Origin of the sequence: Caballeronia sp. LZ032 (assembly GCF_031451315.1) — a bacterium.
Lineage (GTDB): Bacteria > Pseudomonadota > Gammaproteobacteria > Burkholderiales > Burkholderiaceae > Caballeronia.
Genome location: NZ_JARUXP010000001.1, coordinates 938449 through 1052962, shown reverse-complemented (window position 1 = coordinate 1052962; position 114514 = coordinate 938449). Strand labels below are relative to the sequence as shown.

At 64.5% G+C, this 114514-nt stretch carries 103 protein-coding genes, 2 tRNA genes and 1 riboswitch (1 of these 106 cut by a window edge); of the genes, 49 read left to right on the top strand and 56 right to left on the bottom strand.

What is annotated here, in order from left to right:
- The 3 genes from QCE69_RS04860 to QCE69_RS04850 form a co-directional block, all read right to left on the bottom strand.
- On the bottom strand, positions 1 to 357 hold the start of the coding sequence (locus QCE69_RS04860; protein ID WP_309929672.1) for an oligopeptide:H+ symporter. Its footprint begins 1215 nt before the window's first position; 357 of the gene's 1572 nt are visible here — the first part of the coding sequence; the start codon lies at positions 355 to 357; the stop codon falls past the left edge of the window.
- Between the two features lie 543 nt (positions 358 to 900).
- Positions 901 to 1533 carry a LysE family translocator gene (locus tag QCE69_RS04855; protein ID WP_309929671.1) on the bottom strand — a complete coding sequence of 211 codons (633 nt, stop codon included), beginning with the start codon at positions 1531 to 1533 and terminating at the stop codon, positions 901 to 903.
- A 66-nt stretch (positions 1534 to 1599) separates the two neighbouring features.
- Positions 1600 to 2679 (bottom strand): porin, encoded by a 1080-nt coding sequence (locus QCE69_RS04850; RefSeq protein WP_309919631.1) that lies wholly within the window; start codon positions 2677 to 2679, stop codon positions 1600 to 1602.
- 349 nt (positions 2680 to 3028) lie between these two features.
- Between QCE69_RS04850 and QCE69_RS04845 the strand changes: the two genes are divergently transcribed.
- Entirely contained in the window at positions 3029 to 3784 is a 756-nt protein-coding gene (locus QCE69_RS04845; protein WP_309929670.1) for an SDR family oxidoreductase, read from the top strand.
- A 16-nt stretch (positions 3785 to 3800) separates the two neighbouring features.
- On the opposite strand, the gene QCE69_RS04840 is transcribed toward QCE69_RS04845, so the two are convergent.
- Positions 3801 to 4481, bottom strand: coding sequence for a ribonuclease HI family protein (locus QCE69_RS04840; protein ID WP_309929669.1), 681 nt, complete (start codon positions 4479 to 4481; stop codon positions 3801 to 3803).
- Positions 4482 to 4646: 165 nt separating this feature from the next.
- Between QCE69_RS04840 and QCE69_RS04835 the strand changes: the two genes are divergently transcribed.
- Positions 4647 to 5153 carry a PRC-barrel domain-containing protein gene (locus QCE69_RS04835; RefSeq protein WP_309929667.1) on the top strand — a complete coding sequence of 169 codons (507 nt, stop codon included), beginning with the start codon at positions 4647 to 4649 and terminating at the stop codon, positions 5151 to 5153.
- 33 nt (positions 5154 to 5186) lie between these two features.
- Here the strand turns inward: QCE69_RS04835 and QCE69_RS04830 are convergent, their stop codons facing one another.
- Entirely contained in the window at positions 5187 to 5429 is a 243-nt protein-coding gene (locus QCE69_RS04830; protein WP_309929665.1) for a hypothetical protein, read from the bottom strand.
- A gap of 84 nt (positions 5430 to 5513) precedes the next feature.
- Between QCE69_RS04830 and QCE69_RS04825 the strand changes: the two genes are divergently transcribed.
- The 3 genes from QCE69_RS04825 (at position 5514) to QCE69_RS04815 (ending at position 6545) form a co-directional block, all read left to right on the top strand.
- A complete protein-coding gene (locus QCE69_RS04825) occupies positions 5514 to 5738 on the top strand; it encodes a hypothetical protein (RefSeq protein ID WP_309915124.1) in 225 nt (74 codons plus the stop codon).
- 208 nt (positions 5739 to 5946) lie between these two features.
- Positions 5947 to 6225, top strand: coding sequence for a hypothetical protein (locus tag QCE69_RS04820; protein WP_309929663.1), 279 nt, complete (start codon positions 5947 to 5949; stop codon positions 6223 to 6225).
- A 197-nt stretch (positions 6226 to 6422) separates the two neighbouring features.
- Positions 6423 to 6545: a hypothetical protein gene (locus QCE69_RS04815; protein WP_309915119.1), complete on the top strand. Its 123-nt coding sequence runs from the start codon at positions 6423 to 6425 to the stop codon at positions 6543 to 6545.
- Positions 6546 to 6707: 162 nt separating this feature from the next.
- On the opposite strand, the gene QCE69_RS04810 is transcribed toward QCE69_RS04815, so the two are convergent.
- From QCE69_RS04810 to acs, 4 genes are all read right to left on the bottom strand, one after another.
- Positions 6708 to 6797, bottom strand: a tRNA-Ser gene (locus QCE69_RS04810).
- Between the two features lie 43 nt (positions 6798 to 6840).
- The gene (locus tag QCE69_RS04805; RefSeq protein ID WP_309929662.1) at positions 6841 to 8865 is read right to left on the bottom strand and encodes a sodium:solute symporter family protein; all 2025 of its coding nucleotides are present in this window, start codon (positions 8863 to 8865) and stop codon (positions 6841 to 6843) included.
- Positions 8862 to 9200 (bottom strand): DUF4212 domain-containing protein, encoded by a 339-nt coding sequence (locus QCE69_RS04800; RefSeq protein WP_309929660.1) that lies wholly within the window; start codon positions 9198 to 9200, stop codon positions 8862 to 8864. The genes QCE69_RS04805 and QCE69_RS04800 overlap by 4 nt, the downstream gene beginning before the upstream one ends.
- A gap of 81 nt (positions 9201 to 9281) precedes the next feature.
- Entirely contained in the window at positions 9282 to 11264 is a 1983-nt protein-coding gene (gene acs, locus QCE69_RS04795; protein WP_309915114.1) for an acetate--CoA ligase, read from the bottom strand.
- A gap of 670 nt (positions 11265 to 11934) precedes the next feature.
- Between acs and QCE69_RS04790 the strand changes: the two genes are divergently transcribed.
- The 8 genes from QCE69_RS04790 to QCE69_RS04755 all read left to right on the top strand — a co-directional run bounded on the left by QCE69_RS04790 (position 11935) and on the right by QCE69_RS04755 (position 18481).
- Positions 11935 to 12522: a TIGR00645 family protein gene (locus QCE69_RS04790; RefSeq protein ID WP_309915111.1), complete on the top strand. Its 588-nt coding sequence runs from the start codon at positions 11935 to 11937 to the stop codon at positions 12520 to 12522.
- Between the two features lie 87 nt (positions 12523 to 12609).
- Complete coding sequence (locus QCE69_RS04785) at positions 12610 to 14145, top strand: fumarate hydratase (RefSeq protein ID WP_309915108.1); 1536 nt, start codon at positions 12610 to 12612, stop codon at positions 14143 to 14145.
- A 221-nt stretch (positions 14146 to 14366) separates the two neighbouring features.
- The gene (gene bfr, locus QCE69_RS04780; RefSeq protein ID WP_035506542.1) at positions 14367 to 14843 is read left to right on the top strand and encodes a bacterioferritin; all 477 of its coding nucleotides are present in this window, start codon (positions 14367 to 14369) and stop codon (positions 14841 to 14843) included.
- A gap of 13 nt (positions 14844 to 14856) precedes the next feature.
- Complete coding sequence (gene murI / locus QCE69_RS04775; RefSeq protein ID WP_309929658.1) at positions 14857 to 15741, top strand: glutamate racemase; 885 nt, start codon at positions 14857 to 14859, stop codon at positions 15739 to 15741.
- A 175-nt stretch (positions 15742 to 15916) separates the two neighbouring features.
- The gene (locus QCE69_RS04770) at positions 15917 to 16153 is read left to right on the top strand and encodes a (2Fe-2S)-binding protein (RefSeq protein WP_309915102.1); all 237 of its coding nucleotides are present in this window, start codon (positions 15917 to 15919) and stop codon (positions 16151 to 16153) included.
- Between the two features lie 379 nt (positions 16154 to 16532).
- Positions 16533 to 17264, top strand: a complete 732-nt coding sequence (locus tag QCE69_RS04765) for an energy transducer TonB (protein WP_309915098.1) — start codon at positions 16533 to 16535, stop codon at positions 17262 to 17264.
- Positions 17265 to 17293: 29 nt separating this feature from the next.
- On the top strand, positions 17294 to 18040 hold the full coding sequence (locus QCE69_RS04760; RefSeq protein ID WP_309915095.1) for a MotA/TolQ/ExbB proton channel family protein: 747 nt from the start codon (positions 17294 to 17296) through the stop codon (positions 18038 to 18040).
- Positions 18041 to 18058: 18 nt separating this feature from the next.
- A complete protein-coding gene (locus tag QCE69_RS04755; protein ID WP_309915092.1) occupies positions 18059 to 18481 on the top strand; it encodes a biopolymer transporter ExbD in 423 nt (140 codons plus the stop codon).
- A gap of 343 nt (positions 18482 to 18824) precedes the next feature.
- On the opposite strand, the gene QCE69_RS04750 is transcribed toward QCE69_RS04755, so the two are convergent.
- The gene (locus QCE69_RS04750; protein WP_309915089.1) at positions 18825 to 19796 is read right to left on the bottom strand and encodes a LysR family transcriptional regulator; all 972 of its coding nucleotides are present in this window, start codon (positions 19794 to 19796) and stop codon (positions 18825 to 18827) included.
- A gap of 169 nt (positions 19797 to 19965) precedes the next feature.
- Between QCE69_RS04750 and QCE69_RS04745 the strand changes: the two genes are divergently transcribed.
- From QCE69_RS04745 to hemP, 4 genes are all read left to right on the top strand, one after another.
- Positions 19966 to 20838 (top strand): pirin family protein, encoded by an 873-nt coding sequence (locus QCE69_RS04745; protein WP_309915086.1) that lies wholly within the window; start codon positions 19966 to 19968, stop codon positions 20836 to 20838.
- 143 nt (positions 20839 to 20981) lie between these two features.
- The gene (locus QCE69_RS04740) at positions 20982 to 21377 is read left to right on the top strand and encodes an OsmC family protein (protein WP_309915083.1); all 396 of its coding nucleotides are present in this window, start codon (positions 20982 to 20984) and stop codon (positions 21375 to 21377) included.
- Between the two features lie 39 nt (positions 21378 to 21416).
- The gene (locus QCE69_RS04735) at positions 21417 to 21905 is read left to right on the top strand and encodes an SRPBCC family protein (RefSeq protein WP_309929656.1); all 489 of its coding nucleotides are present in this window, start codon (positions 21417 to 21419) and stop codon (positions 21903 to 21905) included.
- A gap of 147 nt (positions 21906 to 22052) precedes the next feature.
- Positions 22053 to 22301 carry a hemin uptake protein HemP gene (hemP, locus tag QCE69_RS04730; protein ID WP_309807942.1) on the top strand — a complete coding sequence of 83 codons (249 nt, stop codon included), beginning with the start codon at positions 22053 to 22055 and terminating at the stop codon, positions 22299 to 22301.
- A 265-nt stretch (positions 22302 to 22566) separates the two neighbouring features.
- Here the strand turns inward: hemP and QCE69_RS04725 are convergent, their stop codons facing one another.
- The 6 genes from QCE69_RS04725 to uvrB form a co-directional block, all read right to left on the bottom strand.
- Positions 22567 to 22980, bottom strand: a complete 414-nt coding sequence (locus QCE69_RS04725) for a heme-binding protein (protein WP_309807941.1) — start codon at positions 22978 to 22980, stop codon at positions 22567 to 22569.
- Positions 22981 to 23017: 37 nt separating this feature from the next.
- Positions 23018 to 24421 (bottom strand): 4Fe-4S binding protein, encoded by a 1404-nt coding sequence (locus tag QCE69_RS04720; RefSeq protein ID WP_309929655.1) that lies wholly within the window; start codon positions 24419 to 24421, stop codon positions 23018 to 23020.
- Entirely contained in the window at positions 24418 to 25269 is an 852-nt protein-coding gene (locus QCE69_RS04715) for an FTR1 family protein (RefSeq protein ID WP_309929652.1), read from the bottom strand. Before QCE69_RS04715 ends, QCE69_RS04720 begins: the two co-directional genes overlap by 4 nt.
- Positions 25270 to 25327: 58 nt before the next feature.
- Positions 25328 to 25672, bottom strand: coding sequence for a cupredoxin domain-containing protein (locus tag QCE69_RS04710; RefSeq protein ID WP_309807938.1), 345 nt, complete (start codon positions 25670 to 25672; stop codon positions 25328 to 25330).
- Positions 25673 to 25727: 55 nt separating this feature from the next.
- Positions 25728 to 26273: an iron transporter gene (locus tag QCE69_RS04705; protein ID WP_309807937.1), complete on the bottom strand. Its 546-nt coding sequence runs from the start codon at positions 26271 to 26273 to the stop codon at positions 25728 to 25730.
- A gap of 369 nt (positions 26274 to 26642) precedes the next feature.
- On the bottom strand, positions 26643 to 28739 hold the full coding sequence (gene uvrB, locus QCE69_RS04700; protein ID WP_309915071.1) for an excinuclease ABC subunit UvrB: 2097 nt from the start codon (positions 28737 to 28739) through the stop codon (positions 26643 to 26645).
- Positions 28740 to 29196: 457 nt separating this feature from the next.
- Between uvrB and QCE69_RS04695 the strand changes: the two genes are divergently transcribed.
- Positions 29197 to 30396: an amino acid aminotransferase gene (locus QCE69_RS04695; protein ID WP_309915068.1), complete on the top strand. Its 1200-nt coding sequence runs from the start codon at positions 29197 to 29199 to the stop codon at positions 30394 to 30396.
- A 129-nt stretch (positions 30397 to 30525) separates the two neighbouring features.
- On the opposite strand, the gene QCE69_RS04690 is transcribed toward QCE69_RS04695, so the two are convergent.
- Positions 30526 to 30741 (bottom strand): hypothetical protein, encoded by a 216-nt coding sequence (locus QCE69_RS04690; protein ID WP_309915065.1) that lies wholly within the window; start codon positions 30739 to 30741, stop codon positions 30526 to 30528.
- A gap of 261 nt (positions 30742 to 31002) precedes the next feature.
- On the opposite strand from QCE69_RS04690, the gene QCE69_RS04685 reads away from it, so the two are divergent.
- Entirely contained in the window at positions 31003 to 31566 is a 564-nt protein-coding gene (locus QCE69_RS04685; protein WP_309929650.1) for a hypothetical protein, read from the top strand.
- A gap of 68 nt (positions 31567 to 31634) precedes the next feature.
- Here the strand turns inward: QCE69_RS04685 and QCE69_RS04680 are convergent, their stop codons facing one another.
- Both QCE69_RS04680 and QCE69_RS04675 read right to left on the bottom strand, forming a co-directional pair.
- Entirely contained in the window at positions 31635 to 33047 is a 1413-nt protein-coding gene (locus QCE69_RS04680) for a lactate utilization protein B (RefSeq protein WP_309929648.1), read from the bottom strand.
- A gap of 23 nt (positions 33048 to 33070) precedes the next feature.
- Positions 33071 to 33805, bottom strand: a complete 735-nt coding sequence (locus tag QCE69_RS04675) for a (Fe-S)-binding protein (protein WP_309929646.1) — start codon at positions 33803 to 33805, stop codon at positions 33071 to 33073.
- Between the two features lie 190 nt (positions 33806 to 33995).
- Here QCE69_RS04675 and QCE69_RS04670 point away from each other — a divergent pair, with 190 nt between their 5' ends.
- A complete protein-coding gene (locus QCE69_RS04670; RefSeq protein ID WP_309807930.1) occupies positions 33996 to 34820 on the top strand; it encodes an IclR family transcriptional regulator in 825 nt (274 codons plus the stop codon).
- 96 nt (positions 34821 to 34916) lie between these two features.
- Here the strand turns inward: QCE69_RS04670 and pbpG are convergent, their stop codons facing one another.
- Entirely contained in the window at positions 34917 to 36119 is a 1203-nt protein-coding gene (gene pbpG / locus QCE69_RS04665; RefSeq protein WP_309929644.1) for a D-alanyl-D-alanine endopeptidase, read from the bottom strand.
- Between the two features lie 792 nt (positions 36120 to 36911).
- Between pbpG and QCE69_RS04660 the strand changes: the two genes are divergently transcribed.
- The gene (locus QCE69_RS04660; protein WP_309807927.1) at positions 36912 to 37487 is read left to right on the top strand and encodes a phasin family protein; all 576 of its coding nucleotides are present in this window, start codon (positions 36912 to 36914) and stop codon (positions 37485 to 37487) included.
- Positions 37488 to 37650: 163 nt separating this feature from the next.
- On the opposite strand, the gene lpdA is transcribed toward QCE69_RS04660, so the two are convergent.
- The 3 genes from lpdA to aceE form a co-directional block, all read right to left on the bottom strand.
- On the bottom strand, positions 37651 to 39726 hold the full coding sequence (lpdA, locus tag QCE69_RS04655) for a dihydrolipoyl dehydrogenase (protein ID WP_309929643.1): 2076 nt from the start codon (positions 39724 to 39726) through the stop codon (positions 37651 to 37653).
- A 102-nt stretch (positions 39727 to 39828) separates the two neighbouring features.
- Complete coding sequence (gene aceF, locus QCE69_RS04650) at positions 39829 to 41466, bottom strand: dihydrolipoyllysine-residue acetyltransferase (protein WP_309929642.1); 1638 nt, start codon at positions 41464 to 41466, stop codon at positions 39829 to 39831.
- Between the two features lie 78 nt (positions 41467 to 41544).
- Positions 41545 to 44238, bottom strand: coding sequence for a pyruvate dehydrogenase (acetyl-transferring), homodimeric type (gene aceE, locus QCE69_RS04645; protein WP_309929641.1), 2694 nt, complete (start codon positions 44236 to 44238; stop codon positions 41545 to 41547).
- Between the two features lie 279 nt (positions 44239 to 44517).
- On the opposite strand from aceE, the gene fixL reads away from it, so the two are divergent.
- The 6 genes from fixL to QCE69_RS04615 all read left to right on the top strand — a co-directional run bounded on the left by fixL (position 44518) and on the right by QCE69_RS04615 (position 54359).
- Positions 44518 to 47046, top strand: a complete 2529-nt coding sequence (gene fixL, locus QCE69_RS04640; RefSeq protein WP_309915045.1) for an oxygen sensor histidine kinase FixL — start codon at positions 44518 to 44520, stop codon at positions 47044 to 47046.
- Positions 47043 to 47678, top strand: coding sequence for an oxygen response regulator transcription factor FixJ (gene fixJ, locus QCE69_RS04635; protein WP_008350478.1), 636 nt, complete (start codon positions 47043 to 47045; stop codon positions 47676 to 47678). Before fixL ends, fixJ begins: the two co-directional genes overlap by 4 nt.
- A 498-nt stretch (positions 47679 to 48176) precedes the next feature.
- Positions 48177 to 49547, top strand: a complete 1371-nt coding sequence (locus QCE69_RS04630) for a DUF3300 domain-containing protein (RefSeq protein ID WP_409017846.1) — start codon at positions 48177 to 48179, stop codon at positions 49545 to 49547.
- 59 nt (positions 49548 to 49606) lie between these two features.
- On the top strand, positions 49607 to 50485 hold the full coding sequence (locus QCE69_RS04625) for a DUF2950 family protein (protein ID WP_309915042.1): 879 nt from the start codon (positions 49607 to 49609) through the stop codon (positions 50483 to 50485).
- Between the two features lie 755 nt (positions 50486 to 51240).
- Entirely contained in the window at positions 51241 to 52095 is an 855-nt protein-coding gene (gene folD / locus QCE69_RS04620) for a bifunctional methylenetetrahydrofolate dehydrogenase/methenyltetrahydrofolate cyclohydrolase FolD (protein WP_309929639.1), read from the top strand.
- Positions 52096 to 52247: 152 nt separating this feature from the next.
- Positions 52248 to 54359, top strand: coding sequence for a M3 family metallopeptidase (locus QCE69_RS04615; protein WP_309929637.1), 2112 nt, complete (start codon positions 52248 to 52250; stop codon positions 54357 to 54359).
- A 57-nt stretch (positions 54360 to 54416) separates the two neighbouring features.
- Here the strand turns inward: QCE69_RS04615 and QCE69_RS04610 are convergent, their stop codons facing one another.
- The 8 genes from QCE69_RS04610 to QCE69_RS04575 form a co-directional block, all read right to left on the bottom strand.
- A complete protein-coding gene (locus QCE69_RS04610) occupies positions 54417 to 55691 on the bottom strand; it encodes an amidohydrolase family protein (RefSeq protein ID WP_309929634.1) in 1275 nt (424 codons plus the stop codon).
- A 96-nt stretch (positions 55692 to 55787) separates the two neighbouring features.
- Positions 55788 to 56378, bottom strand: a complete 591-nt coding sequence (locus tag QCE69_RS04605) for a GNAT family N-acetyltransferase (protein WP_309929632.1) — start codon at positions 56376 to 56378, stop codon at positions 55788 to 55790.
- A 56-nt stretch (positions 56379 to 56434) separates the two neighbouring features.
- Positions 56435 to 59251, bottom strand: coding sequence for a sensor histidine kinase KdpD (locus QCE69_RS04600; RefSeq protein ID WP_309915026.1), 2817 nt, complete (start codon positions 59249 to 59251; stop codon positions 56435 to 56437).
- Positions 59252 to 59276: 25 nt separating this feature from the next.
- Positions 59277 to 59873 (bottom strand): potassium-transporting ATPase subunit KdpC, encoded by a 597-nt coding sequence (gene kdpC / locus QCE69_RS04595; RefSeq protein WP_309931547.1) that lies wholly within the window; start codon positions 59871 to 59873, stop codon positions 59277 to 59279.
- Positions 59874 to 59900: 27 nt separating this feature from the next.
- Complete coding sequence (gene kdpB, locus QCE69_RS04590) at positions 59901 to 61958, bottom strand: potassium-transporting ATPase subunit KdpB (RefSeq protein ID WP_309919624.1); 2058 nt, start codon at positions 61956 to 61958, stop codon at positions 59901 to 59903.
- An 85-nt stretch (positions 61959 to 62043) separates the two neighbouring features.
- Positions 62044 to 63852, bottom strand: a complete 1809-nt coding sequence (kdpA, locus tag QCE69_RS04585) for a potassium-transporting ATPase subunit KdpA (protein ID WP_309915023.1) — start codon at positions 63850 to 63852, stop codon at positions 62044 to 62046.
- A complete protein-coding gene (locus QCE69_RS04580) occupies positions 63849 to 63944 on the bottom strand; it encodes a potassium-transporting ATPase subunit F (protein WP_309807913.1) in 96 nt (31 codons plus the stop codon). Before QCE69_RS04580 ends, kdpA begins: the two co-directional genes overlap by 4 nt.
- A 246-nt stretch (positions 63945 to 64190) precedes the next feature.
- Positions 64191 to 64742, bottom strand: coding sequence for a glycosyl hydrolase 108 family protein (locus QCE69_RS04575; RefSeq protein WP_309929631.1), 552 nt, complete (start codon positions 64740 to 64742; stop codon positions 64191 to 64193).
- A gap of 487 nt (positions 64743 to 65229) precedes the next feature.
- Here QCE69_RS04575 and QCE69_RS04570 point away from each other — a divergent pair, with 487 nt between their 5' ends.
- Positions 65230 to 66159, top strand: coding sequence for a hypothetical protein (locus QCE69_RS04570; protein WP_309929629.1), 930 nt, complete (start codon positions 65230 to 65232; stop codon positions 66157 to 66159).
- Positions 66160 to 66248: 89 nt separating this feature from the next.
- Positions 66249 to 67031 carry an exodeoxyribonuclease III gene (gene xth / locus QCE69_RS04565; protein WP_309929627.1) on the top strand — a complete coding sequence of 261 codons (783 nt, stop codon included), beginning with the start codon at positions 66249 to 66251 and terminating at the stop codon, positions 67029 to 67031.
- A 22-nt stretch (positions 67032 to 67053) separates the two neighbouring features.
- Here xth and ntrC read toward each other — a convergent pair whose 3' ends face one another.
- The 3 genes from ntrC to glnA form a co-directional block, all read right to left on the bottom strand.
- A complete protein-coding gene (gene ntrC / locus QCE69_RS04560; protein WP_309915008.1) occupies positions 67054 to 68547 on the bottom strand; it encodes a nitrogen regulation protein NR(I) in 1494 nt (497 codons plus the stop codon).
- Between the two features lie 138 nt (positions 68548 to 68685).
- A complete protein-coding gene (glnL, locus tag QCE69_RS04555) occupies positions 68686 to 69828 on the bottom strand; it encodes a nitrogen regulation protein NR(II) (protein WP_309915006.1) in 1143 nt (380 codons plus the stop codon).
- Positions 69829 to 69988: 160 nt separating this feature from the next.
- Positions 69989 to 71404, bottom strand: coding sequence for a type I glutamate--ammonia ligase (glnA, locus tag QCE69_RS04550; protein ID WP_309929625.1), 1416 nt, complete (start codon positions 71402 to 71404; stop codon positions 69989 to 69991).
- Between the two features lie 361 nt (positions 71405 to 71765).
- Here glnA and QCE69_RS04545 point away from each other — a divergent pair, with 361 nt between their 5' ends.
- The gene (locus QCE69_RS04545; protein WP_309929623.1) at positions 71766 to 72230 is read left to right on the top strand and encodes a rhodanese-like domain-containing protein; all 465 of its coding nucleotides are present in this window, start codon (positions 71766 to 71768) and stop codon (positions 72228 to 72230) included.
- Positions 72231 to 72280: 50 nt separating this feature from the next.
- On the opposite strand, the gene QCE69_RS04540 is transcribed toward QCE69_RS04545, so the two are convergent.
- From QCE69_RS04540 to hrpA, 6 genes are all read right to left on the bottom strand, one after another.
- Complete coding sequence (locus QCE69_RS04540) at positions 72281 to 72979, bottom strand: copper homeostasis protein CutC (protein WP_309929621.1); 699 nt, start codon at positions 72977 to 72979, stop codon at positions 72281 to 72283.
- On the bottom strand, positions 72976 to 73794 hold the full coding sequence (locus QCE69_RS04535) for a molybdopterin-binding protein (RefSeq protein WP_309914991.1): 819 nt from the start codon (positions 73792 to 73794) through the stop codon (positions 72976 to 72978). Before QCE69_RS04535 ends, QCE69_RS04540 begins: the two co-directional genes overlap by 4 nt.
- 18 nt (positions 73795 to 73812) lie before the next feature.
- The gene (locus QCE69_RS04530; protein ID WP_309914988.1) at positions 73813 to 74673 is read right to left on the bottom strand and encodes an EI24 domain-containing protein; all 861 of its coding nucleotides are present in this window, start codon (positions 74671 to 74673) and stop codon (positions 73813 to 73815) included.
- Between the two features lie 80 nt (positions 74674 to 74753).
- Positions 74754 to 75764, bottom strand: a complete 1011-nt coding sequence (locus tag QCE69_RS04525) for a sterol desaturase family protein (RefSeq protein WP_309929620.1) — start codon at positions 75762 to 75764, stop codon at positions 74754 to 74756.
- A 91-nt stretch (positions 75765 to 75855) separates the two neighbouring features.
- Entirely contained in the window at positions 75856 to 76881 is a 1026-nt protein-coding gene (locus QCE69_RS04520; RefSeq protein WP_309914982.1) for a beta-propeller fold lactonase family protein, read from the bottom strand.
- Positions 76882 to 77020: 139 nt separating this feature from the next.
- Entirely contained in the window at positions 77021 to 81058 is a 4038-nt protein-coding gene (gene hrpA, locus QCE69_RS04515; RefSeq protein ID WP_409021166.1) for an ATP-dependent RNA helicase HrpA, read from the bottom strand.
- On the opposite strand from hrpA, the gene QCE69_RS39485 reads away from it, so the two are divergent.
- From QCE69_RS39485 to proP, 4 genes are all read left to right on the top strand, one after another.
- Positions 81035 to 81292, top strand: coding sequence for a hypothetical protein (locus QCE69_RS39485; protein ID WP_409021165.1), 258 nt, complete (start codon positions 81035 to 81037; stop codon positions 81290 to 81292). The two genes, hrpA and QCE69_RS39485, sit on opposite strands and share 24 nt — an antisense overlap.
- Before the next feature lie 607 nt (positions 81293 to 81899).
- Positions 81900 to 83282, top strand: a complete 1383-nt coding sequence (argA, locus tag QCE69_RS04510) for an amino-acid N-acetyltransferase (protein ID WP_309914973.1) — start codon at positions 81900 to 81902, stop codon at positions 83280 to 83282.
- A 61-nt stretch (positions 83283 to 83343) separates the two neighbouring features.
- Positions 83344 to 83616, top strand: coding sequence for an oxidative damage protection protein (locus tag QCE69_RS04505; RefSeq protein ID WP_309914970.1), 273 nt, complete (start codon positions 83344 to 83346; stop codon positions 83614 to 83616).
- A gap of 715 nt (positions 83617 to 84331) precedes the next feature.
- Positions 84332 to 85807 (top strand): glycine betaine/L-proline transporter ProP, encoded by a 1476-nt coding sequence (gene proP, locus QCE69_RS04500; protein WP_309914967.1) that lies wholly within the window; start codon positions 84332 to 84334, stop codon positions 85805 to 85807.
- Between the two features lie 65 nt (positions 85808 to 85872).
- On the opposite strand, the gene QCE69_RS04495 is transcribed toward proP, so the two are convergent.
- Positions 85873 to 86331, bottom strand: a complete 459-nt coding sequence (locus QCE69_RS04495) for a metallophosphoesterase family protein (protein ID WP_309914964.1) — start codon at positions 86329 to 86331, stop codon at positions 85873 to 85875.
- Positions 86332 to 86491: 160 nt separating this feature from the next.
- Here QCE69_RS04495 and QCE69_RS04490 point away from each other — a divergent pair.
- Positions 86492 to 86576: transfer RNA gene (locus QCE69_RS04490), tRNA-Leu, on the top strand.
- A 114-nt stretch (positions 86577 to 86690) separates the two neighbouring features.
- Here the strand turns inward: QCE69_RS04490 and QCE69_RS04485 are convergent.
- The 4 genes from QCE69_RS04485 to QCE69_RS04470 all read right to left on the bottom strand — a co-directional run bounded on the left by QCE69_RS04485 (position 86691) and on the right by QCE69_RS04470 (position 89577).
- Positions 86691 to 87107 (bottom strand): type II toxin-antitoxin system HicB family antitoxin, encoded by a 417-nt coding sequence (locus QCE69_RS04485; RefSeq protein WP_309929618.1) that lies wholly within the window; start codon positions 87105 to 87107, stop codon positions 86691 to 86693.
- A gap of 158 nt (positions 87108 to 87265) precedes the next feature.
- Positions 87266 to 88753, bottom strand: a complete 1488-nt coding sequence (locus QCE69_RS04480; protein WP_309929616.1) for a hypothetical protein — start codon at positions 88751 to 88753, stop codon at positions 87266 to 87268.
- Between the two features lie 185 nt (positions 88754 to 88938).
- A complete protein-coding gene (locus QCE69_RS04475; protein ID WP_309914957.1) occupies positions 88939 to 89163 on the bottom strand; it encodes a hypothetical protein in 225 nt (74 codons plus the stop codon).
- A gap of 123 nt (positions 89164 to 89286) precedes the next feature.
- The gene (locus QCE69_RS04470; RefSeq protein WP_309929615.1) at positions 89287 to 89577 is read right to left on the bottom strand and encodes a hypothetical protein; all 291 of its coding nucleotides are present in this window, start codon (positions 89575 to 89577) and stop codon (positions 89287 to 89289) included.
- 222 nt (positions 89578 to 89799) lie between these two features.
- Here QCE69_RS04470 and QCE69_RS04465 point away from each other — a divergent pair, with 222 nt between their 5' ends.
- The 3 genes from QCE69_RS04465 (at position 89800) to QCE69_RS04455 (ending at position 92283) form a co-directional block, all read left to right on the top strand.
- Entirely contained in the window at positions 89800 to 90162 is a 363-nt protein-coding gene (locus tag QCE69_RS04465; protein ID WP_309929613.1) for a hypothetical protein, read from the top strand.
- A gap of 61 nt (positions 90163 to 90223) precedes the next feature.
- Entirely contained in the window at positions 90224 to 91024 is an 801-nt protein-coding gene (locus tag QCE69_RS04460) for a phosphodiesterase (RefSeq protein WP_309929612.1), read from the top strand.
- A gap of 65 nt (positions 91025 to 91089) precedes the next feature.
- Entirely contained in the window at positions 91090 to 92283 is a 1194-nt protein-coding gene (locus QCE69_RS04455) for an MFS transporter (protein ID WP_309929611.1), read from the top strand.
- Positions 92284 to 92291: 8 nt separating this feature from the next.
- On the opposite strand, the gene QCE69_RS04450 is transcribed toward QCE69_RS04455, so the two are convergent.
- The 5 genes from QCE69_RS04450 to QCE69_RS04430 form a co-directional block, all read right to left on the bottom strand.
- Positions 92292 to 92732, bottom strand: a complete 441-nt coding sequence (locus QCE69_RS04450) for a response regulator (RefSeq protein WP_309929609.1) — start codon at positions 92730 to 92732, stop codon at positions 92292 to 92294.
- A gap of 90 nt (positions 92733 to 92822) precedes the next feature.
- On the bottom strand, positions 92823 to 93455 hold the full coding sequence (locus QCE69_RS04445; protein WP_309807885.1) for a response regulator transcription factor: 633 nt from the start codon (positions 93453 to 93455) through the stop codon (positions 92823 to 92825).
- A gap of 135 nt (positions 93456 to 93590) precedes the next feature.
- The gene (locus tag QCE69_RS04440) at positions 93591 to 94166 is read right to left on the bottom strand and encodes a ferritin-like domain-containing protein (RefSeq protein ID WP_309914940.1); all 576 of its coding nucleotides are present in this window, start codon (positions 94164 to 94166) and stop codon (positions 93591 to 93593) included.
- Positions 94167 to 94348: 182 nt separating this feature from the next.
- Positions 94349 to 94510 carry a DUF1328 family protein gene (locus QCE69_RS04435; protein ID WP_309914936.1) on the bottom strand — a complete coding sequence of 54 codons (162 nt, stop codon included), beginning with the start codon at positions 94508 to 94510 and terminating at the stop codon, positions 94349 to 94351.
- A 62-nt stretch (positions 94511 to 94572) separates the two neighbouring features.
- On the bottom strand, positions 94573 to 94749 hold the full coding sequence (locus QCE69_RS04430) for a DUF1328 domain-containing protein (RefSeq protein ID WP_309929608.1): 177 nt from the start codon (positions 94747 to 94749) through the stop codon (positions 94573 to 94575).
- A gap of 147 nt (positions 94750 to 94896) precedes the next feature.
- Here QCE69_RS04430 and QCE69_RS04425 point away from each other — a divergent pair, with 147 nt between their 5' ends.
- Entirely contained in the window at positions 94897 to 96432 is a 1536-nt protein-coding gene (locus QCE69_RS04425) for a sensor histidine kinase (RefSeq protein WP_309929606.1), read from the top strand.
- Between the two features lie 236 nt (positions 96433 to 96668).
- The gene (locus tag QCE69_RS04420) at positions 96669 to 96803 is read left to right on the top strand and encodes an entericidin A/B family lipoprotein (RefSeq protein WP_309831493.1); all 135 of its coding nucleotides are present in this window, start codon (positions 96669 to 96671) and stop codon (positions 96801 to 96803) included.
- A 323-nt stretch (positions 96804 to 97126) separates the two neighbouring features.
- On the opposite strand, the gene QCE69_RS04415 is transcribed toward QCE69_RS04420, so the two are convergent.
- Both QCE69_RS04415 and QCE69_RS04410 read right to left on the bottom strand, forming a co-directional pair.
- Positions 97127 to 97909 carry a DUF4397 domain-containing protein gene (locus tag QCE69_RS04415; RefSeq protein WP_309807879.1) on the bottom strand — a complete coding sequence of 261 codons (783 nt, stop codon included), beginning with the start codon at positions 97907 to 97909 and terminating at the stop codon, positions 97127 to 97129.
- A 342-nt stretch (positions 97910 to 98251) separates the two neighbouring features.
- Entirely contained in the window at positions 98252 to 99193 is a 942-nt protein-coding gene (locus QCE69_RS04410) for an EamA family transporter (protein WP_309914931.1), read from the bottom strand.
- Positions 99194 to 99455: 262 nt separating this feature from the next.
- Positions 99456 to 99597: riboswitch (TPP riboswitch) on the top strand.
- A gap of 179 nt (positions 99598 to 99776) precedes the next feature.
- Between QCE69_RS04410 and thiC the strand changes: the two genes are divergently transcribed.
- The 7 genes from thiC (at position 99777) to QCE69_RS04375 (ending at position 106807) form a co-directional block, all read left to right on the top strand.
- The gene (thiC, locus tag QCE69_RS04405; protein WP_309914928.1) at positions 99777 to 101708 is read left to right on the top strand and encodes a phosphomethylpyrimidine synthase ThiC; all 1932 of its coding nucleotides are present in this window, start codon (positions 99777 to 99779) and stop codon (positions 101706 to 101708) included.
- A 234-nt stretch (positions 101709 to 101942) separates the two neighbouring features.
- Positions 101943 to 102155: a glycine zipper 2TM domain-containing protein gene (locus QCE69_RS04400; protein ID WP_309914925.1), complete on the top strand. Its 213-nt coding sequence runs from the start codon at positions 101943 to 101945 to the stop codon at positions 102153 to 102155.
- A 206-nt stretch (positions 102156 to 102361) separates the two neighbouring features.
- The gene (locus QCE69_RS04395; protein ID WP_309929604.1) at positions 102362 to 102883 is read left to right on the top strand and encodes a hypothetical protein; all 522 of its coding nucleotides are present in this window, start codon (positions 102362 to 102364) and stop codon (positions 102881 to 102883) included.
- 259 nt (positions 102884 to 103142) lie between these two features.
- Positions 103143 to 103268: a hypothetical protein gene (locus tag QCE69_RS04390; protein WP_309914919.1), complete on the top strand. Its 126-nt coding sequence runs from the start codon at positions 103143 to 103145 to the stop codon at positions 103266 to 103268.
- Between the two features lie 257 nt (positions 103269 to 103525).
- Positions 103526 to 105127, top strand: coding sequence for an L-lactate permease (locus QCE69_RS04385; RefSeq protein ID WP_309929602.1), 1602 nt, complete (start codon positions 103526 to 103528; stop codon positions 105125 to 105127).
- Positions 105128 to 105246: 119 nt separating this feature from the next.
- Positions 105247 to 106194, top strand: a complete 948-nt coding sequence (locus QCE69_RS04380; RefSeq protein ID WP_309914912.1) for a DMT family transporter — start codon at positions 105247 to 105249, stop codon at positions 106192 to 106194.
- 85 nt (positions 106195 to 106279) lie between these two features.
- Positions 106280 to 106807: a hypothetical protein gene (locus tag QCE69_RS04375; protein ID WP_309807869.1), complete on the top strand. Its 528-nt coding sequence runs from the start codon at positions 106280 to 106282 to the stop codon at positions 106805 to 106807.
- Between the two features lie 26 nt (positions 106808 to 106833).
- Here QCE69_RS04375 and arfB read toward each other — a convergent pair whose 3' ends face one another.
- On the bottom strand, positions 106834 to 107247 hold the full coding sequence (gene arfB / locus QCE69_RS04370; RefSeq protein WP_409017788.1) for an alternative ribosome rescue aminoacyl-tRNA hydrolase ArfB: 414 nt from the start codon (positions 107245 to 107247) through the stop codon (positions 106834 to 106836).
- A gap of 974 nt (positions 107248 to 108221) precedes the next feature.
- On the opposite strand from arfB, the gene QCE69_RS04365 reads away from it, so the two are divergent.
- A complete protein-coding gene (locus QCE69_RS04365; protein WP_309929600.1) occupies positions 108222 to 110762 on the top strand; it encodes an FUSC family membrane protein in 2541 nt (846 codons plus the stop codon).
- Between the two features lie 30 nt (positions 110763 to 110792).
- On the opposite strand, the gene QCE69_RS04360 is transcribed toward QCE69_RS04365, so the two are convergent.
- Positions 110793 to 110999: a hypothetical protein gene (locus QCE69_RS04360; protein WP_309929598.1), complete on the bottom strand. Its 207-nt coding sequence runs from the start codon at positions 110997 to 110999 to the stop codon at positions 110793 to 110795.
- A gap of 117 nt (positions 111000 to 111116) precedes the next feature.
- Positions 111117 to 111587: an Lrp/AsnC family transcriptional regulator gene (locus QCE69_RS04355; protein WP_309807861.1), complete on the bottom strand. Its 471-nt coding sequence runs from the start codon at positions 111585 to 111587 to the stop codon at positions 111117 to 111119.
- A 92-nt stretch (positions 111588 to 111679) separates the two neighbouring features.
- On the opposite strand from QCE69_RS04355, the gene QCE69_RS04350 reads away from it, so the two are divergent.
- Positions 111680 to 112303, top strand: a complete 624-nt coding sequence (locus QCE69_RS04350) for a cysteine dioxygenase (protein WP_409021164.1) — start codon at positions 111680 to 111682, stop codon at positions 112301 to 112303.
- Positions 112304 to 112333: 30 nt separating this feature from the next.
- Here the strand turns inward: QCE69_RS04350 and QCE69_RS04345 are convergent.
- Positions 112334 to 114514 (bottom strand): mechanosensitive ion channel family protein (locus tag QCE69_RS04345; protein WP_309929596.1); only part of this gene is annotated, 2181 nt, incomplete at its 5' end.

Below are 114514 nucleotides of genomic sequence, written 5' to 3'. Positions count from 1 at the left end.
CGCATACATGAAGCCCAGCGTGTCCACCGGCAGCGCCAGCATCAGATAGCCGCACGCGAGCACGATCGCGCCCGCGATCATCGTGCGGCGCGCGCCGAGCACCTTGTCGCCGATCCAGCCGCCGATCGACGGCGCCGAAAACACCAGCGCGGTGAAGGCGCCCCAGGTCAGGTTGGCGTGATCGTCGGCGAAACCGATCTTGTCGATCATGAACAGCACGAGCAACGCGGCCATCCCGTAATAGCCAAAACGCTCCCACATCTCGATCAGGGAGACCGTCGTGAATGAACGTGTCTGCGATATTGAAGTCTGCGTTATTGAACGTGTCTGCGACGTGCCAGGCGATGAGTTAATCATGAGCAAGAAAATCCTTCGAACAGCGAGGGGTGAGACGGCCGGATGAGAGTCGTCTTCTTCGGCAGAAAACACGGCAATACATGAGCACCGGTTTTCACAGCGATGATGAATGCGTAACCGAAGAATCAGCGTAGACGCAGAACCCGTGATTATCGCAAATCATGGAGGGTAGCCGCCGCGGGAAGAATGACAATCCGCAAAGGGCGTAACAGAGAAAATCGGCGATTGATGCGTGAACAGCGCACGGCGCAGGCGCGCCGGACGTGTGGAGAGGAAGTATTCATCGATCGTCCATTGCCACATCGTTTTACGAACTTATCGCACAACGATGATCTCGGCGTCTCGACGCACTCAAAAGGATCGCTTTCGGGCGCGTCAGTTGATTTAAGTCAATCGCAAGGTTATTGCGACTGACGAGTGCCGGATTTTCCGGTTATTCGTGCATGCGGTCACTCGGGAATAGCCCTGACACATAAACCTTCTTTTATTCGCAATAACCGGATGTGATAATCGAAAACATGCAGTCGTCATAAAAGAACATAATCAGGCGGCCGGCCGTCGAACGAATGCCAGCATGACGCCGAAACCGATCATCAGCGCACCGCTGATCCGGTTGAACCAGGCGAAGCCGCGCGCGCCCCGCGACATCGAGCCGAGCCGCGCCCCCAGCAGCGCGTAGATGAAAATGGCCACGAGTTCGAGCACCAGGAAGGTGGCGCCGAGGATCGCGAAGCTGGTCGCGTAGGCGCTTCGGTCGACGAACTGCGGAAAGAACGCAGTGAATACCAGAATGGCCTTCGGATTGCCCGCGGCCACCCAGAACTCCTGTTTCGTCAGTCGCGCGATGCTCGCCGTACACGGCGCGCTTTTCGGCTCCGTCGCAAGCAGCGCCGGTCCCGAACGGAGCAGTTTCAAGCCGATCCACACGAGATACCCCGCTCCCGCGAACTTGATCGCCGTGAAGAGCGTCTGCGAAGCCAGCAACAGCGCGCCGAGCCCCAGTCCGGCGATGGCGATCATCACCGCGAAGGCGGCGAGCCGTCCGAACGATGCGCGCACCGACGTGCGCACGCCGTCGCGGGCGCCGTTCGACAGCGACAGCACGTTGTTCGGCCCGAAGGCCATGTTGATCGCGAAGCAGGCGGGCAGGAAGACGAAGAAGCTTTGCAGCGACATGGGACACCCGCGAGACGGACGGATTGAAACCGTCAAGCTAGCACGCGCATCCTGCCCGCGAAAGCATCAGAAGCGATGCCGGATGCCCGTACCGATCATCAGTTGATTGCGCCCGCTCGACGGATCGTTGGTGTTGATCACCGCCGGCGCATTCGAGGACGCGCGTTGATAGATCGACTCCAGATACACGTCCGTGCGCTTGGAGAGCAGATAGTCGACCTGCAGCGCGCCTTCGTGCCAGTGCGCGCCGCCGCCATTCGTGTAGACGTACATGCCGGCCAGCATGATGGCCGGCGTCAGCTTGTAGATGCCGTTGATCTCGTAGTTGTTGAGCCCGAGCGAGGGGACCAGGTCGCCGCTGTCGGCATCGATGACGCCGGAGTTGATCGCGCGCGAGAACGCTCCGCTCAGCGTGAATTCGCCCAGCTCGTAACTCATGCCGACGCCAAAGGTGTTCTGCTGCTGGACGTTCGCGGTGAAGACGCTGCCCTGGGTGGTACCGGGCAGCGCGAGGGCTTCGTAGGCGCCGGTCGTCGTGTTGCCGCGGCCGTTGTTGTGCAGATAGGCCGCGCCGGCATTGAACGAGCCGAGCGAATAATTCGCGCCGACGCTGTACGCGCGGTTGTCCGAGAACGCGCCCGCCTCGTTGGAAAACGCGTACAGCCCGCCGAAGCTGAAGCCGCCATAGGAAGCGCTTGTGTACTTGACCGAATTCGATGCCAGGAACGAGTTGTTGGCGTTGTCGTTGTCGAGCAGATGCGCGAAGGCCGTGCCGCCGATGTTGCCGGTCAGCGTGAAGGTCTGGAAATAATCGTGGATGGAATCGTACTGACGGCCGAAGGTGACCGTGCCGAGCCGGTCCGAGCCAATGCCGACGTAGATCGGATGATCGTTGAGGCCTTCGCCGGTCGCGACCGACAAGCCGCGTTCGAGACGGAAGATCGCCCGCGCGCCCCCGCCGAGGTCTTCCGAGCCCTGCAGGCCCCAGTAGCTGCCGTCGATGGTGCCGGTGGTCAGCCGATACTGCGAATGGCCGCCGACGTTGCTGGTCCAGGCCAGTCCTGAATCCAGTTCGCCATACAGTTGCACCGAACTTTGCGCCCAGGCGGCGCAGGGCACGCCGAGCAAGGACGCGGCCACGGCCATGGAAACGGCTCGCACGGCCGCGAGCGGCACGAGTGGAGCATCTGCTTCGGAGCATGACGACACAGAGGAAGGCGGGCTTGGTCGGGTCGGCATGACAGTCTCCGTTGTTTCTCCGTTTGAGAAAGATTGTCAGTTTTGTGAAGAGGCTTGTCAGAAAAAAATCCGCGGTGACTGCATCTGTGTCCTGGAACCAACGAACAGTCGTGCAGCGCTTTTTTTTGTCTTGCCGATTCGTCGCGCTTGAGCCTATTCAGCCGATTGAGCCGATTGAGCCCGGCCGACGCCGCATCCGGCTTGCCGCTAGAATCGACACGCCCTTTCCTCACTCACCGACTCCGTCGAAGCCACCATGCCCTACCCGACTCGCGCCATCCTCACGGGCCACACACGCGGACTCGGCGCCGCGATAGCCGCTCAACTGCTGGCCCAGAATATCGAGGTGCTCGGCCTCTCGCGCACCGCCAATGCCGGGCTTGCCGCCCGCTATCCTGGAGCGCTGAGCCAGGTCGAACTGGATCTCGCCGACTTGTCCGCGCTCACCGACTGGCTCGCGGGCGATACATTGATCCGCTTCATGGACGGTGCGCAACAGGTGCTGCTCGTCAACAATGCCGGCGTGCTTGCGCCGGTCGGCGGCCTTGCCGACCAGTCGCCCGCGCAGGTGGCGCGCGCGGTGAGCGTGAACGTGGCGGCGCCGATGATGCTGGCGGCGGCCGTCGCGGAGTGCGCCGCGCGTTCCGGCGGGCAGTCGCCGGATACGCGCATCGTCCATGTTTCGAGCGGCGCCGCGCGCAATGCCTATCCCGGCTGGAGCATCTACTGCGCGACCAAGGCCGCGCTCGATCAGCACGCCCGTGCGGTCGCGCTGGACGGCAGCCCGTTGCTGCGCATAAGCAGCGTGGCGCCGGGTGTCGTTGATACCGACATGCAGGCGGAAATCCGCGGCACCGGGCTCGACCGCTTTCCGCTGCGGGAACGCTTCGACGCCTTGAAACGCGACGGCCAGCTCGCGACGCCGGAAGACTCGGCTTGCAAGCTCGTTCAACATCTTCTGAGCGATACGTTCGGCAGTCACCCGACCGCCGATGTCCGCGACTTGCCCTGACTGCGGAAGCCGCCTCTCAGGCGGCCGCGCCTGCCGCGGGCGGCAGTTCGAGCGCCGCGCGCGAGAGCGCGTCGGCGCGCTGATTGCGGGCACGCGGAAGCCACTGGATGCGCGCATCGCCGAGTTGCGCGAGAAGCGCGCGCGCCTGATGCGCGTGAGCCGCAAGCGCGCGAATGCCGGAGGGTTCAGCCGCGTTCACGTCATCGATCACCACGCGGCTGTCGCCGTGAATCACGATGCCCTGCGCCCGCTCGCGCAGCGCGGCTTCGAGCACCGCGATGAGGGCGCGATATTCCGCCACGCTGCTGTCGCCATGGCCGCACGCGGCGCTGATCTCCACCGTCCGGCCGCACGGCCCGACCAGCACTCCGCCGATCCCGAGCCGGCCCGGATTCGGCAGCGCCGAGCCGTCGAACCACGCGCGCCATGCGCCCGCGACACACTCAGGCTCGCGCACTTGCGCGGCGATCGATCGTTCGGCCCGGTGCATCTCGCGCTGGCGCCGCGCAGCTTCATCCTTGCGTTGGGTTGCACGGCGGGCATCGACGAGCGCCTGTACGGTCTCTCCGGCAGCGGCCTTGGTCAGCGTCCTGTACAGCGCCGCATGTTCGCTGATGGCCGCGCCCCGGGCGAGCCTGCGGCTTTGCATGCGTTCTCGTTTGTAGGCAACGGCCAGCAGTTCGTCGAAATCGATCATGAGACCCGGGCGAAATGAGCGAACGCCGAGCTTAGCAGACCCGGATGGGGCGGCCGTGCACTGCCCGTCCGTATGGGTACGGCTGTTGCTCACTCAATGCAGGACCGTCGCGCGCAGTCCAGGAGCCGCGGGAGGTCTGTCCGCAACTGAGCCAAGGAGCAGAACATGAGTGATTCGATGGGATCGTCTTCCGGCGGCGCGAAGATCGTCGGCAAGGGCGCGGCAACCGCCGCGGGACCGGGGCCGGATGTGATGGCAGCCAGCACGCTCGATGGCAATTCGGTGATCAGCAGCGATGGCCACGATGTCGGCTCGCTGAAGGACATCATGCTCGACGTGAGCAATGGGCAGATTGCGTATGCGGTGCTGTCGAGCGGGGGATTTCTCGGAATCGGCAATAAGTTGCTTGCCATTCCATGGAGCGCGCTCACGCTCGACACCGACAACCGCTGCTTCCGTCTCGATGCAACAGCTGAACAGGTTCGCAACTCTCCGGGTTTCGACAAGGACGCGTGGCCGTCGATGGCCGATCACGTCTGGGCCAGCACGGCGCATCAGCACTACGGGCGCGAGCCGTACTGGGCGACGGATCGCGCGAGGGACGTGAGTCAGGCCGGGGCCATTCCGCCCGAGGGCGTCGATGCGCCCGAGGCGGGCGGGGTCAAGCTCTGACGAGGTAACCGACAGCGTTGACCGGCCGCGAGATCAGTCGAGCGGCCGCTCGCCGACCTGCATGTTGGTGCCTTCCGTTTCATCGGTCAGGGCGCGGAGAACGTCTGACGCAAAATCTTCGATGGCAAGGTGCCACTCGATCGTGCCGACGGCGAAGTCGTTCGGATTGCGCTTCCCTTGCGCCCGGCGAATCGCTCCTACCGAGAGACTCAACGCGCGTGCGTGCTGGAAGTGCGGGTCGTCCGAATCGATGAAGGGGAGTTGGTCTTTGTTCATGGTACCTATTACGGTCCTTGCCGACGAAACTTGAGAAGGGCACACGGTACGCAATCGTTTGCGCGAGGGAATGCCCTGATTCCAATGCAAAGCTATCTGAACCTTGCCGGAAATTCGGGTGTCGCAGCATTCGACATCCTGCGTACCGGCATCATGGTGCGTTTCGTCAGCGGCGGGACTTATTTGTATGACTATCACGTGCCTGGGCGTACGCACGTGGAAGCAATGAAACGCCTGGCCCTGAGCGGCCGTGGTCTCAGCACCTATATTTCACGGCTTGGCGCGGAGTATGCCAAACGGATCGCTTAGCTGCTCGAACCACGCATTTTACGCGAAGTAAATAGTCTTACTTCGTACGAATCGTTTGACGCAGGTCTCGGCGAATCGTTGGGATGCCCAATGAATATTATGATTATCAGAATGCGTCCGAAAGGCAAGCATCGTCCGCCGGTGCGGCATGGTCGATGCTGACATCCCTGTAAGCGGCGCACTCGCGTCGACTTTCAAGGAGACGGTCATGAAAGCCACTTTCGCCATCAGCGGTGCCCTACTCGCGCTTTGCAGCGCAACAGCGTTCGCCCAGGACATGTCGCGCGATCAACTCATGCAGAAGCCTCAGCAAATGCAGCCCGGCAAGCACGAGTCCGTGCCGACGCCTCGCACCGGCGATGCATCGCGCGGCGGCGTACCTTCGGGTACCTCGGGAAGCGGAACACTGATGCAGCAACGCGAACACGGCATGTCGTCCGACGCGCCGTCCAACCCGCCGCAATCGACCGGCACCATGAAGCAGTGAGTGGTGCATGCGCGTGGCGTCGATGAAGCATGCGACGCCACGTGACCACATCATTCAAGACCTCGGGTTCGCCTGAACCGATCTTGCTTCGCGCAGGACCGTGCGCATGAAGCGTATATGCTGTTTTCTCCACATGACCAAGAGAAAACGGATGAGCACACCGCACGTCAAGGTGCTGCCAGAAAGGCGGCGTGCACGTGAAGAAGAGCGAACTGCTGCGCGCCGCAATCGCGATGCTCGACGCCGCGCCGGAGAAAAAGTTGATCGCAGCGATCAAGGCGCTCGAGACGGTGAAGACGGGACGACCGTCGAACGTTTGAGCTGCATCGATGGGTGAATCTGGATCAACGCCGTCGCCGCGAGTAACTGCGAGTAACCGGATAGTTAGCGCGGCGGGCGCGCCCAAAGACTTCGATACAAACCAGTGGTACAAAACAAAAATCCCGCATGGCCGATGACCATGCGGGATCCGATGTCTGTCCTGGCGGAGAGAGGGGGATTCGAACCCCCGATAGGTTTTACCCTATACACGCTTTCCAGGCGTGCGACTTAAACCACTCATCCATCTCTCCGGAAGACCGCGATTATACCAAGTTCCCGCCACTGCGCCAGCCCCTACGGATGGCGAATGTAATCCACCAGTGCGCGCGTATAAGCGTCCGGCTTGCGGTCCAGCAGACTCACCGCGATCGCCACCGCGAACCCTGCCGGCACGCCGAACACCCCCGAACTGATCGGCTCGATGCCAAACCAGCGCGCCCCCGCAAACCCGGTGAGCTGCACGAAGAACGGATAAGTCGACACGATGTAGTACACGCACACCACCAGCCCCGCGATCATCCCGGCGACGACCCCGCGCTGCGTCGTGCGCTTCCAGAACACGCCGAGCACCAGCGCCGGAAACAGACTCGACGCCGCCAGCGAGAACGCCGCGCCCACCAGGAACAGGATGTTGCCCGCATTCAACGACGCCACATACGATGCCAGCAGCGCCACGCCCAGCAGCAGGATCTTCGAGATGGTCACGCGCCGCTGACTGCTCGCGCCGCGATCCACCATGCAGTAATAGACATCGTGCGAGAGCGCATTGGCGATCGTCAGCAGCAGTCCATCGGCTGTCGAGAGCGCCGCCGCCAGTGCGCCCGCCGCAATCAGCCCCGAGATCACATACGGTAGCCCCGCAATCTCCGGCGCGGCCAGCACCACCATGTCCGGCTGCATCTGGATGCCTGCCCAGCGCACGATGCCATCGCCATTCACGTCGTTGATCCGGATCAGATAGGGTTCCACGCGTCGCCACTGCGTAACCCATTGCGGCAGATCCGCGAACCGATGCCCCACCAGTCCCGTCAGGATCTCGTGCTTGATCAGCACCGCGAGCACCGGCACCGTCAGATAGAACAGCGCGACGAAGAACAGCGTCCAGCCGACCGAACGCCGCGCCGACGCCACCGACGTCGTCGTGTTGTAGCGCGTGAGAATGTGCGGCAGGCTCGCCGTGCCGATCGAAAGACACAGCAGCAACGCCAGGAAGTTCACCTTGTGCAGACGCGGGCTCTCGTCGCTGGCGGAGCCTGGCGCGAAGGCTTCGGCCATCGGCACGGGAGCGGCCACGCGTTCGCTCAGCGCATCGCGCTCGCGCGTCCACTTGACCTGCGCATCGGCGGGATCGCGCGGAAACGCGGCCAGTTCCCGCTCCCGCTCGTTGATCTCGCGCAGCGGCCCGTTATGCCGCCGCAACTCGGCGATCTCCGCCGTCAGCCGCGCATGCTCGACGTGGAACGACTGTGGCAACGCGTCGATGCGCTCCTGCACCCGCGCCGCCTGCCGCTGGAAATCGGCACGCACGCGCGCCTCGTCCGGCGACACCGCCACCGCCCGCTCCAGCGCCTCGACCCGCTCCATCACGCGGCCATAGTTCAGTTGCGGGAACCAGCCGAGACCTTCACGATGCGCGATCATCGACACGGGAATCAGCATCGCGCTGATGAGGATGATGTACTGCGCCACCTGCGTCCACGTCACGGCGCGCATGCCGCCGAGAAACGAGCACACGAGGATGCCCGCGAGTCCGCAGAAGATGCCGATCGAAAACTCGATGCCGATGAAGCGCGAAGCAATCAGCCCGATGCCCTGGATCTGCGCAACGAGATACACGAACGAACAGAGAATCGCCGCGACGGCCGCCAGCGCGCGCACCAGGTTGCTCGAGAAGCGCGTGCCGAGAAAGTCGGGAATCGTGTAGCGGGCGAGCTTGCGCACGTACGGCGCAAGCAGGAACGCGACGAGACAGTAGCCGCCCGTCCAGCCCATCACGTAGGCGAGGCCGTCGTAGCCGCTCGCATAGATGGAACCCGCGAGGCCGATGAACGACGCCGCCGACAGCCAGTCGGCGGCCGTCGCCATGCCGTTGAACGCCGACGGCACGCGGCGCCCCGCCACGTAGTACTCAACCAGGTCCGAGGTGCGCGACAACAGGCCGATCACCGCATAGACCGCGATCGGCACGAACAGGAACACATAGCCGATCCACGTGCCCGGTCCCGTCGTGCGCTCGATGCGCTCCATCAGGAAGATGAACAGCAGGAAGCCGAGCGTATAGAGCGCGTAGGACAGGATCAGCCGGTTCGTGAGCTTCATGCGCCCTCGCCCTGTTCCGCGCGGGCGACGCGCAGCAGGCGCGCATCGGCGACCTGCATCAGCACGATATAGACGACGATCAGCCCGACATACACCAGGATCGCGCCCTGCGCGCCGAAATAGAACGGCAACGGGAAGCCCGCGACGCGCACGTGATCGACGCGTTGCGCCACCAGCGGCAAGCCGAACGAGACGACGAAGCCGATCGTCATCAGCAAGGCAATGAGTGCGAGGTTGAAGCGCCAGTACGTGCGATGCGCGCGCGCCATCGCGGCCGAGACGGGCGGCGGGGAAGCGGGCGGCTGGCTGGAGGAATCGGCGGGAGGGGTGGCCATGCGGTTTTTTAACAAAACCGCATGGCATCGGCAATCAGGATCGACCGCGGCGCTCAACGAGCAGCCGCGATCCTTGAAGCATCAGCGCGCTTCGCCCAGTTGATCGAGGATCGCGGGGTTTTCGAGCGTGGACACGTCCTGCGTGATCTCCTCGCCCTTCGCGAGCGAGCGCAGCAAGCGCCGCATGATCTTCCCGGAACGCGTCTTCGGCAGGTTCTCGCCGAAGCGGATGTCCTTCGGCTTCGCGATCGGGCCGATCTCCTTGCCGACCCAGTTGCGCAACTCGGTCGCGATCTGCTTCGCTTCGTCGCCTTCGGGACGCGCGCGCTTCAGCACGACGAACGCCACCACGGCTTCGCCGGTCGTGTCGTCCGGACGGCCGACCACCGCCGCTTCCGCGACCAGCGGATTGGCCACCAGCGCCGACTCGATTTCCATCGTGCCCAGACGATGCCCCGAGACATTCAGCACGTCGTCGATGCGGCCCATGATCGTGAAATAACCCGTGGTCTTGTCGCGCACCGCGCCGTCGCCGGCCAGATACAGCTTGCCGCCGAGTTCCTCGGGGAAGTAGCTGGTCTGGTAACGCTTCGGGTCGCCCCAGACGTTGCGCAGCATCGACGGCCATGGCCGCTTCACGACCAGGATGCCGCCCTGCCCGTTCGGCACGTCCTGACCGGTCTCGTCCACCACCGCGGCCATGATGCCCGGCAGCGGCAGCGTGCAGGAACCCGGCACCAGCGGCGTCGCGCCCGGCAGCGGCGTGATCATGTGGCCGCCGGTCTCGGTCTGCCACCACGTATCGACGATCGGACACTGCCCGCGCCCGACATTCTCGTGATACCAGACCCACGCTTCCGGATTGATCGGCTCGCCGACCGTGCCGAGGATGCGCAGCGTCGACAGGTCGAAGCTTTTCGGATGCACCTTCGCATCCGCTTCCGACACCTTGATGAGCGAGCGGATGGCCGTCGGCGCGGTGTAGAAGATCGTGACCTTGTGGCGGCCGATCATCTCCCAGAACCGTCCCGCGTGCGGATAAGTGGGCACGCCCTCGAACATCACCTGGGTCGCGCCGATGGCGAGCGGCCCGTACGCGATATAGCTATGCCCGGTGATCCAGCCGATGTCCGCCGTGCACCAGAAGACATCGCCCGGCTTCATGTCGAAGGTCCACTTCATGGTCTGCGCGGCCCACAGCAACAGGCCGGCCGTGCTGTGCTGCACGCCCTTCGGCTTGCCCGTCGAACCCGACGTGTAGAGGATGAACAGCGGATGTTCCGCGCCCACCCACTCCGGTTCGCATTGGCTCGATTCGTTCTCGACGATCTCGTGCAGCCACGCGTCGCGCCCTTCGGTCCAGCCGATCTTGCCGCCGGTGCGGCGATACACGATCACGTCCTTGACCTTGTCGCAGCCGCCCGCGGCCAGCGCTTCGTCGGCGATGCTCTTGAGCGGCAGCGCCTTGCCGCCGCGCATCTGCTCGTCCGCCGTGATGAGCGCGACCGCGCCGACATCGACGAGACGCTCGTTGAGCGACTTCGACGAGAACCCGCCGAACACCACCGAATGCGTGGCGCCAATGCGCGCGCACGCCTGCATCGCGACCACGCCTTCCACCGACATCGGCAGATAGATGACGACGCGGTCGCCCTTCTTCACGCCGCGCTTCTTGAGCGCATTGGCGAGACGGCACACGCGCTCGAGCAGGTCCTGATAGGTGATGTGGATGACGGTGCCGTCGTCGGCTTCGAAGATGATCGCGTTGTCATTGCCGCGGCCCGCTTCGATATGGCGGTCGAGACAGTTGTACGACGCATTGAGTTCGCCGTCCTCGAACCACGTATAGAACGGCGCCTTCGTTTCATCCAGCACCTTCGTGAATGGCTTGTGCCAGGCGAGCGCCTCACGTGCAAGGCCGGCCCAGAAACCTTCGTAATCTTTCTCTGCCTGGGCGACGAGCGCCTGATACGCGTCCATGCCGGCAATGGCCGCATCCGCCGTTGCCTTGGCCGACGGCGGGAAGATGCGTTTTTCGTGAAGAACTGATTCGATCGCAGACATCGACAACCTCTCTGATGGTGTTTCCAAAATCCGCCGGCGCCCGCATCGCTGAATGGGCTGCGTGCGCCGCATGTTGTGGGATCCGTCGGCGGAAACGCGCGGCGTTTCCGGACCCGATCCTGTCTCCGTTCTTGTGGCCGGCGCCGCCGTCATGGCGCGCGCGTCCGGCCATTGCGAAGGCCCGCGCCGGGCGGCACGGGCACATGTCGCGGCGCCCTGTGTGGCCGCGGACATGCCGCATCGACTTCAAGCATCGACTTCAAGATAAGCCGCCCAACTTACCCGCTTCTTACGCGTGCCGGCCAATGAACACGGGGTATACGCGAAGTGAGCGCGTGTTGCGCATGCGCCCCGCAATCGTAACTGAACTGACTCCCGGTGCGGTACCCAGCCCTGACCGGCGCGCGATTCTTTTGATCGAAACCATGGTTTCGGCCGCGCGCCCCCTTGCGCCGCTCCCTTTGCGTCACCCCGGCCCATGCGGCGCAACGTTCGCGCAGACTGTCACGCCGACGCGCTACAATACCGGGCTTTCCCTGACCGCGAACGTGCTCGAATCCGCATCGAGTCCGCATTCCGCCGGCTCTTGCCATTGCTTTCAGGTTCAGCCGCCGTCGGCTTCGTCCGTTTCATCTGTTTCGTCTGTTTCTCGTCGACTGAAAAGCCGCTCATGTCCGCTCCCAAGCACACTCCCGGTTCCGTTCGGCCCGGCGCGATGAAGGCGCTGCCCAGAATCATCTTCATGAGCCGCTGGCTGCAGGTGCCGCTCTATCTCGGGCTGATCGTCGCGCAAGGCGTGTATGTCGTGCTCTTCCTGAAGGAAGTCTGGCATCTCGTCACGCACGCAATGACGCTCGACGAAACTAACATCATGCTCGTCGTGCTCGGCCTGATCGATGTGGTGATGATCTCGAACCTGCTCATCATGGTGATCGTCGGCGGCTACGAGACCTTCGTGTCGCGGCTGGGCGTCGAGGGCCACCCCGACGAACCCGAATGGCTCGATCACGTCAACGCCGGCGTGCTGAAGGTCAAGCTCTCGATGGCGCTCATCAGCATCTCGTCCATCCATCTGCTCAAGACCTTCATCAACCCCGATCAGCACACCTTCCATACCGTGCTGTGGCAAGTGATCATCCACGTGGCCTTCCTGCTGTCCGCGCTCATCATGGCGTATGTCGACAAGCTGACCACGCACACCCATCCGCGGCACTTTCACGACGAGTCCTTCGCGCCGCCGCGCGGCGCAGCAGACTGAACGTCACCTGAAACGCCGCATGAGCGTCACATGAAGCGTCGCCTGAACGCACACCAGAAAAAATTTCGTCCCCCAGAGCCTCGAGCCATGACCGTCATCAAACAGGAAGACCTGATCCAGAGCATTGCGGATTCCCTGCAGTACATCAGCTACTACCATCCGCTCGACTACATCCAGGCGCTCGGCCGCGCCTACGAGCTGGAAGAAAGCCCGGCGGCGAAGGACGCCATCGCGCAGATCCTCACCAACAGCCGCATGTGCGCCGAAGGGAAGCGCCCGATCTGCCAGGACACGGGCATCGTGACGGTGTTCGTGAAGGTGGGCATGGACGTGCGCTGGGGCAGCGACAACGGCGGTGCGACGATGTCCGTCACCGACATGATCAACGAAGGCGTGCGCCGCGGTTACCTGAACCCGGACAACGTGCTGCGCGCGTCCATCGTCTCGCCGCCCGAAGGCGGCCGCAAGAACACCAGGGACAACACGCCGGCCGTGATCCACTACGAGATCGTGCCGGGCGACAAGGTCGACGTGCAGGTCGCGGCCAAGGGCGGCGGCTCGGAGAACAAGTCGAAGTTCGCGATGCTGAACCCGTCGGACTCGATCGTCGACTGGATCATCAAGACCGTGCCGACCATGGGCGCCGGCTGGTGTCCGCCAGGCATGCTCGGCATCGGCATCGGCGGGACCGCGGAAAAGGCGATGGTCATGGCGAAGGAATCGCTGATGGACCCCATCGACATCCAGGATGTCATCGCGCGCGGCCCCAGGGACTGGATCGAGGAACTGCGCGTCGAGCTGCATGAGAAGGTGAATGCGCTCGGCATCGGCGCGCAGGGTCTCGGCGGCCTCGCCACCGTGCTCGACGTCAAGATCATGGCCGCGCCGACGCATGCGGCCTCGAAGCCCGTCGCGATCATCCCGAACTGCGCCGCGACCCGTCACGCGCACTTCACGCTCGACGGCAGCGGCGCCGCGAAGCTCGAAGCGCCGCCGCTCGACGCGTGGCCCGACGTCACGTGGCAGCCCAACACCGAGACGAGCCAGCGCGTCGACCTGAACACGCTGACGCCCGAGGAAGTGGCCTCGTGGAAGCCCGGCCAGACGCTGCTGCTGTCGGGCAAGATGCTCACGGGACGCGACGCCGCGCACAAGCGCATCGCCGACATGCTCGCCGCCGGCGAAAAGCTGCCGGTCGACTTCACGAACCGCGTGATCTATTACGTAGGCCCGGTCGATCCGGTGCGCGACGAAGCCGTCGGCCCGGCAGGCCCGACCACGGCCACGCGCATGGACAAGTTCACGGAAACGATGCTGGCGCAAACCGGCCTCGTCTCGATGATCGGCAAGGCCGAACGCGGCCCGGTCGCCATCGAGTCGATCAGGAAGCACAAGGCGGCCTATCTGATGGCGGTCGGCGGAGCGGCGTATCTCGTGTCGAAGGCGATTCGCGAGGCGAAGGTGCTCGCGTTCGAAGACCTCGGCATGGAAGCCATCTACGAATTCGACGTGCAGGACATGCCGGTGACGGTTGCCGTCGATTCGAACGGCACCTCGGTCCACAATACGGGACCGGCCGAATGGCAGGCGAAGATCGGCAAGATTCCGGTCGCCACGGTCTGAGGCGGGATCGACGGTTGCCTGTCGCAATGGTCAGCTGACAGGCAACCCGTCAACGAAAGAGCCGGGCACGCGCCCGGCTCTTTTCTTTAAGATCGCGCCCATCGAGAAGGGTTTTCATTCTCAGTTTCATCTCGAAAAAAAATTTTCTACTCAACCTTGGCTTTGTCACGCACAAGGTTTATCTTTCTCAAAATCCCACGTTACAGACAGGAAATCAAGCCATGCAAGGCGACGCGAAAGTCATCGAATATCTGAACTCGCAGTTGAAGAACGAACTGACCGCGATCAATCAATACTTCCTGCACGCCCGGATGTACCAGCACTGGGGCCTCGAAAAGCTCAACAAGCACGAGTACGACGAATCGATCGGCGAAATGAAGCACGCCGACTGGCTCATCCAGCGCGTCTTCATGCTCGACGGACTGCCGAACCTGCAGGACCTGCACAAGCTGCTGATCGGCGAGGAAACCAAGGAAATCCTCGAGTGCGATCTGAAGCTCGAGCAGATCTCGCAGTCCACCTGCAAGGAAGCCATCGCCTATTGCGAATCCGTGCGTGACTTCGTCTCGCGCGAGATCTTCGAAAAGATCCTGCACGACACGGAAGAGCACATCGACTGGCTGGAAACGCAACTGGATCTGATCGACAAGGTCGGCATCCAGAACTACCAGCAAACCATGATGGGCGATCACGAGTAATCCGTTCGTCACGATGCCCGTCAGCGCAGGATCCCTGCTTGCCCTGCCCCCACGCGCCGCGCTGGACGCGAGCGCGCCGGTCGGCATTTTCGATTCCGGCCTGGGCGGGCTGTCGGTGCTGCGCGCCGTGCGCGCCATCCTGCCGCACGAACGTCTGATCTACGTCGCCGACTCGCTTCACGCGCCATACGGCGAAAAAACCGACGCATTCATCGGCGAACGCACGCTGGCCATCGGCGAATGGCTCGTGTCGCAGGGCGCGAAGGCGCTGGTGGTCGCCTGCAATACCGCAACCGCGCAGTCCATCGCGCTGGTGCGTGAGCGTTTGTCCATTCCGCTCGTCGGCGTGGAGCCGGGCGTCAAGCCGGCGGCGGGCGTGTCGCGCTCGCGCGTGGTCGGCGTGCTGGCGACAGCGGTGACGCTGCGTTCGGCGCGTTTCCAGTCGCTGCTCGACCGCTACGCCGGGGACTGCCGCTTCATCTGCCAGGCGGGACACGGCCTGGTGCAGGCGGTGGAACGCGGCGACACGTCGTCGCCCGCGCTCATGGCGCTGCTCGAAAGCTACCTTTCCCCCATGCTGGACGCGGGCGCTGACACGCTCGTGCTCGGCTGCACGCACTACCCTTTCCTGGACGGCGCCATCCGCGCGATTGCCGGCGAACGCCTGCACATCGTGGACACGAGCGTGGCCATCGCCCGGCAGCTCGAACGCCTGCTCGATACCCACGCGCGCCGTTCGGACGCGGCGTCGGCGGATCTTTTGCCCCGCTTCTGTTCCACGGCGGACGGCGAATCGCAGCGCCAGCTCGCCGCTGCCCTGCTCAGGCTCGACGCGCCAGTCGAGCATGTCAGCATCCCATCCGGCCTCCCGCGGCTCGCCGAACCCGACATCGCGTGAGGGTTTCTCGCCCGCCGCGCGCCCTGCGCCGCGCGCTTTCCCGCGCCAGCGCTGGCCGCTAGCAACAAATCTGCTAACTTGCCTGGTCTGTTACAAAAAACACAGAGCCCTGCTTGCATTGGTGCGCAAGTCGAATGATAATAATTCGCATTAACGCAAGCTTTCGCGAACGATCATGATTGTCTGTGTTTGCAAATCAGTGTCCGACCGCAAGATCCGAGCATCCATCGCCGAGGGTGTGGACACCTTCGACGAACTCCAGTTCGAGCTCGGCGTGGCCATGTGCTGCGGCAAGTGCGAGGAGAGCGTTCGCGACGTGATGGCACAGAGCGGCGTGTGCGCCGCGCAGTGTGGCGTCGAGCCGCGCGAGCACGTGGCGCCGCTGACGTTCTATGAGCGCAAGGCGGCCTGAAGCCAGGCCGCAGGTTCCGGCGTCGCGCTTCCGCGGCGGCGCCCGCAGTCTTTCAAGCTTTTTTGCCAGTTTCGCTGTCCGATCTCCGAAACGCCTTCAGCAAGCCAGGTTACCTTCGAACATCCGGTCACTTCCAGCTAGCCAAGCACCTCCCCCGAGCAACCCTTATCCCTGGAGGGAACCATGGAATTGCTGATCGGTTTCGTGACCACCCTGTTTATTTCATTGCTGATCTTTCGAACATGACGTCGCCTGGTTTCCTGTTTCTCCGTTGCGCCGGATCCGCCCAGATGCTGGACTTCAAGCTGAAACGAACCCGCGGCATGATCGGCATCAATTCACACCGCACCACAAGCAGCACTCAAAGCAGCCAATAAGAATGCAGTCCCCGACCACTACTCCCGCCGCTTTCCAGACGGCGCCGGCATCGAGCGCCAGTCCGCGCGTGATTGCCGCGTGTGCCGCCGTCGTCGTGCTTCATGCAGTCCTGCTCGGCGTCGCGATGACGATGCACAACGAGCCGCCGCCGCGCCCGATCGAAGCCAAGTCGATCACCGCGCAGCTCATCAGCGAAACGCCGCAGCCCGCGCCGCAGCCGGTCGCGGTCGAAACGCCGCCGCCGCCCAAGCCGCTTCCGAAGCCGGTCCCGAAGCCGCTGCCCAAGCCCAAGGTCAAGCCGAAGATCGAGCCGAAGCCCACGCCGATGCCGGTCACCGAAGCGCCGTCGCAAATCGCCGCGCCCGCGCCGGATCCCACTCCGCCCGCGCCGGCGCAGCCGGCCCCGCCGCCCACCGCGCCCGCCATCGGCAAGCCGAGCATGGATCTCGCCGCGCCGAAGAACGTCGCGCGGCTGAGCTGCAATATCGCAGAGCCGGAGTATCCGGCCATGGCCAAGCGCCGCGGCGAAACAGGCACGGCGACCGTGCGGCTGACGGTCGGCGTGTCGGGCAAGATCGAGAACATCACGCTGCAGAAAAGCAGCGGCTCGTCGCGGCTGGATGACGCCGCGCTCGCGGCGGTACGCAGCAGCGCGTGCAGTCCGTACAAGGAAAATGGCGAAGCGATCCGCGCTACCGCCACGGTGCCATTCGTATTCAGTCTCAACGACTGACCGGTTTTTTTAGATACAAGGAAAGAGCAATGCAAAACTACGGGATTGCGCACGTCTGGGCGCAAGGTGACTTCGTCACGCGGGGCATCGCGCTCGCGCTGGTGATCATGTCGGTACTGTCGTGGACCGTCATCATCGTGAAGGCATGGAATGTCGTGCGCCTGAAGCGCCTGACCAAGAACGCCGAACAGGCCTTCTGGCACTCCGACGACTTCAACGACGGCATCAAGAAGCTCGGCAGCCAGTCGTCGAGCCCGGCAGACAACCCGTTCCTCGCCTTGGCCCTCGCCGGCCAGGAAGCGGCGGATCATCATCACCAGACGCAACCGCATCTGCACGACCGCATGGACGTGTCGGACTGGATCACGCGCTGCCTGAAGGACGTGATGGACGAAGGCGTCGGCCGCATGCAGTCGGGCCTCGCGGTTCTCGCGTCCATCGGTTCCACTTCGCCGTTCGTCGGCCTGTTCGGCACGGTGTGGGGGATCTATCACGCGCTGCTGACCATCGGCGCGACCGGCCAGACGTCGATCGACCAGGTCGCCGGCCCGGTCGGCGAATCGCTGATCATGACCGCGTTCGGCCTGTTCGTTGCAATCCCTGCAGTGCTCGGCTACAACGCGCTGACGCGCGCGAACAAGGGCATCGTCACGAAGCTGAACCGCTTTGCACACGGCCTGCACGCGTTCTTCGTCACGGGCACGAAGCTTTCGTCGACGAAGCGCGCGACGAACGCCTCGTCCGACAGCCTGCGTCTCGCGACGCGCGCGTCGTAAGCCCGGGAGGTTCGCATCATGGCCATGAGCCCTTTTGCCGGCGATGAAGACGACGGCATGATGAGCGAGATCAACATGACGCCGCTCGTCGACGTCATGCTGGTCCTGCTGATCATCTTCCTGGTGACGATCCCCGCGATGCATCACGCGGTGAAGATCGACCTGCCGCACGCGAGCAGCCAGCCGCAGGACGAGAAGCCCGCGCACGTGAACATCGCAATCCAGGCCGACGGCACGACGCTGTGGGACGAACAGCCTGTCGACGAAGCGACGCTCAACGCGCGCATCGCGCAGGCGGCGCAGCAAACGCCGCAACCGGAGATCCAGCTGCGCGCGGACCGCAAGGTCGCGTATGAGAAGGTCGCCGACCTGATGTCGGCGGCGCAGGCGGGCGGGCTGACCAAGATCGGCTTCGTCACCGAGCCGAAGAGCGGCAAGTAAGCCGGCTCAAGCAACGCGCGCGCTTTCGAACGTTCGCACGCTCCAAAGTAAAAGGCCTTCATCGTCAGATGAAGGCCTTTTTTTGTGCGCGCTCGGCGCATTCGGGCGAGGCGGTCACTTTGGGTTCGTATAGCCAGAACCAGAAGTCCCGTCACATGCAGCAGCCGTGGTCGACACGGACAGTGCAATCAACCCTATCAGGCTAACTATCAGAGCAGCCGTGAGTTTTCGCATAGGAGCTCCTTAGCGAAAGAGGTTTCAATATACTGCCGCCATTTTCGGGCATCAATTGAATCTGACCATCGCTTATCCGCACTGCCCCGCCTCGAATCAATGATGCGCGTCATTGCGTTGAAACTGTTTCTCGTTCCGGCCGTTCATGAACAGGACATTCTCCGGGGAAGAGCTGTCCGCTGCCGATCGACTCGACCAGAAAATCGACGAACGCCCGCACTGCAGGGACCATGCCTTGCCGTGACAAAAACACCGCATAGAGTTGCGGCGACGGAAAGGTCCAGCCCGGCATGACCGGCGACAGTTGCCCCGTGCGCAGCGGCGCGCCGTACATCATCTCGGGCAGCGCCGCGATGCCGACGCCGCGCATCACGGCCTCGCGGATCATCGACAGGTCGGCGGTGACCAGCCGCGGCTCGTGCTCGAACTCGTGGCGCGTGCCGTCCGGCGCGATCAGCCGGTAGACATGGCGGCCGTCCGCCGAGGGCGTATCGAGCGTGTCGTACTGCGCGAGTTCGGCGGGCGTCATCGGCGGCGCATTCGACTTCAGCAGCGACGGCGCCGCCACCAGCATCTGTTCCGTGCGCCACAGCGGCCGCGCGACCACGTTCGAACTGGCGGGCGGCTCCGAGCGCACGCGCAGCGCGACATCGATGGCATCCTCGAACAAATCCACCACGCGGTTGGTCACGCGCAGCACCACCCGCACCTCCGGAAAACGATGCATGAAGTCCGGCATCACGGCGGACAGAAAGGTCTGCGCGATGGTCACCGGCACGCTCACGCGCACCGTGCCGCGCGGCGAATCGCGCAGGCTCTGCACGACATTCACCGCCGCCTGCGCTTCGGCCAGCATCGCCTGGCAATGCTGGTAGAACAGCTGGCCCGCCTCAGTCAGCGCCAGCTTGCGCGTGGAGCGCTGCAGCAAGCGCACGCCGAGCGAAGCCTCGAGTTCCGAGACGCGGCGCGACAAACGCGACTTCGAAATGCCGAGCACGCGTTCCGCAGCCGAGAAGCCGCCGTGCTCGACGACGTGCGAGAAATACATCAGATCGTTCAGGTCGTGCGAGTCAACTTTCATGGTCGATCGGAAAACTCGAGAAGGCGCGTTGCTGTGGTTCGTTATCGCCAGCGGGACAATCCATTGCGCCGAGGCGGCTTTTTACGCGAAATGCGGCCCATATAATAGCCCTGTGTTTCAAAAATATCGCTATTCCCCTTTGAACGCTGGATTCACGAAGCGAGACATCATGACCGACAGCCGCAGCATCGAACGCATCATTCCGGCGACCCGCACCGTCGAAGGCGGCGGGTTCGTCGTGCATCGCCCGTTTCCGACCCGTCTCCTGATGGACTTCGACCCGTTCCTGTTGCTCGACGAAATGGGTCCGGTCGATTACGCGCCCGGCGAGGCCAAGGGCGCGCCGGATCATCCGCATCGCGGCTTCGAGACCGTCACGTACATGCTCGAAGGCGAGTTCGGCCACAAGGATTCGGCAGGTCATTCCGGCACGCTGCTGCCCGGCGACGTGCAATGGATGACCGCCGGCGCGGGCGTCGTGCACAGCGAGATTCCCGCCGAGGCTTTCACGCAGCGCGGCGGGCGCGTGCATGGCCTGCAACTGTGGGTGAACCTGCCGCAGCGCGACAAGATGGTCGCGCCGCATTATCAGGAGATTCCGTCGGCACGCATTCCGGTCGCGATGAGCGAGGACGGCAAGGTCCGTGTGAAGGTCATCGCCGGCGAGGCGCTCGGCGTGAAGGCGGCGATCGAAACGCGCACGCCGATCCTGTATCAGCACGTCTCGCTGCAACCGGGCGCGACGATCTCGCTGAACGTGCCGCGCGAGTTCCGCGTGTTCGCGTATCCGCTGTCGGGCACGGCGCTGTACGGCCCGCAGAAGCAGCCGGTGCGCGCCCAGCAGATGGTGATCTTCCGCGACGACAGCGATACGGTCTCGCTCGCCGCCGGCGACGAGCCCGTGGAACTGCTGTTGATCGGCGGCGTGCCGCTCAAGGAGCCGGTCGTGCGTTATGGTCCGTTCGTGATGAACACCGAGGACGAGATCCGCCAGGCCGTCATCGATTATCAGGCGGGCCGGATGGGCGCGATCGCGCATTGAGCATTCAGCGTTGAACATGCAAGGGCGCTGATTTTCAGCGACTCCGGCGCGGCATGAACGGACACATTGCGTCACAATGACCGTTCGTTCCGCGCCGTTTCGTTTCACACTTTCATTTCACCGGATCAATCGAGGAGCAGCGCATGACCCGCCCCGTCGTGACCGCCGAGATCGGCGCTACCGATTTCCACGTTCGCCTCGCGGACGGCTCGCACGACTGGAGCGCCGACGAACCCGTCAGCCTCGGTGGCGGCGACACGGCTCCGGACCCGCACTCGCTTCTGCTCGGCAGCCTCGGCGCCTGCACGTCCATCACGCTGAAGATGTACGCGAAGCGCAAGGAATGGCCGCTCGAGGCCGTGCATGTGGAACTGTCGATAGAGAGCGCTGCAGCGGGCACGCGTATCGATCGCCGCATCGCGCTGACCGGTCCGCTCAGTGACGAGCAGCGGGAACGTCTCTTGCAAATTGCCAATGCGTGCCCGATCCACAAGGTCCTGTCCGGTCCGATCCACATCGATTCCGTACTGGCGCCGTAACGCGTCGCGGGCACACTGAACGTTCAAGGAAACGTCGTTTTGAATTTCGAACACCTCATCCAGATCAACGATCCGCAGAATCCGCTGGTCCAGTCGCTGACACGCGAGCAACTGTGGGAAGGCCTTGTCCTGCGCGCCGAGCAGCCGCAGTTGTTCGTGTTGGGACTGGACCGCTGCGACATCCTTTCGCGCGACGGCGACAGCATGGAGCGCGAGCTGCATTACGGCCAGGCCGTCGTGCGTGATCGCGTGACGCTCAACCCGCAGTCGAGCGTGCGCTACGACATCCTGCCGACCGCCGAATATGTAGGCGGCTCGCTGACAATGGCGATCGAGGAGCCCGACGATCAACAGCTTTTCCTGCGCTTCACCTACAGCACCACGCTGCCGGAGCAAGCCAACCCGACGCCCGATGAACTGCAGACGCAGGAGATCGTGAAGTCGGCGTATCGTGAGTCGGACATCGACACCGTGCATCTGATCCGTCAATTCGCGCACGGCCGAAACGACGACAAGCCGCTGCACTGAGCCTCGTTCAAACGTGGCGGCGAACGCATCGCCGCTACATCGAGCTTGGCTATCAAAAATTGTGCTTCGATCAGAAAGTCTATTTGCAAATAGGAATAGTTATCATTTACTATAGACCCATCGAATCAACGAGCGCACTCTTCCGACATGACCGACACGCTGCGATCTTCCACGCTCAGGCTGCGCCGCCCGGCTGTCCGCGACGCCGCGATTACCCGCCCGAAAGCGACCACCGTGACCACCGTTCACGTCCAGCACGCCGCGGAAAGCCCGGGCGAGCGGTCACTGAAAAGCGATGCGCTGTTGCAGGGACGCAGTCATGTCAGCATCCTGCATAACGGGGAGACCTATCAGTTGCGCGCGACTCGTCTGGGCAAGCTGATCCTGACGAAGTAGCGCAAAGAACAGCAGTAGTACCGTGTATTGTGGGGACCACCTCTCCAAGAGGTGTTTGGCCTTAGCCAGCGAGGACGACTTGCACGCGAGAATTTAGACCCCTTCGTGCAAACACCAGCCAGTCGTCGATAGCAAGCGAAGCCGCTTTTTTTGGTTCCCGCGCGTCTGCGTGATGGTCCGCCTGATGAGGCCAGCGCAATGATGAACAAGCGAACGGCACGCCCTTCTTCCCGAAGGCGTGCCGTTTTGTCTTTGATGAAAAGCGTCAGACGTTCTCGATACCCAGCGCAGCGATGCCCGCCTTGGCGATCTGCGCATCCTGTTCCGACTTCACGCCCGAGACGCCCACCGCGCCCACGATGTCCGTACCCACGAAGATCGGCACGCCGCCTTCGAGCATCGCGGTCATCGGCGCGCTGAGAAACGCCGTGCGGCCCTGCTTGATGGTGTCTTCGTAGACCTTCGTCTCGCGGCGGCCGAGCACGGCGGTGCGGGCCTTGCCCGTCGCCATCTCGACGGTGCTCGCCCCCGCCCCTTCCAGCCGATGCAGATGCAGCAGATGCCCGCCATCGTCGACGATCGCAATCGTCACGTTCCAGTTGTGATCCTTCGCGTGCGCCTCGGCGGCGGCGGCCATCGACTTGACGTCGTCGTCGGTCAGTACGGGTTTGGTTCTCACGTGCGTTCTCGCGGCCGTCGGTCACGGCGTGGACGGTTTATCGGCTGAAGCCCCAGAACATCAGGTACCACGCGCTGTCGGCTACGGCCAGCGCAGCGACAAACCATACCATCGTGAGGACGCGCGGAACAAGCGTCGTGGCGTAGCGCCCCGTCACGCGCCACGCGAGCCACGCGCTCCATGCGTTCGCGATGAACAGCAGCGTGAGGCGCAGATCCGTCACCCACCAGAGCGGCAGCTGTTCGGCGCGCAGCAGTGAGACCGTGGTCGCCGACAAGCCCAGGAACACACCGCAGCCCGCCAGCGGAATCAGCGCGAGCGTCAGGTGATGCAGCCGCCTCGCTTCCATCTTGCCGAGCATGCGCGTGCCCGCCGCGAGCAGCGCGAGCAGCGCGGTGCCGTACACGAGCCCCGTCACGACGATATAGCCGATGACCATTGTGCCGTCGAGCCACGAGAAGACGTCGTTCTGCTCGGGGTAATGCGTGAAGAGGAACCACGGCGCGTTGGTGTCGAGCGGCCACAGAATGTTGTGGTCGATCAGCCAGCCGGCAAAGAACTGCTTCAGGTCGACGAACCACGTGCTGACAGTCCAGTGGAACGCGCCAATCGCGATGCCGAGCAGCCCGTACAGAATGAGCGCCGTGTCCCACGGATTCGCGGCCTTGTCGCCGAGCTTCACGACTTCTTCTGCGGGTGAGCGCCACGTGAGCGCAATGGCGTCGCGATGACCGCTGCAGCGGCCGCACATGTGGCAATCGGCGGCGCCCTTCATGTTGCGCAAGGGCACGAGCGGCGCGCAGTTGATCGGAATCACGCGATGGCCGTGCTCGCCCTGCGTGTACGAACGGCGCCACGCGTCTTCGCTGACCTTGAAGTGGAACGGCGCCAGCCGCGCGAGCAGCGTGAACACGCCGTTCACCGGACACAGGTACTTGCACCACACGCGCTTCTCGCGGCCATACAGCACGCCGATGATCATCGCCCCGACGGTCGAACCGCCGAGCACCAGCAGCACGGCCTTCGGATATTGATAGACGCTGACCATCTGGCCGTAGATGGTCGTCAGGCCGAACGCGACGAACGGCCAGCCGCCCCAGCGCATCCAGCGCGGAATGGCCCAGCCGCGGCCGAAGCGGCTCGCGAACTCGGTGAGCGCGCCCTCGGGACACAGTACGCCGCACCAGACGCGGCCGAGCATGACCATCGACAGCAGCACGAACGGCCACCAGATGCCCCAGAACACGAACTGTGCGGCGAGCGTCAGGTTGTTCCACAGATGCGCCGAGCCATCGGGCAGCGGCATCACGGCGGGAACGAGGATCAGAAACGCATACACGGCAACGACGACCCACTGAATCATCCGGATCGCGCTGCCGTGACGTTGCATCCATTGGCCGGCTTGCTGAAGCCGGCCGGGTTGAGGCATTACAGAACTCATGCTGGACGGCTTGCCGCCTTTTGTTTTTGCGCCATCTGATGATTCGAACGGCGCAGCAGAAGATAAATGACGATCCAGTACACGGCGTACGCCACGAGGTTCATGCCGGCCGGATGCGCGCGATAGCCCGTCAGTGTAGCGACCAGCGAGCCGAAGGTGCTCGAATCGTCGAGGAGCGCGGAGGTGTTCCACACCTGGTTGACGATGACCGGCAGCACTTCCATGTCGATCAATTTGTCCACGCCCGTCTCGAACAGACCGGCCGCGAGGAACAGCAGCATGATTTCCGTGACACGGAAGAAGGCGCGCCAGGAGAAGATCTTGCCGCCGAGTTGCAGCACGTAGAAGGTCAGCAGCGCGAGCCCGAAGCCCAGAATGATGGCCACGTATTGTGACGCGGCGACGTGCCCTGACTGACCGAAGCCGACGCCATACAGGAACACGGCCGTCTCGCTGCCCTCGCGCGCGATCGCCAGCGCGACCAGCAGCGCGATGCCCCACCAGTGTCCGTCCTGCGTGCTCTTCTGCAGCGAGGTTTCCATGTCGCGCTTGAGCGTGCGGCCATGACGCTTCATCCACAGTACCATCTGCACGATCAGCACGCACGCCACCAACACCATCGCGGTCTGGAAGTAATCCTGCGCGTTGCCCGACAGCACTTCGGTGAAGCCGATCAGCGCGGCGCCCAGCGCCACCGCCGCAAGCAGCCCGATGACCACGCCGGCCCACAGATAAGGCAGGCCGCGGCGCGCCTGATGGTCGCCGTTCTTCAGCCACGCGTAGAGAATGCCGACGACGAGCAATGCCTCGACGCTCTCACGCCATACGATGAAAAGTACCTGCCCCATACCCAACCTCCAGCGATTCCACTTCAACCGGACGCGCACGCGGCGCGTCCAATACCCTTTACTTGGCGACGATCACGCCCTGCGCGCTCTGGTGAAAGTCGTCGAAAAACTTGTATTCGCCCGGATCCAGCGGCGCGATCACGACGAACGAATCCGCGCCCGGCGCGAGCACCTTTTCCTTGCGCAACTGCACGCTCTCGAACTCGGCCGCGCCCTTGCCGATGTTGTGCACCTCGATCTTGATGCGCTGCCCCGCCGGCACTTCGATACGCGCCGGATTCAGCTTGCCGTCGTTCATTTCGAGCTTGAACGTGGGCAGGTCGGCGGCGTGCGCCATGTTCATCCCGGCAGCGGCGGCGCACAGCGACATCGCGATCGCCGCCATCTGGCTTGTCAGTTTCATGCGAACTTCCTGATTAAGTACGCGCCCGGTCCGGGATGCCGGGCGCCACGGACGATCAGTAACCGCCCTTCTTGCCGATGCCCGCGAACGGGAAGTCGTATTCGATCGTGAACGGCTTGAACCACGGACCCACGCCGGTTTCCTTGTCGGTGTGACGGCCGAACGCCATATGGCCGGTTTCCGTCGGCGGCGCGATGTGCAGTTTCAGGTGGTACTTGCCCGGGCCGAAGAGCTTCACGTTGTCGCCATAGTGCGGGCCGTCGTTCGCGACCATCGCCATCAGGTCGCCCTTGACGGTCTGGGTCGTGCCCACCTTGCTCAGTTCATAGGTCACGTTGAGATAGGGCATCCAGTCGCCTTCGGCGAAACCCGTCGGGTTGTTCTTGACCGCGTGGATGTCCGCCTCGAGGTGGATATCCGAATCCGATGCCTTGCGCATCATGCCTTCCGGCGCCATCGTGATCGGCTGGAGGTAGACGGCGCCCGTTTCCATGCCGCCCTCGATATGCTGCTTGCCGATCGGATATTCCGCGGCCGACGCCGCCATCATTGCCGTAAGGCCCGCGGCGGCCACGAGGCCGCGCATCAACGTTGAACCCATAGATACTCCTTGTTGTTATCGACCGGCTCGGGGCGCCACGCGCGCCTGCTGCCCGGACATCAGGTCCGACTGCCGGATATCCGGACGATGCGCCGGACGGATTGAAAGTTTCTGCCAGGGATGGGCGATTCGAACGTCCACGGTGAGCAGCGCTAGCACAACTTTGTGAACGTTAATACGAACCATTCTCAAAGTTTGCCAAGTTTAGCATCGTTCGACACCCGGAACAATTTGAGCGGGCTTACAAACCCAGCGCCGACAAGGCTTTTCGCGGCATCGGCAGGGCTTGCATGGCGCAAAAAAAACGCGGCCGGCCCGCCGGGCCGCCGCGTATTTCAAACGAGGCCTCAAGAATCTATTACATAAGCCTTACATGCCGCCGGTTCCGGCCACGTGGTCGCCGACATTCGCGCCAAACACGCGTTGCCGCAGCAGCGCCAATTGGTCGCGGGTCTGCGCGGCCTTCTCGAATTCGAGATTCTTGGCGTGGTCCATCATCTGCTTTTCGAGCCGCTTGATTTCCTTGGCGATCTGCTTCTCGGACATGTCCTCGAACTTCGCGCGCGTCTGCGCTTCCTTCAGCTCGGCGCGGGCTTCGTCGGCGTTATAGACACCGTCGATGATGTCCTTGATGCGCTTCTCCACGCCACGCGGCGTGATGCCCATCGCCTGGTTGTGCGCGATCTGCTTGGCGCGGCGCCGCTCGGTCTCGTCGATGGCACGCTTCATCGAGTCGGTCATGTTGTCGGCGTAGAGAATCGCCTTGCCGTTCACATTGCGCGCCGCCCGGCCGATGGTCTGGATCAGCGAGCGCTCGGCGCGCAGGAAGCCTTCCTTGTCGGCGTCGAGAATCGCGACGAGCGAGACCTCCGGAATGTCCAGCCCTTCGCGCAGCAGGTTGATGCCGACCAGCACGTCGAAGGTGCCGAGCCGCAGGTCGCGGATGATTTCCACGCGCTCCACCGTGTCGATGTCGCTATGCAGGTAGCGCACCTTCACGCCGTGATCGGCGAGGAACTCGGTCAGCTGTTCGGCCATGCGCTTGGTGAGCGTGGTGACGAGCACGCGTTCATGCACGGCGACGCGCGCGTTGATCTCGGAGAGCACGTCGTCCACCTGCGAACGCGCGGGACGCACTTCGATTTCCGGATCGACCAGCCCGGTCGGGCGCACGAGCTGCTCGGCCACCTGCCCGGCCTTGCCCTTTTCATAGTCAGCGGGCGTGGCCGAGACGAACACCGCCTGACGCATCTTGCGCTCGAACTCGTTGAACTTGAGCGGCCGGTTGTCGAGCGCGCACGGCAGCCGGAAACCGTAGTCGACGAGATTCTCCTTGCGCGCGCGGTCGCCGTTGTACATGCCGTTCAACTGGCCGATCAGCACGTGCGATTCGTCGAGCAGCATCAGCGCGTCGGACGGCAGGTAGTCGACGAGCGTCGGCGGCGGCTCGCCGGGCATTGCGCCGGAGAAGTGCCGCGAGTAGTTCTCGATCCCCTTGCAGAAGCCGAGCTCCTGCAGCATCTCCAGGTCGAAGCGGGTGCGCTGCTCCAGCCGCTGCGCCTCGACCAGCTTGCCCTGCTCGTAGAAGAACTCGAGCCGTTCGCGCAGTTCGTCCTTGATGGCCTCGACGGCGCGCATCACGGTGTCGCGCGGCGTCACGTAGTGCGACGACGGATACACGGTGAAGCGCGGAATCTTGTTGCGCACGCGGCCGGTGAGCGGATCGAACAGATGCATGGCTTCGACTTCGTCGTCGAACAGTTCCACGCGCACGGCCATTTCCGCGTGTTCCGCCGGAAAAATGTCGATGGTGTCGCCGCGCACGCGGAAGGTGCCGCGCGAGAAGTCGGCTTCGTTGCGCGTGTACTGCATCGCGATCAGGCGCGCGATGATGTCGCGCTGGCCGAGCTTGTCGCCGGTGCGCAGCGTCAGGATCATGCGATGGTATTCGGACGGATTGCCGATACCGTAGATCGCCGACACGGTGGCCACGATCACCACGTCGCGCCGTTCGAGCAGGCTCTTGGTGGCGGAGAGCCGCATCTGCTCGATGTGGTCGTTGATCGACGAATCCTTCTCGATGAACAGGTCCCGCTGCGGCACGTACGCTTCCGGCTGGTAGTAGTCGTAGTACGAGACGAAGTACTCGACCGCATTGCGCGGGAAGAATTCGCGGAACTCGGCGTAGAGCTGCGCGGCGAGCGTCTTGTTCGGCGCGAATACGATAGCCGGACGGCCCATGCGGGCGATCACGTTGGCCATCGTGAAGGTCTTGCCGGAGCCGGTCACGCCGAGCAGCGTCTGGAACGAGAGACCGTCCTCGATCCCTTCCACCAGTTTCGCGATGGCTTCGGGCTGGTCGCCCGCGGGCAGATACGGCTGATAGAGCTGGAACGGCGAGCCGTCGAAGGTGACGAACTTCGATTCGTCCAGTTCTTCGGGAGAGTCGATGAGAGTGTCGGACATGGAGATTCGATGCGTCGTCGCCGGAGCAAACACTTATTCTAGCGGCTGCCGAAAACACGCGCGGCCCGGCGGATGGGAGCGCGCGGCGGTCGGGACTGACAGCGCGGCGCCTGAGTCCATAGCACATTGGGCCCGCGCCGCCGATCTCAAGCATCGGCCTTGCGGCCCTTTTTGACGACGCGCGCGGAATCGGTCGAACTGACCACGGCGTGAAAAACACGCGCTCTCGGCAAGGTGGCGGCAAAAAGCCGGGCCGGATTCGCTACAATGTGCGACTGTGCTCGACGGCGGGCAACGGACATTTCTCACAGCGGCGCAGCATGCCGCGCTGCAGGGACCGCCGAAGACGCCACGCGGGCATCGTCCCCGTTCCGGGCTGGCTTCGTGCCAGTTTCGCGCTCCTTGGCCTTCCGGGCGCCACTCCGCCGCACCGTCTTTTTCTCACTGCCGATAGATCATGTCTCTTTTCTCTGCCGTCGAACTCGCTCCCCGTGACCCCATCCTGGGCCTCAACGAAGCCTTCAACGCCGACACGCGCGCCACCAAAGTCAATCTGGGCGTCGGTGTCTACACCAACGAGGAAGGCAAGATTCCGCTGCTGCGCGCCGTGCGCGAAGCCGAAAAGGCACGCGTCGATGCCGCCCTGCCGCGCGGCTACCTGCCGATCGACGGCATCGCCGCCTATGACGCCGCCGTGCAGGCGCTGCTGCTCGGCCAGGACTCGCCGCTGATCGCTGCGGGCCGCGTCGTCACGGCGCAAGCGCTGGGCGGCACGGGCGCGCTGAAGATCGGCGCGGACTTCCTGAAGCGCCTGAACCCGAACGCCAAGGTCGCGATCAGCGATCCGAGCTGGGAAAACCATCGCGCGCTGTTCGAAGGCGCCGGCTTCGAAGTCGTCAACTACCCGTACTACGAAGCCGCCACGCACGGCGTGAACTTCGACGCCATGCTGGCCGCGCTGAACAGCTACGCCGCGGGCACGGTGGTCGTGCTGCACGCGTGCTGCCACAACCCGACGGGCGTCGACCTCTCGGACGCGCAGTGGAAGCAGATCGTCGAAGTCGTGAAGGCGCGCGAGCTCGTGCCCTTCCTCGACATGGCCTATCAGGGCTTCGCGGAAAACATCGAGGCGGACTCGGCCGCCGTGCGCCTGTTCGCGGGCGCTGAACTGAACGTGTTCGTGTCGTCGTCGTTCTCGAAGTCGTTCTCGCTGTATGGCGAACGCGTCGGCGCGCTGTCGATCATCACCACCAGCAAGGAAGAGTCGGCGCGCGTGCTCTCGCAACTGAAGCGCGTGATCCGCACCAACTATTCGAACCCGCCGACGCACGGCGGCTCGATCGTCGCGGCCGTGCTGGCCTCGCCGCAACTGCGCGCGACCTGGGAACAGGAACTCGGCGAAATGCGCGACCGCATCCGCGCCATGCGCAACGGCCTCGTCGAGCGCCTGAAGGCGAGCGGCGTCGACCGCGACTTCTCGTTCGTCAATCAGCAGCGCGGCATGTTCTCGTACTCGGGCCTGACGTCGGCGCAAGTCGACCGTCTGCGCGAAGAGTTCGGCATCTATGCCGTCAGCACGGGCCGCATCTGCGTGGCCGCGCTGAACACGCGCAACCTCGACGCCGTCGCGACCGCGGTGGCCGCCGTGCTGAAGTAAGGCTGTTCCCGGACGTTCGGTCGCTGCGGCGGCCGGACGAAGAAATGGCGCCCTGCGTGAATCGCATGGGCGCCATTTTTTTTGTGCGCTGCCTTCATGTGTTGCCTTTGTGCGCTGCCTTATTGCGCGCTACAGCGTGCGGGGTGCGTCTGGGATCGTGGCGGCATCGTCCGCTTCGACGAAACCGTATGAAATCGCCCGCGCCAGTTCGGCGCTCACGCTCGCGACGTCGGTCTGTTCCTGGCGCACGCCGGCCGCGGCGTGGCTGCCCGCTTGCATGCAAAAGGCCAACGCGATGGGCAGCAGCATCACCACGGGCCAGTAAGTCGATATTGTCTTTCTCATTTGGACTACCTCGATTCGATGTCGGAGCGGAGCGAACGCCCACTTGCCGACACTCGAAATGTTACGGAAATGAGAGAATCTTAAAAAGGTATTGAAAAGCAAAGCTTTGTTGCAGCCGGGGCAACAAGGCTCCGCCGACGATGCCCCCAAAACGCAGGTTCATACGGCGAACCGCAGTCATAAAGGCTTACAAAGTTGTCGGGACATCGGACCATCGGGCGTGTCTTAATAAGACACGCTCCAACGAATTATTCCAAGATCATGAAATCCGCAGTCGCTGGTCTTTTGTTCGCCTCGTCCGCCGTGCTTCTCGGCGGTTGCGCGGCTTATCCCGATGCCGGCGGGTACTACGGCGGCGGCTATCCCGCCACCGCGTATGACACGCCCGGCTACGACGGTTATTACGGCGGTCCGCCCGTCGTGCAGCCTGGCGTGGTTGTAGGCGGCGGGTACTACTACGGCGGCCCGGGTCCAGGTCGCTATTGGGACGACGGCCCCGGCTGGCGCCGTCCGCCGCCCGGCGGATGGAACGGCGGCTGGAATAACCGTCCGCCGCCGAACCGCGGCAACGGTGGTCCTCCGCCGCAAGCCGGTGGCGGGCACGGCGGGCCGCCTCCCCAGGCGGGCGGTGGACGTCCAGGCGGCCCTCCGCCTCAGGCCAACGGCGGGGCTTTGCCGCGAGCAGTCGGCGGGCCGCCGATGCGGCCTCAAGCCGCACCGCCGCCATCGAACCCGGGCGGCAATCAGGGTGGCAACCGTGGCGGTGGTGGAGGCAACAGTGGCGGCAATGGCGGCCGCTGGCACAACGGACCTGTCGGCAACTGAGTTCGCTACCCGGACACCAAAGAACGGCGCCCGACGACAAGTCGGGCGCCGTTTTTTTGTTACAGCGCTCAGCCCAGATGCGACCGCTGCGCCTTGTACAGCTCGCGAAAGGTCCGGCCGACGGGCGCCGGCATGTCGCGCGTTGCGGTCCAGCCGGCGCCGAGCGGCAGGCGTGCAATCGACCGGTTCTTGCCGCCCATGCGCTCCAGCACGCGCACCGCGAGTTTCGTGAACAGCGAATAGGCAGTCGGATGCTTCGCGAGATAGCCCCACATGGCGAGCCCGGCGCGCTCCTTCCACGGGCGCAGGCGCCGCTCCATCTGCTTCTCGCGCAGCTTGCGCAGCAGGTCCGACAGCGGAATCCCCACCGGACACACGCTGTTGCACTCGCCGCATAGCGTGGCGGCCTGCGGCAGGTCGAGCGCGCGGTCGATGCCCACATACGCCGGCGTCAGCACCGATCCCATCGGCCCGGGATACACCCAGCCGTACGCATGTCCGCCGATCTTCTGATACACCGGACAGTGGTTCATGCACGCGCCGCAGCGGATGCAGCGCAGCATCTCCTGGAACTCGCCGCCGATCAGCCCGGTGCGCCCGCCATCGACGAGCACGAAGTACATGTGCTCGGGACCGTCGGTGTCATCCGGAGCACGCGGACCGGTCAGCAGCGAGAAATAGTTCGACACCGTCTGTCCGGTCGCCGAGCGCGGCAGCAGGCGCATGGCGGTCGCCAGATCCTCGAGCGTCGGCAGCACCTTCTCGATGCCCGTCACCGCGACATGCACGCGCGGCATCACCGTACACATGCCTTCGTTGCCCTCGTTCGTGACGACCGCCACCGAACCCGTTTCCGCGATCAAAAAATTGCCGCCGGTCACGCCCATGTCCGCCGACATGAAATGCGGCCGCAGCACCTCGCGCGCCTCGCGCGTCATTTCGGGAATGTCGGTCAGGCGCGGCTTGTGGTGCGTCTTCGCGAAGAGATCGGCGATCTCGTCCTTATCCTTGTGCACGACCGGCGCGATGATGTGGCTCGGCGGCTCGTTGTCGTTGATCTGCAGGATGTATTCGCCGAGATCGGTTTCGATCGACTGCACGCCCATCTCGCCCAGCACGCGATTGAGCTGCATCTCTTCCGACACCATCGACTTGGTCTTGATGACCTTCTTCACGTCGTGCTTGCGCGCGATCTCGGCCACCAGCCGCGCGGCGTCCTGCGTCGATTCGGCGTACAGCACGGTGGCGCCGCGCCGGGTTGCTTCGCGCTCGAAGGTGTCGAGCCAGACATCGAGATTCTCCAGCGCCCGGTTGCGCCGTTCCTTCAACGCCGCGCGCGTCGCCTCGAAGTCGATGTCGCGCACCGCGTTCGCCCGCCCGGTGACGAACTTCGTCGACAGCTTCTTGAGGTTCTGTTGCAGGCGTTCGTCCGCGAGCTTGCTGCCGGCGCGCGCCTTGAACTGCATCGTCTGAACTTGCATGGGGAGTGCTCCGTCCGTTGCCGTCAGGCGCCGGCCGGCGCGTCGCCGGCGAGCACCTGCGCGATGTGCAGCACGCGTGTCGTGGTATCGCCGGTGCGGCGCAGCCGGCCTTCGATGTTCAGCATGCAGCCGAGATCGCCCAGCACGACCGCATCCGCCCCGCTCGCCCGGATGTTGGCGCATTTTTCGTCGACGATCGCCGTCGAGATGTCGCCGTACTTCACCGCGAAGGTGCCGCCGAAACCGCAGCAATGCTCGCAGGCCGCCATTTCCGTCACGGGCACGCCTGCCTGCGACAACAGCTCGCGCGGCTGGGTCTTCACGCCCAGTTCACGCAGGCCGGAGCAGGAATCGTGATAGGTCGCGGTGCCGTCGAAGCCCGCGGGTTCCATCCGCGCCTGCGCGATCGTCACGAGGAAATCGGTCAGTTCGAACACACGCGGCTGAAGCCTGGCGAAGCGGCTCATCAACTGGGGATCGTCGCGGAACAGGTCGCCGTAATGCGCGCGGATCATGCCGCCGCAGGAACCGGACGGCACCACGACATAGTCGAACTGCTCGAATTCGCGCAACGTCTTTTCGGCCAGGTCGCGGGCCAGCGGGCGATCGCCGGAATTGTACGCAGGCTGGCCGCAGCAGGTCTGCGACGGCGGCACGACGACCTCGAAGCCCGCGCGCTCGATCAGCTTGATCGCGGAGAAGCCGATCTCCGGGCGCATCATGTCGACGAGACATGTCACGAATAAACCGACTCGCATGAGGGCGTTTCCTGTTTTGTAGAGTGATGTGAACGCCCGGCAATTATCCGTGAAAACGCCGCCGCGCCGGCCCGTTCACCGCGATTCGCACGAGCGGCTCGTCCCTCGCAGGCAAATGGCCTGCTTGCCTTTTCACGATACGAGATACAATTGCATTTCCGCTGTTTGACGCATCAACCGATTTTTCACGATGAGCGATACGAACCCGGATTCAAAGACCTCCATTCAGGTGATCGAACGCATGATGCGTCTGCTCGACGCACTCGCCGATCACACCGATCCCGTCAGTCTCAAAGAACTGTCGCAGAGCACCGAGCTGCATCCGTCCACCGCGCACCGCATTCTCAATGACATGGTGCTGTGCCGGCTCGTCGACCGCTCGGATCCCGGCACGTACCGGCTGGGCATGCGCCTGCTCGAACTCGGCAATCTGGTGAAGGCGCGCCTTTCCGTGCGCGAAGCCGCGATGCCGCCGATGCGCGAACTGCATCGCCAGACGGGCCAGACGGTCAACCTGTCGGTGCGTCAGGGCGACGAGATCGTCTATATCGAGCGCGCCTACTCGGAGCGCTCGGGCATGCAGGTGGTGCGGGCAATTGGCGGGCGGGCGCCGCTGCATCTCACGTCGGTGGGCAAGCTGTTCCTCGCCGCCGACGAAGCCACGCGCGTGCGCGCTTACGCGACGCGCACGGGGCTGTCGGGACACACGCAGAACAGCATCACCGATCTCGCGAAGCTCGAACGCGAACTGCTGCTGGTGCGCCAGCAGTCCTGCGCGCGTGACAACGAGGAGCTTGAACTGGGTGTGCGCTGCATCGCGGCGGGCATCTACGACGATACCGGCAGGCTGGTTGCGGGGCTGTCGCTGTCGGCGCCCGCCGACCGGCTGCAGGACGCGTGGCTCAAGCAGCTGAGCCACACGGCGCTGGAGATTTCACGCTCGCTCGGCTATCACCCGGAGCAGGCCGCCGCGGAGGCGCAGCAGGCACAGCACGGCGCGCATGCGCATCGCTGAACCGTCTTGACTGCGTAAATGAAAAGGGGATTCGTCTTTCGACGAATCCCCTTTTTTGCTTTTCCAGCCTGGCCGATGCGCCGGGCGTGATCCAGCTTACGGATTCGCGCCGCCGCCCATGTCGGCGCTCATGATGTGCGGTTCGCCGAGCGTGTCGAGATACGAGCGCAGACGGCCGGCATCCGCGAAGCGCGAATACTTGCCGTAGGAATCGAGCAGCACCATCACAACCGGACGGCCGTGAACCGTTGCCTGCATCACCAGGCACTCGCCCGCTTCGTTGATGAACCCGGTCTTCTGCAGGCCGATGTCCCACGACGCGTTGCGGATCAGCGCATTCGTGCTGTTGTAGGCGAGATTGCGCTTGCCGGTGAAGACGTCGTAGCTGCGATCGGTCGAGAACTTGCGGATCAGCGGGTACTGATACGCGGCGTTGACCATCTTGGCGAGGTCACGTGCGCTCGACACGTTCTGGCTGGTGAGGCCGGTGGAATTCTCGAAGTGGGTATCGCTCATGCCGAGCGACTTCGCCTTCGCATTCATTGCGGCGATGAACGCCGGACGTCCGCCCGGGTAATAACGGGACAACGCGGCTGCGGCACGGTTTTCCGACGCCATCAGCGCGATGTGCAGCATGTCCTCGCGATTCAGCACCGAACCGACCGACAGACGCGAGCCGGTGAACTTCTCGTAATCGCGATCTTCGTCGGTGACGGAGATGTCCTCGGTGAGCGGTGCGTGCGAGTCGAGCACGACCATGGCCGTCATCAGCTTGGTGATCGAGGCGATCGGCACGACGGCGCGGGAATTCTTGTCGAAGAGCGTTTCGGAGGTGTTCTGGTCGATCACATAAGCCACGCTCGAACGCAGCGCGAGGCTGTCGGGCGTGTCATGCAGACCGAATGCCTGTCCCACCGAAGGCGAACGCGGCTGGAACGCCACCGCGTGGACCGCGGCGCGCCGGGCGTGCGGCTCCATGCGATACGTGACACGGCGCTTGCGCGACGCGCGCGGCGCGTCGTCATCGTCGTTCGCGGCGGCGACCTTGGCAGCCTTCGCCGGCTTGGGCGATTTCAGCGCGGTCTTCGCGGCACGTGCAGGCTTGGCGGCCTTGGTGACGGATGGTGTCGATTGGGCGGATTTCTTGACGGTCTTGCTGGCGGTTGCAGTCTTTGCGAGGGCTTCAGCCGGAGCCGCTGCGAAGGACGTCGCTACTGCGATGGAGACGGCGAGCGACAGCGCGGATCGCACTGCGACGCCATGCACCACCTTCAACGACGAAAACATTTCGGTTTTCATTAGTGTTCTGTTGGGCGGCTGGAGGGTACCGCCAAGTGTAGTGAAGCTACGAAATTTAAGCAATATTAAGCACTTATCGGTGCTCTTTAAACCGAGTTGTAAGCCGTGATTGCGTAATGTCGATGACGAAACGCACTCCGATCGGAAAAAACGATCATTCCGGCAGAAGATTGCTGCAAGAGCGCGCTTTTACTACATGATGACAAGCGCTCTATCGGCAATACTTTCCGTGACTTTAGTCAAACGCTTAACAACGCGTCAGCAACAACGAGGTTTTCGAAACGGGGACGGGTGTCGGAAGCGCGGGGGACAGCGCACAGCGGGTCGGACAGCCGAGATGTTAACGGTTCTTCACGATTTTGGTGTACGCCGTAAGGCCAAAAGTAAGACGAGCCCTCTAAATAAGCTGTGCGCGGTTGCGCCGCGGCAAGCTATCCGCCGAATGGACCGGTCCGGCGCGCGCGCTAATTCCAAACATCAAAGTTTCATCGAAGCGTGATTTCATCAGCATCACGCTCCCGCCGACCGCCTGCACGCTTGATTCCAATGTGGTGCACAAGGGTTTTCACGGACGTCCGCAAGCCCCTGAACGTTACTTGTAAGTCTCTGTTTAAACTGAGTTTTATCCCGTTTGTGCGATGCACAAAAAGAGCTTGACATCGTTCGGAATATCACTAAAATGGCTTTCATGTTGCGACGCACCAATCGCAGTTGCACTGAACCGGCAACGGTTGTCGCCGGATCTACCCAAACCACGACCCGCGTTGATGGGTCGGCCATCAGGAGCCTGAGATGACGCTGTTGACCCCCGAGCAAATCGCCGCTGCCCAGAAAGCCAACTTCGACACGCTGTTCGGTCTGACGAACAAGGCGTTCGAAGGCGTCGAAAAGCTGGTTGAACTGAATCTGCAAGTCGTGAAGTCCACGCTGGCCGAAAGCCAGGAAAACGCGCAACGCGCGCTGTCGGTGAAGGACGCACAGGAACTGCTCGCGCTGCAAGCCAGCCTGACGCAGCCGGTCGCGGAAAAGGTCCTGTCGTATGGCCGTCACCTGTATGAAATCGCATCGGCCACGCAAGCCGAATTCGCCCGCGTCGCAGAAGTGCAGTACGAAGAACAGAATCGCAAGGTGCAAACGCTCGTCGACAACGTCGCGAAGAACGCACCCGCTGGTTCGGAAACGGCTGTCGCCGTGATGAAGTCGGCCATCACCGCCGCCAACACCACGTACGAAACGGTCCACAAGGCAACGAAGCAAGCCGTCGAGATCGCTGAAAGCAACTTCAACGCAGCCGCCACGGCCGCCACGAAGGCTGCTACGCAAGCGACCGAACAAGCTTCGCGCGTCGCCAAGAAGTCGGTTGCCTGAGTCTGCTGCCGGGCCTCGCCCCGGCTGACTGACGAAGCACCAGCAGAACCCGGCCACTGTGCCGGGTTTTTTATTGCCCGTGCCACACAAGACGTCGCGCATAAAAAAAGGCGCGCTCCCTTGCAGGAGCGCGCCTTTTGCGTTGGTTCAACGCGTAGCGAACTTACTTCTTGCGCTGCGGCGGCAAGTCCGTGCAGACGCCTTCATACAGCTCCGCCGCCATCCCGACCGATTCGCCGAGCGTCGGATGCGGATGGATCGTCTTGCCAATATCCGTGGCATCCGCGCCCATCTCGATCGCGAGGCACACTTCGCTGATCAGGTCGCCCGCATTCAGACCGACGATACCGCCGCCGATCACGCGATGTGTTTCCTCGTCGAAGATCAGCTTGGTGAAGCCCTCGTCGCGGCCATTGGCGATCGCGCGGCCCGAAGCGGCCCACGGGAACACCGCCTTGCCGAACTTGATGCCTTCCGCCTTGCACTGCTCTTCCGTCTTGCCGGCCCAGGCCACTTCCGGATCGGTATAGGCCACCGACGGAATCTGCAGCGCATCGAAGTACGCCTTCTCGCCGTGCGCCGCTTCCGCCGCGACGTGGCCTTCATGCACGGCCTTGTGCGCGAGCATCGGCTGGCCGACCAGGTCGCCGATCGCGAAGATGTGCGGCACGTTAGTGCGCATCTGCTTGTCGACGTTGATGAAGCCGCGCTCTGTCACCGCCACGCCCGCCTTGTCCGCGCTGATCTTGCCGCCGTTCGGGCTGCGGCCCACCGCGAGCAGCACGAGGTCGTAGCGTTGCGGCTCGGCCGGCGCCTTCTCGCCTTCGAAGGTCACGTAGATGCCGTCTTCCTTCGCTTCGGCCTTCGTGGTCTTCGTCTTCAGCATGACGTTGCCGAAGCGCTTGGCGTTGAACTTTTCCCAGACCTTCACGAGGTCGCGGTCCGCACCTTGCATCAGGCCGTCGAGCATTTCGACGACGTCGATATCGGCGCCGAGCGTCGAATAGACGGTGGCCATTTCGAGGCCGATGATGCCGCCGCCCACCACCAGCATGCGCTTGGGCAGCTGACGCAATTCCAGCGCGCCGGTCGAATCGACGACCCGCGGATCGTCCGGGAAGAACGGCAGCTTCACGGCCTGCGAACCGGCCGCGATGATCGCCTGCTTGAACTTGACGACCTTCTTGCCGTCGGCGCCCTGCACTTCCATGTGATGCGGATCGACGAAATTGCCGACGCCCGTCACCACCTGCACCTTGCGCGCTTTCGCCATGCCGGCGAGGCCGCCGGTCAGCTTCTTGACGACGCCTTCCTTGAAGCCGCGCAGCTTGTCGAGGTCGATCTTCGGCTCGCCGAAGCTGATGCCGTGCGCGGCGAGTTCGGCGGCTTCGTCGATGACGAGCGCAGTGTGCAGCAGCGCCTTCGACGGAATGCAGCCGACATTCAGACACACGCCGCCAAGCGTCGCATAACGCTCGACGAGCACCGTCTTCATGCCGAGGTCGGCGGCGCGGAAGGCCGCCGAATAGCCGCCGGGACCGGCGCCGAGCACGAGCATGTCGCACTCGACATCGGCCGCGCCGGCGTAGGAGCCGGCCTGCGGCGCCGGAGCCGAAGGTGCGGATTGCGCCGAAGCCGGTGCCGCGGCAGGAGCCGAAGCCGCCTTCTGCGGTGCGGCCGCAGCAGCCGCGCCGCCTTCCAGCGTCAGGACCAGCGTGCCTTCCGACACGTTGTCGCCGACCTTGACCTTCACTTCCTTGACGGTGCCGGCAGCGGGCGAAGGCACGTCCATCGTGGCCTTGTCGGATTCGAGCGTGATGAGCGACTGCTCCTTCTCGACCGTGTCGCCTGGCTTCACGTGCACTTCGATGACCGGAATGTCCTTGAAGTCGCCGATATCCGGCACCTTCACGTCCTGCACGGCGCCGCCCGAAGGCGCAGCCGGTGCCGCAGCAGCCGGTGCCGAAGCAGCCGGAGCCGCCGCAGGCGCCGCCGCCGCGCCTTCGGTCTCGATCATCGCGATGACCGTGCCCTGCGAAACCTTGTCGCCCTGCTTGACCTTCACTTCCTTGATCGTGCCGGCCGCGTCGGCGGGCACTTCCATCGTGGCCTTGTCGGTTTCGAGCGTGATGACGCCCTGTTCCTTCTCGATGCGGTCGCCGGCCTGGATATGGATTTCGATGACATCGACATCGGAGAAGTCGCCGATGTCGGGTACTTTCAGTTCGACGAGACTCATGGTGTCCCCTAAGAAAAGAGCGGTTGGACCGGACATTACCGGTCCCCGTCGGTCGGCCGCGGTCCCGGACCCGCAGGTCCGGATGCGGCCCCGATCAAAAGATCAAAGAATGACGCGACGGAAATCGCCCAGAATCGCCGACAGGTACGCGTTGAAGCGCGCGGCCTCGGCGCCGTCGATGACGCGATGGTCATACGACAGCGACAGCGGCAGCGTGAGGCGCGGCACGAACTGCTTGCCGTCCCACACGGGCTTCATCTGACCGCGCGACAGGCCGAGGATCGCGACTTCGGGCGCGTTGATGATCGGCGTGAAGTTGGTTCCGCCGATGCCGCCCAGCGACGAGATCGAGAAGCAGCCGCCCTGCATCTGGTCGGGCTTGAGCTTGCCGTCGCGCGCCGCCTTCGACAGGTCCGCCATTTCCTTCGCGATGTCGACGAGACCCTTCTTGTCGGCGTCGCGGATCACCGGAACGACGAGGCCGTTCGGCGTATCGGCCGCGAAACCGACGTGGTAGTACTGCTTGAAGACAAGGTTGTCGCCGTCGAGGCTGGCGTTGAAGGTCGGGAACTTCTTGAGTGCGGACACCACGGCCTTGATGACGAACGCCAGCATCGTGAACTTCACGCCGGCCTTCTCGTGCTCCTTGTTGAGCTTGACGCGCAGTTCTTCGAGCTCGGTGATGTCCGCTTCGTCGTTGTTCGTGACGTGCGGAATCATGACCCAGTTGCGATGCAGGTTCGCGCCCGAGATCTTCTTGATGCGCGACAGCGGCTTCGGATCGACCGGGCCGAACTTCGTGAAATCGACCTTCGGCCACGGCAGCAGGCCGAGTTCGCCGCCACCGCCGCCGGCCGGAGCGGCCGCTGCGGGCGCCGCGCCCTGACCCGACATCACGCCCTTCACGAAGCTCGTGATGTCCTGCTGCGTGATGCGGCCCTTCGGACCCGTGCCGCGCACGCGCGCCACGTCCACGCCGAGTTCGCGTGCGAACTTGCGCACCGAAGGCGATGCATGGCTCGACGAACGCGTGCCGTCGCCGGCAGGCATCACGGGCGCCTGCGCGAGCGCGGACGGCGCTTCCTTCGCGGGCGCCGGTTTGGCCGGCGCGTCCGGCGCCGCTTCGGTCTTCGCGGCCGGAGCGGGCGCAGCGGCCGGTGCCGATGCACCTGCGCCGCCTTCGAGCACGAGAATCAGCGTGCCTTCGGAGACGTTGTCGCCGATCTTGACCTTCAGTTCCTTGACGGTGCCCGCGGCAGGAGACGGCACGTCCATCGTGGCCTTGTCGGATTCGAGCGTGACGAGCGACTGTTCCTTCTCGACCGTATCGCCGACCTTGACCGCGATCTCGATGACCGGAATGTCCTTGAAGTCGCCGATGTCCGGCACCTTCACTTCGACCACGCCACCGCCCGAACCAGCGGCGGCGGGTGCGGCGGCGGGCGCCGGCGCGGCGGCCGCTTCCTGCTTCGTTTCTTCCTTCTTCGGCGCTTCGGCGGCGCCGCCTTCCAGCACGACGATCAGCGTGCCTTCCGACACGTTGTCGCCGACCTTGACCTTCACTTCCTTGACGGTGCCGGCGGCGGAACTGGGCACGTCCATCGTCGCCTTGTCGGACTCGAGCGTGACGAGCGACTGCTCGGCCTCGACGGTGTCACCCGGCTTGACCAGAACCTCGATCACCGGAATGTCCTTGAAATCGCCGATGTCCGGCACTTTGACTTCGATCGCTTGACTCATTATTAGTGTCTCCTGGTTGCACGCGGCCTCTCTCCGCTTCGGAAAGAGGCCACGTCACAACACACGGGGGCGATGCCTTTAGACGGTCATCGGGTTGGGTTTGGACGGGTCGAGGTTGTACTTCTTGATCGCCTCGCCGACGACCTTGCGCTCGATCGTGCCTTCGTCGGCGAGCGCGTTGAGCGCAGCCAGCGTGACCCAGTAGCGGTCGACCTCGAAGAAGTGGCGCAGCGCCTCGCGCGTGTCCGAGCGGCCGTAGCCGTCGGTGCCGAGCACCACGAACTTCTGCGGCACGAACGCGCGGATCTGGTCCGTCAGCGCCCGGACGTAGTCGGTCGATGCAATCACCGGACCCTTAGCGCCCGTCAGCAGCTTGGTCACGTGCGGCACGCGCTTCTCTTCCGCCGGATGCAGCAGGTTGTAGCGCTCGATGGCCTGGCCTTCGCGGGCCAGTTCGGTGAAGCTCGGCACGCTCCACAGGTCGGCGGACACGCCCCAGTCGTTCTTCAGCAGGTCGGCGGCGGCGATCACTTCATTGAAGATCGTGCCCGCGCCCATCAGCTGGACGTGCGCCTTCGCCGGCGCCTCGGACTTCCTGAACGCGTACATGCCCTTGATGATGTCGGCCGCCACGGCGTCACCTTGCGGAATCGCCGGGTGCTCGTAGTTCTCGTTCATCACCGTGATGTAGTAGTACACGTCTTCCTGGTCCGCGACCATGCGGCGCAGGCCGTCCTGCATGATGACCGCGAGTTCGTAGCCGAAGGTCGGGTCGTAGCTCACGCAGTTCGGGACGGACGCCGCCCACAGCAGCGAGTGGCCGTCTTCGTGCTGCAGGCCTTCGCCGTTGAGCGTCGTGCGGCCCGCGGTGCCGCCCAGCAGGAAGCCGCGCGAACGCATGTCGCCCGCGGCCCAGGCCAGGTCGCCGATGCGCTGGAAGCCAAACATCGAATAGAAGATGTAGAACGGGATCATGATCTCGCCGTGCGTCGAGTACGACGTCGCGGCTGCGATCCAGTCACACATGCCCCCTGCTTCGTTGATGCCTTCCTGCAGGATCTGGCCGGTCTCCGATTCCTTGTAGAACATCAGCTGGTCGGAGTCTTCCGGAATGTACTTCTGGCCGTCCTGATTCCAGATGCCGATCTGGCGGAACAGGCCTTCCATGCCGAAGGTACGCGACTCGTCCGGCACGATCGGCACGATGCGCTTGCCGATGGCCTTGTCCTTCAACAGGATGTTGAGCACGCGCACGAAGGCCATCGTCGTGGAGATTTCGCGGCCTTCGCCCGTGCCCTTGAGCAGCGGCTCGAACGCGCTGAGCGCCGGCACCGGCAGCGATTCCGCCTTCTCGCGGCGCGCCGGCAGATAGCCGCCCAGGTCCATGCGCTTCTGGCGCATGTATTCCAGTTCCTTCGAGCCTTCCTCGAACGTGAGGTACGGCACGTCGGCGATCTGTTCGTCGGTCAGCGGCAGGCGGAACTGGTCGCGGAATTTCTTCAGCGTGTCGATCGGCAGCTTCTTCTGCTGGTGCGTGATGTTCATCGCCTGGCCGTGCTCGCCCATGCCATAGCCCTTGATGGTCTTGGCGAGGATGACGGTCGGCGCGCCCTTCGTCTTGGTGGCGGCGTCGAAGGCGGCGTAGATCTTGTGCGGGTCGTGGCCGCCGCGGTTCAGGTTCCAGATGTCTTCATCGGACCAGTCGGACACCAGCGCCTTCAGTTCCGGCGTGTTGAAGAAGTGCTCGCGCACGAACGCGCCCGACTCCGACTTGTAGGTCTGGTACTCGCCGTCGACGACGTCCATCATGCGGCGCATCAGCGCGCCCGTCTTGTCGCGTGCGAACAGCGCATCCCAGCGGCTGCCCCAGATCACCTTGATGACGTTCCAGCCGGCGCCGCGGAACTCGCTTTCGAGTTCCTGGATGATCTTGCCGTTGCCGCGCACCGGGCCGTCCAGACGCTGCAGGTTGCAGTTGATGACGAACACGAGGTTGTCGAGACGCTCGCGGCCGGCCATGCCGATCGCGCCGAGCGATTCCGGCTCGTCCGTCTCGCCGTCGCCGAGGAACGCCCAGACCTTGCGGCCTTCGGTCTTCGCGATGCCGCGCGCCGCCATGTACTTCATGAAGCGCGCCTGATAGATGGCCATGATCGGGCCGAGGCCCATCGACACGGTCGGGAACTGCCAGAAGTCCGGCATCAGCCACGGATGCGGATACGACGAGATGCCCTCGCCGCCCACTTCCTGGCGGAAGTTGTTGAGTTGCTTCTCGGTCAGGCGGCCGAGCAGGAACGCGCGCGAGTACACGCCCGGCGACGAGTGGCCCTGCACGAACACGAGGTCGCCGCCGTGATCTTTCGACGGTGCGTGCCAGAAGTGGTTGAAGCCGACGTCATAGAGCGTCGCGGCCGACGCGAACGAGGCGATGTGGCCGCCGACGTTGGTGTCCTTGCCCGCGCGCAGCACCATGGCGATGGCGTTCCAGCGTGTGTACGAGCGAATCCGGTGTTCGACGTCCTGGTCGCCCGGAATCTTCGACTGCGAGGCGACGGGGATCGTGTTGATGTACGGCGTGTTCGCCGAGAACGGCAGGTGCTCGCCATGCACGCGAGCGAATTCGATTTGTTTCTCGATCAGGTAATGCGCGCGATCAGGGCCGACCGCGGAAATCACGCCGTCGAGCGCCTCGAGCCATTCGGCGGTTTCCTGGGGATCGTCGTCCTTGGCGTTGGCGACATATTTGAGAACTTCGTCGGGTACAGCGGACATGCTCGTCTCCTGATGTGAGGAACACTCTTGAACCACTGGCGCGCGCCCGTAAAAAAGCGGGCCCGGCCGCGTGCCGGCAATTCTAAAGAGGGTCTGGATCAAGACGCAAGGAATTTTTCAAATCATGAGAGCTAATCTCATAATACGAAAAAATGCTGCAATGCACCGTCCGGTAAGGCTTTTTTTATCAGACGTTTCTCCTCCTTTTGCCGCGTTTGGGCGGTCTTCCCTGTCTTTTTACGCCAATTAACAATCAGGTGCTGCGTTACAATCGCACGCATGTTGACCGAACGGCTGATCAAACGCTCGGCGAAGGGCGGGCGCAAGCCGTCTGACTCGTCGTCTACCCGCTGGCACCACGGCCCGTGGTGGTCGAACTCCTATTTGCTCACGCCGCTCATCTCGATCCTGGTGTTTCTGGTCGTGATGAGCCTGATCCTGTGGAGCCTCAACCGGCGCGAACAGCAACAGCAGGAAGACACGCTGTATCGCAATGTGGCGTGGGCGCAGCAGCAGATCCGCCTGTCGATGACCGGCGCGCAGGAACAGATCCAGGCGCTCGCGCGCGACATCGCCGGCGGTCACGGCGATCCGCAGAACTTCCAGACCGCATCCACCGACATCATGCAGGGGCATCCCGAGATCCTCTACATGAACTGGTACACCAGCGAGCACAAGCCGCGCTGGCCCAATACGCCGCTGCCGCTGCTCGGATCGCGCCTCGCGAAGCCCAACGAAACGCAGATGGACGAGGCCGTGCAGGCCGCCTTCGACGAAGCCCGCAACACGCGCCGCCAGGTCTATTCGCCGCTGCTGTACGACGACCTCGGCAATGGCTACATCACCCTGCAGACGCCGGTCTTCCGCGACCGCGAGTTTCTCGGCTCGATCGCCGCGGTGTTTTCGATCGAAGGCATCCTGAAGCACGACATTCCGAGCGAACTGTCGGCGAAGTACAAGATCTCCATCACCGACCTGAACAACCGCGAGCTCGCGACCACGTCGAGCCGCCCGCGCCTGCCGCGCGACATGTTCTATGACCTGCCGCTCGATCCGCCGGGCCAGGGTTTGTCGGTGCGCGTCTATTCGTATCCGCAGCTCACCAACTTCACCAACAACACGCTGGTGTGGCTCGTCGCCGGCCTGTCGTGCTTCGTGCTGTGGAGCCTGTGGAGTCTCTGGAAGCACACCCGCCAGCGTTTCGAGGCGCAGCAGGCGCTCTACGCCGAGGCCTTCTTCCGCCGCGCGATGGAAAACTCCGTGCTGATCGGCATGCGCGTGCTCGACATGCACGGCCGCATCACGCACGTGAATCCCGCTTTCTGCCGCATGACGGGCTGGGACGAAAGCGATCTGGTCGGCAAGAACGCGCCGTTCCCCTACTGGCCGCGCGACGCCTATCCGGAAATGCAGCGCCAGCTCGACATGACCCTGCGCGGCAAGGCGCCCTCGTCCGGCTTCGAGCTGCGCGTGCGCCGCAAGGACGGCTCGTTCTTCCATGCGCGCCTGTACGTTTCGCCGCTGATCGACAGCTCTGGACGCCAGACCGGCTGGATGTCGTCGATGACCGACATCACCGAGCCGAAGCGCGCCCGCGAGGAACTCGCCGCGGCGCACGAACGCTTCACCACGGTGCTCGAAAGCCTCGACGCCGCCGTCTCCGTGCTCGCCGCCGACGAAGCCGAACTGCTGTTCGCGAACCGCTATTACCGGCATCTGTTCGGCATTCGGCCGGACGGCCATCTGGAGCTCGCGGGCGCCGCGTTCGACGGCACCTCGCAGAGTTCGTCGGACACCATCGACATGGTCGACACCTACGCCGGCCTGCCCGCCACCGCGCTCACCGAAAGCTCGGCGGACGCGCAGGAAGTGTATGTCGAGGGCATCCAGAAATGGTTCGAGGTGCGCCGCCAGTACATCCAGTGGGTCGACGGCCATCTCGCGCAGATGCAGATCGCCACCGACATCACGCAGCGCAAGCAGGCGCAGGAACTCGCGCACCAGCAAGAGGAAAAGCTCCAGTTCACGAGCCGCCTGATGACGATGGGCGAAATGGCGTCCTCGCTCGCCCACGAACTGAACCAGCCGCTCGCCGCCATCAACAATTACTGCTCGGGTTGCGTCGCGCTGGTCAAATCCGGCCGCATGACACAGGAAACGCTGCTGCCGGCGCTCGAAAAAACCGCCCAGCAAGCGGTCCGCGCAGGCATGATCATCAAGCGCATCCGCGAGTTCGTGAAGCGCTCGGAACCGAAACGCCAGGCCACGCGCGTCGCGGATATCGTCGCGGATGCGGTGGGTCTCGCCGAGATCGAAGCGCGCAAACGCAAGATCCGCATCGTCACGGAAATCCGCTCGCGCATGCCGGTGATCTACGTTGATCCGGTTTTGATCGAACAAGTGTTGGTGAACCTGTTGAAAAACGCAGCGGAAGCGATGCATGATGCGAAACCACATGCCATCGATCCGGTGATCCGCGTCATCGTGCAGCGCATGGACGGCGGCTTTGTCTGCATCAGCGTGGTCGACCAGGGCCCGGGCGTGGACGAAGCCACCGCCGAGCGCCTGTTCGAACCGTTTTACAGCACCAAGTCCGACGGCATGGGCATGGGGCTGAATATCTGCCGCTCGATCATCGAATCGCATCGCGGAAGACTTTGGGTGGTCAACAACGTCGAGGCGGACGGTCACGTGACCGGCGCGACCTTCCACTGCAGCCTGCCGATCGGCCAGGTGGATGGTTCGGGCACGGACGGATCCGCTCAAGACGAACATACGAGACAACAAACCGTTACGGGAGAACTATGAGCACAGTCACCACTCAGGAAACCGTCTTCGTCGTGGATGATGACGAAGCGGTGCGCGATTCCTTGCGCTGGCTGCTCGAGGCAAACGGCTATCGCGTGCAGTGCTTTTCGAGCGCCGAGTCCTTCCTCGACGTGTACCTGCCGATCGCCCATTCCGGCGCGATCTCGTGCCTGATCCTCGACGTGCGCATGGCCGGCATGACGGGGCTCGAGCTGCAGGAAAAGCTGATCGCCGAAAACTCGCTGCTGCCGATCATTTTCGTGACGGGTCACGGCGACGTGCCGATGGCCGTTTCGACCATGAAGAAAGGCGCGATGGATTTCATCGAGAAGCCTTTCGACGAAGCCGAACTGCGCAAGCTGGTCGAGCGCATGCTCGAGAAGGCGCGCAGCGAAAGCACCAGCGTGCAGCAGCAGCGCGCCGCCGCCGAGCGGCTCGGCAAGCTCACGGCGCGCGAGCATCAGGTGCTGGAACGCATCATCGCCGGGCGGCTCAACAAGCAGATCGCCGACGATCTCGGCATCAGCATCAAGACCGTCGAGGCGCATCGCGCGAACATCATGGAGAAGCTCTCCGTGAATACCGTCGCCGACCTGCTGCGCCTCGCGCTCTCCAACAAGCCGCAGCAGTAAGCGCGCGCTTCCCCTCACGCGGCCGGCATCGACATGCCGGCCGCGTTGTCATGGTGCGCCGGTTCCGGCACGCCTCCACGCTCCCTTTCCCCGATCTGAATTGCGTTGTCCGTAACAGTGAAACGTGATATTTCCTCAATCACGTTGACACACCTTGGGGCCCGAACGTAACGTCTGCGGGCCTTAACTACCGGACAACGTCATGCGCGACAAGACGTCCCTCGCGTCCTGGCTCGGCCAGCAAACGTTTGGCATCGCGGCCGCTGGGCCCGATGCCGAGCATCTCCTGCTTCCCTCTACCTCACCTGTCGCGGGCATCGCGCACCGGAGGACCTGATCGTGGAACGCAATCCTTCCCATCCGCCGGCGAACGGCTCGCCATCGCGCAAGCGCACGGTCCGCATCGTAGCGCTCAGCGCGGCGCTGGTCGCCGCGCCCGTCGCGGTCCAGTATCTGCATCCGTACTATGCGCAGGCTCAGGCGCAGGTGCCGGCTCAGGTGCCGGCTCAGGTGCCGGCTCAGGTGCCGGCGCAGGCGTCTCCGCAGCCCGTCGCGGCAAGCTCCATGCAGAAGCTCTCCAGCCAGCAGCTCGATGCATTGACCGCGCCGGTCGCGCTCTATCCCGATGCCCTGCTGGCGCAGGTGCTGATGGCGTCGACCTATCCCGCGCAAGTCACTGACGCGGATGCGTGGGCCAAGGCCAACACGAACCTCAAGGGCGACGATGCCGTGCGCGCCGTGCAATCCCAGCCATGGGATCCGAGCGTGCAATCGCTGGTGGCCTTCCCGCAGGCGCTCGCGACCCTGGCTTCCAAAATCGACTGGACCGCGCAGCTCGGCAATGCGTTCATCGCGCAGCCCAGCGACGTGATGGACTCCGTCCAGCGTCTGCGGCGCGCGGCGCAAGGCGCGGGCAACCTGAAGAGCAACGAGCAGCAGACCGTCGTGGTGCAGCAGGCGCCGAGCACCACCAGCACCGTCAGCACGACCAGGATCGAAATCGTGCCGGCCAATCCGCAGGTGGTCTACGTGCCGACCTACAACCCGACGGTCGTCTACGGCGCGTGGCCCTATCCGGCCTATCCGCCGGTCTACGTGCCGCCCCCGCCCGGCTACGCCATCGCGACCGGCTTCGTGTCGGGCCTGGCCTTTGGCGCGGGCATCGCGGTCGCCAATTCGCTGTGGGGCAACTGCGACTGGAATCACGGCGACGTCAACGTCAACGTGAACCGCTACAACAACATCAACGTGAACAACCGCATCAATGCGAACAGCAACAACGTGCGCTGGAATCGCAACGATCCGCAGTTCAACCGCAACAACCTGGGCAGCCGGCAGAACAGCTTCAACAACGGCAACCTCGGCGCGAATGCCGGCCAGTTCCGCGGCCGCGAGGACGCACGCGCGCAGGCTGCGCAGACGCTGCAGCAGCGCACCGGCCAGAACCTCAATCAGACGGCCAGCCAGCGCGCGCAGAGCATCCGCCAGGGCGGCGGTCAGAATGCGCTCAACCGCAGCGACCTCCAGCAGCGCGCGCAGAGCGTCAACCGCGACAATGCGCTGCGCGGCGCCGGCGACGGCAACGCCGCGCGGCAGGACATGCAGCGCGGTCAGGCGAGCCGGCAGTCGTACGCAAACCGGACGCAAAGCCGGCCCGGCGCGAACGGCGGCGGCGTGCAGCGCCAAGGCGGCGGTCTGGGCGGCGGCGGTGGCGGCGTGCAGCGCCAGGGCGGCGGTCTCGGCAGCGGCGGTGGCGGCATACAGCACGAAGGCGGCGGACTGGGCGGCGGTGGTGGCGGAATACAGCATCCGGGCGGCTTCGGCGGCGGCGGTGGATTCCATGGCGGCGGAGGTTTCCATCGCCGTTGATGACCCCATCCCTGCCTACGCGCCGCGCATGCGGCGAACGCCCGCTCAAGGAGCCTGAAATGACCCCTATCCACACTTTTGCCTTACCGAAAAAAGCCCTGCTTGGCGCCGTGCTCGCCGCGTCGTTCGCCTCTTTCGCGTTCAGCGCGACGACGCACGCTCAAGCCGCATCGCAGGCTGTCTATCCGAGCACCGAGGCCGCGGCCCAGGCGCTGACGGACGCCATCGCCAGCAACGACGAACGCGCGCTCTCGACAGTACTCGGCAAGGACCACGCGCACTACGTTCCTACCGACAGCATCGGCGAACAGGATATCTATGCGTATCTCGGCGCGTGGGCGCAGCAGCATCGCATCGTCGATGACCCGCAGCCGCTCGACGGCCGCCCCGCCGCGCACATCGAAGTCGGGAACAGCGGCTGGACGCTGCCGATCCCGCTCGTGAAGGTTGCCAATGGCTGGCGCTTCGACATGCCCGCCGCGCGCGATGAAGTGCTCACGCGGCGCATCGGCCGCAACGAGCGTTCGGCGATGCAGGTGGCGCTCGCCTATGTCGCCGCGCAGAAGGAGTTTCACGACAAGCAAGGGCGCTACGCCGACCGCTTCGTCAGCACGCCGGGCAAGCATGACGGTCTGTACTGGGAAACGGCGCCGGGCGAACCGGAGAGCCCGCTCGGCCCGCTGGCCGCGGCGATGCCGAACAAGCCGAGCGCGGCGGATGGATATTACGGGTATCACTACCGCATCCTGACGGGTGAGGGGGGGGCCACCGGAATGATCGCCACCCCTGCCCGATATGGCCAGACCGGGGTGATGAGTTTTCTCATGAAGGAGGATGGGCAACTGCTCGAGAAAGACCTCGGGGTGAAATCGGCCGCGGCCGCTTCGAAGGTTTCGTTGTCCAAACCAGGGACGGACTGGCAGCCGGTAACACCGTAACGCCCAGCGCGCAGCGCAACGCTCCCGCAAACGGCAAGGCCAGGCTTGCAATCAACCTGGCCAGCCATCTGGGTTGAGGATCCCGTTCGAGTTTGCACTTCAGGTGCCGACGTCGGCCAAGCCTCCATACTTCTGAAGCGGCTCAATATAAACGTCTTTTTCTGTTCGACGATACTGCGTCGGACAGGCCGACGCGCGATGATTCAGTAATCGCGGTCGACCCAAGCGCTCCGATGTTCAAAAACTCGCCATTCGCTTTTCGAAACTCTCAGTTTGTAGAAGGCCGTTTCAGCACTGACAGCCGATGGATTCACGAGAAACAGGGAATTTGACCGGCTGTACATTACCCGGTAGTAGAGCCCGTTGTGCTGGATATACAAAGCCGTGTTGCCGAGTGACCGGATAAGGGTCTCTGAATTTTCGCTTGCTTCACCACCCTGAAATTCAGGTCCGCGCTCAGATATGTATAGCGCGCATGCGCTCGATCTGTTCTTTATAAATCGTCTTCAGAAAACTACCAGATGACTGAACGTCCGAAATAACAGGGTGAACATAAAACCGGGCGGAAACAAAACATTTCAAATCGATGTTTGAAAATGCATCAGAACTCGCAAGAATTCAGTGCTCCGTGACCCCATCCATGGAGGCACGGTATACTTACACCTGAACCACACTGATCCACACCGAGCCGCATCCGCACCCCGGCCCGACTCGATTCCTCGCACCGCCCCCTCGCTCATCCCACACGATTCACCATGACCGCCCAACTCATCGACGGCAACGCCCTCTCCAAGACCCTTCGCGCCGAAGTCGCCCAGCGCGCCGCCGCTCTCTCCGCCCGCGGGCACAAGCCGGGCCTCGCCGTCGTGCTGGTGGGCGACAACCCCGCGAGCGAGGTCTATGTGCGCAACAAGGTGAAGGCGTGCCACGACAACGGTCTTCATTCCGTGATGGACCGCTTTCCCGCGACGCTCACCGAAGCCGAACTCCTCGCGCACATCGCGAAGCTCAATGCCGATGCCGCCATCCACGGCATCCTCGTGCAATTGCCGCTTCCGGCGCACATCGACAGCCACAAGGTCATCGAGGCCATTGCCCCGGAAAAGGACGTCGACGGCTTTCACGTCGCGAACGCAGGCGCGCTGATGACCGGCAAGCCGCTGTTCCGCCCGTGCACGCCCTACGGCGTGATGAAAATGTTCGAGGCGCACGGCATCGACCTGACGGGCGCGAATGCCGTTGTGATCGGCCGTTCGAACATCGTCGGCAAGCCCATGGCCCTGCTGCTGCTCGAAGCAGGCGCCACTGTCACCATTTGTCACAGCAAGACCCGCGATCTGGCGAAGCACGCGCGCGAAGCGGACGTGATCGTCGCCGCGGTCGGCCGCCGCGACATCCTGACCGCCGACATGGTGAAGCCGGGCGCGACGGTGATCGACGTCGGCATGAACCGCAACGACGAAGGCAAGCTGTGCGGCGACGTCGATTTCGCCCGCGTGAAGGAAGTGGCCGGCTACATCACGCCGGTGCCGGGCGGCGTCGGCCCGATGACCATCACGATGCTGCTCGTCAATACCATCGAAGCAGCGGAGCGCGCGGCGCAGGGCTGAACCCGTAGCTCAGACCGGGTTTGAAACAATCTCGCATCCTGAAAAAACTATCGATTGGAATTTGCCCCGCCCGCCCCAATAATCCTTGAGAGAACCCGGCGCCGGGCGCGCTGTCCCGCCGGGGCTTCACCCAACACCAGAACGGGAGAGCCATGAGCGACACCACGTCCACCCCGGCAGCGGCCAATCCGCTGCTCGATTTCTCCGATCTGCCGCGTTTCGGCGAGATCCGTCCCGAACACGTCACGCCCGCGCTGGATGTCCTGCTGGCGGCGGCACGAAGCGCCGTGGATCGGGCGGCCGCGCCGGACACGCCCGCTACCTGGACGGACGTCGTCGAGGCGGTCGAACTGGAATCGGAAAAGCTGTCGCGCGCGTGGGGCGTCATCGGCCATCTGAACGCCGTCGCCGATACCCCGGAACTGCGCGCCGCCCATGCCGAAAACCTGCCGCGCGTGACCGAATTTTCCGCGAGCGTCGGCCAGAACCTCGCGCTGTACGAGAAATACAAGGCCATCGCCGCCGGTCCGGAATTCGCGGGCCTGAGCGCCGAGCGCAAGAAAATCCTCAACAACTCGCTGCGCGACTTCCGTCTGTCCGGCGCCGAATTGCCCGAAGACCGCAAGCCGCGCTTCGCGCAGTTGCAGGAAGAACAGGCGGCGCTCTCGAAGGCGTTCTCCGATCACGTACTCGACGCCACCAACGCCTACTCGTATGTCGTCACGCAGGAAAGCGATCTCGCCGGCCTGCCCGACGACGTGATCGAAGGCGCGCGCGAAGCGGCCCAGCGCGACGGCAAGGACGGCTGGAAATTCACGCTGCATTTCCCGTCGTATTTCCCGGTGCTGCAATACGCCGAGCATCGTCCGATGCGTGAAGCGATGTACCGCGCCTACGTCACGCGGGCATCCGAACTCGGTGAAACCTACGGCGGCGGCAAGGCCGAGTGGGACAACACGGCGAACATGGTCGAGAACCTCGCCCTGCGCGACGAGGAAGCGAAGACGCTCGGCTATCAGAACTTCGCTGAAGTGTCGCTGGCCCCGAAAATGGCCGAATCGCCGGCGCAGGTGATCGCGTTCCTCGAAGACCTCGCCACCCGCGCGCGTCCCTACGCCGAAAACGACTGGATGGAACTGCGCGCCTTCGCCGCGACCGAGCTCGGCATGCCCGAGTTGCAGCCGTGGGACGTCGCCTACGCAGCCGAGAAGCTGCGCCAGAAGCGTTACTCGTTCTCGGAAAACGAGGTCAAGCAATACTTCCCGCAGGAAGCCGTGCTGAAGGGTCTGTTCAAGGTCACTGAGACGCTTTTCAACGTGTCGATCCGCCGCGATGAAGCCGCCGTGTGGAACCCCGACGTGCGCTTCTTCCGCGTCGAGAATGCGGACGGCACACTGGTCGCACAGTTCTATCTGGATCTCTACGCGCGCGAAGGCAAGCGCGGCGGCGCCTGGATGGACGACGCCCGCTCGCGTCACAAGCGCGTCCAGGGCGGCGTGCAGACACCGGTGGCGTATCTCACCTGCAACTTCTCGGCGCCCGTGGGCGGCAAGCCCGCCTGCTTCACGCACGACGAAGTCATCACGCTGTTCCACGAGTTCGGCCACGGCCTGCATCACATGCTGACGCGCATCGACGAGCTGGGCGTGTCGGGCATCAACGGCGTCGAGTGGGATGCGGTCGAACTGCCGTCGCAGTTCATGGAGAACTTCTGCTGGGAGTGGGACGTGCTTACCGACATGTCCGCCCACGTGGACACCGGCGCGCCGCTGCCGCGCGATCTCTTCGACAAGATGCTCGCCGCGAAGAACTTCCAGAGCGGACTGGGCACCCTGCGCCAGATCGTCTTCTCGATGTTCGACATGGTGCTGCACACGTCCTACGATCCGGCCAACGGCACGCAGAACGTGAACGACCTTGCTCGCGCGATCAACGAGCAGTTCCACGTGATTCCGCAGGCGCCGTTCTCGCGCTGGCCGAACACCTTCAGCCATATCTTCGCGGGCGGGTACGCGGCGGGCTACTACAGCTACAAGTGGGCCGAAGTGCTGTCCGCCGACGCGTACGCCGCGTTCGAGGAAGCCGCGAAGCTCGGCAGCGGTTCGGTGCTGGACGGGCAAACGGGCATGCGCTATCGCCGGGAGATTCTGGAAGTGGGCGGCAGCCGCCCTGCAATGGAATCGTTCAAGGCGTTCCGCGGCCGCGAGCCGGACATCGATGCGTTGCTGCGGCATAACGGCATGTCGGGACAAGCGGTGCATTGATAGCACGCTGACTCGCACGGCTCGAGACGCCGGCATCCCATGGATGCCGGCGTTTTGTTATCTGCTGATGCGAAAGTCCACTTCACCGGGCCGGCCTTCCAAAGCCAGCGCCGCGCGCACGGCGGGACTGCGGCTCACCACCTTCCCTCTTCGCACCACGGCCGTGCGGGCCGCGCGCAGGCGTATGGCCTCGATCGGATCGCGCGCATCGAGCACCACGCAGTCCGCGTGACAGCCCACTTCGATCCCATAGCCCTCCAGCCCGAGGATGCGCGCCGGATTGACCGTGACGGCCTCGAAGCAGGCGCGCATCGCCTCGACGCCCGTCATTTGCGCCACGTGCAGCCCCATGTGCGCGACTTCGAGCATGTCGCCCGAGCCGAGGCTGTACCACGGATCCATCACGCAATCGTGGCCGAACGCAACCGTGACGCCCGCCGCCATCAACTCCGGCACGCGCGTCATGCCGCGCCGCTTCGGATAGGTATCGGCGCGTCCCTGGAGCGTGATGTTGATGAGCGGATTGGCAATCGCCGCCACGCCGGATTCGCGCATCAGCGGGATCAGCTTGCTCACGTAGTAGTTGTCCATCGAGTGCATCGAGGTCAGATGCGAACCCGTCACGCGTCCTTGCAAGCCCAGCCGGTGCGTCTCGGCGGCCAGGGTTTCGATATGGCGCGACATCGGATCGTCCGACTCGTCGCAATGCATGTCAACGCGCAAGCCCTGTTCAGCCGCGAATTCGCACAGCAGCTTCACCGATGCGGCGCCGTCCGCCATCGTGCGCTCGAAATGCGGAATGCCGCCAACCACATCGACACCCAGCGCGATCGCACGCTTCAGGTTGTCGAAAGCGCCGGCGCTGCGCAACACGCCGTCCTGCGGGAACGCGACGAGTTGCAGGTCGAGATAGGGCTTCACGCGCCGCTTCACTTCGAGCAGCGCCTCGACCGCCAGCAGGCGCGGGTCGCATACATCCACGTGCGAGCGAATGGCGAGCAGCCCGCGCGCCACGGCCCAATCGCAGTATTGCAGCGCCCGTTCGACGAGCGCTTCCTGCGTGAGATCGGGCTTCAGTTCGCCCCACAGCGCGATGCCTTCGAGCAGCGTGCCCGATGCATTCACGCGCGGCAGGCCATAGGACAGCGTGGCGTCCATGTGGAAGTGCGCATCGACGAAAGGCGGCGTGACGAGCGCACCGGCAGCATCGATTTCCTCGCGCGCGGCGGCGGAGAGATGCGGCTCGATGGCGGCGATACGCCCGGCATCCATGCCGATATCGACGAGTTCGCGCGCTCCTGCGAGCGCCGCGCGGCGAATGATCAAATCCATGTGCGAAGCCTCCGTCCCGGGCCGTGTGTCCGGTGTCTGGTTTGATTGTAGCGGGACAGAAATGCGGTGCAGCACGGCGGCAGCACAACGCAGCGATCAGGCCGTCCGCCTGAGCCTCGCTTCGAGCATCGCCTTCACGCCGGGCCATTCGTCATCGATGATCGAAAAGCGCACTGAATTGCGCTTGCGGCCATCCGGCATGATGCGCTCGTGACGCACGATCCCTTCCATCTGCGCGCCGATGCCGAGAATGGCGGCGCGGGATTTCTCGTTGAGCTCGTCGGTCGTGAACTGCACCCGCACGCAATGCATGACCTCGAACGCATGCGTGAGCATCAGCAGCTTCGCCTCGATATTGATGCCGGTGCGCTGCGCCGAGGCCGCCAGCCATGTGCTGCCGATTTCGCACTTGCGGTTGACGCGGTCGATCTTCCAGAAGCGCGTGCTGCCGACAACGCGTCCATCCTCACGCCGCACGATCACGAAGGGCATGACCGTGCCGGCGTCGCGGTCCGCGAAGACGGTGTCGATCATGCGGTCGATGGTGTCCTCGTTCGGCACCACCGTCACGCGCAGATTCCACAGTTCGCCGTCGGCGGCGGCCGCGAGCAGAGCGGCGCGGTCTTCGCGCCGCAGTGGCCGGAGCTGCACGCGCGTGCCGCTCAACGTGGGTTGGGATTCGCTCATGGCCGGTCATCTTTCGTGGATCGAGCGCACATCATAAAGCGCTGTGGACCCAAGCCCTACGCTTCCCGCGAAGAAGGTTCACCGGGCGGGATGTCATCGGGCACATGATCGGGCACGTCCAGCGGTGCAGCGTCGCTCACCGGCAGCGTGAACCAGAAGCGCGCGCCCGACACGCGGCCTTCGCCGTCCCGCCGATTCTCGACGCCGATCTTCCCGCCGTGCGCCTCGACGATCGCACGGCAGATAGCAAGGCCCAGCCCGATTCCCGCCTGCGCCGATTCCTTCTCGCCGCGCGTGAACTTGTCGAACAGACGCGCCCGCAGCGCCTCGGGCACGCCCGGGCCGTCGTCGTCGAGATGCACGCGCACGACACGCGCATTGCCCCCGTCATCCTGATCATCCGCCTCGACCAGCGCGGCGCCGATCGCCACCGGCGTGCCCGGCGGCGTGTACTTCGCCGCGTTCTCCAGCAGATTGGCGAAGAGCCGTTCCATCAGCACCGCATCGAGTTCGAGCAAGGGCAAGTCCGCCGGCACGTCGGTGCGCACCGCCCGGCCCGCGAGCACGCGGCGCGACGCGGCGAGCGCCGCGCCGACGGTTTCCTCGAGCATCGACCACTGCCGGTTCAGCCGCACCGAACCGGCTTGCAGCCGCGCCATGTCGAGCAGATTGATCACGAGTCCGCTCATGCGCAGCGCTTCCTCGTGGATCGCCTGCACCAGTTCGCGCGAGGTCTCCGGATTGCCGCCGCCCGCCTCGCGCGCCTGTTCCTCCAGCACGGACGCGAAGCCGACGATCGACGTCAGCGGCGTGCGCAAGTCATGCGAGATCGCCGACAGCAGCGAGTTGCGCAACCGCTCCGATTCCATGTTGACGAGCGCATCCTGCGCGATCTCGACGTAATGCACGCGTTCGAGCGCAAGCGCGATCTGCGCCGCGAAGGTCTCGATCATGCGGCGCTGCTCGGGCACCGCGAACTCGCCTTCGCGCCCGGTGACGAGCGCAAGCACGCCGCGCGTGCGCATCGGCGCCTTCAGCGGCAGATACAGCGCACGGCTTGCCGGCAAGGTGTCGGTGCCGCGGCCCGCCGGACGCTGCTGGTCGTAGACCCATTGCGCGACATCGCTATCGAGGGAGATTTCATCCAGTCCGATGCCGCCCTCCTCGACCACGTTCCGGCGCACCTTGTCCGCCGCGTCGGGCAGCAGGATCGCGGCCTTCGCCTGGAAAACCTCGGCGACATGCCGCACGCCGATCTCGACGATCTGCCCGGTCATCAACGCGGCGCCCAACTCCTTGGTCATCGCATACATGGCGCCGGTCCTGCGCTCGCGCAGCGACGCGATGCGCGCCTGGCGCCTGAGGCTCGACGTGAGATGACTGATGGTGAGCGAGGTCAGCAGCATCACGCCGAAGGTCAGCAGATACTGTGTGTCCGTGACCGAGAACGACAGTTGCGGCGGCACGAAGAAGAAGTCGACGGCCGCGACCGAGAGAAACGACAGCATCACGCCCGGCCCGCGCCCGAGCCGCACCGCCGTGAAGACCACGCCGAGCAGGTAGAGCATCACGAGATTGGTGATCGCGAACTGACGCGCGGCAAGCAGGTCCGCCAGCAGCGTGATGCCCGCGCCGATCGCGAGCGCGATGCCATACGCGCGCGGCGGCGAGTGCGCGCCGTCGCGCCACGCGGCGAGCGCGCCCGGACGCGGCGCCTGCGTGCCGCCCGGTTCGTCGCGGGCGCCAGTCGCCACCAGCGTCACGTCGATATCCGGGCCGCGCTGGAGGATGCGCTCGCTCACCGGGGCATCGAAGAGCCGCCGCCAGCCGCGCGCCGCCGACGCCCCCGCGACCAGCTTCGAGACATTGCGCAGCCGCGCATAATCGATGAGCGTCGCGGCGGCATCGGCGCCATCGAGCGTGACCGTTTCCGCGCCGAGTTCGGCCGCGAGCTTGAGCGCGTCGAGCGTGCGGGTGCGGCGTTCGTCGGAGAGGCGCTGCAGCTTCGGCGTCTCGACATAGACGGCGAGCCAGTCCGCCTTCAGCGCCGCAGCGAGACGCGCCGCCGCGCGTACCAGCGTCGCGCTCTCCGGTCCCGGCCCGATGCATGCAATCAGCCGCTCGCGCGCCCGCCAGATGTGCTCGATGGACTGGTCGGCACGATACTCGCGCATCTGCGCATCGACGCGGTCCGCGGTGCGGCGCAAGGCCAGTTCGCGCAGCGCGATCAGGTTGCCCTTGCGAAAGAAGTTGCGCACGGCATGCGCGGCCTGCTGCGGCACGTAGACCTTGCCATCGCGCAGGCGGTCGAGCAGTTCTTCGGGCGGCAGATCGACGAGCGTGACTTCGTCGGCAAGGTCGAAGATGCGGTCGGGGATCGTCTCGCGGACCCGGATGCCGGTAATCCGCCCGACGATGTCGTTGAGGCTTTCGAGATGCTGGACGTTGACGGTCGTGTAGACATCGATGCCCGCATCCAGCAACGCCTGCACGTCCTGCCAGCGCTTCACATGGCGCGCGCCCTGCACGTTGGCGTGCGCGAGTTCGTCGACGAGAATCAGTTGCGGCTTGCGCTGCAGCGCGGCGTCGAGATCGAACTCGGCGAGCACGCGGCCGCGATAGTCGATCCGCGCGGGCGGCAAGCTGTCGAGCCCCTGCGCGAGCGCGAGCGTTTCCTTGCGTCCATGCGTCTCGACCACGCCCACCAGCACCTCGCCGCCTTCGTCGCGGCGCCGGCGCGCGGCCTGCAGCATCGCAAAGGTCTTGCCGACGCCCGCAGACGCCCCGAAGAAGATCTTCAGCCGGCCACGCTGGCGTTTTTCTTCCTCGCGATGAAGTTTGTCGAGAAGCTCGTCTGGAGTTGGGCGGGGCATTCGCTGTTTCGGGTGGGCTGGCGCTTCAGGTTCCGCTCGTACGTGCCGGTTCTGCTTGCTGGTCCAGCGCCAGGTTCAATTTAAGCACATTCACCCGCGGCTCCCCGAGCAAGCCGAACTGACGTCCGGACGTGGCCTGCGCCACCAGCGCCTCAACCCGTGCAACCGGCAGGCCGCGCGCGCGGGCCACTCGCGCCACCTGATACGCCGCGGCGGCCGGACTGATTTCAGGATCGAGCCCGCTCGCCGACGACGTCACCAGATCCACCGGCACGGCCTCCTGATTGTCCGGATCGGCGGCCTGCAATGCGGCGATGCGCGCCTTCACTTCGTCGACGAGCGCGGGGTTGGTCGGCCCGAGGTTCGAACCGCCCGAGCTGCCCGCGTTGTACGGATTCGGCGTCGTCGCCGAGAGACGGCCCCAGAAGTAGCGCGGCGCATCGAACTGCTGCCCGATCAACGCCGAGCCGACCACCTTGCCGTCGCGCTCGATCAGGCTGCCGTTGGCCTGATGCGGAAACACGGCCTGGCCGATCGCGGTGACCGCCAGCGGATACAGCACGCCCGTCAGCACCGTCAGCGCGACGAACAGCACGAGCATCGGACGCAATGAAGTTTTCATCATGATTCTGCCTTTGAAAAGATGGGCTCAGTGCCAGCCGAGCGCGGTGATCGCCATGTCGATCAGCTTGATGAACGGAAACGGCAACACGATGCCGCCCAACCCGTACACGAGCAGATTGCGCCGCAACAGCGCGGCCGCGCCGAGCGCGCGATACTTGACGCCCTTCAGCGCGAGCGGAATCAGGAACACGATGATCAGCGCGTTGAAGATCACCGCCGACAAGATGGCCGACGACGGCGACGCCAGATGCATCACGTCCAGCACGCGCAACTGCGGATAGGTGGTCGCGAACGCGGCGGGGATGATCGCGAAGTACTTGGCGACGTCGTTGGCGATGGAGAACGTGGTCAGCGAGCCGCGCGTCATCAGCATCTGCTTGCCGATCTCGACGATCTCGATCAGCTTGGTCGGGTTGGAGTCGAGATCGACCATGTTGCCGGCTTCCTTCGCCGCCTGGGTGCCGGTGTTCATCGCCACGGCGACGTCGGCCTGGGCGAGCGCGGGAGCGTCGTTGGTGCCGTCGCCGGTCATCGCGACGAGCCGGCCTTGCGCCTGATGCTCGCGAATGATCGTGAGCTTGGCTTCGGGCGTCGCTTCGGCGAGAAAGTCGTCGACGCCTGCTTCGGCCGCGATCGCCGCTGCCGTGAGCCGGTTGTCGCCCGTCACCATCACCGTCTTGATGCCCATCTTGCGCAGCTCCGCGAAGCGCTCGCGAATGCCGCCCTTGACGATATCCTTCAGCTCGATCACGCCGAGCGCGCGCGCTTTGCCGTTCACACACTCCGCCACGACGAGCGGCGTGCCGCCGCGCCGCGCGATCTCGTCGACCGCGTGCTGCACTTCCTGCGGAAAGCGCCCGCCGCGCGTCTCGACGTACTGTTTCAGCGCCGTCGCCGCGCCCTTGCGAATCTCGCGGCCCGGCAGGTCGACGCCGCTCATGCGCGTCTGCGCGCTGAACGACAGGAAGTTCGCGTGCAGCGCCGCCATGTCCCGGGCGCGGATGTCGAAACGCTGCTTCGCCAGCACGACGATGCTGCGGCCCTCCGGCGTCTCGTCGGCGAGCGAGGCGAGTTGCGCCGCATCGGCCAGATCGCGTTCGTCGATACCGGGCGCCGCGCTGAACGACGACGCCTGCCGGTTGCCCAGCGTGATCGTGCCGGTCTTGTCGAGCAGCAGCACGTCGACGTCGCCCGCCGCTTCCACCGCGCGCCCCGAGGTCGCGATCACGTTCGCCTGCATCATGCGGCTCATGCCGGCCACGCCGATGGCGGACAGCAGCCCGCCGATGGTCGTCGGAATCAGGCACACGAGCAGCGCGACCAGCACGGTGATCGTGACCACCTGGCCCTGCCCCGCCGCTTCGACGGCGAACATCGAGAACGGCAGCAGCGTGGCGGTCGCGAACAGCAGCACGAGCGTCAACGCCACCAGCAGGATGGTCAGCGCGATTTCATTCGGCGTCTTGCGCCGCTTGGCGCCCTCGACCATCGCGATCATGCGGTCCAGAAACGCCTCGCCCGGATTCACCGAGACCCGCACCACGATCCAGTCCGACAGCACCCGCGTGCCGCCCGTCACCGACGAGAAGTCGCCGCCCGACTCGCGGATCACCGGCGCGGATTCGCCGGTGATGGCGGATTCGTCGACGGACGCGACACCGTCGATCACTTCGCCGTCGGCGGGGATCACGTCGCCGGCCTCGACGAGCACGACGTCGTCGCGGCGCAGATCGGTGGACGTGGTGATGCGGATCGGCGACTTCGGATGCGGCTCGTTGAGCTTCTTCGCCATCACGTTGTGCTTGGCCTGGCGCAGCGCGGCCGCCTGCGCCTTCGAGCGGCCTTCCGCCAGCGCTTCGGCGAAGTTCGCGAACAGCACCGTGAACCACAGCCACAGTGCAATGGCGAGGATGAAACCGGCGGGCGCCTCGGCCTGACCGGCGAGCGCGGCGATCCACAGGATGGTCGCGAGCACGCTGCCGACGTAGACACAGAACATCACCGGATTGCGCAACTGCGTGCGCGGCGCGAGCTTCCTGAAGGCATCGACGACCGCGGGGCGGACGAGCGCCGGATCGAACATCGAGCGTGCCGCCGTGCGCGCCTGGCCGAGATTGCCCGGCAGATGCGCAGACGCTTGTTTTTCGTGATTCATGCAGTCCTCGAAATCATTGTCCAGCGATCATGGCGAGATGCTCGACCACAGGTCCCAGCGCGAGCGCGGGTACGTAGGTGAGCGCGCCGACCAGCAGCAGCGTGCCGAGCAGCAGCACGACGAACAGCGGTCCGTGGGTGGGCAAGGTGCCGGCGTTGGCAGCGAGACGCTTCTTCGCGGCCAGCGAGCCGGCGATCGCCAGGATCGGCACGATGGTGCCGAAGCGGCCGAACCACATGGCGACGGCGAGCATCTGGTTGTAGAACGGCGTGTTGACGGACAGGCCCGCGAACGCGCTGCCGTTGTTGTTGGCGGCGGAGCTGAACGCGTAGAGGATTTCGGAGAAGCCGTGCGCGCCCGGGTTGGCTATCCCCGCCTTGCCCGCCGAGGCCAGCACGGCGACCGAGGTGCCCGCGAGGACCAGCATCGGCGTGAGCAGGATCACGATGGAGACCATCTTCATGTCGAAGGCCTCGATCTTCTTGCCGATGTATTCGGGCGTGCGGCCGATCATCAGCCCCGCGACGAACACCGCCAGCAGCGCGAACGCCAGCATCCCGTAGAGACCCGAGCCGACGCCGCCGAAGATGACCTCGCCGAGCTGGATCAGCAGCATCGGCACGAGACCGCCGAGCGGCGTCAGCGAGTCGTGCATGGTGTTCACCGCGCCGCACGAGGCGGCCGTGGTGACCACGGTGAAGAGGCCGGATTGCGCGATGCCGAGGCGCGTCTCCTTGCCCTCCATGTTGCCGCCCGGCTGCAGCGCCGAAGCGTGGGCATCCACGTGCAGCTTCGTCACGAGCGGATTGCCCGCCTGCTCCGCCGAGATCTCGCCGACGCAGGCCACCGCGAGCGCGATGGTCATCGCCGCGAGCACCGCGTGACCCTGCCGTCCATCGCCGACCATGCGCCCGAAGGTCACGCACAGCGCGGCGGGGATCAGCAGGATCGCGAGCATCTGGAGGAAGTTGGAGAACGGCGTCGGATTCTCGTACGGATGCGCCGAGTTGGCGTTGAAGAAGCCGCCGCCGTTGGTGCCGAGCATCTTGATCGCTTCCTGCGAGGCCACCGGACCCATGGCGAGGGTCTGCGTGCTGGCTTGCTGATCCTGCATCTCCGGCTTGCCCTGCGCGTCCTTGATCGGGTTGCCTTGGGCGTCGAGGCGCGGCGCCTGATACGTCGTGACCTGGAGTGTGGGCACGTTGGCATACGGCCTGAAGTTCTGTATCGCGCCCTGGCTGACGAACACCAGCGCCAACACCACGGCGAGCGGCATCAGCACATAGAGCGTCGCGCGCGTCAGATCGACCCAGAAGTTGCCGATGGTCTGCGCGCCATGACGCTTGAAGCCGCGCACCAGCGCAATGACCACCGCGATGCCGGTCGCCGCCGAGAGGAAGTTCTGCACGGTCAGGCCAAGCATCTGCGCGAGATAGCCGAGCGTGCTTTCGCCGCCGTAGTCCTGCCAGTTCGTGTTGGTGACGAAGCTGACGGCGGTGTTGAAGGCGGCGTCGGGCGTCATGCCGGCCATGCCCTGCGGATTGAGCGGCAGCACCGCTTGCAGACGCAGGATCGCGTACAGCAGCAGCGCACCGAACCCGTTGAAGAGCAGCACGGCGAGCGCATAGTGCTTCCAGGACATTTCCGCTTCGGGATCGATGCCCGCGACGCGATAGAGCACCTGCTCGACCGGCCGTCCTATCCTGCGCACGACGACCGACGTGCCTTCGAAGACGTTCGACATATAGCGCCCGAGCGGCAGCGCGAGCGCGATCAGCACGGCGATGAAGAGCGCCGTCTGCATGAGACTGCTGGCGTTCATTCGAGCTCCTCCGCGCGCAACAGGGCGTACACGAGGTAGACGAGAAGCAGCAGCGTGGCGGCGGAAGCCAATGCGATCATCCAGCCGTTCATGGGCGGCCTCCCGGCGGATGGCGGCGCAACTGTTCGCAGCCGCTTGCGAGCGCCATGCAGAATCCCAGGAACAGGACAATGCCGGCGAGGTAAAACAGGTCCATTGTGTGGTTCTCCCCTTGTGCGATCACTGCGATCGGGACAAGGGGAGATTAGGGAAAGCCGCGTAAAGGGCGCGACAAGAGTGGGAGACGGCGTGTAAAAATCGCGTATACGACGCGGCCCCGTGTGGTGCTTGAGGCTCGCCTAGCCCGCGATGCTGAACGCCCGGTTCAACTGCCAGCCGTACTCGAAGCTCTCCTGCGACGGATCGTCCTCCGCGATCTCCACATAGCGCACCGACTGCTGGGCAGCGATCATGCCGAGCAGCACGCGGCGACCGTCGTTACCGCGCTGATCGATGAAGCTCTGCATCGCGGCAAGCGTCATCGGGCCGATGAGTCCGTCCGCCGAGATGTCGTCGTAGGCGGACTCCTGGTCGTTCAGCACGTTGAGCGCGCGTTGCAGGAACCGGACGCCGGTGGCAGGCCCCATGTTCACGCCGATGTCGAACAGCTTGCCGGCAATGTCCTCGTCGATGGCGTTGACCTCGTCGAAATGCGGTTCCTCCCAATAGCTTTGCAGATAGATGTCGATGGCCACTTCGCGCGGCATCTCGTCCATCGGGCCGGTATAGCCGTACGCGCGAGCGGTCGCCTCGGTGATGCCCCACATGGTTTCGCCGCCCGCGTCGTCGGGATGATTCGAATAGCCGCCTTCGAGGCCAATGGTTTCTTCGATGAGGTCGATCGGATTCATTTGAACAAGGATGCGCGTGAGTGTGAAAGACGAGCGCGAGCCGTCCTTGCGATGGTCGACTGCGTTCGCTCGCATGAGCAGGATCACCAACTGTTTCACTCGCTCGATCGGCTTTGTTTGCTTGATCGAGCAGCATGGCCGCAGGTCCGGCGATGCGGAGCCAGTATCAGCGAGTTCGGGAGGAACTTGACGCCCGTTCTGGGAAAGAATCGCCCGTGTGGAGTGAATTGCAGCCGTGGCGCGCAGCATCGTGCGGCACGGCTTCGGAACCTGCAACGCGCAGGACGGACCACGCGGCGCAAGCCGCATTTGTCACGGCGGATGTGAATGATTTCGTAGAATGCCGGGCTGTATCACGCCGCTTTTTGGACACCGGTGTCAACGATTTAGGCAGGCTTCCTCGAGAACATGGTTGTTCTGCGAGGCGGTCGCGCTGATGCCATAGACGTAGCTGGCCTCTGCTGACCGGACCGTCATCGTAATTCGCATGCTCAACCTTGTCAGTCCAGATCAGCAGATCGCATTTGCACGCTTGTACGAGTTCTTCTCCGAACAAAAACGCTGGTACCGGCCACTCCGGGGAATCGGCACCGTGCTCGCCATGGACGAACTGTTCGAAGCATGCACGGTCATGAAACAGGGGCATCTCAGCGAGGGATCGGTCAAGCGTATCGCCTCGTCATTGCAGGAACGCACGAAAGCCGGTTCGCGCGGCGTTGCGGTGAGCGAGTTGTTTCGAAGCGATCGCATTTTCGCAAGCGATGGAAGCCAGGACGTTGACGCTGCACTGGAACTGCTTGCGCACCTCGAAGACAGTTCGCCGCCTGCCGCGATCGCGGCAGGCTGGGGGGCGATCGAAGGTCTGCTTGCCGATCCCAACGACAGGGCTTCGGCAGCGGACAATCTGGCGACGCTCGTCACCTGCTCCTTTCCGCGCGCGGAGCTTACGTCACTATCCCGACGTGCAGAACGCATTTTTCCCGCCGAGTGTGCAGAACTGGCCGGCATCGAGGCAAACCGGGAACGGTCGCGCGTGCTGGCCAGAATGATCCTTGAAGAGCGCATGCCCGTAATGCCCTCCGTCGCGGATCAAGCAGCCGTCGCACGGATGAGAAAGTTGTTGCTGAACCCGCAACCGGAATGGCAGACGATCAAGGAGCTGATCGCGGAATCGTTTCATCGCCTCTACCGCCAACGCAACCTCATCCTCCATGGCGGCCGGCTGGACAGTGTTGCCCTGGACGCGAGCCTGCGCACCGTCGCAAAGCTCGCTGGAGCAGGCATGGACCGGATTACTCACGGTCATTACGAGCAGGGACTCAGGCCACTCGAACTTGTCGCCAAGGCGACTATGGCCCTCGCGGTCATCGATAAAGCTTCGCCGCCCGGATGTGTCGACTTGCTCGAAACGACGTGATACGGATCCGGGCTGACTACACATCCATCCTCATGTTGCTGGCCAAGTAAAATGTCACACCGCCGAAGCATCAACATTCTGGACATCTCGTGAAGATAGCTACCTGGAACGTCAACTCCCTCAAAGTCCGCCAGCAACACGTCATCGACTGGCTCGCGCTGTCGGGCGTCGACGTGCTGTGCCTGCAGGAACTGAAAATGCCCGACGAGAAGTTTCCGCGCGCGGACCTCGAGGCCGCCGGCTACAAAAGCTGGTTCGCGGGACAGAAGACCTATAACGGCGTCGGCATCCTGGTGCGCGCCGACGCGAACTTCGAAGTGGACGAGATCAGCGTCGTGCGCAACATCCCCGGCTTCGAAGATTTGCAGCAGCGCGTGATCGCCGCGACCATCGATGGTGTGCGCATCATCTCGGCCTATTTCCCGAACGGCCAGGCGCCCGGCACCGAGAAGTTCGCCTACAAGATGCGCTGGCTCGACGCGCTGCGCGAATGGCTGCGTGAAGACCTGGCCCGGCACCCGAAGCTCGCCCTGCTCGGCGACTACAACATCGCCCCCGATGACCGCGACGTGCACGACCCGAAAGCCTGGGAAGGCCAGAATCTGGTGTCGCCGGAAGAGCGCGCGCACTTCACGCAACTGCTCGAACTCGGTCTCACCGATGCCTTCCGCCAGTTCGAACAGGCCGACAAGCTCTTCACGTGGTGGGACTACAGGATGATGGCGTTCCGCCGCAACGCGGGGCTGCGCATCGATCATATTTTGTTGTCGAAGGAACTGGCCGCGACCTGCACCGCATGCGAAGTCGACAAGGTGCCGCGCAAGTGGGACCAGCCGTCGGACCACGCGCCCGTGATCGCGACGCTCGGCTGATCCCGTCTCGCGGGCATCGGCGTCACGCGTCCAGGTGCAGTTCCTGGATCTTGCGCGTGATCGTATTGCGCCCGATGCCCAGGCGCTCGGCCGCTTCCACCTTGCGGCCACGCGTGAAGTCGAGCGCCTCGCGAATCACGGCGGCCTCGAAACGGCGCGCGAGTTCGTCCATCACGTCGGCGGAGTTCTCGCGCAACAGCCGTGCGACCTCGGTACGCAAGCCGTTCTCCCACACACTCGCCGCCACTCCCGCCGCCAGCGGCGCCGCAACAGCCGGCGCGCCCGCGCCGTTCTGCGCGAGCGGCGCCGCGGCCACGGCGCCATCGGTCGAAACCGCGATGGACTCGGCCGCGTAGTCCTGGCGCGGCGTGAGATCGGGCGGCAGATCCTTCTGCTCGATCACCTGCGCCGGCGCCATCACCGTCAGCCAGTTGCACAGGTTTTCGAGCTGCCGCACATTGCCGGGAAACGGCAGCGACGCAAGATACGCCAACGCCTCGTCGGACACGCGCTTCGGCTCCACGCCAAGGTCGCGCGCGCTCTTCTGCAGGAAATGCCGCGCGAGCAAGGGAATGTCTTCGCTGCGTTCGCGCAAGGCCGGCAGGCGCAGCCGGATCACGTTCAGCCGGTGATACAAGTCCTCGCGGAACAAGCCTTGCCGCACGCGCGCATCGAGATTCTGGTGCGTCGCCGCGATCACGCGCACGTTGGCCTTCAACGGGTTGTGCCCGCCCACGCGATAGAACTGCCCGTCCGACAGCACGCGCAACAGACGCGTCTGCAGGTCGAACGGCATGTCGCCGATTTCGTCGAGAAACAGCGTGCCGTTCTCGGCCTGTTCGAAACGGCCCTGGCGCATCGCCTGCGCGCCCGTGAACGCACCGCGCTCATGGCCGAACAGTTCGGATTCCAGCAGATCCTTCGGAATCGCCGCCGTGTTCAGCGCGATGAACGGCCCGCTCGCGCGTGGGCTATGTCGGTGCAAGGCGCGCGCGACAAGCTCCTTTCCGGTGCCTGATTCGCCCGTGATGAGCACGGTCGCCGCCGAGTGCGAAAGCCGCCCGATCGCGCGGAACATGTCCTGCATCGCGGGCGCCTGGCCGAGCATCTCGGGCGTTTCCGTCACCCGCTCGTCATAGGCCGCTTCGCCACGCATGCTTTCGTCCACCGCGCGGCGAATCAGTTCGACCGCCTTGTCCACGTCGAACGGTTTGGCGAGATATTCGAAGGCGCCGCCCTGGAATGCGGCCACGGCGCTGTCGAGATCCGAGAAGGCCGTCATGATGATGACCGGCAACCCCGGCAGACGATCGCGCACCGTCTGCAACAATTCGAGCCCCGAGCCGCCCGGCATGCGGATGTCCGACACGAGCACCTGTGGACTTTCGTGTTCGAGCGCGGCGAGCGCGTCGCGCACGCCTGAAAAACTGCGCGTCGAGAAATTCTCGCGGGCCAGCGCTTTTTCCAGCACCCAGCGGATGGATTGGTCGTCGTCTACTATCCAGATCGGCTTCATATCGTTCGGCGAGAAGTCTTCGTATGGTTCGGTGTGAGCCCGTCGAAACGGTGCGGCTTCAAAGCGTGATGCGGACGCGGCCTAAGTGGATGGCGGCCTGTGACGTGATGGCGCGTGATGTCGATGGTCAAGCCGGCTTCAGCTCCCGAATGGCAACAGGATGATGAACTCGGTGCAGCCCGGTTTGCTTTCCACTTCGATCAATCCATCGTGCTGCTGCACGAACGTTTGCGCGAGCGTGAGACCCAGGCCGCTGCCGTCTTCCCTGCCCGACACAAGCGGAAAGAAGATCCGGTCACGAATCTCACTGGGGATTCCGGGACCGTTGTCAGTGATATGCAAGTCCAGTGCCAGTTTGTGCAGCTTCTTGCCGACCGTCACCTTGCGTGCGATGCGTGTACGCAATTCGATCTTTGCATCGCCTTGGGAAATGCGTTCGCGTAACGCCTCCGCCGCATTGCGCACGATGTTGAGCAACGCCTGGATCAGTTGTTCCTTGTCGCCGCGCAGGTCGGGCACGCTGACGTCGTAGTCGCGTTCGATCGTGAGCCCGCGCGGGAACTCGGCGAGGATGACCGCGCGCACACGTTCGCATACTTCGTGAATGTTCACGTCGCCGACGATATGCGGATGCCGGTGCGGCTCCAGCAGGCGATCGACCAGCGTCTGCAGCCGGTCCGATTCCTTGATGATGACCTGCGTGTATTCACGCAGTTCGTCGCGTTCGAGCGCGCCCAGTTCGAACTCGAGCAACTGCGCCGCGCCCCGGATGCCGCCGAGCGGATTCTTGATCTCGTGCGCCAGGTTGCGGATCAGCTGCTTGTTGACCGCGGTCAGGTCGTGGATGCGTTCTTCGCGGTCCGTGCGCAGGTGGCGCTCGTTCTCGAAGAGTTCGAGCAGCACGTAGTCGCTGGCCGCTTCGAGATAACCGACGATCGCATGGACATGCACCGGCTCGCGGTTCGGACGATCGAGCACGGCGTCGAGACGCGTCGCGTTGAACCGGTTCTCGGCGATCGACGCGATCGTGCCCGCGAGTTCATCGGCGTTCGCGAACAGCTCGGTCCAGTTCATCTGCGTCAGCTGCTTGCGCGACATCTCCAGCATCGCTTCCGCCGAAGGATTCGCGTACGCGATGCGCACATGCCGCATGTCCAGCACGAGCACGGTCGTCGGGAGCGCCTCGAAACCGGCCAGCAAACCGCTGCTGGATAGTTGGGCGTCGTCGGAGAGCGCGTCGGCGTGGCCACGGCGCGCCTTGATCAGATTCTTGAGCACCATCGGGCAATGATTGAAGCCGTTCGTGAGACCGATCTTGTAGTTGGATTTCGGAAAACCGCGGCGATGAAAAAAGGGACGGCGCGCCGTCCCTTTTTTCATCGCATCGCATGTGCCGCGCGCTTCGCCGGACTATCAGGAGAGAAGCGCGCTGCCGTCATGCTTACAGCGAGTAGTACATCTCGAACTCGATCGGATGCACCGCCTGACGATAACGCTGCAGCTCGTTCGTCTTCAGTTCGATGTAGGCGTCGAGCATCGAATCCGTGAACACGCCGCCGCGCGTCAGGAACTCGCGATCCGCGTCGAGCGCATCGAGTGCCTGGTCGAGGCCCGCGCACACGGTCGGGATCTTCCTGTCCTCTTCCGGCGGCAGGTCGTACAGATTCTTGTCCGCGGCTTCGCCCGGATGAATCTTGTTCTGCACGCCGTCGAGACCGGCCATCATCAATGCCGAGAAGCACAGGTACGGATTCGCGAGCGGATCCGGGAAGCGCGTTTCGATACGGCGGCCCTTCGGGTTGCTCACGTGCGGAATACGGATCGATGCCGAACGGTTGCGAGCCGAGTAAGCCAGCTTGACCGGCGCTTCGAAGTGCGGCACGAGACGCTTGTACGAGTTCGTACCCGGGTTCGTGATCGCGTTCAGCGCGCGGGCGTGCTTGATGATGCCGCCGATGTAGAACAGCGCGAATTCCGACAGACCGGCGTAGCCGTTGCCCGCGAACAGGTTCTGGCCGTCCTTCCAGATGGACTGGTGAACGTGCATGCCCGAACCGTTGTCGCCGACGACCGGCTTCGGCATGAACGTGGCCGTCTTGCCGTACGTGTGCGCGACGTTGTGGATGATGTACTTCATCTGCTGCAGCCAGTCCGCGCGCTGAACCAGCGTCGAGAACTTGGTGCCGATTTCGTTCTGGCCCTGGCCCGCCACTTCGTGGTGGTGCACTTCGACCGGAATGCCGATCTGCTCGAGCAGCAGACACATTTCCGAGCGGATGTCCTGGAACGTGTCTACCGGCGCGACCGGGAAGTAGCCGCCCTTGGTGCCCGGACGGTGGCCCGTGTTGCCGCCTTCGAATTCCTTGGCTGACGACCACGGCGCTTCTTCCGAGCCGATCTTGACGAAGGTGCCCGACTGGTCCGTGTTCCACTGGACGCTGTCGAAAATGAAGAATTCCGGCTCCGGACCGAAGTAGGCGGTGTCGCCCAGGCCCGAGCTCTTGAGATAGGCTTCCGCGCGCTTCGCGAGCGAACGCGGGTCGCGTTCGTAGCCCTTGCCGTCGGCGGGCTCGACGACGTCGCAGCTCAGCACGAGCGTCGCTTCTTCGAAGAACGGGTCGATGAAGGCGGTGTTCGCGTCCGGCACGAGCAGCATGTCCGATGCCTCGATGCCCTTCCAGCCGGCGATGGACGAACCGTCGAAAGCGTGGCCGCTTTCAAACTTGTCTTCGTCGAATGCCGAGACCGGCACGGAAACGTGCTGTTCTTTGCCGCGCGTGTCGGTGAAACGGAAGTCGACGAACTTGACGTCCTCGTCCTTGACGAGTTGCATGACGTCGGCCACGGATTTACTCATTACCTATCTCCTGATTAACAAAAGTCGGCGAATCGCTCCGCCGCCCCGACCAATCCTGTACATCAATTCAATCGAGGATGAAAAAGCAGCTTCCGTGCCAAGCGCACCAACTTTGCGCTAAGCGCCTGAAGCGGCGCGCATTTTTAGTGACACGACCGAGGGGTTCACGATGACCTCGCAGCCGCTCTGCATACTTCACGCACACAGATGGTGCGCAACCGCATGACCGGTCTGAAATATGATCCTTTATGGTGCATAGACGCGGAGATGCACCAATCTGAACCATTTTCCGCAACGACGCCGGCAGCGCTGTTACGTTCGCTAGAATCATTGTTTGCGTTCGACCGGAGACAAACACGCCATGAGCACGCTGGAACAACTTTTTGACCAAGCGGGACGCCGCGCCGCCGACAACCAACTGACCTACGCGGGCGCCTTCTCGCCCGCCGAGGCGTTCGAACTGCTGCAACTCGATTCGGCCGTGCGGCTCGTCGACGTCCGCACCCGCGCCGAGCTCGACTGGGTGGGCCGCCCGGCCATCGACGGCGCGCAGTACGCGCATATCGAATGGATCCGCTATCCCGGCTCGGTGCCGAACGCTGAGTTTATCGAACAATTGCGACAGGTCGCCACCCCGGATACGACAGTGATTTTCCTGTGCCGCAGCGCGGCGCGCTCCAAGCTTGCGGCTGTCGCCGCGCAGAAACAGGGGTTTGCGAAGGCCTATGACCTGCTGGAAGGCTTCGAGGGCGACAAGGACGCGAACGGGCACCGCAAGACGATGGGCGGGTGGTGCTTCCGGGGATTGCCGTGGATTGGGGCTTGAGCTGTCATTTATTTACGGTATGACGCGGATCGAACCGCTTCGCACCGCGCTCAGGAAGCCAGCCCGTCCAGTAACGCCCGCACGCGCCTGACCCTGGCTTCATCGACCGGCGCCAATGCCTGTCCGCCGACGCGCACGCCCGAACCCAGATGCACGGCGCGCACGCCCGTCGATGCCACGAAGGGCGCGACAGTCTCCACACCGAGTCCAGCGCCCGCCAGCACCGTACAGTGCGATCCGGCCGCCATGCCGACCAGTCTTGCGATTGTCGCTGCGGCATCGAGCACCGATGCCTTGCCGCCCGACGTCAGCACGTTCGTGACCGTACCGAAGGCCGAGAGCCTTTCGAAAGTCGCGAACAGGTCGCGTGCTTCATCGAACGCGCGATGGAACGTCAGCGGCAGCTTTCCCGCCGCCTCCGCCACGCGCGCCAATCCTTCCGTATCGATACAACCGTCCGCCCGCAGCATCCCGACCACGAGCGCATGCGCACCCGTCTTCGCGATCGCACGCGCCTCGCGCAGCATCACGCTGTAATCGTCGGCATCGTAGACGAACGAGCGGCTATGCGGCCGCACCATCACGTTCACCGGAATCGCCACCGCCTCCACGACCGCCTCCACCAGCCCGATGCCCGGCGTCAGGCCGCCCTCGCCCATCGCCGTGACCAGTTCGATCCGGTCCGCGCCGCCGCGCTCGGCGGCGCGCGCGTCAGCCACCGTCGTCGCGATGACTTCCAGCACCGTCACTTCGCCTGCTCCGGCGGCACTTCCACGATCTCGCCGCCCAGCGCCCGCACGCCCTCGCGCAGGACGTCGAACGCCGCATTCGCCTGCTGCGGATCGCCCTTCACGCCCAGATCGATATGCGACCGCGCGTACAGCGCACCGCGCGCCGCATCGCCGACGCTCGGCAGGCTGAACGCGCGCACGCCTTCGAAGTCGCGTTCGATCGCCACCATCAGCGGCGTGATGCGCGACTCCGGCAGGCCAAACACCAGCAGCGAACGCTCGACATGCGGCACCGCGTGATGCAGGTGGGCGTAACGGTTGTCGAGCACCCACTCGATCATCGGCCAGGCCATCACCGGAAAGCCCGGCACGAAATGATGATCACCGACCGAAAAGCCCGGGATCTTGTTGTAGCTGTTCGGGATGATGGCCGCGCCCTGCGGAAACGTGCCCATGTTCAGGCGATGCAGGTTCTCGGGCGAATCGAGCTCCACCGGCTTGCCCGCCTGTTCCGCGGTATCGCGGATGCGCGCGCGGATCAGTTCCGCCGCCTCCGGCTGCAGTTCGAGCGGACGCCCGAGCGCTTCGGCCGCGCACTGGCGGGTGTGATCGTCGGGCGTCGCGCCGATGCCGCCCGTCGAGAACACGATGTCGCCGGACGCAAAAGTGCGCTTGAGCGTCGCCGTGATGCGCGCCGGATCGTCGCCGACATACTCCGCCCAGTCCAGCGACAGCCCGCGTGCGCCCAGCAATTCGATGATTTTCGGCAGATGCTTGTCGGTACGTCGGCCCGACAGGATTTCATCGCCGATGATGATGACGCCAATGCCCATGGGAACCCCCTTATCGCTTCATTGTTCCTTCACGGAAACTTCACGGGACTCGACCGTGATCGCCGGATACTGCGGCTCCCCGGCGCGCAGGCGCTCCAGCGCGTGCAGGCAGTAGTGCGCGAACCACAGCGCCGAGAACACCAGGATGAATGCATACGCCCAGATCGTCACCGCCGCGACCACCGGGAACAGCGGCAGCAGCCAGACGGACCAGGCCCAGAGCATCGTCGGGACGGAACTGAACAGGCCGCTCACAATGCCGATCGCCAGCAGCGGCCAGCGCCCGTCCCGCACGATCGCGCGGCGTTCCTCGATGCTCGCATGCAGCGCAAGCGCGTCGTAAGTCATCACGCGATACGTCAGCCAGCCCCACAGCAGCGGCGGAATCAGCGCGAAGAACGGCGGAATCAGCCACAGCGGCAGCGTGACGGCGAGCAGCACGAGACAGACCAGGGTGGTCACCACCGAATGCCCGAGACTGCCGTACCACGAACCGCCGCGCCGCTCTTCCAGCGACGAATAATGTCCGCGCGGCCGGCGCGTGAGCAGCTTGACGACGCCCGGCATGGAGAGCGTCGCGATCAGCAGCAGCACCGTCACGACGATCAGCGGGATCGTCATGATGACGACCAGGAACGGCGCGATGACCGCATGCAGCGACGAGAAGCCGACTGCGTCGAACAGCCGGTACATCGCGGAGGTGAGCGCCCAGCCTTCTAGCCAGCCGTTGGCGGCGCCGGTGAGCGTCTGCCAGAAGAACCACAGCAGACCGCCCCACACCACCGTCGCGACGCCGAAAGGCATCAGTGTGAGCCACAGCATGCGCGGATGGAAGACGTTCGCCACCGCGCGCACGAACGAACGCAGCAAGTCATTCATGCGTGATCGTCAGGGAAAAGTAGAAACAACAGGATAAACCAGCGCCGCGTGCGGGCGCTGGTATGGGAGAGGCGGAAAGGTCAGATGGTGGCGGAATCGGACGCGCGGCCGCGGCGGTTCGAAAGACGCGCGCCGATGCGCTTGAACGCGAGCCAGTGCTGTTCGAAGAAGCCGTCGCCGTAATGCACGGGCATCACGCCCGGCGCGCCGAGCTGGTCGCGGATGCCGGTCGGCTCGACGGTGCGGTCGAACGACGCCGAGCGGAACAGGATGTCCCAGAACGAGAACAGGACGCCGAAGTTGCAGCCGTAAGTAGTGCCTTCGTGGCCGTAGCCGATCGCATGATGACGCCGGTGAAACGCCGGGCTGACGACGATACGCTCGCCCAACCAGCCGAAATGCAGGCGGATGTTGGCGTGCTGCACGCTCTGCATGAAATTGGTGATGGCGACGAGCACGACGAACTGCGAGGGCTCCACGCCGATCACCAGCGCGACGAGCGCGAAGACGCTCGCTTGCAGGATGTCGTCGAGCAGATGATTGCGGTCGTCGCTCCACAGCGACATCTTCTGCTGGCTGTGATGCACGGCGTGCAGTTCCCACCAGATGCCGATGCGATGCTCCAGCCGGTGATACCAGTAGCCGGCGAAGTCGAGGATCAGCAGGTAGATGACGAAGGTGACGAGCGGCTGCGTGGTGACGCCGGGCCACAGATTGTCGATCTCGAGATTCGGTATGCCGTTCAGCCGCAGCCAGCTTTGCAGCGAGTCGAAGATCGGCTGGAAGGTGAAGAAGAAAAACAGGTTGAGGATGCCCAGCTTGACGATCCACGTGTACAGCACATCCACGCGCACGCCCTTGCGGTCTTGCCAGTTCTCTGCCGGACGGAAGGCCTCGAGCGGGCGCAGGACCGCGTACATCGCGAGCACTTCCAGCACGCCGACGATCACCCAGTACAGCGCATCGTAGGTGTCCTCGTCGTAGTCCATCATGCCGATCTTGAACAGCACCGGCTGGACCACGTCGACATACAGCAGCGTCTGCAGCGACGAAACGAAGGTGTCTAGCAGCGAAACGATGGAATGAAACATGATGCTCCGTGGTGCTGGCGGCGGCCCGGTGCGGCGGGCCATTCCTCAATCGTAGTACAGGGCGCGGCAAAGCGCCCTTTCACTCCGACGCCTACGCCCCGTTCGGCGCCGTGACGGGCGCGCGATTGTAGAAGTAGATGCCGTGCGGCGAACGTCCGACCTTGATGGTTTCGATCAGCTTACGGCTCGCCATGTCGATCACGCCGACATGCTTCGCAAAGCGGAACGTCACCCAGAGATACTTTTTGTCGGCGGAAAGTTCCATGTCGTCCGGGCCGGGCAGCAGGCCGGTGATGTCGCCGACATTCGTGAGCGAGTCCTCGTCGATGATGCTGATGGTGTTCGCCACGCGGTTCGACACCAGCACGTGCTTGCCGTCCACCATCGAACGGAAGTTGTGCGCGCCCTTGCCCGTCGTGATGGTCTTGACGATCTTCTGGTTGCGCCAGTCCACCACGGCAACATAATCCGCGCCCGTCATGCCGACCAGCAGGTATTTGTCGCCCGGCGTGAGCCAGACGCCGGCCGGCACCTTGCCGACCTTCATCTTCCATTTGACCGTCTGCGTGGGCAGGTCGATGGCCGCGATCTCGCCGGACACCTGCAGCGAGATGAACGCGGTCGCGCTGTCCTTCGTGAAGGCGATGTGGCTCGGCATGGTCGCAAGCGGCAGGCGCTTCGCCACCGAGAGGTTCTTGCCGTCGAAATGATAGATGTCGAGGCGGTCGAGGCGCAGGCCTGTGGACACGAACCACTTCTTGTCCGGCGAAAAGCCGATCTGGTACGGATCCTCGATGTCCTGCACCCAGCGCTGGAACGCGCCGGTTTTCGGGTCGACGAACATCAGGTTGTTCGACACCGAGTTCGCGACGATCAGCGACGCGTTGTCGGGCGTCACCATCAGATGGTGCGGTTCCTTGCCGGTCGGCACGGTGCCGACGACCTGGCGCGTGTTCTCGTCGATGAGACTGAGCGTGGCTTCGGCGGAATTCAGGACGATGACATTGTTGGCGAAGGCGGCGGTGGCGACGAGCGCTGCGCCGGTTGCGAGCACTGCACGCGCGGCGGCCGCGCGGAAGCGGCCGGACGGGCGGCCAGAACGGAAAAGATTGCGCATGAAAGATTGGCTTCGGAAGGCAGGCGTCATTGTAGAACGTTTGCCCCGGCCGGCACGTTGACCGAACGCGGCATTTTGCGAGATAACGGGCGCCGCCCGGCGCAACGATCCGGGCAGGGTCGAGCACACCACTTCGAATTCAGCGCTGCATCGACTCCCACACTTTGTGCAGTCGCTTGACGGACACGGGCATCGGCGTGCGCAACTCCTGCGCGAACAGCGACACGCGCAACTCCTCCAGCAGCCAGCGATATTCCGCGAGCCGCGCATCCGCCACGCCGCCGCGCTGCGACACCGCCCGCTGATAGTGCTGCGCGAGCGGCTGCAAGTCGGCGAATTGGCGCGCGTCGCGGGCGGGCTCGGCCTTGAGCTTGTCGATGCGCAGGCCGATCGCCTTCAGATAGCGCGGAAAGTGGGCAAGCTGCGCATAAGGCGTGTCGATCACGAAACGCTTGCCGATCAGCGCGGCCAGCTGCGCCTGGATGTCGGTGTAAGCCTGCGCGAACGGTTTCGCCTGCGCGAGCTTTTTCGCGAGCGCGGCGTATTCGGTGAGGATCGTGCCGACCAGACGCGCAATCTCCTGCGCCAGCAGCGTGAGACGCCCTTTCGCGGCGTCGCGGCGGGCGTGGAAGCTGGCGTCGTCGTCGGGCAGCGGGTCTTGCAAGCACGCGCGATCCAGCGCCGTCCCGACAATCTGGTCGCGCAACTCGTCCGCCGTGCCGAGCGCCATGAAGTGCAGCGACATCTCGCGCAGGCCCGGCAGGTTCTTCTCCAGATAGCGGATCGGTTCGCGCAGCTGCAACGCAAACAGCCGCCGCAGTCCGGCGCGATGAATCCGCGCCGCTTCCTCGGGCGAATCGAACACTTCGACATCGCAATGCGTGCCGCGATCCACCAGCGCCGGATAGCCGAACAGCGTCTGGCCGCGCCGACGGATTTCGAGCAGTTCGGGCAGCTTGCCGAAGTTCCAGGTGGTCAGGTTCTCGTACAGCGCGGTGCCGGCGCCCGTGCCGGTGCCGGCCGGCGGCGTCACGGGCGCGCCGGATTCGCCGGAGAGCGCGTCGAGCGCCACGCTGGCGGCCGCCGACGTCAGTTTCTGGAACTGCTGCTGCGCCTGGCCGCCGAGTTCCGCGCGCAGTTGCGCAAGATTGCGGCCCATCGCGAGCTGACGGCCGTGCTCGTCGATGACCTTGAAGTTCATGAACAGATGCGCCGGCAGCGTCTCGAGCTTGAAGTCCGCGCTCTTGACGGCAACCTGCGTCTCTCCGCGGATATCCGCGATCAACGCCTCGACCAGCGCGCCCGCGCCGAACGCGGGTCCGGCGTGCCGCTGCGCGAAACCCGCTGCGTAGTCCGGCAGCGGCACGACGTGCCGGCGCAGCTTCTGCGGCAGCGACTTGAGCAGCAGCTGCGCCTTCTCCTTGATCATCCCCGGCACGAGCCACTCGACGCGCCGCGCATCGACCTGATTCAGGCCGTAGAGCGGCACCGCGAGCGTGACGCCGTCGCGCGGCGAGCCCGGCTCGAAGTGATAGGTCAGCGCCATCTCGATGCCCGACATCGTCATGCGCTTCGGGAACAGGTCCGTCGTGACGCCGGCGGCCTCGTGGCGCATCAGGTCGTCGCGCGACAGGAACAGCAGCTTCTCGTTGCCCGGCTTCTTCTGCTCGTCGCGATACCAGCGCTCGAAGGCCGCGCCGGTCCACATGCCTTCCGGCAGCGACGCATCGTAGAAGGCGTAGATCAGTTCGTCGTCGACCAGCACGTCCTGGCGGCGCGACTTGTGTTCGAGCTGCTCGATATCCGCCACCAGCTTGCGGTTGTGCGCGAAGAACGGCAGGCGCGTGTCGAACTCGCCCTCGACCAGCGCGCCGCGAATGAACAGCTCGCGCGCGTATTTCTGATCCTGCTGGCCGAAGCTCACACGTCGCCGCGCATAGACCGTCAGGCCATAGAGCACCGCGCGCTCGAACGCGACGACCTGCGCGGCCTTTTTCTCCCAATGCGCGTCCGAGAGCGACTTCTTCAGCAGATGCCCGCCGACGGTTTCGAGCCATTCCGGCTCGATCTTCGCGATGGTGCGCGCATACAGCCGGCTGGTCTCGACGAGTTCGCCCGCCATCACCCAGCGCCCCGCTTTCTTCAACAGCGCCGAGCCCGGCCACAGATGGAACTTGATGCCGCGCGCGCCGAGATAATGCGGTTCGTCGTCGGCCTTCAGGCCTACGTTGCCGAGCAACCCGGTCAGCAGCGACAGATGCACTTGTTCGAAGGTGGCGTCCGATTCGTTCAGACGCCAGCCGTGTTCGCGCACGACCGTGAGCAGTTGCGAATGCACATCGCGCCATTCGCGCAGGCGCAGGTGCGACAGGAACGCGGCACGACAGGCATCGGTGAGCTGGCGGTTCGACTTCTTGTGCGCGACCGCTTCCTCGAACCACTTCCAGATGCGCGTCCATTGCAGGAATTCGGAGCGCTCGTCGACGAACTGGCGGTGCGCCTGATCCGCCTGCTCCTGCGCCTCGATGGGCCGGTCACGCGGGTCCTGCACCGAGAGCGCCGACGCGATGATCAGCACCTCCTTCAGCGCGTGATGATCGCGCGCGGCGAGGATCATCCGGCCGACGCGCGGATCGAGCGGCAAACGCGCGAGCTCGCGGCCGAGCGGCGCGAGCGCGTTGTCGTCATCGACGGCGCCGAGTTCGTTCAGCAGCTGATAGCCGTCGGCGATCGCGCGTCCCGGCGGCGGCTCGATGAACGGGAAGGTTTCGATCGCCGTGAGATGCAGCGATTTCATCCGCAGGATGACTGCCGCGAGCGACGAGCGCAGGATTTCGGGATCGGTGAAGCGCGGGCGCAACTGGTAGTCCGCTTCGTCGTAGAGACGGATGCACACGCCGTCCGCGACGCGGCCGCACCGCCCGGCGCGCTGGTTCGCCGCCGCCTGCGACACCGGCTCGATCTGCAACTGCTCCACCTTGTTGCGATACGAATAGCGCTTCACGCGCGCCATGCCGATATCGACCACATAGCGGATGCCCGGCACCGTCAGCGAGGTTTCGGCGACGTTGGTGGCGAGCACGATACGCCGCGCGTTCGACGGCCGGAACACCCGTTCCTGCTCCTGCGCGGAGAGCCGCGCGAACAGCGGCAGGATTTCGGTGTGCGGCGGATGATGCTTTCGCAAGGCCTCGGCGGCGTCGCGGATTTCGCGCTCGCCGGGGAGGAACACGAGCACATCGCCGGGGCCCACGCGGCAGAGTTCATCGACGGCATCGACGATGGCTTCCATCAGGTCGCGGTCGCTCTTGCGGTCGTTGCGCTCGCCGCGCTTGGGCAAGGTGCCCTGCGCGGATTTCACCGCGACGCTGTCTTCCTCGATCGGCCGATAGCGCACTTCCACCGGATACAGACGGCCGCTCACCTCGATCACCGGCGCCGGATGCTCGTCGCTGCCGAAGTGGCGCGCGAAGCGTTGGGCGTCGATGGTCGCGGACGTGACGATCAGCTTCAGGTCCGGGCGCCTCGGCAGGATCTCTTTCAGATAGCCGAGCAGGAAGTCGATGTTGAGGCTGCGCTCGTGGGCCTCGTCGATGATGATCGTGTCGTAGGCCGTGAGCAGCGGATCGGTTTGCGTCTCGGCGAGCAGAATGCCGTCGGTCATCAGCTTGACGGAGGCGCCGGGCGCGAGATTGTCCGTGAAGCGCACCTTGTAGCCGACCACTTCGCCGAACGGCGTGCCCAGTTCCTCGGCGATGCGCCGTCCGGTCGCCGATGCCGCGATCCGCCGCGGCTGCGTATGACCGATCAGGCCGCTGCCGCCCGCGCCCAGCCCGCGCCCGAGCGCGAGGCAGATCTTGGGCAACTGCGTGGTCTTGCCGGAGCCGGTTTCGCCGCTGACGATCACGACCTGATGGCCGGCGATCGCGCGGGCGATTTCCTCGCGCCGGCCGGAAACGGGCAAAGCTTCCGGGAAGGTGATGGGCGGAACGGGGTTGGGGGTGATGGCCTGTCGCGGCGGGCGGGGGGCGCGGGGCTCGCGGGATTGAGCGGCTTCGCGCGCCGGGCGTGGCTCACGCGGTTGAGCAGGTCCGCGTGGTTCGCGAGTTTGATTCGGGTCGCGGGGTTCGGCGGGCTTGCGGTGTTCGCGGGCTTGAAGCGGCTCGCGCGATTCCACGGCTTCGCGAGTTTGACGCGGCTCACGTTGTCCGGCGGTTTCGCGGCGTTCGCGGGCTTGACGCTGCTCACGTACGTCGACGGCCTCGAGCGGTTCGCGGGTTTGACCCGGCTCGCGTGGTTCGGCGCCTTCACGCTGTCGGCGAACCTGACGCGCCTCACGCGATTCCGCGCCCTCACGTTCGCGCACGTGACCGGCGCGGCGGCCGCCACCGACCTCGCCGGCTTCCATTGAAGACGCTGCGCCCCGGCGTTCGACGCGCGGCGCAGCGGGCTTCGTCTCGACTGACCGACCCGTCTCCCGCCGTTCAGTCTGCGGCGTACGCTCGCGGCCATCCGGCCGCGCCGCTTGCGGCTCGCCCACGCGTTCACCCTGCGCAGGCTGCCGCTGCGAAGCGTCTCCCAAACTGGAAGGCCGCGACGTCGGCGCGACTTTGGCCTGCATCGGCTGACGCGGCGCCTGCACCCCTTGCGGGTTCCGCGAATCCTGCGTGGACTGCGGCCGAACAACCGCGGCCTGCTTCTGCGCCCCCGTAACCGCCGCCTCACGCGGCGCGTTCCCCCGCTCCGGTCCCTCCGGTCTCTCTGGCTGCTGCGCGCCCGCCGTGCCGGCAAAACGCCGCGCGGCCAGTTCCTTCTTGCTCAGCGTCGCGGCATCGCCGGAGGGATCCGACGCTTCCTGCGCGTCACGCCGCAGACTTTCCCGCAGTTGCCGCAACTGCGCCAGGGGATCGGTGGAGGAGTCGGCGGACCGGGACGTGTCTGCCTGCTTGGGACTTGAAGGGCGCGCGGGACGCGAGGGACGAGAAACATTCGACATAGCGTCGCATTATAATCCCGGGATGAATTCTCAAACCGACCTCACGATGACTGCTCAAGCCGCATCGCCACTGGCCGCGGCCGAGCCGGAAGCGCCCGATCCCCATGCCCAGTTCGTCGACTGGATGCGCTCCGTCGCGCCGTATATCCACGCGTTCCGGAACAAGACGTTCGTCGTGGCGTTCGGCGGGGAACTGGTGCAGGAAGGACGCCTGAATGCGCTCGTGCAGGACGTCGGCCTGCTTCACGCGATGGGCATCCACGTCGTGCTGGTACACGGCTCGCGCCCGCAGCTCGACGAACAGCTGAGCCTGCACGGCGTCGAATCGTCGTTCTCGCACGGCCTGCGCATCACCGACGCCCGCGCGCTCGAATCCGCCAAGGAAGCCGCCGGCGAAGTGCGCCTCGACATCGAGGCCGCGATCAGCCAGGGCCTGCCCAACACGCCGATGGCGCACGCGCACATCAGCGTCGTCTCGGGCAACTTCGTGACGGCGCGGCCGGTCGGCATTCTCGACGGCGTCGATTTCCAGCACACCGGCGTCGTACGCAAGATCGACGGCGATTCCGTACGCCAGTCGCTCGCCAGCAACAAGCTCGTGCTGCTCTCCCCGCTCGGCTTCTCGCCTACCGGCGAAGCCTTCAATCTGTCGATGGAAGACGTCGCCTCGGCCGCCGCCATCGCGTTGCGCGCCGACAAGATCATCTTCGTCACGGAGATTCCCGGCCTCGCCGACGCGGAAGGCGAACTGGTGCGCGAAATGTCGCTCGACGACGCCTATCGCCTGCAGGAAAGCGGCGAATTGCAGGGCGATACCGCGTTCTATCTGAAGCACACGATCCGCGCCTGCCGCGGCGGCGTGGCGCGCGGCCACATCATTCCGTACGCGCTCGATGGCAGCGTGCTGCTCGAATTGTTCCTGCACGACGGCGTCGGCACGATGATCTCGTACGAGAATCTCGAGAGCCTGCGCGAGGCCACGCCGGACGACGTCGGCGGCATTCTCACGCTGATCGAACCGCTCGAGTCCGACGGCACGCTGGTGCGCCGCGGCCGCCATCAGATAGAACGCGACATCGACCATTTCTCGGTCATCGAGCACGATGGCGTGCTGTTCGGCTGCGCGGCGCTGTATCCCTACACGCAGGAGCGCATCGGCGAGATGGCCTGCCTGACGGTCGCGCCCGAAGCGCAAGGTTCCGGCGACGGCGAGCGGCTCCTGAAACGCATCGAGCAGCGCGCCCGCGCGCGCGGCCTCACGCGCATCTTTGTCCTGACGACGCGCACCGAGCACTGGTTCCTGAAGCGTGGCTTCGTCAAGGTTACCGTCGACGATCTGCCGGAGGACCGCCGCCGCCTTTACAACTGGCAGCGCAAGTCGCTCGTGCTGATGAAACAGCTTTGAAGAACCGATTCGAGAGGCGCGGGACGGCGCCTCTACCCCCGATACAGAGGAGAAAGACACAATGGCCCGAATGATTCAATGCGCGAAGCTCGGCAAGGAAGCCGAAGGACTGGACTTCCCGCCGCTGCCGGGCGAACTCGGCAAGCGCATCTACGAAACGATTTCCAAGGAAGCCTGGCAGGGCTGGCTCAAGCAGCAGACGATGCTCATCAACGAGAATCGCCTGAACATGGCCGATCCGCGCGCGCGCCAGTATCTGATCAAGCAGACAGAAAAGTACTTCTTCGGCGAAGGCGCCGATACCGCGACCGGCTACGTGCCGCCGCAAGGCTGACCCGGAGCATCATCCGTTCGGCGAAAAACCGGCCTTGGGCCGGTTTTTCATTGCCCACGAAACCCGCGAAATTGATCCGGACGGTACATCCAAGCACACTACGACGACTTCGCGCTATCCCAGACGGGATAAGGGATTGCGGGCCGCCAGGGGCCTTCGCCCGCCGGGCCGGTTTGCAGATCGTCTGTCATCGTGATATCATCTCCTTCTTATCAACAGCAATTCACCATCATTCACGCGGTGCAAGTCCAGCTTCATGATGTCGGACACAGCGCGGTAGTGACTGTTTTTCATACAAAGAGGCGCGTCGGTTTTTAAGCTGCTTTGCCAGATGAACCAGATGGACTCGTTGGTTCAGCAAAACACGCCGGCCTTTTTCGTCTCAAGCTGTTTTTTCGCCGACGTCGCGGCCCACCCGCGGCAACCCAGGCACGTCGCCGGGGTTGACCGTCCGCACGTCAAACTCGTTGCGTTACCCCCGAGTGCAATTTCGCGACCCACCGCGATGCACCGGCACCGCGTTTGCTACTGATTTGTCAGCGTCCGCTCCATTCGACGCTGCGCGGAGCCATTGGCGATCGGTTCCCGCTGCCCTGCATGGCGGCGCCGTCGCGAAACTGCACTCTCCCGGCAATTCGCGCCACCGAAGCTTTTCGATGGCGCACCCGAAGCCACTCTCCGGAGTGCTCGGGATCGAATACGGAGTTTTCGAAACATGTCATCCCATCACGAGGGCCTTTGGCGCAAACGCGATTCATCGAGCCAGAAATCCGACCTCACTCTCGACGACATCACGATCGTCGACCAGTCCCTGCTGAAGCGCGCCGTCGGGGCCATGGCCATCGGTAACGCGATGGAGTGGTTCGACTTCGGTGTGTACAGCTATATCGCCGTGACGCTCGGCAAGGTGTTCTTCCCATCGAGCAGTCCGGCCGCGCAGCTGCTCGCGACCTTCGGCACGTTCGCGGCCGCGTTCCTGGTGCGGCCGATCGGCGGCATGGTGTTCGGCCCGCTCGGCGACCGCATCGGCCGCAAGCGTGTGCTCGCGATGACGATGATCATGATGGCCCTCGGCACGTTCGCCATCGGCCTGATTCCGAGCTATGACAGCATCGGCGTGATGGCGCCGGTGCTGCTGCTGGTCGCGCGCCTGGTGCAGGGCTTCTCGACGGGCGGCGAGTACGGCGGCGCGGCGACCTTCATCGCCGAGTTCTCGCCGGACAAGAAACGCGGCTTCATGGCGAGTTTCCTCGAGTTCGGCACCCTGGTGGGTTATGTGCTGGGCGCGGGCGTCGTGGCGGTGCTGACGGCGGTGATGTCGGAGCACGCGCTGCTGTCGTGGGGCTGGCGCATTCCGTTCATGATCGCGGGACCGCTCGGTTTGATCGGCCTGTATATCCGGATGAAGCTGGAAGAGACTCCGGCGTTCCAGCGTGAAGCCGAGAAGGCGGAAGCCGTCTCGCACGAAACCACCAAGCAGCAGTTCCGGGAGACGCTGGTACAGCAATGGCGGCCGCTGCTGCAATGCGTGGGCCTCGTGCTGATCTTCAACGTGACCGACTACATGGCGCTCTCGTACCTGCCGAGCTATCTGTCCGCGACCCTCAAGTTCAACGAGACGCATGGCCTGTTCATCGTGCTCGTCGTGATGGTGCTGATGATGCCGCTGACCCTGCTGTTCGGCCGTCTGTCCGATGTCGTCGGCCGCAAGCCGGTGATGCTGGCGGGCTGTGTCGGCTTGCTGCTGCTGTCGATCCCGGCGCTCACGCTGATCCGCATGGGCACGATTCCGTCGATCTTCACCGGCATGATGATTCTCGGCGCGCTGCTCTCGACCTTCACGGGCGTGATGCCGTCGTCGCTGCCGGCGCTGTTCCCGACGAAGATCCGCTATGGCGCGCTCGCGATCGGCTTCAATGTGTCGGTGTCGCTGTTCGGCGGGACGACGCCGCTCGTCACCGCGTGGCTCGTCGACAAGACCGGCATGCTGATGATGCCCGCGTACTATCTGATGGGCGCTTCGGTGATCGGCATCGTGTCGGTGATCGCGCTGCACGAATCGGCGAAGAAGCCGTTGAAGGGCTCGCCGCCGGCGGTCGCCTCGCACTCGGAAGCGCATGCGATCCTGCGCGGTCATCGCGAAGCGGGCGAAATGGACGATGCGTTCCCGGAAGGGACGGCGCGCGCCTGATCGAGGTTGTCGTAGTTTGAGTCTCCGTCAAGGCCGATGCTCCCGCATCGGCCTTTTTCATGGCGCTATGGCGTAAGCGTGACGATGCGCGCGTCGGGCGCGCCGGCGTCGCTATTGATTTCCAGCAGCGCGAGCGTGATCGGCAGCTTGAAGCGGCGCGGTCCCGCGCTGCCCGGGTTCACGAACAGCGTGGCGCCGCGCCGCTCGATCAAGGGCTTGTGCGAATGTCCGGTGACGACGACATCGATACCCGCGAGCCGCTTCGGAACGTCCGCGATGTCGTGCACGACGTGGATCGACGCGCCGCCGAGTTCGATGCGCACATGCTCCGGCAGATGCGCGACGTCCGCGCCCGTATCGTTGTTGCCGCGCACGACGGTCAACGGCGCGAGCGGCGCCAGGCTGTCGAGCACGTCGCGCCGGCAGATGTCGCCGGCGTGGATAATGTGCGCGCAGCCGCGCAAGGCATCGAGCGCTTCGGGGCGCACGAGGTTGTGGGTATCGGAGATCAGGCCGATGCGCATGGTGCTCTCCTGACGTCGATGTCTTTCTGGCTTTGGGCTGATGGTGAGGTGTTTGTCGCATGAACGGTGCCGCCGATTATGCGCGACGGTGAAACCCGTGTCGAACCATGCGCGCGGGTTTTGGCCGATGCGGGCGCAATGGTAGAATCGCGTCCGCCCTGCCGGGGTGATGAAATTGGTAAACATAGCGGACTTAAAATCCGCCGCCTAACGGCTTGCCGGTTCAAGTCCGGTCCCCGGTACCAGGTCTTTGCAGCACCGCCCAAGTATGGCCAAGGGCTCCAGTCTCTCAATGCGAAGCGACAGCATCCGCGATCAGCGAACTTCGGCGCTTCAAGTACCTTTTCTTTTCGAAGACATCAAACAACTGCGATCACAAGTTGCTTCCCAAGGACTGAGAACGCATCGGCAATTGTGTCGATCTTGGTCGCATGATTCAGCAGCATGATCCGGTTGACGTCCTGTGGCCTCGTCTTGAGCCGACGCGCGAGTTCCGACGGCGTGACGCCCTGCGCAATCATCTCGTTCAGCAACAGGATTTTTGCCGAGACACTGGCCGTTAGCGCGATCAATTCCTCGCCGTTCTTCACCTTCGACGGCACTGGCACCGGGCGCTTGTCTTCCAGGTAGAAGTCCATCGCCGTCAGCAGCGCGTCGGCCGCCATTCCCCGCGCCTCCTCCAGGCTACTGCCTTGCGTGATCGCCTCCGGTATATCCCGGAACGTCACCACGAAGCCGCCCGTGTCTGGCTCGAACCGGGCTGGATAACGCAACATATCGCACTCCATTACGTGTGGTAGCTGAAAACGTCACTTGAGTTGTTGCGTCGTGACCTATCCGAATTGCTGGCGCAGGCGAACGCGAAAATGCGATTCTTCTGCGACTGGGTCAACGAGTCAGGCGACCGCATTCCCGACATCCAACTCGCCCCCCTTCAAGCGCTCACACTCTCCTCCACTCGCGCTGCCGCTACGCCGCGCTCATCTACAGCCATGCCCGCCGCGTCAAACGCGCGCCCCGCCGTTGCCGGCAAAGTAGCTGCCCATCCACTACCCGCATCGATCCCCGCCGATGACGACCGCCAGCCCCTCGCTCCCCGCACCGCGACGCTCGCCGTGCTCGCGCACAGCGCAGCCGCGAACAGCACGCCCGCAAAAGACAAACAGTAGTTCGCGCCGATCAGATGCTTCTCGATTTCCATGAAGCCGTCCGCGAGCACGAGCACGTATTGCAGCGCGCCCCAAGCCGCGAAGAACAAGCCCGTCGCCGCTACCGCGCTGATCCGCCGTGCCTGCGCGAGCCACGTCACGACCAGCGCCGCACCCAGAATCAGCGTGTTCAGCCGATGCGCATACATCCGGGACCAGAGCCGGAACAGCGGCGCCTTCGCGAAACTCGGCGCGTCCCGCAGGCTCATCCCGAGGCCGGGCAACTCGATCTGGCTGCCCTTTTCGAGCACGTGCCAGGCCATCACCGGCAGAATGCCCGGATGCGCGAGCGCGACGCGCACCGTATCCAGATACGTCGCCTGCGCATCGCGCACGCATTGCATGCCGGCTTCGTCGTAACCCATGTTGCTGACGCACGCGGCAAGCACCGGCTTGTTGCCGATCGTCGCCACTTCGATGCCGTCGTGAGTCTTCAGGTCGCTGAGAATGCCGAAGTACAGCGCGTGATATTTGTTGATGTCGGTGTTGGGACCGAACACCGAAGGCAACAGCGCGATGACCGTCGCCAGCACGGCCGCGCAGGCCGTCGCGCGCCGTCCGAATGCGCTCGCGATGAACGGCGCGAGCACCAGCGGCAGCGCGAAATAAGCCGTCTTCGACAGCGCGATGAAGCATCCCAGCCCGAACGCGGCCAGCGCATCGCGACGCCGTCCGCGCGCGCGGAACATGAGAAGACAGGCGCCGAGCATCGGCAGGCCGACGATCATCGTCTGCTCTTCGAAGAACGAATTCAGGAACGCAATGAACGACGAAGACAGCGCGACCGGCGTAATCAGGATGAGATAGGCCCATGCGGCGCGATGGCCCGCATGACGCCGCAGCGCCATGAACAGCCACGTATAGGCCGCGGCATAGGCGAGACGTCCGGGTATGGAGCCCGCGATCACCGAATACGCCGACGCGCTCCCCGTCAGCGCGATGGAACTCAGAAGCTGGATGACCATCCAGATCTTGTGCGTGGAGAACGAGTAAAGATGCTCGACGCAGGGAGGATGCGAGCAGACCTGCCAGCTGTCCATCCAGACATGAAAATAGCGTTGCTGCCAGTCCGCCGAGCCCGCGTCCGGCACGTCGGTATTCCAGCCGAACGGCTTGTCGATCAGAAAGCCGAAGGTGCGCGCAAAGTCGCCGTTATCGGCCCATCCCGTGAACACATGCAGCATCGACACGGTCCACAACACGGCCAGGTACATCACAGCCGTCCATCTCCAGGCGACTACTCTCCGCACAGCCCCGAACATCGGTCGTTCTCGTTGTTTTTTGATGCGCGGATTTTACTGTTCTTAAGAAGCCGCTAAAAAATTATTACGCGGGGTGTGGCGCGCGCGAAACGCGTCAGACGCGGAGTCCAGCGCGCGCGCAGAATCTGCCGCCGAAGTCACACTGCGTTGAGCAGCCGCTCGGCGTCCCTCACGGCATCGAACAGCGCTTCGATCGGCGTATCGCGATCGAACACGCACAGGTGCTCGATATCGAACGGCAGCGCCTCCACGCCGATGAAGCGCACCGTCCCGCTGAACGATTCGCGCGCCTTGCCGCGGCGTACCGACGCAATGTAGTTCGGCGTGACATACAGCGCCATTGGCAGGGTCAGGGACGTCATGGCGGCCTCCGCGGCTCGGTGATGCCGGCCGGCATCCGGTCGACGAGGCCAGTCTAGCGACGACCACGTCGGCGACGCACCCCGCATCATGCAGGGACGCGCACCCCGCTTTCGACCGCCTCCTTACACCGAATGTCCCAGCACGCGCGCCACATAGTGACGGCCCCAGGCCTCGCCATGCGCAAGCGCCTCGGCGACGGTCTCGAACGGACCATGATCGCCGGTCATCTCGCCGGAATCGTCGGCCACGCGGCTGCCGTGGACCGGTTGGCGGTCGAGGCGCGTGACGCGCACGCGGATCGCATAGCCTTCGGACGGCGCGGCGTCGGCCTCCGCGCCGTCGACGGCCGGGCGCGACCGCGGCACGGCCTGCATGGCGAGCAAGTAGTCGCCGACTTCGATGTCCTTTTCCATGACGGTCGTCTCCATCGTGAGAAACGCAGTCTGAACGCGCCAGATACGCACGGGAAGCATGCTGTGCCGATTGTGCTACCGCATCGCGCGGCGAGACAAGCGGCCCGATCCGCCGCGATGCACTACAGTAATGCACGGCCGCGCGCATGTTATAAAGCTCCGCCCCGACTCTCATCACGCCCGGACGCCGCTGGCGGCGCCGGGCATTGACCGGATTCATCGATGAATCGCATGTCCTCCCTGCTGTTGCTGCTCGCCCTTCCGCTCGTCACGCTCGCCGGCTGCACGTCTTATTACAAGAACGTCGAAGCCTGCAAGGGAAAGATGCTCGCGGACTACCCCGACGCCGCCAGCGCGCCGCTCAAGATCACCGGCTCCAACGCCGCTTATCATGGATCGCGGGTGATCGTGCACGCGACCATCGACGACCGGAACCCGCCGCCCGCCGCCAGCAAGGCCAAGAAGGTGACGAACTACGCCGCGGCCGAATGCACGTTCACCGAGCAGTCGATGACGAACTTCCAGTGGCTGTTGCCCGCGAAGCTCGCCCCCAAGCCGCCGGCCGACGACGCCGACAGCGAGTAAGCTCACCGCAAGACCCCACCCCGCCCGCCCTGCTGCGCGGCCGCATCGAGGAGATCGAGCCATGCTGCTAGCCCAGATCACCGATCTGCACATCACGCCGCCGGGCACGCTTGCCTATGGCCAGGTCGATACGGCCGCCTGCCTGGCCCGCGCGATCGACGCCCTCAATGCGCTCGACCCGCGCCCCGATGCCGTGCTCATCACCGGCGATCTCGTCGATGCGGGCGGTCTCGACGAATACCGGCACTTGCGCACGCTGCTTGACCGCCTGGCGATGCCGTGGCATCCGATGGCCGGCAATCACGATGCACGCGACAACCTGCGCGCCGTCTTCGGCGACCGCCTGCCGCTTGCGGATCCCGCCGGCTTCATTCATTACGCATTCGATGTCGCCGAGGTGCGCGTGATCGCGCTCGATACGCTCGATCCCGGCCACGGTTCCGGACGGCTGTGCCCCGCCCGCCTGGCGTGGCTCGAAGCGCAACTCGACGCCTGCCCGGAGCGGCCCGTGCTGATGGGCATGCATCATCCGCCGTTCGCCTGCGGCATCGACTTCATGGACGAGATCCGGCTCGCCCCCGACGACAGCCGCGCGCTCGACGCGCTGCTGCGCCGCCATGCGAACGTGGAGCGCATCGTGTGCGGTCATGTGCATCGTGCGATCAGCGTGCGCTTCGGCGGCACGCTGGCGTGGTGCGCGCCGTCCACGGCGCATCAGGTCGCGCTGCAGCTGAAGCCCGGCGCGCCGGAGGCGTTCGTCATGGAGCCGCCCGCCTTCGGCCTGCATCTGTGGCGCAAGGAGACGGGACTCGTCACGCACTGCATGAGCGTCGATCAGGGCGGCGGGCCGCAGCCGTTCTAGCCGCTGCGAGCGGCATGCGCGGGGCTTGAGTATCATCGGCGGCTGGCTTCCCGCGCCCGCCCGTCATGTCGACTTCGCCACCGCACTCTCACGATTCATCCTATTCGCGCGCCACGCTGTGGCTGCTCGCGACCATTGCCGGCGTTTCGGTCGCCAACATCTATTTCAATCAGCCGCTGCTCGACGACTTCCGCGCCGCGTTTCCGCGCAGCGCGTGGCTGATCGGCGCGGTGCCGGCCGCGACCCAGCTCGGCTACGCGCTCGGCATGCTCGTGCTCGCACCACTCGGCGACCGCTTCGACCGGCGTCTGCTGATCCTGCTGCAACTCGCGGCGCTCGGCGTCTCGCTCGTGGTCGCGTGCTTCGCCGGCACGCTTGCCGTGCTGATTGCCGCAAGCCTCGCGATCGGCGTGGCATCGACCATCGCGCAACAGGCCGTGCCCTTCGCCGCCGAACTCGCGCCCGCCGCCGAGCGCGGCCACGCGGTCGGCACCGTGATGAGCGGCCTCCTGCTCGGCATCCTGCTCGCGCGCACCGTGTCGGGCTTCGTCGCGCAGTACTTCGGCTGGCGCGCGGTCTTTGGGGCGTCGGTGTTCGCGTGCGTCGCGCTGGCGGTCGTCGTGATCGCGCGCCTGCCGCGCAGCCGTCCCACCTCGACGCTCTCCTACAGCAAGCTGCTCGGCTCGATGTGGCATCTGACAAGGGAAAGCCCCGCGCTGCGCGAGGCGGCGCTCACCGGCGGCGCGCTGTTCGCCGCGTTCAGCATGTTCTGGTCGGTGCTCACGCTGCTGCTGGCCGGCGAGCCGTTCCACATGGGACCGCAGGCGGCCGGCCTGTTCGGCATCGTCGGCGCGGCGGGCGCGCTGGCGGCGCCGCTCGCGGGCAAGTCGGCCGACCGGCGCGGACCGCGCGCCGTGATCTCGCTGTGCATCGGGCTGACCGCGCTGTCGTTCGTCGTGTTTGCGGTGTCGGGACGCAGCGTCATCGGGCTGGTGATCGGCGTGATCGTGCTCGATGTCGGCGTGCAGGCCGCGCAGATCTCGAACCAGTCACGCATCTATGCGCTCAGGCCTGAAGCACGCAGCCGCGTCAACACCGTCTACATGGTGGCGTACTTCATCGGCGGGTCGCTGGGGTCTGCGCTCGCATCGCTCGCCTGGCATACGCTCGGCTGGACCGGCGTATGTCTCGCAGGACTCGCGGCCACCGGTCTCGCGGGGCTGAGTCACTGGCGTCGTCGCGGACGTGCGCCGCAATGAATGACGCTTCAGCCGCGTTCGCGCGCGTAGTCGTGCAGCGCGTCGAGCACGCGGTCGAATTCGAGTGATTTGTCGAAGAAGCGATCCACGCCGTAATGCAGGCATCGTTCGCGATACGCGGGCAGCGCGTGATTGGTCAGCACCGCGACGAAGGCGTCCTGCAGATAACCCGCGCCGGCCTGGCTGAGCCACGCAAGCACGTCGATGCCCGACCCGCGCTTCAGCTGCAGGTCGACGATCACCGCGTCGAAGCGCTGCGCCGACAGCAGCGCGATGGCGTCCTCGGGCACATCGGCGCAGGCGGCCACGCGCCACGGTCCGAGCGCATCGATGGCCTCCGTGAGGCTGCGCCGGATCAGCGGCGAATCCTCGATCAGCAGCACCGCGAGCGGCGTCTGATGCGGCGCTGCGTGGCGTGCCCGGTCGTCGGTGGTGATGTGATTGCCCACGTCGGGCGTCCTCCCGCTGAAATGCGCTGCACCCTGGGCACGAGCCGCGCGTTTGCTTCGCGCAGCGCCTGGATCCCGCATGCAGCGCCGCTATTCGATCAGGCCGTTCTTGATCGCGTAATACGTGAGGTCGGCATTGTTGGCCAGCCGCATTTTCTCCAGCACCCGCGCCCGGTAGGTACTCACGGTCTTGACCGAAAGATGCAGTTCCTGCGCGATTTCCGTCGGAATCTGGCCGCCCGCGAGCTTGCAGAAGATCTGGAATTCGCGCTCCGAGAGCAGTTCGTGCGGCCGTTCCGCGGCGGGCTTGTCGAGCTTGTCGGCCAGCGCGTCGGCGATGAACTCCGACAGGTAGCGATGCCCGCGCGCCACCGTGCGGATCGCCCGGACGATCTCGTCGGGCGCGGCGTCCTTGTTCAGATAACCGTTTGCGCCCGCCTTGAGCAGGTTGATCGCGTACTGGCTCTCCGGATAGCCCGACAGCATCAGCACGCCCTGCTCCGGCCGAATCTGCTTGATGACACGCAAGGTATCCACGCCGTTCTTGTCGGGCATGGCAATGTCGAGCAAGACGACATCGAACGCCTGCGCGCGCACGAGCGCAATGGCCTCGTCGCCGCTCGCGGCCTCGGCGGCAACTTCCATGTCGGGCTCGTCGGCGACGAACTGGCGAAAACCGCTGCGGACGATCGCGTGGTCGTCAGCTATGAGAACTCGAATCATGCGCGCCATCCGTGCTGCCGGACGCTCTGTGTGAAGGTGGAGGCTCATTGTACGCACGCCATGCACACGCGACGGCGCACACCGCGCCGGATGACCCATCCGGCACGGCGTGCAGCCAACGCGGGATCGCCGGCATCAACCGTTGCGGCCTTCGAGCAGGTCCGCCATGTCGTCGGCGTGTTCTTCCTCGACGGCGAGAATGTCCTCGAAGAGACGGCGCGTCGTGACGTCCTTGTCGCCGAGATAGCGAATGATCTCGCGATACGTGTCGATGGCGATCCGCTCGGCAATCAGGTTCTCGCGAATCATGTCGATCAGGTCCTTGCCTTCGCTGTACTGCGAGTGCGAGCGCGAGGCCAGGCCGTCAGGCGCGAAATTCGGCTCGCCGCCCAGTTGCACGATGCGCTCGGCGAGCGTATCGGCGTGTTCCTGTTCCTCGTTCGCGTGTTCGAGGAACTCCTGCGCGACGGCTTCCGAATGGATGCCCTTCGCCATGAAATAGTGGCGCTTGTAGCGCAGCACGCAGACGATCTCGGTGGCCAGCGAGTCGTTCAGCAGCTTCAGCACGGTCTCGCGATCGGCGCCGTAGCTTGCCGTGACGGGACCTTCGTCCATGTGCTGGCGCGCATCGGCGCGAATCTTGTCGAGGTCGAGCACGAACGGGTCGGACGACGCTTGGGGCGCAGCTTTGACAGCAGACGATTTGGACATGTGTTTCGCTCCTGTGAATGAGTTGAGGTGTCGATGGCTGGAGCAGGAAGGCCTTCTTCATGAAAGACCGCATAGCGCCCTGCTATCCAAACACATACGCCGATGCATGCTGCATGCCCGCTCCCCCGGAACCACCGGACGACGGTCGAAAACCCCGTCCGGGACGGCTGTCGGGCGAACCGTCAGGTCCGGAGGACGCCGAGCAGCAAGGTAACGACGAACACCACCAGAAAAATGAAGAACAGGATCTTGGCAATCTCCGCCGCACCCGCCGCGATGCCCGTGAAGCCGAACACGGCGGCGATGATCGCTATGACGAAGAAGACGGCTGCGTAGTGAAGCATGGGACCTCCTCGATGAACGGGTTCAACGTGACCGGGTTCAGCGGCTCAGGAAAGAAGCCCCGCTAGTCGACGACTTTTTTCGTGACTACAAACCCCAGCACCAGGAACACGACGCAGAGAATCAGGAACAACACGAATATGAACTTGGCGATGGCGGCAGCGCCGGCAGCGACGCCCGTGAAACCGAGCAAACCGGCAATCAGGGCCACGATCGCGAAAAACAAGGCCCACTTCAGCATGATCGTTCCCCGTATGAGTGATGACCGGACCATGCTAGTCGCGGCGCCGCGGGCGCGCACTCGGGCTGGCTCCTTTTTTGCTGTGGGAATCCACCGACATACGCTTTCAACCGTTGTTGTTTTCGCCCCGATTCCTTTGATCACGCCATGAGCCAAGTCCCGCCCGCCCTGCCGTCCGAACTGCTGGAAGACAAGGCGCCGCTTGCAACCGCCCGGTCGGACGCATCCGACGCAGCCGCCGCGCCCGACAGGCCGGCGCCCGCCGGACTGGCGCGCCGCGCCGCGCGCGTCAATGAATGGATGCGCCGCTACAGCTGGGCCGTGGCGATGACGGTGGCGATCGTCATCACGGTAGGCGGCCTCGTGATCCTCGAGTCGGGACGCATGCGGATTGCCGCCGAATATGAGACGGCGCTCGACGCCAAGGGCGCGACGGCGCAACTGTCGACGCTGGCGGCCGACATCGCGACGCTCGTCGCCGACGAACGCGGCTTCGCTCTCGATCCGGCCGCCGTCTTCCAGACGCATTTCCGGGATACCGCGAGCCGTATGCAGCGCACGCTCGCCTCGCTGGACGCGTACTACCGGCGCATCGGCGACGACACCGCGCTCGCGAGCTTCGCGCAAGTCCGCGCCGCCGCCGTCGATGAAATCGCCCAAGGCAGCGCGCGGCTCGCCGATGCATCGAAGGACACGGCGCGCGCGAATACGCAAGCGCTACCGCCGCCCGACACGAGCGCGACGCTCGACGCCGCACTGGCCCTGCTGCGTCTCAACGAGGACCAACGGGCGCAGCACGCGCTCGATGCCAGCCGCGCCGACCAGCGCATCTCCACGCTGTGTGTCGGGGCGCTTTGCGCGCTGAACATCGTGTTGTTCCTGTTGCTGTTCCGCAATCTCGGCATCCAGCTCGACAAGCAGGCGCGCGTGCAGAAAGCGCTCATTACGCAGCAGGAAGAACTCGATCAACTGGTCTTCGCGCGCACGCGGCAGCTGGAAGCGCTGGCGTGGCATCTGCAATCCGTCAGCGAGAACGAAAAGACGGAGCTCGCGCGCGAACTGCACGACGAACTCGGCTCGATCCTCACCGCCAGCAAGATGGACGTGGCCTGGGTTCGAGGCAAGCTCAGGGACGCCGAGCCCGCGATGGCCGACAAGCTCACGCGCGCACTCGGCAATCTGGATCAGGGCATTGCGCTGAAGCGTCGCATCATCGAGGACATGCGGCCGACCGTGCTGACCAACTTCGGGCTCGTGACCGCCCTGCGCTCGCTCGCCGACGAAGCCGCGCAACGCAACGGCTGGAGCCTCGAACTCGCGCTGCCCGGGGAAGACGTGAAGCTCGGGGAAGCGGTCGAGATTGCGCTGTTCCGCGTCGCGCAGGAAAGCCTCACCAATGCGGCGAAATACGCGCATGCGAGCGGCATCCGCGTGGCGCTCGCGCTCGATGAAGAGACGGTGTCGCTCACGATACGCGACGACGGCATCGGCATCCGGCCGCAGGACCTGAAGCGCACGCAGACCCACGGGTTGGTAGGCATGCGTCAGCGCGTGTCGGCGCGCGGCGGCCGCTTCGAAATCGAGCGGGCGAGTCCGCGCGGCACGATCATCAGCGTGTCGATGCCGCGTGAACGGAGTGCGGGAGCGGCGGATCAGGCCATCGACATGACACCGCTGGCGTAGGACGATTCCCACGCCAAATGCGGAGCGGGACTACACGATAATCCCGGCTCTGCCTACAGCCGGTCTGCTGCGCCTTTTTTATGATTGTTTCTACCGGCGGGTCGGGCGCTGAAATTGCTGGGTGCACCTGCCTCATGAAATTTTGACTTTGCTACCGGTCAGACAGGCGCCTTTCCACCCGACACGATGCGCGATTGCGATTCCTGTCACGCATTTCAACTTCAAGGGGAATACACATGACTCGACTTATCGCACTTTTTCTGCTCGCCGGCACGGCGATGCTCGCAGGTTGCAACACGGTTTCGGGCGCCGGCCAGGACATCTCCAAGGGCGGCCAGGCCATCAGCAATTCCGCCGAAGAACACAAGTAAGCGCAAGACGCGCGGAGCGCCGCCGGAGTGCGGCGCCTGCGTCAGCAGGTCTCATAGCGTTGATCGTGTTCCCTGTCTTCCCGCCGCTTTGCGTGGCGGGATTTTTTTTGGGCAGAACTTCGATGCCGCGTGAACAGATTTTTCGAAGTTTGAGCAGATACTTCGGTTTTGAGCAGATACTTTTTGACGATTGAGCAGATTTGCGGGTCTAAGTCGATTCGCCGGTGGCGCGCGGGTTCCAAGTCCGCGTCATCAGCCCCAATCTCCAAATAAAAAACCGGCCGCAAGCGACCGGTTCTCCTCCCTCCGAACCACCGTCTGGCTTACTGCGTATCCGGCAACTCCCGCACCGGCTGCTGCGTATTCCCGCCCTGCGCCACCAGCAAACGGATTTTCTCCGGAATGAGCTGCGAAGCCGCATTGCCCGAAGGAAGCGTCGTGATCAGCCAGTCCGCGTTGTTGACCAGATCGAACGAAGCCGACGTATAGACCGGCGTCTTCGAACCCGGCAGCGTCGCGATCAGCTGATACGTGCCGCCCGACACGTAGATCGAATCCTGCTTCGTCGCGGGCACGGCGTTCTTGTAGGACACGCCGGCCATCGTCGGGCTCACGTTCGCGATGCTCGCGCCCGGCGCGATCAGATACAGGTCCAGGTTTGGCGCGTTCGTCGATGCGTTGAAGGCCCGCACCCGCGCGCTGCCCGAAAGCAGACCCTTGTCGAAGGGATCGTCGATCACCGCGATCGACGGCAGGAAGCCCGCGTCCGGCAGCGCGATCACCGTGTATTCGTGACCCTTCGCCGCGTTGTTGATGCTGGTGTCGGTGGCGAGCTGCGTCGTCGTGTTGATGGCCGCGTACGAGAAGTTGTGCTGGCCCGTGTCGATGTTGGCGAAATTGGTCGCCGTCGGATAAGCCAGGTTCGACTGGAGGATCTTGCCGTTGTCGTAGAAGTCGACGTTCGGCCCGCCAGGGAGCGCGTGAACGAAATGGACCTGGGGCTGCGTGACGCCGATCTCCTTGCCCAGATCGTCCGAACTGCCGCCGCAAGCGGACAGCACGGAGGCAACGGCGGCGAGCGCGGCTGCGGTGCGGATGAGCTTCATGTTTCCACCTTCCTTGTTGTATTCGACCACCTCGTTACGCGGACCGGTACGCGCGAACGTCCAGATGTCTACCCCTTCCCGCTCGCGGACCGACCTTCTGTTTTCCTTCCTTGCCGGTTTCGGCGGCGCAATTCAGGCCACGCATTCCGGTGCCTGCACTGAGCAATGCCCATGCCCCGCGCCGGTGCGCGCCCGCCGCGCGGGTGCCGCAAAGCCTTGCGCAGCAAGGCTTTGGAATTTGTTAGAGGAATTGTTCGGGAGAGCAGGCGAGAAACGGACGTGCAGCCGCCGCTGCCATGCGCAGAACATCGCGAAGTGGAGGTTTTTACAAAAAGTAAGCGCTCAGAGCAGCCCGCGCCGGCGATGATCGAACCAGAAAGACAGCCCGACCGACAGCAGGATCACGACCGTCGCAATGACGGTCCAGCGCGTGACGATCTCGCCCAGCAGCACCGCGCCGAGCAGCACGGCGACCACCGGATTCACGTACAGGCAACTCGTTGCGACGATCGTGCTGGTATGGCGGATCAGAAAGTTGTACGCGACATATGCGGCCATCGAACCGATCAGCATCAGGTACAGGAACGACACGCCCGCGCCGAGGCTGACATGCGTCAGCCGCTCACCGGCGGCGAATGCGATGCCCGTCGCAATAAGCCCGCCCAGTCCGATCTGCAGCGCCGTGGACATCAGCAGATCGGACGGCTGCGGCAGGCGGCCCGCCAGATGCGCGCCGCCTGCCCAGAAGATCGCGGCGCACAGGATGGCGAGCGTGCCGACCGTCGAACTGGGCGACGGATCGCCGTGGTTCAGCAACACGATGCCGATCAAGCCGAGCGCCACCGCGAACCATTCGCCGCGCGCGACGCCCCGGCCCGACAGCGCGGTGAAGATGGTCGCGAAGAGCGGCACGGTGGCGACCATCACGGCGGCAGTGCCGGTGCCGACGGTGCCCATGCCGTAGGCCATCATTCCGCTCGACAGCCCTTCAAGCAAGGTGCCGACAAGCGCCGCATTGCGTACTTCGCGCGCGCTCGGCCACACGGCCTTGCGATGCACCGCGAGCGCGAACAGCCCGATGCCCGCGCACAGGTTGCGCAGGCCGCCGAGCAAGAGCGGCGGAAACGATTCGAGCGCGAGATGAATGCCGAGATACGTCGAGCCCCAGACGAGGTAGACGACGGCCAGCGCGAGCGCTACCTGCCCCTTGAAGGAACGCGGCGCACGAAACGGAAAACGATCGGGAAAACTGAATGGCAGGCGCGGCGGCGGAAGCGCGGACATGCATTACTCCGCGACGGCTGCGCGCCGGATCGATGAGACACAAACCGGCGAAAGCGCAGCAGCAAAAACCAGACTCAACGGCATGGCAGAACGAGGAAATGCGGGATAAACGGAGTACGCGGGAAGGGTCGCACGATGAGCCGCAAGCGCTCCGGGAAAACCCGGAATTTGCGGCGCCCGCCATTATGCAGTAAGCGCCCTGCCCATTCGAAGGATTTCGCCGATGGTTGCCAAGACGCCACGCCGCGGTGTAATGTCACGGCTGCTAACGCGGGGGTCCTGCGTTGCGCATCGCGGTTTGGCCGGCCTGACATGACCGAACCGCTTCGTGCGGCGTGGGTGAGAAATACCCTTTGAACCTGATCTGGATAATGCCAGCGCAGGGAAGCGTTCGGGCTCCATGGCCTGCCGCATCCGGCCACCTCTTCCGAGCCCGTACCTTTCCATCTCGTTCCTCCTGTTTAGCTCCTGAGTCAGTTCGGGCGGCGTCATCGCTCGTGCTGAAAAATATCGTCCCTATTGCTTCGCATGGGACGGAAGCAAGCGCCCACGCGCTCACTTCTGTCGCAAGGAGAAACAGCACATGAATGCCAATCCCAAGTTCCTGTCCGAAAACGCCGTCGTCGACGCCGCCGCCATCGCGCCGCTGCCGAACTCGCGCAAGGTCTACGTCACCGGTTCGACGCCCGACATCCGCGTGCCGATGCGCGAAATCACCCAGTCCGACACCCCCGACGGCTTCGGCGGCGAGAAGAATCCGCCCGTCTACGTGTACGACACGTCCGGCCCCTACACGGACCCGGAAGCGAAGATCGACATCCGTTCGGGATTGCCCGCGCTGCGCGGCGCATGGATCGAACAGCGCGGCGACACCGAAGAACTCGCCGGCCTCTCCAGCGACTTCGGCCGCGAGCGCGCCGCCGATGACAAGACCGCCGAACTGCGTTTCCCCGGCCTGCATCGCAAGCCGCGCCGCGCGCTCGCCGGCAAGAACGTATCGCAGATGCACTACGCGCGCGCCGGCATCATCACGCCGGAGATGGAATACATCGCGATCCGCGAAAACCAGCGGCGCGCCGAATACCTCGAAAGCCTGAAGCAGAGCGGCCCGAACGGCGAGAAGCTCGCCGCCATGATGGGCCGCCAGCATCCGGGCCAGGCTTTCGGTGCAGCGGCGTTCGGCAAGGACGCGCTGAAGGCGATCACGCCCGAGTTCGTGCGCGACGAAGTGGCCCGCGGGCGCGCCATCATCCCGGCGAACATCAATCACCCGGAAAGCGAGCCGATGATCATCGGCCGCAACTTCCTCGTGAAGATCAACGCGAACATCGGCAATTCGGCGGTGACGTCGTCGATCGGCGAAGAAGTCGACAAGATGACCTGGGCGATCCGCTGGGGCGGCGACACGGTGATGGACCTTTCCACCGGCAAGCACATTCACGAAACGCGCGAGTGGATCATCCGCAATTCGCCGGTGCCGATCGGCACGGTGCCCATCTACCAGGCGCTCGAAAAGGTCAACGGCAAGGCCGAGGACCTGACCTGGGAAATCTTCCGCGACACGCTCATCGAGCAGGCGGAACAGGGCGTCGACTATTTCACGATCCACGCCGGCGTGCGCCTGCAATACGTGCCGCTGACCGCCAACCGGATGACGGGCATCGTGTCGCGCGGCGGCTCGATCATGGCGAAATGGTGTCTCGCGCATCATCGCGAGAGCTTCATCTACGAGCACTTCGAAGACATCTGCGAAATCATGAAGCAGTACGACGTCTCGTTCTCGCTCGGCGACGGCCTGCGTCCCGGCTCGATCTACGACGCCAACGACGAAGCCCAGCTCGGCGAACTGAAGACGCTCGGCGAGCTCACGCAGGTGGCGTGGAAGCACGACGTGCAGGTGATGATCGAAGGTCCGGGCCACGTGCCGATGCAGCTCATCAAGGAGAACATGGATCTCCAGCTGCAATGGTGTGACGAGGCGCCGTTCTACACGCTCGGGCCGCTGACGACCGACATTGCGCCGGGCTACGACCACATCACGTCGGGCATCGGCGCGGCGATGATCGGCTGGTTCGGCACGGCGATGCTGTGCTATGTCACGCCGAAGGAGCACTTGGGCCTGCCGAACAAGGACGACGTCAAGGAAGGCATCATCACCTACAAGCTCGCGGCGCACGCGGCCGATCTGGCCAAGGGGCATCCGGGCGCACAGGTGCGCGACAACGCCTTGTCGAAGGCGCGTTTCGAGTTCCGCTGGGAAGACCAGTTCAATCTGGGCCTGGACCCGGACAAGGCGCGCGAATTCCACGATGAAACCCTGCCGAAGGATTCGGCCAAGGTCGCGCACTTCTGCTCGATGTGCGGCCCGCATTTCTGCTCGATGAAGATCACGCAGGACGTGCGCGATTTCGCGGCGAAACAGGGCCTCAGCGAACAGGATGCGCTGGCGAAAGGCATGGAAACCAAGGCGATCGAATTCGTGAAGAAGGGTTCGGAAATCTATCAGCCGACCTGATGCCGGACCGTTTTCAGTAGCGATCAACGGCCTGACGCGCTTCGTGTGCGTCGGGCCTTTTTTGCTGGCGCATCCGGCGCCGGCCTTGTTCCATAAGGCTTGAGCCTCTCCAGACGAATCAGGCACTTTTCCTGCTGGTCAAGCGACGAAGCGGTCGGGACAGTCGCGGCTCCTGCGGATGCCTGGAAGCCGCCCCGCCGCCGCTTCGCTCAACATCGTATTCGGAGAGTCGACATGAAAAACATCAAACAGATCGGCGTCGCTGCAACGGTCGTGGCGCTTCTCGGGGGCCTGACAGCCTGCGGCGACATGAGCACGCGTCAACGGGATACCGCGATCGGCGCAGGCGTCGGGGCAGCGGGCGGCGCCGCCATCGGCGGCAGCGGACTTTCGACGCTCGGCGGCGCGGCCGTCGGCGGCATCATCGGCAATCAGGTCGGGAAGTAATCCGGCCTGCCCGGTACGGCGAAACGCAGTCGTTTCGCCGCCACGTTTCAGAACTGACACAAACGGCCACCCGGTCATCTCCCCTTCCGACCGCTGGCCGACCGCAGCGCCGCCGTTCGAGTAAGCTGATTCATGACGGACCCGCCCGGCAGCAACGCTTCATCATCGATCTACACCGGGCGTTACACACCGTCAGGAGCAGCATCATGGAATTCGCTCGTCTCGTTCTCCGAAGGTCGGCCGTCATCGCGGCTACGGCCACCGCAACGCTTCTCGGCGGGTGCTACTACGGTTACCCGGCCTATCCGCCTTACCCAGTTGTCAGCACCGCCTACACGCAGCGCGAGTTCACCGTTCCGGCGTCCGGCGCGACGGTAGCCACTGCGTCTTCAGCGACCTTGCCACCGCAGTATGAATACGCGATCGGCGCCCCCGATCCGAACTACTCGAACTACTACCAGACCTATCCCTACCCGTACGCCGGCTACCCCTATTACCCCGCCTATGGCGGCTACCCGGCGTATTACGGCTACGGCTATGCGCCGGTTTCATTCAGCTTCGGCTACTGGGGCGGCGGCGGTTGCTGCTGGGGCCGCGGCTGGCGTGGCGGCGGCTACTACGGCCATGGGTGGCACGGCGGCGGCGGCTGGCACGGCGGCGGTGGATACGGCCACGGGTGGCAAGGCGGCGGCGGTTGGCACGGCGGCGGCGGCGGACATGGCCACTGAATTCCAACGCGCTCACGCGGCGACATGCGACTCGCCGCGCCGACTCGGCCTGCCAGTAACAAACCTGCAACATTTTCCGGCCAACTGATGCACTCCAGCGCGCCGACGGCCTGCGTGCGCTGGAGCACTTTCCTTTTCCGTCAGAGACTTGGCGGATATCGCCAGACCTTTGGCACGAAACTGGCTAGTCGTGTCCCTCATTTGCCGTCGCGCAACGCGGATCAACGTTGCGAAAACATCGGTTCTCGGGGAGTCGGACATGATGGCCTTCGTATTTTTCCTGCTTTGGATGCTCGCCTCGCTCGGCCTGCTGACCATCTGGGTGTTCCGGCAGACACCCGTCGCGCGACGAGACGAAGTCGTGCCCAACGTCGCCGAGGGTTGAGCGCCCGGCGTTATCGGCGCGGGTTAATCCGTCGGCCGACGCGCGCGTCAGGGCACGCAGATGCCCGCCGCGCCGCAATGCGCGGGCATTCACGCCTTGACGCAAACGGATCGCGCCCTATTCTTAGTGTGCGCGTTATGCGCCCGCTTAAGGCGTCAATACGCCCGCAGCGCGGACGCCCGCAGCTTTCGCATTGATGGGACGCGCACGGCGGCGAGCCAACTCGCCGCTCCTGCTCATGTCCGCAAGGAGACGCGATGTTCCATCAGATCCTCACACCGATCGCTCATTCGCTGTTCGCATCGTTCATCGTCGCCGCGCTGCCCATCTTGCTCGTGCTCGTCCTGCTCGGCTGGGCGCGCCGCCCGGCCTGGCAGGCCTCGCTCGCGGGTCTCGTGCTCGGGCTGATCATCGCGGTCGCGGGCTGGCATTTCCCGGTGGAACTGGCGCTCGATTCGGTCGCGGCAGGCGCCGTCTTCGCGCTCTGGCCGGTCATGTGGATCGTGTTCGCCGCCATCCTGCTGTACAACATCGCGCAGCGCTCGGGACGCTTCGAAGCCTTCCGCCTGTGGATGGTCGATAACCTGCCGAACGACCGGCGCATCGTCCTTGTCGTGATCGGCTTCTCGTTCGGCGCGCTGCTCGAAGGCATTTCCGGTTTCGGCACGCCGATCGCCATCACCAGTTCGCTGCTGATCCTGCTCGGCTTCCCGACGCTCGAAGCCCTCACCTTCACGCTGATCTTCAACACCGCGCCGGTCGCCTTCGGCGCGCTGGGCGTGCCGATCACGGTGCTCGGCGCGGTCACGCACCTGCCCACCGACGCCCTCGCAAAAATGGTCGGCCGCCAGTTGCCGCTGTTCGCGCTGTTCCTGCCGTTCTATGTGATCGGCGTGTATGCGGGGTTTCGCAACATGCTGCGCATCTGGCCGGTGCTGCTCGTCTCGGGCGGCAGCTTCGCGCTGACGCAGTTCGTGACCTCCAACTTCATCAGCTATGCGCTGACCGACGTGCTGTCCTCGCTCGTCTCGCTGATCCTGACGATCGCGTTCCTGCGCGTGTGGAAGCCGGTCGCGGACGAGCGCTTCGCCGTCAACGTCGACCGCCTGTCCGACACGCGCGCGACGCTCTCGGGCGGTCATGGCTGGGTGCCGTGGATCGTCGTGTCGGTGGTGGTGATCGTGTGGACGGTGCTCAAGATCTTCCTGATCGGCGACATCAAGATCCCTTGGCCGGGTCTCGACAAGGCCGTGTTCATCACGCTGTACAACCAGCCCTACGGCGCCATCTGGGACTTCCAGCCGCTCGCGACCGGCACGGCGATCCTCGTCGCGGCGATCATCACCGCGCTGCTGGTGAAGCTGCCCGCGCGCGACTTCACCGCGGCGATCGGCGATACGTGGGTGCAGACGCGCATCGCGATCCTCACGGTAGCGACCATCGTCGGACTGGCTTACCTGATGAACTACTCCGGGATGAACTACACGCTCGGACTGGGCGTGGCGTCGGTGGGCGCGTTCTTTCCGCTGGTCTCGGCGTTCCTCGGCTGGGTAGCGGTGTTCCTGTCGGGCAGCGATACCTCGGGCAACGCGCTGTTCGGCAACCTGCAGGTGGTGGCGGCGAACCAGCTGAATCTCAATCCGGTGCTGATGGCGGCGACCAATTCGTCGGGCGGCGTGATGGGCAAGATGATCTCGCCGCAGAACATTGCGACGGGCGTCGCCACGACGGAACTCAAGGGACGCGAGGGTCTCGTGTTCGCGCGCACCTTCTGGCATTCGATCCTGCTCACGGTGCTGCTGGGCGTGCTCGTATGGCTGCAGCAGAACGTGCTGACGTGGATGATTCCGCTGCATTGACGACGCGGCGGGGGCGGCTTCTACCGGTTCTTGCGCTCTCTTCCGGCGGATGACCAGATGGGTACGAGCCGGTGTTAGCATGCGCGGACTTTCGTTGCAATCCCGACGTCCGTCCCGCCATGTCCCTCGCCAATGTGTTGCAACTGATCGTGCTCGCCGCCCTGTGGGGCGCGTCGTTTCTCTTTATCCGCGTGGGGGTCGTCGAGTTCGGCGTCGCGCCGCTGATGGCGCTGCGCGTCGGCATCGGCGCGCTGTTTCTCGTGGCGATGCTGCTCGCGCGACGTCCACTCGACGCCACGCTTGCGACGCTGCGCCGCTGCTGGCTGCCGTTGCTGGTCGTCGGCATTCTCAATTCCGCCGCGCCGTTCTGCCTGTTCGCCTATGCCGAGCTGACGCTCTCGGCCGGCGCGACTTCCGTCATCAACGCGACCACGCCTTTATGGGGCGCCCTGGTGGCGTATGTGTGGCTCAGGGACCGCCTGACGACCGTGCGCACCATCGGCATGGCGATCGGTTTCGCGGGCGTGCTGGTGCTCGTGTGGAACCAGATTGCGCCCGCTTCCGCGCCGGACGCTGCGGGCGTGGGCGGCGCTTCCGTCGTGCCGGTGCAGGGCCTGCTCGCAGCGGCCGCGGCGCTGGCGGCGGCTGCGCTTTACGGCGTGGCGGGCAACTTCGCCAAGCGTTATCTGTTGGACGTCGATGCCCTCACCAACGCCGCCGGCAGCATGCTCGGCGCGACCCTCACGCTGGCGCCGCTCGCGTGTCTCACGTGGCCCGCGGCGCCGGTATCCGGACAGGCATGGGGCGCGGTGCTGGCGCTGGGCATCGGCTGCACGGGTATCGCCTACTTCATCTACTTTCATCTGGTCGCCGTTGCCGGTCCTGCGCGTGCGATGACGGTGACCTTCGTGATTCCGCTCTTCGGCATCCTGTGGGGCGCATGGTTTCTCGGCGAACCCGTCTCGCTCGCGATGATTGCCGGCTGCGGGATCGTGCTCGCGGGCACCGCGCTCGCCACTGGCGCGCTCGGACGCCTGCCGTTGCGCCGACGCAAGCTCGCGCGGTGAACTAGACTTTTCCTGTGCCGCGCGGCTCGCCGAGGGTCGTGCGAAGCCGCGTCATCTTTCGCGCCTTGCGCCCGGAGCCGCCACCATGGGAATGTCGTTTGCCGGTATCAAGCACGAGATGCTCAAGATGGTGCCGCCCACCGTCTTTTTCTTCGTGCTGCTGCATGTGGTGATTCTCGTCCGCGCGCTGATGGTGAGGGGCACCGGCATCTCGCTGCCGACCTCGTTCTCGGTCATCGTCGCGTCGCTGATTCTCGGCAAGGCGGTCTTGCTGGCCAACATGCTGCCGTTCATCAATCGCTATCCGGAGCGGCCCTTGATCTGGAATGCCGCGTGGAAGACGCTCATCTATACGGTCGTCGCGGGGCTGCTGCATTACCTCGAACGTCTGTTCGAGTTCTGGAAGGAGACGCACAGTCTGGGCGCCGCGCATCATGAATTGATCGGGCAGATCAACTGGCCGCAGTTCTGGGCGGTGCAAATCCTGCTCGTGCTGATGATCGGCAATTACTGTGTCTTTGCCGAGCTTGCCCGGGTGCTGGGCGGCGACACGATGAAGCGTTATTTTCTGGGTCCGCGTGTTGGGCAGCCGCCTGGGTTGCGGCGGGGCTGAAATGTGCCTGGGCCGTCTCGGCGGCCTTATTCGCCGCGCACGGGGCCACGGCCCGCCTTGATCGCGCCGCGCTTCACCTTGCCTTCGACGCGCCGCAGCTGCGACCCGCGCGTCGGCTTCGTGGCGATGCGTGTGCGGCGCGTGACGCTGACGCTGTGGATGAGTTCGTCGAGACGGGCGAGCGCGGCCGCGCGATTCATGTCCTGCGTGCGATGTTCCTGCGACTTGATGATGATGACGCCTTCACGCGTGATGCGGCTGTCGGAGAGTGCGAGGAGTCGCGTCTTGATGTGTTCGGGCAGGGATGATGCGCGGATATCGAAGCGGAGGTGAATCGCGCTCGATACCTTGTTGACGTTCTGGCCGCCCGCGCCCTGGGCACGCACGGCGGTAAGTTCGACTTCGCTCGGCGGGACGGTTAGGCTTCCGGTCATCGGCATTGGTCCGCTCCTGTCGGGCGGGGTTTTTTGCGGGGGTCGGTGCGGTTCATGCCTGCGGCGCGATGGTTCGGTTGATTTGCTGGTCAGTGCCAGCATAGCAAAGCGGGGGTTGTCGCTCTGGGTCTTCGCGTTCGGGGTTCGGGTTTGGGTTTGGGTTTGGGTTTGGGTTCGCCTGCGCTTCTATGGACTTCCTGTGATCGCGTCGGTCTGTTAGCACTGCCCCTCCCCGGGGCGGGGGTAACTTTCTTTGCCGCTGCAAAGAAAGTCACCAAAGAAAGCAGCTTTTTTTCTCGCCCAGCGTCATTTAGCGGCACGACACAGAACCATGTTTCTGGCACTGCAGTAGAGAGTGCCCTCATAGGCCACACCCGGCGTGGATCGCGGACCCACTGTGCAGCCGCGCTCTCAAACGAACTGGTACAGCCCCTCAAAGCTCCGGCGCAGCGCTACGCGCCGCCGTCCGGTCAATCGGGTCCGCCCGTGCTTCCGTGCTAACGGATCCATCTCATTGCTCTTGCCTCCCACTGGTTTCCCTTGCATACCCTCCGGCAGCGCGTAGCGCTGGGCCGGAACTCTCAGGTGCTGCACCAGTTCGTTCAATGGTGTGATGTCACAGTGGGTCCGCGATCCAAGCCCGGTGTGGCCTATGAGGGCACTCGCTAGTGCCGGGCCAGTGAGGCATTTCTGTGTCGTGCTGCTGGTGGACCTTGGGCGGTAAGAAAGCTGCTTTCTTTGGTGACTTTCTTTGCAGCAGCAAAGAAAGTTACCCCCGCCCCGGGGAGGGGCAGTGCCAATAGACCGACGCAGTCACAGGAAGTCCATAGAAGCACAGGCAAACATAAAGCAAACCCAAGCGAAGACCCAGAGCGACAACCCCCAGGTATGGAACCTGCCTCCCCACCCACCCCGCATGGGTTAGACTCACCCGACTCCGTCGAACCCCGCCCCGCCGAGCCGTCAAACCCAGAAACTCGATGCGCTATTCGTTCGAAATCAGGAAGTTCATCTACAGCCAGTACTTCTTCGGCGGCCTGCGCATCGCGCTCGGCGTATCGCTGCCCGCGGTCCTGATGCTCATCGTCTTCCATAACCGCGAACTCGGCTTCACGATCGCCACCGGCGCCCTCGGCGCATGCGTCGTCGACATGCCCGGCCCGCTCAGGCACAAGCACAACGAGATGCTCGCCTGCACCTTCATCGGCTTCCTCTCCTCGCTTGCCACCGGCATCGCCACCGCGCATCCCCTGACGCTCTGGCTCACCATCGTGCCGCTGACCTTCGTGCTCTCGCTGATCGTCGTCTACGGCAACCGCTGGCCGCAGATCAGCTTCGCGACTTTGTTCATGATGGTCGTCACGCTCGAAGAGCATTTCACGCCGCTGCAGGCGCTCATCAATTCTTCCTGGATCCTGCTCGGCGGTCTCTGGTACACCTACTGGGCCACGCTCGTGAGCCGGCTGCTGGTCTATCGCATCGAGCAGCAGGCGCTCGCCGAGAGCATCTTCAGCTGCGCCGAATACCTGCTCGCACGCGCCGATTTCTACGACGGCGACGCCGATCTCGACGAGTGTTATCGCAAGCTGATCGAAAAGCAGATCGCCGCAGTCGAGCGGCAGGAAGCCGCCCGCGACATCGTGCTGCGCAACCTGCCCAAGCTGAAGAGCGGCCGGCTCGACGCGCGCCGCGCCCGGCTCTTCAACCTGTTCATCAACGTGGTGGACCTGCACGAGTTCTTCGTCGGCGCGCATACCGACTATCCGCTGGTGCGCAAGACCTTCGCGGGCTCGGACGTGCTGATCTTCTATCGCGATCTGATGCGCAAGGCTGCCGCCGATCTCGAGGAAATCGGCCTCGCCGTGCTGCAGAACAATGCCGCCGGCCGGCAGATCAGCATGAAGGCGGAACTGCGCGCGATCGAATACGAACTCGAACTGATGCGCAAGAACGGCCTGCCCGAGAAGAATCCGGAAGCCTACGCAGCCGCGGCGGCCGTGTTCCGCCGCCTGTGGAGCGCGACGCGCCTCATCGACAAGATGCGCCGCCGCACCCGCGACGACGCCAGCCCCACCGAAACCGAAGTCCAGATCGACCACGCGCTGTCACGCTTCATATCCAGCCGGCGCGTGCCGTTCATGCAGATCTTCTCGAACCTGACGATGTCGTCGCCGAGCTTCAGGCACGCGCTGCGCGTGACGATCGCCGTCGGCGCGGGCTTCTGGCTCGGCCGGCTGCTGCCGCTCACCAACGCCTACTGGATCGTGATGACCACCGTCATCATCCTGAAGCCCGGCTACTCGCTGACGAAACAGCGCAACACGCAGCGGATCATCGGCACGGCCATCGGCTGCGGCGTGACCATCGCGCTCATCCTGTTCGTCAAGGAGCCGCATATCCTGCTCATCGTGATGTTCGCGTCGATGGTGATGAGCTACAGCCTGCTGCTGTTCAACTATGCGGCGAGCGTCGTGTTCACGTCGTCGTACGTGCTCTTGATGTTCCACCTGCTCGCGCCCGGCAGCCTGAGGTTGATCGGCGAGCGCGCGATCGATACGGTGGTGGGCTGCGCCATCGCCATCGCGGCCAGCCATCTGTTCCCCTACTGGGAATACCGGCTGATGGGCAAGCTCGTGAAGGATCTCCTGTCCGCCACGCGCAACTATCTGGAAGCGAGCTGGTGGTGGAAGGCCAAGGCATCCGCGCAGCCGGACAAGGCGCGCGCCGCCGCGCCGGAGACGGCAGTCAATCCCGCCGTGTTCGCCGACGCCAACGCATCCGCCGCGGCGTCATCCCCGGATCAGCCCGTCGCCACGCCCGCCACCGCCGAAGCAGCGAACGAGCCCGTCGCCGCCACGCCGCCGCTCGATCCCGAAGTCGTCGCGGACTCGGCCGTGAAGGCCGCCAACGCAACGGCGCAGAAGCTGGCGGCGGTGAGCATCGGCGAGAGCACGGCGGCGACGGCCAGCAAGGGCGCGTCCGCCGCCGCGACGGTCGCCGCCACCGCACTGGACCGGGATTTCCGCTATCGGCTGGCGCGCAAGAACGTGCACATCGCCTTCGCCAATCTGGCACAGGCCTTCCAGCGCATGATGCTCGAACCGAAGGCGCAGCAGCGTTACGTGGCGGAGTTGAACGACCTGCTGGTGCAGAGCCACGTGCTCGCCTCGCAGATCACGGCGGCCGCGCCGCTGTTGCAATCGCTCAACGAAAGCTCGGGCCAGGATGGTCAGCGCTTCGAGCCGGTGCAGCGCACCTTCGGCATGGTTCGCGAGCATCTGGCCGCCGCGCAGGACGAACTGCCGGCCGCACCTCAACCGGACGCGGCACCGGCGCAGAGCGATGCGCTGAAGGAACTGCGCCGCGAACTCGACGCGATGGTCATCCAGGCCGAACGCGCGCAGGCGCTGCCGCCCGACGCGCTCCACGACCTCAAGCTGCTGGCGCATCAATGCAAGCAGATGCTGAGCGCGTCGGCGCTGATCAGCAAGGACGCGACGCAGATCCGCTTGCCGGTGTAACGCCCGCTAGCGGGCGCGCCGCGGCATCGGCTATTGCGATGCGCCCGTCGCCGGCAACGCGGGACGCACGTCGCTCGCGGCGGGGGTGTTCTGCTGGTCGAACTCGCGCTTCTCGCGGATCGCATTGAACAGCACCGTGCCGATGACGATCAGCACCACCACCACGATGAACACGCTGATGGCGCGCGTCGGATTCTTTCTGGGTTTGCCGGCGGGGCGGCGGGGATCGTCGTTCATGGGCAATGTGCTTCGTGACGCGGGTTCGGAAAGACCCGACATGGTACCCGCGATGGTTTTCAACTGGATTGCGGAAAGATGCCGCACGGGCCGTGCCGGCGCCTTTCTTCAGGAACGTCAGGGAAACTCGGCGGTGGGCCGCACCGGCAGCGCCGTCGAATACTTGATCTGCTCCATCGCGAAGCTCGAACTGACGTCGTAAAGCGGCACCGCGCGAATCAGGGTCTTGTAGACGCGATCGTAATCGTCGATGTCGGACACCACGACGCGCAACAGATAGTCGGTTTCGCCGCTCATCCGGTAGACCTCGACGACCTCCGGAATGTCGCGCACCGCACGGGTGAAATCTTCCGCCCAGGTCTGCGTGTGCTGGTTCGTGCGGACCGCGACGAACACCGTCGTGCCCACGCCCAGCTTCTTCGGATCGCACAGCGCCACTTGCGCGCGGATCACGCCGGTTTCCTTGAGGCGCTGTACGCGCTTCCAGCACGGCGTCTGCGACAGGTTCACGCGCTGCGCCAGCTCGGCGATGGGCATGGTTACGTCGTTCTGCAGCAGCTCGAGCAGTTTGCGGTCGATGAGGTCCATTCCCATGCTGCACCCCCGGTAGGAAATTATTCTCTTTCTGGATGTCCGAGCGGAATTATATGGAAACCAATTCTGGAGGCAAGCCGGTATAAATGAACCGTGCCTTTTTCAACGAATATCACGGTTCCGACACCATGCAATCCGAACACGTCAGCCGCCCGGCGCGGCCTTTCGCAACGATGCCAACCCGGCCCGGCGATGCGCTCGCCGCCCTGTGCCAGGAACTCGATGCCGCCTTCGCTGCCTCTTCGACCAGCCCGCGCCCTGCCTTCGGAGAACGCGTGCGCGCGGCGCTGCGGCGCGCGATCGCCTCACCCGACCTGCTGCGTCCCGAACAACGCGCCGCCGACGCACAGCGCTACTGCCGCCACCTGCTCGCCGCCGATCCGCTCAATCGTTACGCGATCGCCGCGCTGGTCTGGGCGCCGGGGCAAGCCAGCCCGGTGCACGGCCATCTGACATGGTGCGGCTATGCGGTCATCGAAGGCACGCTGGAAGAAACGCTGTATCGCTGGGACATGGATACGCAAAGCGCGGTGCCGGTCCGCCGTCACGCGCGCCCGGCAGGTGCGGTGTCCTGCGTCGAAGCAGGGCGCGGCGCGATCCATCAACTCGGCAATCCCGCCGATGCCGCCACCCGCGCGATCTCGCTGCACGTCTACGGCGTCGCGGGCGCGGAGATCGCCACGCACGTCAATGATCTGCTTGCCGCCTGAGGCCTTCAAAGCGCCGCGGACGCACGCCGCTCAGCCCTTCCCTGGTTCGGATGCCGTGGGAATCTGCGGCGGAATCTGTACCGATTGATCCGTCGGCGGCGGCGCTGCCTGCGGATCGTGCGAAATGTCGCGCAGCGCTGCGGATTCGCTCTTCATCTGACTCTGACGCGCGGGTTCCGGACCCGCCATCGCCTCCTCGGGTTCTTCCGCCGGCGGCGCCTCGCCAGTCCAGATGCGCCGCGCGCGCTCGTGCCCGGCCGCCGCCGCGTCGCCGGACAGCGTGTCGCGCGTCATCTGCACGTGCATCTGCGGCACCGGAATGTCCATGCCGGCCTCGTCCATCTTGCGCTTGATGCGCAAATTGAACGCACGCGCGACACTCCATTGCTGCAGCGGCCGCGTCTTGATCTGGCCTTTCACGACCATCCAGTTCGGATCGAAGCGGTCGAGTCCCCACACTTCCACCGGACCTAGCATCTCCAGCCGATAGCGGAAGTCGGACATCAGGTCCGCGCCGACTTCGCGGATCATCTGCGTGACTTCATCGACATCGGCCGAGAACGGCACGCGCACCTCGAAGACCGCATACGCGAAATCGCGCGACAGGTTCTTCACCGTCTTGATCTGCGAAAACGGAATGGCATGGACCGCGCCCTGGCCGTCGCGCAGGCGCACGGTGCGGATCGTCAGGCTTTCCACGATGCCCGCATGACCGCCCTCCACTTCGATCGAATCGCCTACTGAAATGGTGTCCTCGATGATGATGAACAGACCCGTAATGAGGTCGGCGACCAGCGACTGCGCGCCGAAGCCCACCGCCAGGCCGATCACCCCCGCGCCCGCCAGCAGCGGCGTCACGTTCAAGCCGAGGTTCGCCGCCGTGACGATGGCCGCCACCGTGAGCAGGAACACGAACACCACGTTGCGCACGAGCGGCAGCATCGTGCGTGCGCGCATGCTCGGGCCGCGTCCGCCGCGCCGCGTCGAATCCGGCTTGAGCGCTTCCTGAATGCCCGTGTCGATCAGGATCCACACGAGCCACACGACGAAGAAGGTCAGCACGATCATCGCGACGGCATGCGTGATGCCGCGCGCGGCCACGCTCTCCTCGGCCATGTGCGCGAGCGAGAAGCCCCAGAAGCGCGACGACAGTTCGAGGAACACGAGCCACACGCCGACCACGATCATCGTGCCGACGAACTTCACGAGCCTGCGCACATACGCCGATTGCCGGCGCGGCTTGCGCGACTTCGGACGCGTGACGCGCACGACGATCGCCGACAGGAAGAAGCCGACGACCAGCAGGCCGGCGGTCGCGATCGCCATCTGCAACACGTTCTCGGACGTGCCGATGCCCATCAGCGTGGCCACCACCGACGCCGACGCCAGCAGCAACAGCGGCAGTTGCCACAGCGAGGCGACCACCTCGAAGGTTTCGGTCGCGGCCTTGCGCGTGTTGCGCTGCTCGTAGCTGCGGCTGCGGATCAGATGCGCGACGGGCCGCTGGAAGGCCAGCGCGAAATAAGCAGTCAGGCCGGCCGCGCCCATGTTCGCGAAGGTCGAGATGAGCGCCGAGAGATTGGTGCCGAGCTGCTGGGCGACGTCGTAGTTCGCGGCGGCATCGCCGAGCGCGCCGAGCGTGCCGATGACGAACAACAGCCGGCGCGCGCGCACGATCAGCAGGTTGACCGCCACGCGCCGGTGCGCCGAACCGAACAGCGAGAACATGATCAGGCAGATGGCCGAGAACACCGCGCCCGCGACGATCGCATAGGCGGTCACCATGGCCAGCGTGCGGCCGAGCGACAGCGGCATGTAATGGGTGAAGCTCAGTGCCGCGAGGAATGCGAACAGATACGGCGCGACGCGGCGCAACGTGAAGCGCAGCAGTTCGCCCGTCGTCGGATTCGAATGCAGCCCCATGTCGATGCCGTAGCGCGCCTGCACGCGGCGCTGGAAATAGACCAGCACGAACGCGCAGACGCCCCAGCCGGCTAGCGTCGCGAAGTAATTGAAGAGCGTGCGGCCGAAGGTCTCGCGGCTCTGGCTCGTGACGATCGTGAAGAGTTCGTTGCCGGCTGCGTTGAAGCGGCCGATCCAGTAGGCGAGCGGCGTCTTGCCGCGCCTGACGTCGGCTTCGATGTTGGTCACCGCCGAGGCAATCGCGCCGAGCAGCCCGGCGTTTTGCGCCATCTTCGCGACGACCGACGC

What these genes read in the sequence shown, in the direction of transcription:
- QCE69_RS04855 (WP_309929671.1), bottom strand. Translation starts at nt 1,533, where the DNA reads ATGTCGCTGCAAAGCTTCTTCGTCTTCCTGCCCGCCTGCTTCGCGATC.
- QCE69_RS04850 (WP_309919631.1), bottom strand. Translation starts at nt 2,679, where the DNA reads ATGGCCGTGGCCGCGTCCTTGCTCGGCGTGCCCTGCGCCGCCTGGGCG.
- QCE69_RS04845 (WP_309929670.1), top strand. Translation starts at nt 3,029, where the DNA reads ATGCCCTACCCGACTCGCGCCATCCTCACGGGCCACACACGCGGACTC.
- QCE69_RS04840 (WP_309929669.1), bottom strand. Translation starts at nt 4,481, where the DNA reads ATGATCGATTTCGACGAACTGCTGGCCGTTGCCTACAAACGAGAACGC.
- QCE69_RS04835 (WP_309929667.1), top strand. Translation starts at nt 4,647, where the DNA reads ATGAGTGATTCGATGGGATCGTCTTCCGGCGGCGCGAAGATCGTCGGC.
- QCE69_RS04830 (WP_309929665.1), bottom strand. Translation starts at nt 5,429, where the DNA reads ATGAACAAAGACCAACTCCCCTTCATCGATTCGGACGACCCGCACTTC.
- QCE69_RS04825 (WP_309915124.1), top strand. Translation starts at nt 5,514, where the DNA reads ATGCAAAGCTATCTGAACCTTGCCGGAAATTCGGGTGTCGCAGCATTC.
- QCE69_RS04820 (WP_309929663.1), top strand. Translation starts at nt 5,947, where the DNA reads ATGAAAGCCACTTTCGCCATCAGCGGTGCCCTACTCGCGCTTTGCAGC.
- QCE69_RS04805 (WP_309929662.1), bottom strand. Translation starts at nt 8,865, where the DNA reads ATGAAGCTCACGAACCGGCTGATCCTGTCCTACGCGCTCTATACGCTC.
- QCE69_RS04800 (WP_309929660.1), bottom strand. Translation starts at nt 9,200, where the DNA reads ATGGCCACCCCTCCCGCCGATTCCTCCAGCCAGCCGCCCGCTTCCCCG.
- acs (WP_309915114.1), bottom strand. Translation starts at nt 11,264, where the DNA reads ATGTCTGCGATCGAATCAGTTCTTCACGAAAAACGCATCTTCCCGCCG.
- QCE69_RS04790 (WP_309915111.1), top strand. Translation starts at nt 11,935, where the DNA reads ATGTCCGCTCCCAAGCACACTCCCGGTTCCGTTCGGCCCGGCGCGATG.
- QCE69_RS04785 (WP_309915108.1), top strand. Translation starts at nt 12,610, where the DNA reads ATGACCGTCATCAAACAGGAAGACCTGATCCAGAGCATTGCGGATTCC.
- bfr (WP_035506542.1), top strand. Translation starts at nt 14,367, where the DNA reads ATGCAAGGCGACGCGAAAGTCATCGAATATCTGAACTCGCAGTTGAAG.
- murI (WP_309929658.1), top strand. Translation starts at nt 14,857, where the DNA reads ATGCCCGTCAGCGCAGGATCCCTGCTTGCCCTGCCCCCACGCGCCGCG.
- QCE69_RS04770 (WP_309915102.1), top strand. Translation starts at nt 15,917, where the DNA reads ATGATTGTCTGTGTTTGCAAATCAGTGTCCGACCGCAAGATCCGAGCA.
- QCE69_RS04765 (WP_309915098.1), top strand. Translation starts at nt 16,533, where the DNA reads ATGCAGTCCCCGACCACTACTCCCGCCGCTTTCCAGACGGCGCCGGCA.
- QCE69_RS04760 (WP_309915095.1), top strand. Translation starts at nt 17,294, where the DNA reads ATGCAAAACTACGGGATTGCGCACGTCTGGGCGCAAGGTGACTTCGTC.
- QCE69_RS04755 (WP_309915092.1), top strand. Translation starts at nt 18,059, where the DNA reads ATGGCCATGAGCCCTTTTGCCGGCGATGAAGACGACGGCATGATGAGC.
- QCE69_RS04750 (WP_309915089.1), bottom strand. Translation starts at nt 19,796, where the DNA reads ATGAAAGTTGACTCGCACGACCTGAACGATCTGATGTATTTCTCGCAC.
- QCE69_RS04745 (WP_309915086.1), top strand. Translation starts at nt 19,966, where the DNA reads ATGACCGACAGCCGCAGCATCGAACGCATCATTCCGGCGACCCGCACC.
- QCE69_RS04740 (WP_309915083.1), top strand. Translation starts at nt 20,982, where the DNA reads ATGACCCGCCCCGTCGTGACCGCCGAGATCGGCGCTACCGATTTCCAC.
- hemP (WP_309807942.1), top strand. Translation starts at nt 22,053, where the DNA reads ATGACCGACACGCTGCGATCTTCCACGCTCAGGCTGCGCCGCCCGGCT.
- QCE69_RS04720 (WP_309929655.1), bottom strand. Translation starts at nt 24,421, where the DNA reads ATGAGTTCTGTAATGCCTCAACCCGGCCGGCTTCAGCAAGCCGGCCAA.
- QCE69_RS04715 (WP_309929652.1), bottom strand. Translation starts at nt 25,269, where the DNA reads ATGGGGCAGGTACTTTTCATCGTATGGCGTGAGAGCGTCGAGGCATTG.
- QCE69_RS04710 (WP_309807938.1), bottom strand. Translation starts at nt 25,672, where the DNA reads ATGAAACTGACAAGCCAGATGGCGGCGATCGCGATGTCGCTGTGCGCC.
- QCE69_RS04705 (WP_309807937.1), bottom strand. Translation starts at nt 26,273, where the DNA reads ATGGGTTCAACGTTGATGCGCGGCCTCGTGGCCGCCGCGGGCCTTACG.
- uvrB (WP_309915071.1), bottom strand. Translation starts at nt 28,739, where the DNA reads ATGTCCGACACTCTCATCGACTCTCCCGAAGAACTGGACGAATCGAAG.
- QCE69_RS04695 (WP_309915068.1), top strand. Translation starts at nt 29,197, where the DNA reads ATGTCTCTTTTCTCTGCCGTCGAACTCGCTCCCCGTGACCCCATCCTG.
- QCE69_RS04690 (WP_309915065.1), bottom strand. Translation starts at nt 30,741, where the DNA reads ATGAGAAAGACAATATCGACTTACTGGCCCGTGGTGATGCTGCTGCCC.
- QCE69_RS04685 (WP_309929650.1), top strand. Translation starts at nt 31,003, where the DNA reads ATGAAATCCGCAGTCGCTGGTCTTTTGTTCGCCTCGTCCGCCGTGCTT.
- QCE69_RS04680 (WP_309929648.1), bottom strand. Translation starts at nt 33,047, where the DNA reads ATGCAAGTTCAGACGATGCAGTTCAAGGCGCGCGCCGGCAGCAAGCTC.
- QCE69_RS04675 (WP_309929646.1), bottom strand. Translation starts at nt 33,805, where the DNA reads ATGCGAGTCGGTTTATTCGTGACATGTCTCGTCGACATGATGCGCCCG.
- QCE69_RS04670 (WP_309807930.1), top strand. Translation starts at nt 33,996, where the DNA reads ATGAGCGATACGAACCCGGATTCAAAGACCTCCATTCAGGTGATCGAA.
- pbpG (WP_309929644.1), bottom strand. Translation starts at nt 36,119, where the DNA reads ATGAAAACCGAAATGTTTTCGTCGTTGAAGGTGGTGCATGGCGTCGCA.
- QCE69_RS04660 (WP_309807927.1), top strand. Translation starts at nt 36,912, where the DNA reads ATGACGCTGTTGACCCCCGAGCAAATCGCCGCTGCCCAGAAAGCCAAC.
- lpdA (WP_309929643.1), bottom strand. Translation starts at nt 39,726, where the DNA reads ATGAGTCTCGTCGAACTGAAAGTACCCGACATCGGCGACTTCTCCGAT.
- aceF (WP_309929642.1), bottom strand. Translation starts at nt 41,466, where the DNA reads ATGAGTCAAGCGATCGAAGTCAAAGTGCCGGACATCGGCGATTTCAAG.
- aceE (WP_309929641.1), bottom strand. Translation starts at nt 44,238, where the DNA reads ATGTCCGCTGTACCCGACGAAGTTCTCAAATATGTCGCCAACGCCAAG.
- fixL (WP_309915045.1), top strand. Translation starts at nt 44,518, where the DNA reads ATGTTGACCGAACGGCTGATCAAACGCTCGGCGAAGGGCGGGCGCAAG.
- fixJ (WP_008350478.1), top strand. Translation starts at nt 47,043, where the DNA reads ATGAGCACAGTCACCACTCAGGAAACCGTCTTCGTCGTGGATGATGAC.
- QCE69_RS04625 (WP_309915042.1), top strand. Translation starts at nt 49,607, where the DNA reads ATGACCCCTATCCACACTTTTGCCTTACCGAAAAAAGCCCTGCTTGGC.
- folD (WP_309929639.1), top strand. Translation starts at nt 51,241, where the DNA reads ATGACCGCCCAACTCATCGACGGCAACGCCCTCTCCAAGACCCTTCGC.
- QCE69_RS04615 (WP_309929637.1), top strand. Translation starts at nt 52,248, where the DNA reads ATGAGCGACACCACGTCCACCCCGGCAGCGGCCAATCCGCTGCTCGAT.
- QCE69_RS04610 (WP_309929634.1), bottom strand. Translation starts at nt 55,691, where the DNA reads ATGGATTTGATCATTCGCCGCGCGGCGCTCGCAGGAGCGCGCGAACTC.
- QCE69_RS04605 (WP_309929632.1), bottom strand. Translation starts at nt 56,378, where the DNA reads ATGAGCGAATCCCAACCCACGTTGAGCGGCACGCGCGTGCAGCTCCGG.
- QCE69_RS04600 (WP_309915026.1), bottom strand. Translation starts at nt 59,251, where the DNA reads ATGCCCCGCCCAACTCCAGACGAGCTTCTCGACAAACTTCATCGCGAG.
- kdpC (WP_309931547.1), bottom strand. Translation starts at nt 59,873, where the DNA reads ATGAAAACTTCATTGCGTCCGATGCTCGTGCTGTTCGTCGCGCTGACG.
- kdpB (WP_309919624.1), bottom strand. Translation starts at nt 61,958, where the DNA reads ATGTTCGATCCGGCGCTCGTCCGCCCCGCGGTCGTCGATGCCTTCAGG.
- kdpA (WP_309915023.1), bottom strand. Translation starts at nt 63,852, where the DNA reads ATGAACGCCAGCAGTCTCATGCAGACGGCGCTCTTCATCGCCGTGCTG.
- QCE69_RS04580 (WP_309807913.1), bottom strand. Translation starts at nt 63,944, where the DNA reads ATGAACGGCTGGATGATCGCATTGGCTTCCGCCGCCACGCTGCTGCTT.
- QCE69_RS04575 (WP_309929631.1), bottom strand. Translation starts at nt 64,742, where the DNA reads ATGAATCCGATCGACCTCATCGAAGAAACCATTGGCCTCGAAGGCGGC.
- QCE69_RS04570 (WP_309929629.1), top strand. Translation starts at nt 65,230, where the DNA reads ATGCTCAACCTTGTCAGTCCAGATCAGCAGATCGCATTTGCACGCTTG.
- ntrC (WP_309915008.1), bottom strand. Translation starts at nt 68,547, where the DNA reads ATGAAGCCGATCTGGATAGTAGACGACGACCAATCCATCCGCTGGGTG.
- glnL (WP_309915006.1), bottom strand. Translation starts at nt 69,828, where the DNA reads ATGGTGCTCAAGAATCTGATCAAGGCGCGCCGTGGCCACGCCGACGCG.
- glnA (WP_309929625.1), bottom strand. Translation starts at nt 71,404, where the DNA reads ATGAGTAAATCCGTGGCCGACGTCATGCAACTCGTCAAGGACGAGGAC.
- QCE69_RS04545 (WP_309929623.1), top strand. Translation starts at nt 71,766, where the DNA reads ATGAGCACGCTGGAACAACTTTTTGACCAAGCGGGACGCCGCGCCGCC.
- QCE69_RS04535 (WP_309914991.1), bottom strand. Translation starts at nt 73,794, where the DNA reads ATGGGCATTGGCGTCATCATCATCGGCGATGAAATCCTGTCGGGCCGA.
- QCE69_RS04530 (WP_309914988.1), bottom strand. Translation starts at nt 74,673, where the DNA reads ATGAATGACTTGCTGCGTTCGTTCGTGCGCGCGGTGGCGAACGTCTTC.
- QCE69_RS04525 (WP_309929620.1), bottom strand. Translation starts at nt 75,764, where the DNA reads ATGTTTCATTCCATCGTTTCGCTGCTAGACACCTTCGTTTCGTCGCTG.
- QCE69_RS04520 (WP_309914982.1), bottom strand. Translation starts at nt 76,881, where the DNA reads ATGCGCAATCTTTTCCGTTCTGGCCGCCCGTCCGGCCGCTTCCGCGCG.
- argA (WP_309914973.1), top strand. Translation starts at nt 81,900, where the DNA reads ATGAATTCTCAAACCGACCTCACGATGACTGCTCAAGCCGCATCGCCA.
- QCE69_RS04505 (WP_309914970.1), top strand. Translation starts at nt 83,344, where the DNA reads ATGGCCCGAATGATTCAATGCGCGAAGCTCGGCAAGGAAGCCGAAGGA.
- proP (WP_309914967.1), top strand. Translation starts at nt 84,332, where the DNA reads ATGTCATCCCATCACGAGGGCCTTTGGCGCAAACGCGATTCATCGAGC.
- QCE69_RS04495 (WP_309914964.1), bottom strand. Translation starts at nt 86,331, where the DNA reads ATGCGCATCGGCCTGATCTCCGATACCCACAACCTCGTGCGCCCCGAA.
- QCE69_RS04485 (WP_309929618.1), bottom strand. Translation starts at nt 87,107, where the DNA reads ATGTTGCGTTATCCAGCCCGGTTCGAGCCAGACACGGGCGGCTTCGTG.
- QCE69_RS04480 (WP_309929616.1), bottom strand. Translation starts at nt 88,753, where the DNA reads ATGTACCTGGCCGTGTTGTGGACCGTGTCGATGCTGCATGTGTTCACG.
- QCE69_RS04475 (WP_309914957.1), bottom strand. Translation starts at nt 89,163, where the DNA reads ATGACGTCCCTGACCCTGCCAATGGCGCTGTATGTCACGCCGAACTAC.
- QCE69_RS04470 (WP_309929615.1), bottom strand. Translation starts at nt 89,577, where the DNA reads ATGGAAAAGGACATCGAAGTCGGCGACTACTTGCTCGCCATGCAGGCC.
- QCE69_RS04465 (WP_309929613.1), top strand. Translation starts at nt 89,800, where the DNA reads ATGAATCGCATGTCCTCCCTGCTGTTGCTGCTCGCCCTTCCGCTCGTC.
- QCE69_RS04460 (WP_309929612.1), top strand. Translation starts at nt 90,224, where the DNA reads ATGCTGCTAGCCCAGATCACCGATCTGCACATCACGCCGCCGGGCACG.
- QCE69_RS04455 (WP_309929611.1), top strand. Translation starts at nt 91,090, where the DNA reads ATGTCGACTTCGCCACCGCACTCTCACGATTCATCCTATTCGCGCGCC.
- QCE69_RS04445 (WP_309807885.1), bottom strand. Translation starts at nt 93,455, where the DNA reads ATGATTCGAGTTCTCATAGCTGACGACCACGCGATCGTCCGCAGCGGT.
- QCE69_RS04440 (WP_309914940.1), bottom strand. Translation starts at nt 94,166, where the DNA reads ATGTCCAAATCGTCTGCTGTCAAAGCTGCGCCCCAAGCGTCGTCCGAC.
- QCE69_RS04435 (WP_309914936.1), bottom strand. Translation starts at nt 94,510, where the DNA reads ATGCTTCACTACGCAGCCGTCTTCTTCGTCATAGCGATCATCGCCGCC.
- QCE69_RS04430 (WP_309929608.1), bottom strand. Translation starts at nt 94,749, where the DNA reads ATGCTGAAGTGGGCCTTGTTTTTCGCGATCGTGGCCCTGATTGCCGGT.
- QCE69_RS04425 (WP_309929606.1), top strand. Translation starts at nt 94,897, where the DNA reads ATGAGCCAAGTCCCGCCCGCCCTGCCGTCCGAACTGCTGGAAGACAAG.
- QCE69_RS04420 (WP_309831493.1), top strand. Translation starts at nt 96,669, where the DNA reads ATGACTCGACTTATCGCACTTTTTCTGCTCGCCGGCACGGCGATGCTC.
- QCE69_RS04415 (WP_309807879.1), bottom strand. Translation starts at nt 97,909, where the DNA reads ATGAAGCTCATCCGCACCGCAGCCGCGCTCGCCGCCGTTGCCTCCGTG.
- QCE69_RS04410 (WP_309914931.1), bottom strand. Translation starts at nt 99,193, where the DNA reads ATGTCCGCGCTTCCGCCGCCGCGCCTGCCATTCAGTTTTCCCGATCGT.
- thiC (WP_309914928.1), top strand. Translation starts at nt 99,777, where the DNA reads ATGAATGCCAATCCCAAGTTCCTGTCCGAAAACGCCGTCGTCGACGCC.
- QCE69_RS04400 (WP_309914925.1), top strand. Translation starts at nt 101,943, where the DNA reads ATGAAAAACATCAAACAGATCGGCGTCGCTGCAACGGTCGTGGCGCTT.
- QCE69_RS04395 (WP_309929604.1), top strand. Translation starts at nt 102,362, where the DNA reads ATGGAATTCGCTCGTCTCGTTCTCCGAAGGTCGGCCGTCATCGCGGCT.
- QCE69_RS04390 (WP_309914919.1), top strand. Translation starts at nt 103,143, where the DNA reads ATGATGGCCTTCGTATTTTTCCTGCTTTGGATGCTCGCCTCGCTCGGC.
- QCE69_RS04385 (WP_309929602.1), top strand. Translation starts at nt 103,526, where the DNA reads ATGTTCCATCAGATCCTCACACCGATCGCTCATTCGCTGTTCGCATCG.
- QCE69_RS04380 (WP_309914912.1), top strand. Translation starts at nt 105,247, where the DNA reads ATGTCCCTCGCCAATGTGTTGCAACTGATCGTGCTCGCCGCCCTGTGG.
- QCE69_RS04375 (WP_309807869.1), top strand. Translation starts at nt 106,280, where the DNA reads ATGGGAATGTCGTTTGCCGGTATCAAGCACGAGATGCTCAAGATGGTG.
- arfB (WP_409017788.1), bottom strand. Translation starts at nt 107,247, where the DNA reads ATGCCGATGACCGGAAGCCTAACCGTCCCGCCGAGCGAAGTCGAACTT.
- QCE69_RS04365 (WP_309929600.1), top strand. Translation starts at nt 108,222, where the DNA reads ATGCGCTATTCGTTCGAAATCAGGAAGTTCATCTACAGCCAGTACTTC.
- QCE69_RS04360 (WP_309929598.1), bottom strand. Translation starts at nt 110,999, where the DNA reads ATGAACGACGATCCCCGCCGCCCCGCCGGCAAACCCAGAAAGAATCCG.
- QCE69_RS04355 (WP_309807861.1), bottom strand. Translation starts at nt 111,587, where the DNA reads ATGGACCTCATCGACCGCAAACTGCTCGAGCTGCTGCAGAACGACGTA.
- QCE69_RS04350 (WP_409021164.1), top strand. Translation starts at nt 111,680, where the DNA reads ATGAACCGTGCCTTTTTCAACGAATATCACGGTTCCGACACCATGCAA.